Source organism: Myceligenerans salitolerans (assembly GCF_017349295.1).
GTDB lineage: Bacteria > Actinomycetota > Actinomycetes > Actinomycetales > Cellulomonadaceae > Myceligenerans > Myceligenerans salitolerans.
In genome coordinates this window covers 56,816-172,158 of sequence record NZ_JAFMPK010000027.1, presented here as the reverse complement: position 1 = coordinate 172,158, position 115,343 = coordinate 56,816, and the positions used below count along the sequence as shown (strand labels likewise).

Annotated in this window: 95 protein-coding genes and 1 riboswitch (1 of these 96 cut by a window edge); of the genes, 61 read left to right on the top strand and 34 right to left on the bottom strand. The window is 71.9% G+C overall.

Annotation, left to right across the window (positions count from 1 at the left end; genetic code table 11):
* The first annotated feature begins 42 nt into the window (after positions 1 to 42).
* Positions 43 to 666, top strand: coding sequence for a prepilin peptidase (locus J0911_RS06135; protein WP_307864940.1), 624 nt, complete (start codon positions 43 to 45; stop codon positions 664 to 666).
* Between the two features lie 81 nt (positions 667 to 747).
* Here the strand turns inward: J0911_RS06135 and J0911_RS20195 are convergent, their stop codons facing one another.
* Positions 748 to 1,143 carry a hypothetical protein gene (locus J0911_RS20195; protein ID WP_242636339.1) on the bottom strand — a complete coding sequence of 132 codons (396 nt, stop codon included), beginning with the start codon at positions 1,141 to 1,143 and terminating at the stop codon, positions 748 to 750.
* A complete protein-coding gene (locus J0911_RS06125; protein WP_207274580.1) occupies positions 1,140 to 2,702 on the bottom strand; it encodes a PspC domain-containing protein in 1,563 nt (520 codons plus the stop codon). Before J0911_RS06125 ends, J0911_RS20195 begins: the two co-directional genes overlap by 4 nt.
* Positions 2,703 to 2,837: 135 nt before the next feature.
* On the opposite strand from J0911_RS06125, the gene J0911_RS06120 reads away from it, so the two are divergent.
* The 4 genes from J0911_RS06120 to J0911_RS06105 all read left to right on the top strand — a co-directional run bounded on the left by J0911_RS06120 (position 2,838) and on the right by J0911_RS06105 (position 6,031).
* The gene (locus J0911_RS06120) at positions 2,838 to 4,262 is read left to right on the top strand and encodes an ATP-binding protein (RefSeq protein ID WP_372434844.1); all 1,425 of its coding nucleotides are present in this window, start codon (positions 2,838 to 2,840) and stop codon (positions 4,260 to 4,262) included.
* Entirely contained in the window at positions 4,259 to 4,951 is a 693-nt protein-coding gene (locus tag J0911_RS06115; RefSeq protein WP_207274578.1) for a LuxR C-terminal-related transcriptional regulator, read from the top strand. The genes J0911_RS06120 and J0911_RS06115 overlap by 4 nt, the downstream gene beginning before the upstream one ends.
* 96 nt (positions 4,952 to 5,047) lie before the next feature.
* Positions 5,048 to 5,542: a DUF456 domain-containing protein gene (locus J0911_RS06110; protein ID WP_207274577.1), complete on the top strand. Its 495-nt coding sequence runs from the start codon at positions 5,048 to 5,050 to the stop codon at positions 5,540 to 5,542.
* Between the two features lie 30 nt (positions 5,543 to 5,572).
* Positions 5,573 to 6,031, top strand: coding sequence for a GNAT family N-acetyltransferase (locus J0911_RS06105; protein WP_207274576.1), 459 nt, complete (start codon positions 5,573 to 5,575; stop codon positions 6,029 to 6,031).
* Between the two features lie 19 nt (positions 6,032 to 6,050).
* Here the strand turns inward: J0911_RS06105 and J0911_RS06100 are convergent, their stop codons facing one another.
* Positions 6,051 to 7,574, bottom strand: a complete 1,524-nt coding sequence (locus tag J0911_RS06100; RefSeq protein ID WP_307864939.1) for a sugar transferase — start codon at positions 7,572 to 7,574, stop codon at positions 6,051 to 6,053.
* Positions 7,575 to 7,827: 253 nt separating this feature from the next.
* Between J0911_RS06100 and J0911_RS06095 the strand changes: the two genes are divergently transcribed.
* Positions 7,828 to 8,988 (top strand): glycosyltransferase family 4 protein, encoded by a 1,161-nt coding sequence (locus J0911_RS06095; protein WP_207274575.1) that lies wholly within the window; start codon positions 7,828 to 7,830, stop codon positions 8,986 to 8,988.
* 70 nt (positions 8,989 to 9,058) lie between these two features.
* Positions 9,059 to 10,381, top strand: coding sequence for a serine hydrolase domain-containing protein (locus J0911_RS06090; protein ID WP_207274574.1), 1,323 nt, complete (start codon positions 9,059 to 9,061; stop codon positions 10,379 to 10,381).
* A gap of 18 nt (positions 10,382 to 10,399) precedes the next feature.
* Here the strand turns inward: J0911_RS06090 and J0911_RS06085 are convergent, their stop codons facing one another.
* Positions 10,400 to 10,750, bottom strand: a complete 351-nt coding sequence (locus tag J0911_RS06085) for a hypothetical protein (protein ID WP_207274573.1) — start codon at positions 10,748 to 10,750, stop codon at positions 10,400 to 10,402.
* Between the two features lie 290 nt (positions 10,751 to 11,040).
* Between J0911_RS06085 and J0911_RS06080 the strand changes: the two genes are divergently transcribed.
* The 7 genes from J0911_RS06080 to J0911_RS06050 all read left to right on the top strand — a co-directional run bounded on the left by J0911_RS06080 (position 11,041) and on the right by J0911_RS06050 (position 20,196).
* Positions 11,041 to 12,777, top strand: a complete 1,737-nt coding sequence (locus J0911_RS06080; protein WP_207274572.1) for a nitrite/sulfite reductase — start codon at positions 11,041 to 11,043, stop codon at positions 12,775 to 12,777.
* On the top strand, positions 12,774 to 13,736 hold the full coding sequence (locus tag J0911_RS06075; RefSeq protein WP_207274571.1) for a phosphoadenylyl-sulfate reductase: 963 nt from the start codon (positions 12,774 to 12,776) through the stop codon (positions 13,734 to 13,736). Before J0911_RS06080 ends, J0911_RS06075 begins: the two co-directional genes overlap by 4 nt.
* Positions 13,729 to 15,048: a uroporphyrinogen-III C-methyltransferase gene (gene cobA, locus J0911_RS06070; RefSeq protein ID WP_207274570.1), complete on the top strand. Its 1,320-nt coding sequence runs from the start codon at positions 13,729 to 13,731 to the stop codon at positions 15,046 to 15,048. Before J0911_RS06075 ends, cobA begins: the two co-directional genes overlap by 8 nt.
* Before the next feature lie 141 nt (positions 15,049 to 15,189).
* A complete protein-coding gene (locus J0911_RS06065) occupies positions 15,190 to 17,025 on the top strand; it encodes a glycoside hydrolase family 15 protein (protein ID WP_207274569.1) in 1,836 nt (611 codons plus the stop codon).
* Positions 17,022 to 18,068 (top strand): glucose 1-dehydrogenase, encoded by a 1,047-nt coding sequence (locus J0911_RS06060; RefSeq protein WP_207274568.1) that lies wholly within the window; start codon positions 17,022 to 17,024, stop codon positions 18,066 to 18,068. Before J0911_RS06065 ends, J0911_RS06060 begins: the two co-directional genes overlap by 4 nt.
* A 74-nt stretch (positions 18,069 to 18,142) precedes the next feature.
* A complete protein-coding gene (locus J0911_RS06055; protein ID WP_207274567.1) occupies positions 18,143 to 19,318 on the top strand; it encodes a DUF1972 domain-containing protein in 1,176 nt (391 codons plus the stop codon).
* Complete coding sequence (locus J0911_RS06050) at positions 19,315 to 20,196, top strand: sulfotransferase domain-containing protein (protein WP_207274566.1); 882 nt, start codon at positions 19,315 to 19,317, stop codon at positions 20,194 to 20,196. The genes J0911_RS06055 and J0911_RS06050 overlap by 4 nt, the downstream gene beginning before the upstream one ends.
* Here the strand turns inward: J0911_RS06050 and J0911_RS06045 are convergent.
* The 4 genes from J0911_RS06045 to J0911_RS06030 are packed head-to-tail and all read right to left on the bottom strand — an operon-like array spanning position 20,150 to position 25,002.
* Positions 20,150 to 21,181, bottom strand: coding sequence for a phosphotransferase (locus tag J0911_RS06045; protein WP_207274565.1), 1,032 nt, complete (start codon positions 21,179 to 21,181; stop codon positions 20,150 to 20,152). The two genes, J0911_RS06050 and J0911_RS06045, sit on opposite strands and share 47 nt — an antisense overlap.
* The gene (locus J0911_RS06040; protein WP_307864938.1) at positions 21,178 to 22,680 is read right to left on the bottom strand and encodes a lipopolysaccharide biosynthesis protein; all 1,503 of its coding nucleotides are present in this window, start codon (positions 22,678 to 22,680) and stop codon (positions 21,178 to 21,180) included. The genes J0911_RS06045 and J0911_RS06040 overlap by 4 nt, the downstream gene beginning before the upstream one ends.
* A complete protein-coding gene (locus J0911_RS06035) occupies positions 22,677 to 24,038 on the bottom strand; it encodes a tyrosine-protein kinase domain-containing protein (RefSeq protein WP_207274563.1) in 1,362 nt (453 codons plus the stop codon). The genes J0911_RS06040 and J0911_RS06035 overlap by 4 nt, the downstream gene beginning before the upstream one ends.
* Positions 24,025 to 25,002 (bottom strand): glycosyltransferase family 2 protein, encoded by a 978-nt coding sequence (locus tag J0911_RS06030; protein WP_207274562.1) that lies wholly within the window; start codon positions 25,000 to 25,002, stop codon positions 24,025 to 24,027. Before J0911_RS06030 ends, J0911_RS06035 begins: the two co-directional genes overlap by 14 nt.
* 102 nt (positions 25,003 to 25,104) lie before the next feature.
* Between J0911_RS06030 and J0911_RS06025 the strand changes: the two genes are divergently transcribed.
* From J0911_RS06025 to pcrA, 7 genes are all read left to right on the top strand, one after another.
* Positions 25,105 to 25,827: a hypothetical protein gene (locus J0911_RS06025; RefSeq protein WP_207274561.1), complete on the top strand. Its 723-nt coding sequence runs from the start codon at positions 25,105 to 25,107 to the stop codon at positions 25,825 to 25,827.
* Positions 25,824 to 27,572: a hypothetical protein gene (locus J0911_RS06020; protein WP_207274560.1), complete on the top strand. Its 1,749-nt coding sequence runs from the start codon at positions 25,824 to 25,826 to the stop codon at positions 27,570 to 27,572. The genes J0911_RS06025 and J0911_RS06020 overlap by 4 nt, the downstream gene beginning before the upstream one ends.
* A complete protein-coding gene (locus tag J0911_RS06015) occupies positions 27,569 to 28,525 on the top strand; it encodes a glycosyltransferase family 2 protein (protein ID WP_207274559.1) in 957 nt (318 codons plus the stop codon). The genes J0911_RS06020 and J0911_RS06015 overlap by 4 nt, the downstream gene beginning before the upstream one ends.
* Positions 28,522 to 29,523 carry a glycosyltransferase gene (locus tag J0911_RS21020; RefSeq protein WP_207274558.1) on the top strand — a complete coding sequence of 334 codons (1,002 nt, stop codon included), beginning with the start codon at positions 28,522 to 28,524 and terminating at the stop codon, positions 29,521 to 29,523. Before J0911_RS06015 ends, J0911_RS21020 begins: the two co-directional genes overlap by 4 nt.
* A complete protein-coding gene (locus J0911_RS06005; protein WP_207274557.1) occupies positions 29,520 to 30,929 on the top strand; it encodes a hypothetical protein in 1,410 nt (469 codons plus the stop codon). The genes J0911_RS21020 and J0911_RS06005 overlap by 4 nt, the downstream gene beginning before the upstream one ends.
* A 163-nt stretch (positions 30,930 to 31,092) precedes the next feature.
* Positions 31,093 to 31,305, top strand: coding sequence for a hypothetical protein (locus J0911_RS06000; RefSeq protein WP_207274556.1), 213 nt, complete (start codon positions 31,093 to 31,095; stop codon positions 31,303 to 31,305).
* 21 nt (positions 31,306 to 31,326) lie between these two features.
* Positions 31,327 to 33,996: a DNA helicase PcrA gene (gene pcrA / locus J0911_RS05995; protein ID WP_207274555.1), complete on the top strand. Its 2,670-nt coding sequence runs from the start codon at positions 31,327 to 31,329 to the stop codon at positions 33,994 to 33,996.
* Between the two features lie 106 nt (positions 33,997 to 34,102).
* Here the strand turns inward: pcrA and J0911_RS05990 are convergent, their stop codons facing one another.
* On the bottom strand, positions 34,103 to 35,962 hold the full coding sequence (locus tag J0911_RS05990) for an acyltransferase family protein (protein ID WP_207274554.1): 1,860 nt from the start codon (positions 35,960 to 35,962) through the stop codon (positions 34,103 to 34,105).
* 37 nt (positions 35,963 to 35,999) lie between these two features.
* Positions 36,000 to 38,132 (bottom strand): alpha-galactosidase, encoded by a 2,133-nt coding sequence (locus J0911_RS05985; RefSeq protein WP_207274553.1) that lies wholly within the window; start codon positions 38,130 to 38,132, stop codon positions 36,000 to 36,002.
* Positions 38,133 to 38,206: 74 nt separating this feature from the next.
* On the opposite strand from J0911_RS05985, the gene J0911_RS05980 reads away from it, so the two are divergent.
* The 7 genes from J0911_RS05980 (at position 38,207) to purH (ending at position 47,575) form a co-directional block, all read left to right on the top strand.
* On the top strand, positions 38,207 to 39,478 hold the full coding sequence (locus J0911_RS05980; protein ID WP_207274552.1) for an AGE family epimerase/isomerase: 1,272 nt from the start codon (positions 38,207 to 38,209) through the stop codon (positions 39,476 to 39,478).
* Positions 39,479 to 39,704: 226 nt separating this feature from the next.
* Entirely contained in the window at positions 39,705 to 40,883 is a 1,179-nt protein-coding gene (gene sucC, locus J0911_RS05975; protein ID WP_207274551.1) for an ADP-forming succinate--CoA ligase subunit beta, read from the top strand.
* 39 nt (positions 40,884 to 40,922) lie between these two features.
* A complete protein-coding gene (gene sucD, locus J0911_RS05970) occupies positions 40,923 to 41,819 on the top strand; it encodes a succinate--CoA ligase subunit alpha (protein ID WP_207274550.1) in 897 nt (298 codons plus the stop codon).
* A 171-nt stretch (positions 41,820 to 41,990) separates the two neighbouring features.
* A complete protein-coding gene (locus tag J0911_RS05965) occupies positions 41,991 to 43,277 on the top strand; it encodes a cell division protein PerM (RefSeq protein ID WP_207274549.1) in 1,287 nt (428 codons plus the stop codon).
* Positions 43,278 to 43,286: 9 nt separating this feature from the next.
* Positions 43,287 to 43,931: a phosphoribosylglycinamide formyltransferase gene (gene purN / locus J0911_RS05960; RefSeq protein WP_207274548.1), complete on the top strand. Its 645-nt coding sequence runs from the start codon at positions 43,287 to 43,289 to the stop codon at positions 43,929 to 43,931.
* A 136-nt stretch (positions 43,932 to 44,067) separates the two neighbouring features.
* The gene (locus J0911_RS05955) at positions 44,068 to 45,780 is read left to right on the top strand and encodes a BCCT family transporter (RefSeq protein ID WP_207274547.1); all 1,713 of its coding nucleotides are present in this window, start codon (positions 44,068 to 44,070) and stop codon (positions 45,778 to 45,780) included.
* Between the two features lie 184 nt (positions 45,781 to 45,964).
* Entirely contained in the window at positions 45,965 to 47,575 is a 1,611-nt protein-coding gene (purH, locus tag J0911_RS05950; RefSeq protein WP_207274546.1) for a bifunctional phosphoribosylaminoimidazolecarboxamide formyltransferase/IMP cyclohydrolase, read from the top strand.
* A gap of 15 nt (positions 47,576 to 47,590) precedes the next feature.
* Here purH and J0911_RS05945 read toward each other — a convergent pair whose 3' ends face one another.
* Positions 47,591 to 48,949 (bottom strand): NAD(P)/FAD-dependent oxidoreductase, encoded by a 1,359-nt coding sequence (locus J0911_RS05945; protein WP_207274545.1) that lies wholly within the window; start codon positions 48,947 to 48,949, stop codon positions 47,591 to 47,593.
* Positions 48,950 to 49,117: 168 nt separating this feature from the next.
* On the opposite strand from J0911_RS05945, the gene J0911_RS21015 reads away from it, so the two are divergent.
* Positions 49,118 to 49,558 (top strand): DUF3017 domain-containing protein, encoded by a 441-nt coding sequence (locus tag J0911_RS21015; protein ID WP_207274544.1) that lies wholly within the window; start codon positions 49,118 to 49,120, stop codon positions 49,556 to 49,558.
* Between the two features lie 14 nt (positions 49,559 to 49,572).
* Here the strand turns inward: J0911_RS21015 and J0911_RS05935 are convergent, their stop codons facing one another.
* Both J0911_RS05935 and J0911_RS05930 read right to left on the bottom strand, forming a co-directional pair.
* Positions 49,573 to 50,490: a septum formation family protein gene (locus J0911_RS05935; RefSeq protein WP_207274543.1), complete on the bottom strand. Its 918-nt coding sequence runs from the start codon at positions 50,488 to 50,490 to the stop codon at positions 49,573 to 49,575.
* 106 nt (positions 50,491 to 50,596) lie between these two features.
* Positions 50,597 to 51,514 carry an MIP/aquaporin family protein gene (locus J0911_RS05930; RefSeq protein ID WP_207274542.1) on the bottom strand — a complete coding sequence of 306 codons (918 nt, stop codon included), beginning with the start codon at positions 51,512 to 51,514 and terminating at the stop codon, positions 50,597 to 50,599.
* 177 nt (positions 51,515 to 51,691) lie between these two features.
* Between J0911_RS05930 and J0911_RS05925 the strand changes: the two genes are divergently transcribed.
* A complete protein-coding gene (locus tag J0911_RS05925; RefSeq protein ID WP_207274541.1) occupies positions 51,692 to 52,678 on the top strand; it encodes a malate dehydrogenase in 987 nt (328 codons plus the stop codon).
* 118 nt (positions 52,679 to 52,796) lie between these two features.
* On the top strand, positions 52,797 to 55,016 hold the full coding sequence (locus J0911_RS05920) for an NADP-dependent isocitrate dehydrogenase (protein WP_207274540.1): 2,220 nt from the start codon (positions 52,797 to 52,799) through the stop codon (positions 55,014 to 55,016).
* A gap of 89 nt (positions 55,017 to 55,105) precedes the next feature.
* Here J0911_RS05920 and J0911_RS05915 read toward each other — a convergent pair whose 3' ends face one another.
* Entirely contained in the window at positions 55,106 to 55,582 is a 477-nt protein-coding gene (locus tag J0911_RS05915) for a Clp protease N-terminal domain-containing protein (RefSeq protein WP_207274539.1), read from the bottom strand.
* 1 nt (position 55,583) lies between these two features.
* The gene (locus J0911_RS05910) at positions 55,584 to 55,814 is read right to left on the bottom strand and encodes a helix-turn-helix domain-containing protein (protein WP_443677264.1); all 231 of its coding nucleotides are present in this window, start codon (positions 55,812 to 55,814) and stop codon (positions 55,584 to 55,586) included.
* Between the two features lie 106 nt (positions 55,815 to 55,920).
* Between J0911_RS05910 and J0911_RS05905 the strand changes: the two genes are divergently transcribed.
* From J0911_RS05905 to J0911_RS05890, 4 genes are all read left to right on the top strand, one after another.
* Positions 55,921 to 57,612 (top strand): HNH endonuclease signature motif containing protein, encoded by a 1,692-nt coding sequence (locus J0911_RS05905; RefSeq protein WP_207274537.1) that lies wholly within the window; start codon positions 55,921 to 55,923, stop codon positions 57,610 to 57,612.
* Between the two features lie 85 nt (positions 57,613 to 57,697).
* The gene (locus J0911_RS05900) at positions 57,698 to 61,393 is read left to right on the top strand and encodes an ATP-binding cassette domain-containing protein (RefSeq protein ID WP_207274536.1); all 3,696 of its coding nucleotides are present in this window, start codon (positions 57,698 to 57,700) and stop codon (positions 61,391 to 61,393) included.
* Between the two features lie 109 nt (positions 61,394 to 61,502).
* Positions 61,503 to 67,043 (top strand): pullulanase-type alpha-1,6-glucosidase, encoded by a 5,541-nt coding sequence (pulA, locus tag J0911_RS05895; protein ID WP_207274535.1) that lies wholly within the window; start codon positions 61,503 to 61,505, stop codon positions 67,041 to 67,043.
* 63 nt (positions 67,044 to 67,106) lie between these two features.
* On the top strand, positions 67,107 to 67,460 hold the full coding sequence (locus J0911_RS05890) for a DUF3671 domain-containing protein (RefSeq protein ID WP_207274534.1): 354 nt from the start codon (positions 67,107 to 67,109) through the stop codon (positions 67,458 to 67,460).
* A gap of 28 nt (positions 67,461 to 67,488) precedes the next feature.
* Here J0911_RS05890 and purU read toward each other — a convergent pair whose 3' ends face one another.
* Positions 67,489 to 68,349, bottom strand: a complete 861-nt coding sequence (gene purU, locus J0911_RS05885) for a formyltetrahydrofolate deformylase (RefSeq protein WP_307864937.1) — start codon at positions 68,347 to 68,349, stop codon at positions 67,489 to 67,491.
* Between the two features lie 94 nt (positions 68,350 to 68,443).
* Here purU and J0911_RS05880 point away from each other — a divergent pair, with 94 nt between their 5' ends.
* Entirely contained in the window at positions 68,444 to 68,950 is a 507-nt protein-coding gene (locus J0911_RS05880) for a GNAT family N-acetyltransferase (protein ID WP_207274533.1), read from the top strand.
* Here J0911_RS05880 and J0911_RS05875 read toward each other — a convergent pair.
* Both J0911_RS05875 and J0911_RS05870 read right to left on the bottom strand, forming a co-directional pair.
* Positions 68,928 to 69,704 carry an ATP-binding cassette domain-containing protein gene (locus J0911_RS05875; RefSeq protein WP_307864936.1) on the bottom strand — a complete coding sequence of 259 codons (777 nt, stop codon included), beginning with the start codon at positions 69,702 to 69,704 and terminating at the stop codon, positions 68,928 to 68,930. The two genes, J0911_RS05880 and J0911_RS05875, sit on opposite strands and share 23 nt — an antisense overlap.
* 15 nt (positions 69,705 to 69,719) lie before the next feature.
* On the bottom strand, positions 69,720 to 70,886 hold the full coding sequence (locus tag J0911_RS05870) for an ROK family transcriptional regulator (RefSeq protein ID WP_307864935.1): 1,167 nt from the start codon (positions 70,884 to 70,886) through the stop codon (positions 69,720 to 69,722).
* 140 nt (positions 70,887 to 71,026) lie between these two features.
* Here J0911_RS05870 and chvE point away from each other — a divergent pair, with 140 nt between their 5' ends.
* The 3 genes from chvE (at position 71,027) to mmsB (ending at position 74,954) form a co-directional block, all read left to right on the top strand.
* Positions 71,027 to 72,163 (top strand): multiple monosaccharide ABC transporter substrate-binding protein, encoded by a 1,137-nt coding sequence (chvE, locus tag J0911_RS05865; RefSeq protein ID WP_207274532.1) that lies wholly within the window; start codon positions 71,027 to 71,029, stop codon positions 72,161 to 72,163.
* Positions 72,164 to 72,240: 77 nt separating this feature from the next.
* A complete protein-coding gene (mmsA, locus tag J0911_RS05860) occupies positions 72,241 to 73,791 on the top strand; it encodes a multiple monosaccharide ABC transporter ATP-binding protein (protein WP_207274531.1) in 1,551 nt (516 codons plus the stop codon).
* Positions 73,788 to 74,954, top strand: coding sequence for a multiple monosaccharide ABC transporter permease (mmsB, locus tag J0911_RS05855; RefSeq protein WP_207274530.1), 1,167 nt, complete (start codon positions 73,788 to 73,790; stop codon positions 74,952 to 74,954). Before mmsA ends, mmsB begins: the two co-directional genes overlap by 4 nt.
* 21 nt (positions 74,955 to 74,975) lie before the next feature.
* Here mmsB and J0911_RS05850 read toward each other — a convergent pair whose 3' ends face one another.
* Positions 74,976 to 76,028 carry a LacI family DNA-binding transcriptional regulator gene (locus tag J0911_RS05850; protein ID WP_207274529.1) on the bottom strand — a complete coding sequence of 351 codons (1,053 nt, stop codon included), beginning with the start codon at positions 76,026 to 76,028 and terminating at the stop codon, positions 74,976 to 74,978.
* A 120-nt stretch (positions 76,029 to 76,148) separates the two neighbouring features.
* On the opposite strand from J0911_RS05850, the gene J0911_RS05845 reads away from it, so the two are divergent.
* The 6 genes from J0911_RS05845 to J0911_RS05820 all read left to right on the top strand — a co-directional run bounded on the left by J0911_RS05845 (position 76,149) and on the right by J0911_RS05820 (position 83,336).
* The gene (locus tag J0911_RS05845) at positions 76,149 to 77,063 is read left to right on the top strand and encodes a carbohydrate ABC transporter permease (RefSeq protein WP_207274528.1); all 915 of its coding nucleotides are present in this window, start codon (positions 76,149 to 76,151) and stop codon (positions 77,061 to 77,063) included.
* The gene (locus J0911_RS05840) at positions 77,063 to 77,926 is read left to right on the top strand and encodes a carbohydrate ABC transporter permease (RefSeq protein ID WP_207274527.1); all 864 of its coding nucleotides are present in this window, start codon (positions 77,063 to 77,065) and stop codon (positions 77,924 to 77,926) included. The genes J0911_RS05845 and J0911_RS05840 overlap by 1 nt, the downstream gene beginning before the upstream one ends.
* Positions 77,927 to 78,002: 76 nt before the next feature.
* Positions 78,003 to 79,346 carry an extracellular solute-binding protein gene (locus tag J0911_RS05835; protein WP_207274526.1) on the top strand — a complete coding sequence of 448 codons (1,344 nt, stop codon included), beginning with the start codon at positions 78,003 to 78,005 and terminating at the stop codon, positions 79,344 to 79,346.
* 33 nt (positions 79,347 to 79,379) lie between these two features.
* Positions 79,380 to 81,200, top strand: coding sequence for a glycoside hydrolase family 35 protein (locus tag J0911_RS05830; RefSeq protein ID WP_207274525.1), 1,821 nt, complete (start codon positions 79,380 to 79,382; stop codon positions 81,198 to 81,200).
* A gap of 126 nt (positions 81,201 to 81,326) precedes the next feature.
* Positions 81,327 to 81,800 (top strand): nitroreductase/quinone reductase family protein, encoded by a 474-nt coding sequence (locus J0911_RS05825; RefSeq protein ID WP_207274524.1) that lies wholly within the window; start codon positions 81,327 to 81,329, stop codon positions 81,798 to 81,800.
* A 123-nt stretch (positions 81,801 to 81,923) separates the two neighbouring features.
* Complete coding sequence (locus tag J0911_RS05820; RefSeq protein WP_207274523.1) at positions 81,924 to 83,336, top strand: RICIN domain-containing protein; 1,413 nt, start codon at positions 81,924 to 81,926, stop codon at positions 83,334 to 83,336.
* A gap of 45 nt (positions 83,337 to 83,381) precedes the next feature.
* Here J0911_RS05820 and J0911_RS05815 read toward each other — a convergent pair whose 3' ends face one another.
* Positions 83,382 to 84,521, bottom strand: a complete 1,140-nt coding sequence (locus J0911_RS05815) for a substrate-binding domain-containing protein (protein ID WP_207274522.1) — start codon at positions 84,519 to 84,521, stop codon at positions 83,382 to 83,384.
* A 210-nt stretch (positions 84,522 to 84,731) separates the two neighbouring features.
* Here J0911_RS05815 and J0911_RS05810 point away from each other — a divergent pair, with 210 nt between their 5' ends.
* From J0911_RS05810 to J0911_RS05785, 6 genes are all read left to right on the top strand, one after another.
* A complete protein-coding gene (locus J0911_RS05810) occupies positions 84,732 to 85,739 on the top strand; it encodes a hydroxyacid dehydrogenase (RefSeq protein WP_307864933.1) in 1,008 nt (335 codons plus the stop codon).
* A complete protein-coding gene (locus J0911_RS05805) occupies positions 85,736 to 87,742 on the top strand; it encodes a DUF2264 domain-containing protein (RefSeq protein ID WP_207274520.1) in 2,007 nt (668 codons plus the stop codon). The genes J0911_RS05810 and J0911_RS05805 overlap by 4 nt, the downstream gene beginning before the upstream one ends.
* A 55-nt stretch (positions 87,743 to 87,797) precedes the next feature.
* Complete coding sequence (locus J0911_RS05800; protein ID WP_207274519.1) at positions 87,798 to 89,102, top strand: ABC transporter substrate-binding protein; 1,305 nt, start codon at positions 87,798 to 87,800, stop codon at positions 89,100 to 89,102.
* A gap of 89 nt (positions 89,103 to 89,191) precedes the next feature.
* Positions 89,192 to 90,142, top strand: a complete 951-nt coding sequence (locus J0911_RS05795; RefSeq protein ID WP_207274518.1) for a carbohydrate ABC transporter permease — start codon at positions 89,192 to 89,194, stop codon at positions 90,140 to 90,142.
* Complete coding sequence (locus J0911_RS05790) at positions 90,142 to 90,981, top strand: carbohydrate ABC transporter permease (RefSeq protein WP_207274517.1); 840 nt, start codon at positions 90,142 to 90,144, stop codon at positions 90,979 to 90,981. The genes J0911_RS05795 and J0911_RS05790 overlap by 1 nt, the downstream gene beginning before the upstream one ends.
* A 5-nt stretch (positions 90,982 to 90,986) precedes the next feature.
* Positions 90,987 to 91,709, top strand: a complete 723-nt coding sequence (locus tag J0911_RS05785; protein WP_207274516.1) for a DUF624 domain-containing protein — start codon at positions 90,987 to 90,989, stop codon at positions 91,707 to 91,709.
* A 53-nt stretch (positions 91,710 to 91,762) separates the two neighbouring features.
* On the opposite strand, the gene J0911_RS05780 is transcribed toward J0911_RS05785, so the two are convergent.
* From J0911_RS05780 to J0911_RS05770, 3 genes are all read right to left on the bottom strand, one after another.
* Positions 91,763 to 92,638, bottom strand: coding sequence for a bifunctional methylenetetrahydrofolate dehydrogenase/methenyltetrahydrofolate cyclohydrolase (locus J0911_RS05780; RefSeq protein WP_207274515.1), 876 nt, complete (start codon positions 92,636 to 92,638; stop codon positions 91,763 to 91,765).
* Positions 92,639 to 92,647: 9 nt separating this feature from the next.
* Positions 92,648 to 93,940 carry a serine hydroxymethyltransferase gene (gene glyA / locus J0911_RS05775; RefSeq protein ID WP_278186749.1) on the bottom strand — a complete coding sequence of 431 codons (1,293 nt, stop codon included), beginning with the start codon at positions 93,938 to 93,940 and terminating at the stop codon, positions 92,648 to 92,650.
* Between the two features lie 159 nt (positions 93,941 to 94,099).
* Positions 94,100 to 94,221, bottom strand: a riboswitch (ZMP/ZTP riboswitch).
* Positions 94,222 to 94,250: 29 nt separating this feature from the next.
* Positions 94,251 to 95,015 (bottom strand): SDR family oxidoreductase, encoded by a 765-nt coding sequence (locus tag J0911_RS05770; RefSeq protein WP_207274514.1) that lies wholly within the window; start codon positions 95,013 to 95,015, stop codon positions 94,251 to 94,253.
* 101 nt (positions 95,016 to 95,116) lie between these two features.
* Between J0911_RS05770 and J0911_RS05765 the strand changes: the two genes are divergently transcribed.
* Complete coding sequence (locus tag J0911_RS05765; RefSeq protein WP_207274513.1) at positions 95,117 to 95,965, top strand: helix-turn-helix transcriptional regulator; 849 nt, start codon at positions 95,117 to 95,119, stop codon at positions 95,963 to 95,965.
* Between the two features lie 69 nt (positions 95,966 to 96,034).
* Positions 96,035 to 96,541: a VOC family protein gene (locus tag J0911_RS05760; RefSeq protein ID WP_207274512.1), complete on the top strand. Its 507-nt coding sequence runs from the start codon at positions 96,035 to 96,037 to the stop codon at positions 96,539 to 96,541.
* A gap of 28 nt (positions 96,542 to 96,569) precedes the next feature.
* Here the strand turns inward: J0911_RS05760 and J0911_RS05755 are convergent, their stop codons facing one another.
* Both J0911_RS05755 and J0911_RS05750 read right to left on the bottom strand, forming a co-directional pair.
* Entirely contained in the window at positions 96,570 to 99,593 is a 3,024-nt protein-coding gene (locus tag J0911_RS05755; protein WP_307864932.1) for a helix-turn-helix transcriptional regulator, read from the bottom strand.
* A 74-nt stretch (positions 99,594 to 99,667) separates the two neighbouring features.
* Positions 99,668 to 99,844: a hypothetical protein gene (locus J0911_RS05750; RefSeq protein ID WP_207274510.1), complete on the bottom strand. Its 177-nt coding sequence runs from the start codon at positions 99,842 to 99,844 to the stop codon at positions 99,668 to 99,670.
* Between the two features lie 217 nt (positions 99,845 to 100,061).
* Between J0911_RS05750 and J0911_RS05745 the strand changes: the two genes are divergently transcribed.
* Entirely contained in the window at positions 100,062 to 100,883 is an 822-nt protein-coding gene (locus tag J0911_RS05745; RefSeq protein WP_307864931.1) for an exodeoxyribonuclease III, read from the top strand.
* A gap of 29 nt (positions 100,884 to 100,912) precedes the next feature.
* Here the strand turns inward: J0911_RS05745 and J0911_RS05740 are convergent, their stop codons facing one another.
* From J0911_RS05740 to J0911_RS05730, 3 genes are all read right to left on the bottom strand, one after another.
* Positions 100,913 to 101,404, bottom strand: a complete 492-nt coding sequence (locus J0911_RS05740) for a hypothetical protein (RefSeq protein WP_207274508.1) — start codon at positions 101,402 to 101,404, stop codon at positions 100,913 to 100,915.
* Positions 101,405 to 101,507: 103 nt separating this feature from the next.
* Complete coding sequence (galK, locus tag J0911_RS05735; protein ID WP_207274507.1) at positions 101,508 to 102,743, bottom strand: galactokinase; 1,236 nt, start codon at positions 102,741 to 102,743, stop codon at positions 101,508 to 101,510.
* 143 nt (positions 102,744 to 102,886) lie between these two features.
* Positions 102,887 to 104,038: an Mrp/NBP35 family ATP-binding protein gene (locus J0911_RS05730; protein ID WP_207274506.1), complete on the bottom strand. Its 1,152-nt coding sequence runs from the start codon at positions 104,036 to 104,038 to the stop codon at positions 102,887 to 102,889.
* 146 nt (positions 104,039 to 104,184) lie between these two features.
* On the opposite strand from J0911_RS05730, the gene J0911_RS05725 reads away from it, so the two are divergent.
* Complete coding sequence (locus J0911_RS05725) at positions 104,185 to 106,116, top strand: hypothetical protein (protein WP_207274505.1); 1,932 nt, start codon at positions 104,185 to 104,187, stop codon at positions 106,114 to 106,116.
* Positions 106,117 to 106,167: 51 nt separating this feature from the next.
* Here the strand turns inward: J0911_RS05725 and J0911_RS05720 are convergent, their stop codons facing one another.
* Both J0911_RS05720 and J0911_RS05715 read right to left on the bottom strand, forming a co-directional pair.
* Complete coding sequence (locus J0911_RS05720) at positions 106,168 to 106,917, bottom strand: ABC transporter permease (protein ID WP_207274504.1); 750 nt, start codon at positions 106,915 to 106,917, stop codon at positions 106,168 to 106,170.
* A complete protein-coding gene (locus tag J0911_RS05715) occupies positions 106,914 to 107,678 on the bottom strand; it encodes an ABC transporter ATP-binding protein (protein ID WP_207274503.1) in 765 nt (254 codons plus the stop codon). Before J0911_RS05715 ends, J0911_RS05720 begins: the two co-directional genes overlap by 4 nt.
* 184 nt (positions 107,679 to 107,862) lie before the next feature.
* Between J0911_RS05715 and J0911_RS05710 the strand changes: the two genes are divergently transcribed.
* From J0911_RS05710 to J0911_RS05695, 4 genes are read left to right on the top strand one after another with little or no spacing between them, the layout of a single operon-like run.
* A complete protein-coding gene (locus J0911_RS05710; protein WP_207274502.1) occupies positions 107,863 to 108,591 on the top strand; it encodes a GAP family protein in 729 nt (242 codons plus the stop codon).
* Positions 108,588 to 109,883 (top strand): sensor histidine kinase, encoded by a 1,296-nt coding sequence (locus J0911_RS21010; protein ID WP_207274501.1) that lies wholly within the window; start codon positions 108,588 to 108,590, stop codon positions 109,881 to 109,883. The genes J0911_RS05710 and J0911_RS21010 overlap by 4 nt, the downstream gene beginning before the upstream one ends.
* Entirely contained in the window at positions 109,880 to 110,602 is a 723-nt protein-coding gene (locus J0911_RS05700) for a response regulator (protein WP_207274500.1), read from the top strand. The genes J0911_RS21010 and J0911_RS05700 overlap by 4 nt, the downstream gene beginning before the upstream one ends.
* An 18-nt stretch (positions 110,603 to 110,620) precedes the next feature.
* Complete coding sequence (locus J0911_RS05695) at positions 110,621 to 111,712, top strand: LOG family protein (protein WP_242636336.1); 1,092 nt, start codon at positions 110,621 to 110,623, stop codon at positions 111,710 to 111,712.
* 177 nt (positions 111,713 to 111,889) lie between these two features.
* On the opposite strand, the gene J0911_RS05690 is transcribed toward J0911_RS05695, so the two are convergent.
* Both J0911_RS05690 and J0911_RS05685 read right to left on the bottom strand, forming a co-directional pair.
* Positions 111,890 to 112,060 carry a hypothetical protein gene (locus J0911_RS05690; RefSeq protein ID WP_207274499.1) on the bottom strand — a complete coding sequence of 57 codons (171 nt, stop codon included), beginning with the start codon at positions 112,058 to 112,060 and terminating at the stop codon, positions 111,890 to 111,892.
* A 127-nt stretch (positions 112,061 to 112,187) separates the two neighbouring features.
* Positions 112,188 to 112,514: a helix-turn-helix domain-containing protein gene (locus J0911_RS05685; RefSeq protein ID WP_207274498.1), complete on the bottom strand. Its 327-nt coding sequence runs from the start codon at positions 112,512 to 112,514 to the stop codon at positions 112,188 to 112,190.
* Positions 112,515 to 112,766: 252 nt separating this feature from the next.
* On the opposite strand from J0911_RS05685, the gene J0911_RS05680 reads away from it, so the two are divergent.
* Both J0911_RS05680 and J0911_RS05675 read left to right on the top strand, forming a co-directional pair.
* Positions 112,767 to 114,092 (top strand): hypothetical protein, encoded by a 1,326-nt coding sequence (locus tag J0911_RS05680; protein ID WP_207274497.1) that lies wholly within the window; start codon positions 112,767 to 112,769, stop codon positions 114,090 to 114,092.
* A 25-nt stretch (positions 114,093 to 114,117) separates the two neighbouring features.
* Entirely contained in the window at positions 114,118 to 114,837 is a 720-nt protein-coding gene (locus tag J0911_RS05675) for a hypothetical protein (protein WP_207274496.1), read from the top strand.
* On the opposite strand, the gene J0911_RS05670 is transcribed toward J0911_RS05675, so the two are convergent.
* The gene (locus J0911_RS05670) at positions 114,831 to 115,322 is read right to left on the bottom strand and encodes a DUF1003 domain-containing protein (RefSeq protein ID WP_207274495.1); all 492 of its coding nucleotides are present in this window, start codon (positions 115,320 to 115,322) and stop codon (positions 114,831 to 114,833) included. The genes J0911_RS05675 and J0911_RS05670 overlap by 7 nt on opposite strands.
* Positions 115,315 to 115,343, bottom strand: the end of a protein-coding gene (locus tag J0911_RS05665) for a magnesium transporter MgtE N-terminal domain-containing protein (protein WP_207274494.1). Its footprint extends 1,297 nt past the window's final position; only the last 29 of its 1,326 coding nucleotides appear in the window; its start codon lies beyond the right edge, outside the window; its stop codon occupies positions 115,315 to 115,317. Before J0911_RS05665 ends, J0911_RS05670 begins: the two co-directional genes overlap by 8 nt.

Here is a 115,343-nt window from a genome sequence, read left to right as displayed (position 1 = left end):
GAACGACTGTGCGGTTCGGGACGACCTGTCTACGCTCGTCCCGTGACCGAGTCCGAAACCCGACCGGCGATCCCGGCCGGTTCGCTGTCCACCAGAATCCTCGGCGAGGTGCGGCCGTTCGCGCGGTCCACGCTCGCGACCGCCGCCCTGGCCGTCGTCTGGGCGGTCTGGGCGAGCGGCCCTTCGTGGGCGACGCCGGCCGTCGTCGTCCTCGCGGTGGCGGGGGCGGCACTGGGGGTGATCGACGCGCGGACGCATCGCCTGCCGAACGCGATCGTGTACCCGACGACGGCGGTGGTGCCGGTTCTCCTCGCGCTCGCCGCGGTGGCCGGGGCGGTCACCGGGGGGCCGTCCTGGGAGGCGCTCTGGCGGGCGACGCTGGGGTTCGCCGCCCACGCGGGCTTCTACCTGCTGATGTGGCTGGTCTTCAAGGGCGGGGTGGGCCTGGGGGACGTGAAACTGGCCGGTGTCCTCGGGGCGGTCACCGCCTGGTGGGGCTGGGACGCGTTCCTCGTCGCGGCGGTGGCGCCGTACGTCGTGGGCGGTGTCGTCGCCGTCGCGCTCCTGCTGTTCCGGCTGGCCGGCCGCAAGTCGTACATCCCGTTCGGCCCGTTCATGCTCCTCGGGGTGGTGGTGGCCCTCACGTGGGAGCGCCTCGCGTCCTGACGCGCCGTGAACCTGCGGCGACCACGTCGCCGTGCGCCGTGGCGACACCCACGGCACACGGCGACGTGGTCGCCGCGGTCGTCACGGTTCGCCGCGGCGGCGGAAGCTCGAGACGATCGAGCCGGCCACCAGGGCGATGCCGGCGCCGCCCAGCAGCAGGATCGCCGCCAGGCTGACGTCGATGCGGGCGCCCGCCGCGGCGGCGAGGACGCCCAGCCCGATCGCCAGGACCACCAGGCCCCAGACGACCGTCCCGACGCGTGGACCCTGGGACGGCGCCGGCCGGGCGCCGGCGTTCGGGTGGGGCACGGTCTGCACCGCGGTGGGGAGCGGATCGTGGTTCGGCGACGGGGCGGGAGGGCCCTCGATCGTCTCGGTCGGATCCGCCGTCCCCGGGACGCCGGCCCGCTCCGCCGCGTCGTCGTGCGGTGACGTCCGTTCCCGGGCCTCATCGGGCTCGTGCTTGTTCTCGCTCACTGTTCCTCCTCGATGATGAGTTCGCCCGCGGCGATCTCGACGAGCAGCCGGAGCTCGGCCCCGTCGTCGCCGACCTCGTCGCCGGCGATCTCGACCCGTTGGTCGTTGACGCCGCTGTAGGTCCGGTCGTCGCCGTCCGCGAACCACTGCAACGCTCCGGCGGAGATGCGTCCGTCGACCTCGACCGCGGCGTCCTCGGGCACGATGACGGTCGCCGAGCCCGCGCCGACGGCGATCGGTACCTCGACCGGATCGTCCGGGCCGACCGTGGACAGGTCGAGATCCGTCAGATCGATCGTGGGATCTCCCCAGCTGACCGAGTAGCCGTTCTCGGCCTCGGAGATCCGGTTCGGTGAGAACGTGCCCTCGCTGACGGGCGCGCCCGGCTCGTAGCCGTCGACCCGGCCGTCGAACTCGAGCACCTCGCCGACGACCGCGCGGCCGTCGTCGATCCGGGCGGAGACGTCCGCCTGCAGCCACGCGAGCGTCGGGAGACCCAGGATCAGGCCGACGATCGCCAGCGCCCCCAGACCTCCGCTGGTCCGCCCCCGGAGCCCGGCCACGACGATCGCGACGCCGATGATCACCAGGGAGATGCCCAGCCAGGCGCCCCAGAGGCCCATCTCCCCGTCCGTGGACAGGGAGGGCGCCACGCCGCCCAGGACGAGACGGTCGAGCAGGAGCAGCGCCCCGGCAAGGAGCATCAGCCCGAAGACGATCCCGATCCCGCCGCCCTTGCGACGCGGCGGCCGCGGCGGGGTCGCCGGCGTGTAGGGGGTGGCCGGCGGGTACGGGGCGGCCCCGGGCGGTACGGCCGTGGCCGTGTACGGGGGCTGCGGCCCGCCGCCCGAGGGCATGTGGCCGGACGGGACGTCGCCCGGTCGTACGGCGGTCGCCGACCGGTCGTCGAGCCCGACGACCCCGTTGGCCGCCGGCGGTGCCGGGTGACCGGGCGCCACGGGGGCCGACGTCGTGCCGGGGTACGGCTGCGCGTGCGGTTCACCCTCCGTGGAGGGCCGGCGTCGGACCGCTTGGACCAGCAGGTACACGATCCCGCTGATGACCGCGAGCCAGAACACCGTGGAGATCCAGCCCCCGTTCACGTCCCACCAGTCCCACGGGCCGCCCCAGGCGAACCCCGACAGGAACAACACGGCCGCTCCCAGGAGGGCGACGTCGAACGTGCCGCGGACCGCCTGCTCGAGGTGGATGCGGCCGTCGGACTGCTCCGGCAGCAGCGCCCAGCCGAGGCCGTACGCGATGAGGCCGATCCCGCCCAGGAAGAAGGTGATGAGAAAGAGCCCCCGCACCAGCAGCGGATCCCAGCCCAGCCGAGCGGCCACACCGGACGCGACGCCTCCCACCCATCGTTGATCGGCGCGGTAGAGGCCGCTGCGGCGGATCGAGTCGAAGAAGCCGGAGCCGGCCGGACGCGGCGGCGCCACCGGCGGTTGCTGCGGCCGCGGCGGGGCCTGCTCCTCGAACGAGGTCTGCTGTGCGCTCGGCGCGGGTTCGCCCGATGGCGTCGGCCCCTCGCCTGCGGTCGGGTCTGTGGTCATGTCTCCATGCTCGTCCACGGCAGGCGCGATATGGATCGGGTGCTGCCCTGAACCGACCCTGGTTCGGTGTCCCCGGCACCCTGAGATCCGCGCCCGCCGCTCCTCAGGGCCCGCATGACGTGCCACGATCATGGTGTGACGAAACCAGCACCGCCGACGGAGAGCGGTCTGCCCGCCGGTCCCGGCGACGACGCGCCCTCGGCCCCCGCTCGCCTCACCCTGCGGCGCCCCCGCGAGGGGCGCTGGATCGCCGGCGTGGCCGCGGGCCTCGCGGCGCACCTGAGCGTGCCCGTCTGGCTGGTGCGGGCGCTGTTCGTCCTGGCGACGCTCCTGAACGGCGCCGGCGCCGTCGTTTACCTGTTCTGGTGGGTGACCGTCCCGTTCGGCCGTCCGGAACCCGCCACGCCCGGCGACCCCGCACGGCAGCGGCTCGCACCGCGGCTGGCCGGCACGGACGACAACCGCGAGGAGGCGACGGCGCGGTCGCTCACCGACCGCCTGCGCCTCTCCGGCCCGGTCACCCGGCTCGACACGCGCGACATCACCATCGGTGTGGTCCTGCTCAGCGGCGCCGCGCTCCTCCTCGCGGTCCAGGCGGGCTGGCAGCTGTGGGCCTCCTGGCTGCTTCCCGCCCTCATCGTCCTCGGCGGTATCGCTCTGGCCTGGAGCCAGCTCGACGGGACGTCACGCGGCCGTTGGCTGGGCGGCAGCCCGCGCACGCGCGCCGGCGTGCTGCGCCTCGTCGGGGGCATCCTGCTGACGATGGTCGGCGTGCTCATGCTCGTGGGCCAGGAAGCCTCGCTCAACACCATGGTGCAGGCCACCGTCGCCTCCGTCGCCGTGGTGGCCGGCGTCATCCTCGTGCTCGCACCGTGGTGGCTGAAGCTCGTGCGGGAACTCGGCGACGAGCGCGCCGCCCGCGCCCGCGAGGCCGAACGCGCCGACATCGCCGCCCACCTGCACGACTCCGTGCTCCAGACGCTCGCCCTCATCCGCGCCCGCGCCGAGGACTCCGAGTTCGTCTCCCGCATGGCCCGCGCCCAGGAACGCGAACTGCGCGAGTGGCTCTACGACGACCGGCCCTCACCCGGCGAGTCCCTCGCCGCCGAGCTCCGGGACCTCGTCGGCCAGGTCGAGGACGCGTTCGCTCCCCTGACCGTCGACACCGTCGCGGTGGGCGACTGCGTACCCGGCCCCACCACGGCCGCCCTGCTCCAGGCCACGCGCGAGGCTCTCGTCAACGCCGCCACCCACGGGCGCCCGCCCGTCTCCGTCTACCTGGAGGTGGGTGACGACACCGTGGAGACGTTCGTCCGCGACCGAGGCGACGGCTTCGACCTCGAGGAGATCGCACCCGACCGGTTCGGCGTCCGGGAATCCATCCTCGGGCGTGTCCGACGGCGTGACGGCGTCGCCGAGGTGCAGAGTCGGCCCGGATGGGGCACCGAGGTGCGGATGCGGGTGCCCCGCGAGGAACCGCCGTCGGACAGGACGAAGGCCAACGGCGGGAACGCCGGCAGGACGAAGACCAACGGGACGAAGACCGAGGAGAACGCATGACCGCCGACGCACAGCCCCGCTCGCGCGTACCCGTGGTGCTCGTCGACGACCACCACATGTTCCGCACCGGCGTACGCGCCTCCCTCGACGAGCGGGTCGCCGTCGTCGGCGAGGCGGACGACGTCGACTCCGCCGTCGCGGTCGTGCACGAGAAGCGCCCGCCCGTCGTCCTGCTCGACGTCCACCTGCCCGGCGGGAACGGCGGCGGGGGAGCGGAGGTGGTCGGGCGCTGCGCCGACCTGGCGCGCCCGAACGGCAGCGGGCCCGCCGTGAGGTTCCTCGCCCTGTCCGTCTCCGACGCCGCCGAGGACGTCGTCGCCGTGATCCGGGCGGGCGCTCGCGGCTACGTCACGAAGAACATCTCGGGGCCGGAGCTGTCGGCGGCGGTGGTCCGCGTCGCGGGCGGCGACGCGGTGTTCTCGCCCCGGCTCGCCGGGTTCGTGCTGGACGCGTTCGGGACGGGCGCCGCCGACATCGCGGTCGCCGACGACGAGCTGGACCGCCTCTCCAAGCGCGAGCAGGAGGTGATGCGGCTGATCGCCCGCGGATACTCCTACCGCGAGGTCGCGAGCGAGCTGTTCATCTCGATCAAGACGGTCGAGACCCACGTGTCGGCGGTGCTGCGGAAGCTGCAGCTCTCGTCGCGGTACGAGCTGACCCGCTGGGCCGCCGCACGCCGGCTCCTGTGACGCCGGTGCGTGTGGCTCCGGAGAGCAAAGCTCCGGACAAAACTGACGGTACGCTCAAGCCCGTCACCCTCCCCGACGGACAGGAAGTACCGAACCGTGGACGTCAACTTCGACGGCATCACCGAGACCCTCGTCGGGCTCGCCATCCTGGTGGGGCTCATCGGGATCGTGGTCCCGGTGCTCCCCGGGAGCATCTTGGTCGGTGCCGCGATCCTGGTGTGGGCGTTCCTCACCGGTGGCCCCGTGGCGTGGACGGTCTTCGCGGTCGCGGCGGCCTTCCTCGTGATCGCCGAGGTGCTGCAGTACGTCGTGGCCGGCGGGCACATGAAGCGGTCCGAGGTGCCGACGTCGACCATCGTGATCGGCGGTGTCGCCGGGGTGGTGGGCTTCTTCGTGGTGCCCGTGGTGGGCCTGTTCCTGTTCTTCGCCGCGGCGGTGTTCGCGGTCGAGCTGATCCGGCGGCGTGACCGGGTGACGGCCTGGCGTGCGACCGTCGCCGCCCTGCAGGCGAGCGCCATGACGATCGGCATCCAGCTCCTGGGCGCGCTGGCCGCCGCGACGACGTGGATCGTCGGCCTCTTCCTGGTCTGAGCGACTCCGCTCCGGCCCGAGAATAGGCGCATGGAGATTCTCGTCGCACCGTTCGACAAGCTGGAGCCCGCCGTCGCCTACGGCCTGTGGCGGTTGCGTCAGGACGTGTTCGTGGTCGAGCAGGACTGTCCGTACCCGGACCTCGACGGCCGCGACACGGAACCGACGACCGCGCACGTGGCCCTGCTCGCCCCCGCGGACGACGCCGGCCGCCGGGTCCTCGGCGCGGCGCGTGTCCTGGACGACGACGCGCTCTGGCGGGTCGGCCGGGTCTGCCTGGACCGCACGGCCCGTGGCAAGCGCCTCGCCGATCAGGTCATGCGTGCCGCGCTCGCGCACATCGACGAGGCGGGTGACGGCCGGGACGTCGTGCTGGACGCGCAGTCCCCGCTCGTGGGCTGGTACGCCACGTTCGGGTTCGCCCCGGACGGCGAGGAGTTCCTCGAGGACGGCATCCCGCACACCCCGATGCGTCTGCGCCGGTCCTGAGGCCGTACGTGAGCGGACGTCAGTAGGCGCCCTTCGCGCTGATCACCGCTCGGGCCGTGTCCGCGAGGATGAGCAGGTCGAGCTGAGGCGTCCAGTTCTCGGCGTAGTACACGTCGCACCGGACGGTCTCCTCCCAGGACAGGTCCGAGCGGCCGCGAACCTGCCACAGGCCGGTCATGCCCGGCTTGACCAGCAGGCGGCGGCGCATCCGTTCCTCGTACTCGGCGGCCTCGTGCGGGAGCGGCGGGCGCGGGCCGACCAGGCTCATGTGGCCGGCGAGGACGTTGAAGAGCTGCGGCAGCTCGTCGAGCGAGTAGCGGCGCAGCACCCGCCCGATCGACGTGACACGCGGGTCCTCGCGCATCTTGAACAGGACGCCCGCGCCGTCGTCGACGGCGGACAGCATGGGGACGAGGCGGTCGGCGTCCTGGTGCATCGTCCGGAGCTTGACCATGGAGAAGATGCGGCCGTCCCGCCCCACGCGCTCGGAGACGTAGAACGGCGACCCGCGGCTCGTCAGGGCGACGGCGAGGGCGAGAACTCCGATCAGCGGCGCGGCGATCACGGCCAGGACGAGAGCCAGCACGCCGTCCATCACCTGCTTCACGACGTACTTGGGCCCCGTGAACCGCGGGAGGTCGACGTGCAGCAGCGACATCCCCGGAACCCGGGACACGCTGATGCGCGGGGGAGCGATGTCCGTGAGCTCGGTCGTGAGCATCAGGCTGACGCCGCGTTCCTCGAGCGCCCAGCCGAGGCGGCGGACGACGTCGGAGGTGACCTCGTGGGACCCGCTCACGACCACGGCACTGGCGCCGGCCCGTTCCGCGGCCTCACCCGCCTCGTCCGGGACGCCGAGCACCGGGACGCCGTCGATCAGGTCGCCGGCGTCGGCCTCTCCGGCGGGGACGCACGCCCCGACCACGCGGAGTCCGTGGTGCGGTGCGGCGGTGACCCGCTCGACGAACCGGGACACCTGCGCCGGGTGCCCCACGGCGACGACGTCCGTGACGCAGGCCGCGCGCTGCTCCCGCAGGCGGAGGATCCGGCGGCGCCAGGAGAACCGTGCCGCCAGGAGGCCGGCCACGCCGAGCACGAACGTCACGAGCACCACGGCCCGCGCGTCCGTGAGCCCGGTGAGCCAGGCGGCGACCGCCACGACGCCGAACGTCTTCCCGGTGGCACCGAGCACCCGTCGGTACTCGGCCATGCCCCCGCCGAAGAGGTGCCAGTCGTAGGACTTGCCCCACTCCAGCGCGACCAGCCAGGCGACCACCGTCGACAGGAGCACCGGCGCGGTCATGGGGTGCGCCTCGCCGACCGGGCGCGCGAGGTGCACCAGTGAGGCGACGAGCGCCGCGCCGACCACGACGAGGGCGTCGGTCAGCCGGACCAGCACGCGATGCCGCGACCACCACCGGACCGGTACGGACCGGAGGTCGGCGGCGGCTGCGGGCAGGGAGCCGGGGGCGGCCTCGTGCTGGGTTGTCGTGCTGCCGGCGGATACGGCTGGGGCCCCGGCCATCACGGCCTCTGTCGTCACGCGCGATTTCCCCTCAGATTCATCGGTGAGCGGTGCCGGTCATGGTGTTCCGGGCGAGGTGGAGTGCCCCGGCGGAGGCGGGGCACTGATCACGGTAAATCGGAAAGTGCCCTCTTGCTCGTCGTTCATCGCAAGTTCACCCGTGATTTCATCCGATATACCGCGTTTCGTGATTGGCGTGTCGAGCCCCCGGCGGAGGCCTCCGGCCCGGCCTGAGGGGCGCGCAGCCGCGGCGGGATGGCACAGTTCAGGCATGACGACGGTCCTTCTTGCCCACGCGTCCGCCGAGTTGTACGGGTCCGACCTGCAGCTGGTCGAGACCGCGACAGCCCTCAGGGAGGCCGGAGCGGAAGTCGTCGTCGCGCTTCCGCACGAAGGGCCGCTCGTCAAGGAACTGCTGGGCGCGGGCGCCGGCGTCGAGATCGTCGACATGCCGGTGCTGCGCAAGGCCGTCCTGAGCCCTCGCGGGATCGTCGGACTCCTCGCGCACACCCTGCGGGCGGCCCCGCGCATGGTACGCATCGTCCGACGTCATCGGCCACACACGGTGGTGGTGAACACCGTGACCATTCCCGCCTGGCTCGTCGCCGCGCGGTGGGCCCGGGTCGCACCCGTGTGTCACGTGCACGAGGCGGAGGCGGACGCCGCGCTTCCCCTGCGGATCGGCCTCAACGCGCCGCTGCTGCTCGCCCGGGACGTGGTGGTGAACTCGGCGTCGGCCCGCGACGTCGTCGTCGGTGCCGTGCCCCTGCTCCGGCGCCGGACCCAGGTGATCTACAACGGCGTGCCCGTGCCCGACCGTACCGGCAGGGCCGATGCGCCCGCGGACGGTTCGGCGTCCCGGCCCGCGCGGGTCGTCCTCGTCGGGCGGCTCAGCCCTCGCAAGGGGACGGACGTCGCGCTGGACGCCGTGGGCAGGCTGCGGGAGGGCGGCCGCGACGTCCGGCTGACCCTGTGCGGTACGGCGTTCACGGGCTACGAGTGGTTCGAGGACGAGCTCCGGTCGCGGGCGGCACGTCCCGACCTCGCCGGCGCCGTCGACTTCGTCGGCTACGCCGACCCGTGGGAGTGGTTCGCCCGGGCCGACGTCGTCGTGGTGCCCTCGCGCGTCGAGCCCTTCGGGAACGTCGCGGTCCAGGCGCTGAGCGCCGAACGGCCCCTCGTCGCGAGCCGCACACAGGGCCTGGCGGAGATCGTGCGCGACGGCGAGACCGGGATCGGTGTCCCGCCCGGCGACCCCGCCGCTCTCGCGCGGGCGGTCGCGGAACTGCTCGACGACCCGGAGCGGGCCGCCGCGCTCGCCGCGGCCGGCCGCAAGGACGCCCAGGAGCGCTTCGGCGTGGAGCAGTACCGTGCCCGGATGGCACGTGTGGTCCTCGGCCTCCGTCCCGGGGAGGAGACCGCCTCCCGGTGATGTCCTCCCGGCGGCGGATCCGTCACGCCGTCGTCCGCCGTGACGATGGTCGCGAGCGAAGGAGGAGAACATGACCCGAACAGCAAGGATGTCCCGCTCCCGCCGGGGCGTGCGGATTCTCGCGGGCGCGCTGCTCGCGGTGACGGTCCCGGCCGCGGGCGTGGCCGCGGCAGCGCCGGCGCCGTCGGCTCCGGAGCCGGACGGACGGGAACGGCTCGTCGCCGAGATCGACGACGCGGTCGCCGAGGCGAAGCGGATCCAGGACGCCCGGACGGCCGGGCCGCGGACCCGTGGCGCCGAGCCCGGCCCCGCGTCGGACGACGTGGACGAGGCGCTCGACGACGCGGTCGCGGCCGTGGTGGCCGACGGCGCCCTGGGTGCCACCGCCCGCGTGGAGGCGCCGGGCGTGCGCTGGACGGGTGCTGCCGGGCTGCGCGAGCTCGGCGGGAACGCCCCGGCGAGGGCGTACGACCGTTTCCGCGTGGCGAGCAACACCAAGACCATGGTGGCCACGCTGGTGATGCAGGAGGTGGAGCGCGGCCGGTGGACCCTCGACACCACCGTCGAGGACGTGCTGCCGGGAGTGCTCCCGGCCGAGATCGCCGGTGTCGTGACCGTCGAGCAGCTGATGAGCCACCGTTCGGGTGCGCCGGCGCTGCACATCCAGCAGATGATCATCGATCGCGTCTCCGACCTGGAGTCGTGGGAGGACTTCCTCGACGCGCTCGAGCAGCGGTACACGATCGACGACCACCTGACCACGATCGGGAACCTGCCGTGGGACTTCGAGCCCGGAACGGACGGGGCCTACTCGAACGCGGGCTACGTGCTGCTCGGGCTGATGCTCGAGGAGGAGACCGGGTGGCCGCTCGACAAGCTGCTGACGTGGCGCGTCTTCCTCCCGGCCGGGATGTGGCACGCCGGCTACCCGGAGGAGCCCGGTGTCCGCGGCCCCTTCATGGTGGGTGCGGCGTACGCCGGCGAGGAAGGCGGCTGGGAGTCGCTGGACGAGTGGGACCCGACGATGTTCGCCGCCGCGGGTGCGGCCACGGCCGGGACGCGGGACCTGAACCGGCTGAACGAGGCGCTGTTCTCGGGGCGGCTGGTGTCGTCGGAGACGGTCGAGGACATGGTCACGCCACGCGGCACCCTGTTCGGCGGCACCATCGAGTACGGGCTCGGCGTCTACCGCGTCCCCGACCCCTGCGAGCCGGGCGAGTTCCTGTACGGGCACGACGGCGCCGCGTACGGGACGGTGAGCATCAACTGGTCCTCGCTCGACGGCGAGCGCCAGATCACCCTGGGCGTCAACGCCCGCGACATTAGCGGCGGCGAGGCCCCGTTGTACGACCTCGGCGTGCTCCTGACGCCGATGCTGCTGGCGACCTGCTGACAGGGCGCGCGGGCGTCCTCAGTGCCAGAAGACCGCGACCAGGATGTTGACCAGGGTCAGACCGAGGATCGCGCCCTTGAGGCCCTGGGAGACGTTCTCGCCCTTGCGCACCGCGAGCTGGGCGACGACCGCGACGGCGAGCGCGACGACCAGCTTCACGCCGATCTTGGCCATCAGCCCTTCGGTGTGGCCCAGGTCCGCCATCTCGTCGATGCCGACCATGACGACGCCGGCCACCAGGGCGCCCCAGGCTCCGTGCGAGACCGCCCTGTAGAGCGCCTTGCTGCGCATCGATGCGATGGTGCCGCCGAACACCAGGGCCCAGCTCGCGAAGTGCACGAACACGAAGACGTCGTAGAGAAACTCCATGTCCGGCAGCTTATCCCCGCCGTTCCGGGCGCGATGCACGAGACATCGACATGATCGATGGCTCACATCGGTATCCACGATGTGAGAAGGGGATTACGCACACCATCCCGGCTGGTTACTGTCGGTGACGTGATCCGGTCGATGCGCCCCGAGGAGATGCGCGGCACGCGAATGTGCCCGTGTCCACTGGCGTACGCCGGCGATCGACGCCCCTCTCGGGACGGCTGATCCTCCTGCCGTCGTACGCCGCCCCGACCGACCAGCGAACGACGGACAAGGATCACCTTCACATGACTCAGGCACCCGAGCACGCCTCCGCGCGGCCGACCCCCTCGGACGCGGCCACCGGTACCGCCCGTCCGGCCCGCAAGGCCCGCCCCAACGGTCAGTGGAAGATCGACGGCACCACGCCGCTGAACCACAACGAGGAGTTCAAGCAGGAGTCGGCGCCGCTCCAGGTGCGCGAGCGCATCGAGCAGGTCTACGCCCGCGAGGGCTTCGACGCCATCACCGACGACGACCTGCACGGACGCTTCCGCTGGTGGGGTCTGTACACCCAGCGCAAGCCCGGGATCGACGGCGGCAGGACCGCCACCCTGGAGCCGCACGAGCTCGAGGACCGCTACTTCATGCTCCGCGTGCGGGTCGACGGCGGCGCCCTCAGCACCACCCAGCTGCGCACCATCGCTCAGATCAGCAAGGACTTCGGCCGCGGCTCGGCCGACATCACCGACCGGCAGAACATCCAGCTGCACTGGGTGGAGGTGGAGAACGTCCCGGAGATCTGGCGCCGCCTGGAGTCCGTGGGCCTGTCCACCACCGAGGCGTGCGGCGACTGCCCCCGCGTCATCCTCGGCAGCCCGGTGGCCGGCATCGCCACGGACGAGCTCATCGACCCGACGCCGGTGATCGAGCGGATCCAGGAGCGCTTCATCGGCGACCCGTCGCTGGCGAACCTGCCACGCAAGTTCAAGTCGGCCATCACCGGTCATCCCAGCCAGGACGTGGTGCACGAGATCAACGACATCTCGTTCGTCGCGGTCGAGCACCCCGAGCTCGGCATCGGCTACGACCTGTGGGTGGGCGGCGGCCTCTCGACCGCCCCGCGGCTCGCGGAGCGCCTCGGTGTCTTCGTCACCGAGGAGCAGGCCCCGGACGTGTGGCACGGCGTGGTGCGGATCTTCCGTGACTACGGCTACCGCCGCCTGCGCAACAAGGCCCGCCTGAAGTTCCTGCTCAAGGACTGGGGCACGGAGAAGTTCCGCCAGGTGCTGCAGGACGAGTACCTCGGGTACGAGCTGCCGGACGGCGTCGAGCCGCCCGCGCCGTCGTCGGACAACGACCACGTCGGCGTGCACCCGCAGAAGGGCGGCACGTTCTTCATCGGGGTCGCGCCGACGGTGGGGCGCGTGTCGGGTGACATCCTCGCCCGCGTCGCGGACCTCGCCGAGGCGCACGGCAGTGAGCGCGTCCGGCTCACCCCGCACCAGAAGCTCCTGGTGCTGGACGTGCCGGGCGAGGAGGTCAAGGCGCTGGCCAAGGAACTGCGCGAGATCGGCCTGCACACGCGACCCAGCGAGTTCCGCCGCCGTACGATCGCGTGCACCGGCATCGAGTACTGCAAGCTGGCGATCGTCGAGACGAAGCAGAACGCGGCGATCGCCATCGACCAGCTCGAGGAGCGGCTCGGGGACATGTCGCGGCTGAAGCCGATCAGTCTGAACATCAACGGCTGCCCCAACTCGTGCGCGCGCATCCAGACGGCGGACATCGGCCTCAAGGGCCAGCTCGTGATGGACGACGACGGCAACCAGGTGCCCGGCTACCAGGTGCACCTGGGCGGTGGGCTCGCCTCGAAGGAGCGCGACGAGGCCGGCCTGGGCCGGACGGTGCGCGGCCTCAAGGTGACCGCCGACGGCATCGCGGACTACGTGGAGCGCGTCACGCGCCAGTTCGAGAAGGAGCGCGAGGGTGACGAGACCTTCGCGCAGTGGGCACACCGCGCGGACGAGGAGGCACTTCGATGAGCGGTCCTCATTCCGGCTCGACGACGGTCACGGGCGTGGCCGCCGGCTCCGAGGAGCCTTCCTCTGCGGCGACGTCGGTGATCGCGCCGGTCGCGGACGGGACGGCCACCAGCCTCGGCGGCAGCCTGCCGCGACTCGAGCAGATCCGCGCCCGCGCGAAGGCCCGCGAACGCGCCCGGGCGGCCGCACGCGAGGCGCACGCGCACATCCGGGCGGGGGGCGTGCGCCGCCGTCGTACCCCCGAGGAGCTGAAGAACGTCGTCGAGCGCGGGCAGGCCCTCCTGCACGGGACCTCGCTTCCGGGAGGGCCGGACACGCATCGTGAGGCGTCGGCCGAGGCCGTCATCGCCTGGGCGGTGCGAGAGTTCGGTCCCTGGCTCGCGGTGGCGTCGTCGATGCAGGACACCGTGCTGGCGCACCTCGTCGCGAAGCAGCTGCCGTGGGTCGACGTGCTGTTCGGCGACACCGGCTACCACTTCGCCGAGACGATCGGCACGAGGGACGCGGCCGAGCTGTCGCTGGACGTGAACATCGTGGACGTGCGCCCGGAACGGACCGTCGGGGAGCAGGACGCGACCCACGGTCCGCGCCTGTACGAGCGTGACCCCGAGAAGTGCTGCGCGCTGCGCAAGGTGGCACCGATGCGCCAGGCACTGCGCGGCTACGAGGCATGGGCCACCGGTCTGCGCCGGGGCGAGGCCTCGACCCGCCGGAACGCGCCGCTGATCACCTGGGACGAGAAGAACCAGGTGGTGAAGATCAACCCGCTCGCCGGCTGGACGGACGAGCAGGTCGACGAGTACGCGCAGGAGCACGGGCTGGTCGTCAACCCGCTGCTCGGCGACGGCTACCCGTCGATCGGGTGCGCTCCCTGCACCCAGCGCGTGGCGGCGGGTGCGGACAAGCGCTCCGGCCGCTGGGCGGGGCGCGACAAGGTGGAGTGCGGTCTCCATGGCTGAGACCTCCGGGCCGGACGGCTTCCCGTACCCGCTGGGCCTGCGCGTGGCGGGCAGGCTCGTCGTCGTGGTCGGCGGCGGGCCCGTGGCCGCGCGGCGCGCGCGGGGCCTGGTCGACGCGGGCGCGCGGGTGCGGGTGATCGCTCCGGAGCTCTGCGAGGACCTGGCGGCGCTGGTCGCGGGCGCCGAGACCGGGCCGGCCGACGGTGCCGCCGAGTGGGTGCGGCGCGAGTACCGCACGGGCGACCTGGCCGAGGCCTGGCTGGCCCACACCGCGACCGGTGACCGGTCCACGGACCGCCAGGTGGCCGACGACGCCGAGGCACTCCGCGTCTTCTGCGTCACGGCCGGTGACGCCGGGGCCGGGACCGCCTGGACCCCGGCCGTCGCGCGGGTCCGGCTCCACGGCGCCGGCCTGACGGAGGAGATCACCGTCGCCGTGCACGCGGGCCGCGACCCGCGGCGCGCCCAGGCGATCCGTTCCGAGGTGCAGGCCCAGCTGGAGTCGGGCGAGCTCCCGATCCGCCGTCGCAGGCCGGTGGCGTCGGCCGGCGCCACCGTCCGTCCGGGCCGGGTGGCGCTCGTCGGCGGCGGCCCGGGTGAGGCCGGGCTGATCAGTGTCCGCGGACGGTCGCTGCTCGCCCGGGCCGACGTCGTCGTGGCCGACCGGCTCGGGCCGCGGTCGCTGCTCGACGAACTGGCGCCCGACGTGCAGGTGGTCGAGGTCGGGAAGACCGCGGGCAACCATCCCGTGCCGCAGGACGAGATCAACCGGATCCTCGTGCAGCACGCCACCGCCGGGCGGAACGTGGTGCGGCTCAAGGGAGGCGATCCCTACGTCTTCGGGCGGGGCGGCGAGGAACTGGCCGCGTGCCTCGACGCCGGGATCGAGACCGAGGTGGTGCCGGGCGTGACGAGCGCCGTCTCGGTGCCCGCGGCCGTCGGCATCCCCCTCACGCACCGGGGCGTCGCCCGCGGTTTCAGTGTGCTCACCGGGCACGACGCCCTCCAGGCGAAAGGTCCGGCCGCCGACGGCGCCGGTGTGGCCGGCGGCCCCGACCACACCCTGGTCCTGCTCATGGGAGTCTCACGCCTCGCCGAGACCGCCGCGGCGCTCGTCACGGGCGAGCGCCGCGCCGACACCCCGGTGGCGGTCGTCGAGGACGGCTACGGTCCTCGCCAGCGCGTCACCGTGGGCACCCTCGCCGACATCGCGGACCGGGCCGCGCAAGCGGAGGTCCGCCCACCCGCAGTCGTCGTCGTCGGCGACGTCGTCCGCCTCGCGCCCGCCTGGCACGACCGGCCGGCCGGCTGAGCCGGCCCCACAGACAGCTGAGCGCCGGCTCCCGCCGCACCGAAGGCCCATCGGCGGCGGGACCGGCGCTCAGTGATTCCCGCTGGCCAACGGCCGCCGTCGCGCGCAGGATGGGACGCGGTACGCGATGTCGACGAGAGGATGCCTGTGCCGGCGGCGATCGAGGACTACGGCTTCATCGGTGATCTCCAGACGGGCGCGCTGATCGGCCGGGACGGCTCGGTCGACTGGCTCTGCCTGCCACGGTTCGACTCGCCCGCGTGCTTCGCGGCCCTGCTCGGCGACGAGAACGCCGGCCGGTGGCGGATCGCTCCCGTGGACGCGGCAACCGCGAGCTCGCGCCGGTACCGGGGCGAGACGCTCGTGCTGGAGACCACCTGGGAAACGCCCGACGGGACGGTCCAGGTCGTGGACGCGATGCCGCCCCGCGGCGACGCCGCCGACCTGGTGCGCGTGGTGCGAGGCGTGAGCGGACGGGTCCGGATGCGCAGCGACCTGCGCCTGCGGTTCGACTACGGCCACGTGGACCCGTGGCTCACCGCGCACGAACGGTCCGTGACCGGCGTGGCGGGGCCCGACGCCGTACAGCTGTCGGCCGACGTCCCGCTGCGGATCCGCGACGGTGACGTGTCCGCCGAGGTGGAGGTGTCGGCCGGGGAGTCCTGTGCCTTCGTGCTGACCTATCACCCCTCTCACCTGCCCGCTCCCCGGCCCGCGGACCCCGACCGTGCGCTGCACGACACAGAGGACTTCTGGGCGCGCTGGGTCGAGCAGGCCGACTACGACGGCAGGTGGCGCGACGCGGTGGTGCGCTCGCTGATCGTCCTGAAGGCGCTCACCTACGCGCCGACGGGAGGTATCGCGGCCGCGGCGACGACGTCGCTGCCCGAGAACCTCGGGGGCGTGCGGAACTGGGACTACCGGTACTGCTGGCTGCGTGACGCGGCGTTCACGCTGCAGGCCCTCGTCTCGACCGGGTTCGTCGACGAGGCCCGGGCCTGGCGGGACTGGCTGCTGCGGGCGGTCGCGGGCGACCCGGCCGACCTGCAGATCATGTACGGCCTGGACGGGACCCGGCGCCTCGGCGAGTACGAGCTTCCCTGGCTGGCCGGCTACGAGAACTCCCGGCCCGTGCGGGTGGGCAACGCCGCGGCCGGCCAGTACCAGCTCGACGTCTGGGGCGAGGTGCTGGACTGCCTGCACGTCGCACGGGAGTCCGGGATCGCGCCCATGACGGAGGCGTGGGAACTGCAACGGGCGCTCCTGGACTTCCTCGAGGGCGCCTGGGACCAGCCGGACAACGGGCTGTGGGAGGTCCGCGGGCCGCGGCGGCACTTCGTCCACTCCAAGGTGATGGCCTGGGCCGGCGTGGACCGCGCGGTCCGGGCGGTGGAGGAGCACGGCCTCGAAGGGCCGGTCGAACGCTGGCGCGCCCTGCGGGACCGGATCCGTGCCGACGTGCTCGCCCGCGGCTTCGACGAACGCCGCGGAACGTTCACCCAGTTCTACGGTTCCGAGGGCCTCGACGCGGCGCTCCTGCTGATCCCCCGGGTGGGGTTCCTGCCCTGGCACGACCCGCGCGTGGTCGGCACCGTCGAGGCGGTGCAGAGAGAACTGTCCGAGGACGGATTCCTGCTCCGGTACCGCCCCGAGGCCGACGGCCGGGTGGACGGTCTGCCCGGCGACGAGGGCGTCTTCCTCGCGTGCACGGCGTGGCTCGCCGACGCGCTCCACGGCATCGGGCGCCACGAGGAGGCGGTCGAGGTGTTCGAACGACTCCTCGACCTGCGCAACGACCTGGGCCTGCTCAGCGAGCAGTACCACACCGGCCTGCGCCGGCAGCTCGGCAACACCCCGCAGGCGTTCAGCCACTTCGCCCTGGTCAACGCCGCCCGCCGGCTCAGCGGGGCGCCGACCACCACCGCGGAGACCCCGCGCGGAGGAACCTCCGGACCCGGCGAGGAGCAGCACCCATGAGGGCCCTGACCATCCATCCCGCACGGACGGACTCCCTCGCGGTGACGGACGTCCCGGAGCCGGCGGCGACGCACGGTTCGGTCCTCGTCGAGGGAGTCGCCCTCGGCGTCTGCGGTACCGACCGCGAGATCGCCGCCGGTGAGTACGGCTCCGCCCCGGCAGGGCAGGACCACCTGGTCCTCGGGCACGAGTCGCTCGGACGCGTCCTGGAGGCCCCTGACGGTTCGGGCCTCTCCCGCGGGGACCTGGTCGTGGGCGTCGTACGCCGGCCCGACCCGGTCCCGTGCGGTGCGTGCGCCGTCGGCGAGTTCGACATGTGCCGCAACGGGCGGTACACGGAACGAGGGATCAAGGAGCTCGACGGCTACGGCGCGCAGCGCTGGCGCGTCGAGCCCGACTACGCCGTGCGGCTCGACGCGCGGCTCGCCGACGTCGGCATGCTGCTGGAACCCACGTCCGTGGTGGCCAAGGCCTGGGACCAGATCGAGAGCGTCGGACGCCGGTCGTGGTTCGAACCTCGCACGGTCCTGGTCACCGGTGCGGGGCCCATCGGCCTCCTCGCCGCGTTGCTCGGCACGCAGCGGGGACTCGACGTCCACCTGCTCGACCGGGTCACCGACGGTCCGAAACCGGGCGTCGTCCGTGACCTCGGCGCCGAGTACCACACGGAGGACGTGGGCGACGTGATGCGAGAGCTGCGTCCCGACGTCGTCGTCGAGGCGACCGGTGCCAGCAGCGTCGTCCTGGAGGTCATGGGCGGGACCGCGCACTACGGCGTCGTCTGCCTCACGGGCGTGTCACCGGCCGGGCGGCGCGTGAAGGTCGACGCCGGCGCCCTGAACCGCGAGATCGTCCTGGAGAACGACGCCGTCGTCGGCTCCGTCAACGCGAACCTCGCCCACTACCGCGCCGCGGCCGAGGCGCTCGGCCGGGCGGACCTCGACTGGCTGAGCCGGCTCGTCACCCGGCGGGTGCCCCTGGAGCGGGCGGGCGAGGCGTTCGAGAACAGGCCGCACGACATCAAGACGGTCATCGACCTGTGAGCACCACCACTCACCGCCGGATTCACCCGCTCGTGTGATATGCCGCCCGGCTCAGGGTCTCTACTCTGGAGCTCATGCCGATGGAACCCCTGCGCATCGCGATGATCGGAACCCGAGGTGTGCCCGCGCGGTACGGGGGCTTCGAGACGGCCGTCGAGGAGATCGGGTCGCGGCTCGCGGACCGCGGCCACCAGGTGCGCGTGTACTGCCGCCGCCCCGCCGAGCAGCAGGTGTCCGACCCCCCGACCTACCTGGGCATGGAACGCGTCGTCCTCCCCGCGATGCGCCGCCGCTCCCTGGAGACGCTGAGCCACACCGCCCTGTCGGTGGCCCACCTCGTCGCCCACCGCACCGACGCCGCCATCGTGTTCAACGCGGCCAACGCGCCCCTGCTCCCCGTGCTGCGCGCCGCCCGCGTCCCGGTCGCCACGCACGTCGACGGCCTCGAGTGGCGGCGCGCCAAGTGGGGGCTGGTGGGCAAGCGCTACTACCGGGAGATGGAGACGGCGTCCGTCCGCCTCTCCGACGCCCTCATCGCCGACGCCCAGGGCATCGCCGACTACTACGCCACCCAGTACGACGTCGGAAGCCGCCTCCTCACGTACGGGGCCCCCGACCTCTCCGCGGCCGGCAGCGACCGCCTCGCCGAGCTGGACCTGACACCCGGCGGCTACCACCTCGTCGTCGCCAGGTTCGAACCGGAGAACCACGTCGACGTCGTCGTCGAGGGCTACGTGGCGAACGACGCCGAGCTCCCGCTCGTCGTCGTCGGCTCCGCCCCGTACTCCGAGGAGTACACGCGGCGCATCCAGGACCTCGCCGACGGCGACCCCCGCGTGCGGCTGCTCGGAGGCGTGTGGGACCAGGAACTGCTCGACCAGCTCTACGCCAACGCCTTCACCTACCTGCACGGCCACTCCGTGGGCGGCACCAACCCGTCGCTGCTGCGCGCGATCGGCGGCGGCACCTCCACCATCGCGTACGACGTGCCGTTCAACCGTGAGGTGCTGCGGGAGGCCGGCCGGTACTTCCGCACACCGGTGGACCTGGCCGAACAGGTCCTCACCGCCGAGGCCAACCCGGAGGACACCGCAGCGCGTGCCACCGCCCTCGCCCGGCGGGCGAAGGACTACGACTGGGACGTGGTCGTCGACGGCTACGAACAGCTCGCGCGCGATCTGGCCGCGCGAACCACCCCCGGCCCCCGCCCGTTCGCCCGGCGGCGGCGCAGGCGGGTGTTCCAGCCGTGAGACTGACCAGCTCCGCGCTGCCCCGTCCCGTGATCGACGCGGGACGCGCCACGATCCGCGGCTACGGGATGGCGACGTCGAGACTCCGCGGCGGCCCGGACTTCCTGCTCATCGGCGGCAAGCGAGCCGGCTCCACCTCCCTGTACTTCGCCCTGCTCGACCACCCGCGGGTCATGCCCCTGTTCCCCAGCGCCCGGTGGCTCCCGAAGGACAACCACACCAAGGGCGTGCACTACTTCGACTCCCACCACGACCGGGGAAGCGCCTGGTACCGGTCGCACTTCCCGGCCTCGTCGCGTCGTGGCGGCAAGGTCGTCGGCGAAGGGTCGCCCTACTACCTCTTCCACCCGCTCGCCGCGGAACGCGCGGCCCGGGAGGCGCCGGACGCCCGGATCCTGCTCGTCGTGCGCGACCCCGTGGAGCGCGCCTTCTCCCACTACCGGGAGCGTCGCCGGGAGCACGCCGAGCCGCTCGAGACCTTCGAGGAGGCGCTCGCGGCCGAGGCCGGACGGCTCGCCGGGGAGGAGGAGCGGATCGTCTCCGATCCGGGCTACCGCAGCTACGCGCACGAGCAGCTGTCGTACCGGGCGCAGGGGGAGTACGCGCCCCATCTGCGCCGCTGGCTGAAGCACTACCCGGCCGAGCGCGTGCACGTCCTGGTCGCCGAGGAGTTCTACGCCGATCCGCAGCGCGCCTGCGACGGTGTCGCCGCTTTCCTGGGGCTCGACCCGGCACCGCTGTCGGCCGAGGCGCGCACTCCGCGGAACGCCGCTCCGAGCAGCACCCTGCTCCCGGCCACCCGGGAGGAACTGACCCGGCACTACGCCCCGTTCAACGAGGAGCTGGCCCAGCTCCTGAACCGGGACCTTCCGTGGTGACGCCGGCGATCCGGCGGAACTCCTCGACGAGCCGAGCCGTGAACGCCGCGTCGTGGTCGGCGTCCGACCGGACGCGCAACCGGTCCAGCCAGAACGAGGCGGCCTCGGTGTGGCCGGGCGCTGCCTCGCCCGCCGTCGTGCCGCCCATCGCCGCTCCGCGCGGCGGGCGGCCGAAGGCGGCCACGCTCGACGCCCGGTAGTAGGACAGGTCGGCTCCGGGCGGTGCCCACGAGGCGTCCTCCCAGTCGATCAGCCAGGGAAGGCCCCGGCCGTTGCGCCGCAGGTTCCAGGCGGTGAGGTCGCCGTGCATCGGCTCCCAGTGCTCGGGAGTCCCTGCGGGCCGGTCCAGCACCCGGCCCAGGTGGTTCCGTACGTCGGCCAGCAGCGGACCGACCGGGGTGCGCCACGCCGGGGCGGCGGGGCGCGGCGGCATCGCCGTGATCAGCAACCAGTGCAGGCCGGCGACCTCCCCCCGGTCGAGCACCCGAGGAACCCGGAAGGTCTCCGCCGTCCCGTCCGGGAACGCGGACAGCGCGCGTTGCTCGCGGTCGAGCTCGGCCGGGTCCTCGCGCAGCTTGAGGAACCCGACCGGCCGGGAGGCGCGCAGCAGGAGCACCGCCATGCCCGTCCGCGACGCCTGCGGACGCGAGTAGACCGCGAGCTCGTCGAACGCCGGCAGGGAAGCCCGCAGCGCCGTCCACAGGCCGGGACCGCCGGGCGCCTCCCACAGGACCCGCTCGCCCGGTACCGCGCGCGGGCCGAGCAGCGTGGCCGCTCCCCACAGCGCCCACTGCGACGTGACGGCGTACCAGCGTGACCGTGTGATCAGCGAGATTCCGGCGGCCGCGCCGCGCCGGGAGCCGGCGGGAACCAGGACGTTCCGCGTCCCCATGGCGGGCCGGACGAGGCTCGCCCGGCCGGACGCCGTCGCGCCCGTGCCCAGTCGCGCCCTCGACCTGGGGTGCCGCGGACCGCGCCCCGTCATCGGGCCCTGCTCCTGACCGCGCGCAGCACCTCGACCAGGAGCACGGCATCGCGCCGCAGCGGGGGTGCCACCAGCAGGCACAGGGCCCACACCAGCACCGCGCTCGCGATCGCGAGGAGCAGGCCGGTCACCGGCGAGCCCGCCGCGCCCGCCGCCGGCAGCGACGCGGCGAGCCACGCCGCGAGCCCGACGGGCAGCGCCTGCGCCAGGATCCGCAGGCCGCCCAGGGCCAGCCGCCCGCCCGGATACGACGTGACGCGGGACAGCCACCAGAACGACAACGGCCACTCGAGCAGTGCCGACGCGGCGAAACCGGCGGCGATACCGTTCACTCCCCAGAAGCTGCCGATCAGCACCCCGGCGATCTTGAGCACGGCCGTCACCAGGGAGTAGGCCAGCAGCGTGCCGCTCAGCCCGCGCGCCAGGTACGTCCAGTAGCCGACGTAGGCGAGCGTCTGGCAGCCGCCGGCCACGGCGAAGGCCGCGAGGAGGGGTGCCGCCGACTCCCAGCCCGGCCCGAGGAACACCCCCACCACGACGTCGGACGCCCCGACGACCACCGCGAGCACCAGGACCACCGGGAGGGCCAGCACCTGCTGGCCGCGCAGCAGCATGCGGTCGAACCGGGCGGGCTCGTCCGCGAGGCGGGCGAGCACCGGCAGCGCCACCGTCGTGGACGGCTGGCGCAGCTGGGTCAGAGGCCGCATGAGCAGGTGGTACGCCCGGTTGTAGAGGCCCAGCGGGCCGGGGCCGAGGGAGAGCCCGATGACGAACGTGGCCAGGTTGTCAGCCCCGTAGCCGACGAGCTGCGAGCCGAGCAACCCACCGCCGAACCGGAAGAAGCCGCGGGTACCCGCGCCGCGCCGTGGCCGGGCGGGAAGCCACCGGCCCGCCACCCAGACGCCCGCGAGCGTGACGGCCGCCGTCGCGACCTGCTGGACGACGACGGCGCGGTGGTCGTGCGTCGCGACGCCGACGGCGATCGCGGCACCCAGGGCGACCACGGGCGCGGCCACCTCCACCACGGCGAGGGTCCGGAAACGCATCTCCCGGACGAGTCCGGCCTTGTGCTGGGTGGCGAGCCCGTTGACGAGGAAGACGAAGGCCAGCGCACGGCAGATCCCCGTCAACGCGGGCTCGTCGAACAGGCGCGCGATCAGTGGCGCCGCGGCGAAGCACGCGACGCACAGGACCGCGCCGATCGCGACGTTGACCCAGAAGAGGTTGTCGCGCTGCTGCCGGGTCAGGCCGGGGGCGCGCATCGCCGCGGACGACAGGCCGGCGTCACGCAGGATCTCCCCGATCCCGACGACGGCGGCGACCATGGCCACGAGCCCGTACTCGGCGGGCGGCACCAGCCGGGCGAGTACCGCGACCGCCGCGACCTGGAGCAGGATGCGCGCGCCCTGGGACGCGGCGGTGACCGTGGCGCCCCGTGCGGCACGGCGCCCGAGGCTCTGCCGTGTCCCGCCCTCCTCCGCCACGTCGTGCTCGGTCACGTCCGGCGCCACCGGTGCCGGAGACTTCCGGCGTCCCCGTCGCCGTAGGCGGCGTACGTGTCGAAGTCGTGGTCCTTGCGCGAGACACCGGTGGCGATGAGCCCGAGGCAGGTCGCGCCGATCGCGTCCAGGGACGCGATGGCGTCGTGCAGCTGGGCACGGCGGACCTTCCGCGCCCGCGCGACGACGACGGCACCCTGGGTACGGCGTGCCAGAAGCGCGGCGTCCGTCACCGGGAGCAGCGGGGGGACGTCGAAGATGACGACGTCGTAGCTCGTGCGGGCCTGCCGCACGAGCTGGTCCATCGACTCGGCCTCGATGAGCCGGCCCGGGTTGGGCGGGAGGTCCCCGGCCGTCAGGACCGCGAACCGTGGCGGCCCCACCTGCTGCACCACGTCGTCCAGGTCGGCGCGGCCGATGAGGACGGTCGACAGGCCCGCCGTGCCCTCGAGCCCGAGCCGGTCCGCCAGCGACGGGCGGCGCAGGTCGGCGTCGATGAGCAGTACCCGGGACCCGCGTTCGGCCAGCGCGTGGGCCAGGCCGATCGCCGTCGTCGTCTTGCCCTCGTCCGGGACGGACGACGTGACGACGAACGACCGGACCGGCGCGCCGACGTCCAGGAACTGCAGGTTGGTCCGGATCCGGCGGTACGACTCGGCCAGCAGCTGCGGCTCGGCCGTGCCCTTGCGGACCTGGGGCACGGTGCCGAGCACGGCGAGGTCGTCGCCGGCCGGGAGGTCCTTCGCGGTCCGGATGCGCGTGTCGAACAGCGCCAGGCCGATGGCGACGAGCACGCCGACGCCGAGGCCCGCCGCCGCGCCGCCGGCCGTGAGGAGCCGCGTGTTGGGGGCGAAGGGGTACTCGGGCGCCTCGGCCGTCGCGACGACGGTCAGCCGGACGGCGCTGCGCCCGTCGGCGTTCGACGGCGACACCTCGGACACCGTCTCGGACAGGTGGCGGGCCACGGAGTTCGCGACCTCGGCGGCCTGCCAGGGGCCCTCGGCCTCGGCGGAGATCTCGATGATCGCGGTCTCCAGCGGGACCACGGCCTCGATCTGCTCGGACAGGTCGCGCGGCGTCGTGTTCAGTCCGAGCTCCGTGATCACGGGGTTCAGCACCGCGGGCATCGTGGCGAGCGACGCGTACGAGGTCACCAGGTTCTGCGTGTAGGTCGCCCCCTGCATGAGCTCCGAGACGGTGTCGCCGCGTTCGAGGCTGACGAAGACGCTGGTGGTGGCGCGGTACTGGGGCGGGACGGTCTGCGCGAAGCCGAGACCCGCGAGGCCGCCGGCCAGCATGGCCACGACGAGGACCACCCACCGCTTGCGCAGGGCGGCGACGTAGTCAGCGAGCTCCATCCATCAGGCCTTTCCGATCGGCGGTCGCGGGCATGATAGCCGCGGCGGCGGGCTCGGTGCGGCGGGCGGTCGCCAGGCATCGCAGACCGGCCGCGGTGCCGCGCAGCGCGGGCCACAGCGTCCGCAGCGGATGCCGGACGACGGCGCGGCGGCCGCCCCGGAGCAGGACCTCGCGCGTGTGGCCCGGTGTGGCGCGCAGCCAGCCGCCCCAGCGTTCCCGCGCCACGTGCCGCGACGCGAAGAGCAGGCGGTTGCGCGTGTTGTAGTAGTGGTACTGCGGCGACTTGCCCCTGCCGTGCCCCGTGCCTCGTGCGGTGCCCTCCTGCGTGCCGCCGGCGTCGTGGACGCAGGTGAGGTCGTCCCGCAGGGCCAGGCGTCCGCCGGAGCGCGTCCAGCGCACGCTGAGGTCGACGTCCTCCCAGTACAGGAAGTACTCCGGGCCGAACCCGCCGACGTCGAGGAGCCGTTCGGTCGACGCGGCGAAGCAGGCGCCCGAGACCCAGGGCACGTCGTCCGGGCCGGTGGGCGTGCCTCTCCTGGTGCGGCCCCGGCGCATGTCGACGACGGCCCCGGTGAACCAGTCACGGCCCTGAGGGGTACGGACGGCCGGGGCCACGAGAAGCCGGGCGTCGTCGGCGACGTCGGCCACCAGGGCGTCCGCGGCGTCGAGGCCGAGGCTCGCGTCGGGGTTCAGGACCAGGCTCACGTCGCAACCCGCGTCGCGCGCGGCGCGGATCCCGGCGTCGGCGCCGCCGCCGAACCCGAGGTTCTTCCCGGGCAGGACGAGCGTCCAGTCCTGCGCGGAGCCTGCCGCGACGACACGGGCCCGCTCGGCCGGCGAACTCCAGCAGTCCACGAGTACCCGGGTCCAGGACGTGCCCGCGAACGGTCGCAGCGCGGCGGTGGCGAGGTGTACCGACCCGTAGTTCACGACGACGACAGCCGGTCTGGGGGTGGTGGGCACCAGTGCATCCTGCCGGAACGGCGGGGCGAGGGCGAGTGCTGGCTCGGGTGAAATGGCGACACCGGCGAGAATATCCGGCCACATACCCATAACCTTTCTCGCATGACATCCTTCAGCCGGACGAGAGGCTCACGGCAGAGAATCCGGACGGGGGCGGTCACCCGGAACACCACCGCGGTTCTCGCGGTCTCGTTCGTGCTGTCGACCGCGTTGTCGGCGTGCGGGTCCGCGGAGAACCGGGCCGTCGGCGTGCACCCGTCCGCCGGCGCCTCCTCCTCGGCGACGTCGGAGCCGGGACGCCGTGGAACCGCCTCACCCGCCGCCGACGGTGACGCGACGGAGGGCGAGAAGGACGCCGGGGCGTCGTCCGACTCCGGTGAGGTGGGCGACATCGTCGTCGCGGGACGCGCCACGACCGGCGTCGTCCCGCTCACCTCGAAGGCGGTCCCGATCGGCGAGGCCCCGGAGCACGACCTGTCCGTGAAGCTGGCCGCCGTCGAGTGGACGGAGACGAAACCCTCCATGCCGGGCGAGATCGCGGGGCCGGCCGTTCGGGTCGAGGTAGCGGTGATCAACTCCGGCGGCACATATCACCCTCTTGGTGCGAGCGTCGTGAACCTGTACTACGGTCCCGACCGCATACCGGCGAGCTCGCTCTCCGGTTCCGGGCAGGAGGACCTCCCGGATTCCGTGCCGGCCGGGCAGACCGTGACCGGAACCTACGAGTTCGCGGTCCCCGAGGACCGGCCCGGACGGGTGCTCGTCGAGATCGACGTCGACCCGCAGCTGCACGTCGCACTGTTCGAGGGGGAGTCAAGTCCATGAGAATCGCACCCGCCGCCCTGGCCGCCGTCGCGGCCGGAGCTCTCCTCGCCGCCTCCCTGGGAGCCGGCCCGTCCGCGGCCGCGGACACGGACGAGGACCCGGTCTCGAAGTCGGGGGTGGGACTGCGGTCGGCCTTGGACGACCTGGGCCTGTCGTCCAAGTCCGGACGGAACGGGACCACCGCCGCCCCCGCCGGCCCTGACGGCGTGCCGGCCGCGCCCGTCAGCACCGACGTCCTGCCCACCGTGCAGATCGACGGCGTCGTGTGGGCGCAGCAGGTCGTCGGCGACGTCGTCTACGTGGGCGGCTCCTTCACGGCGGCCCGCCCGGCGGGTGCCGCACCCGGGACCCAGGAGGTGGCGCGCAGCAACCTCCTGGCCTACGACCTGAACAGCGGAGAACTGGTCCAGGGCTGGGCACCCCGGGTGAACGGCGAGGTCAAGGATCTGGCGGTGTCGCCGGACGGGAAGCGGCTGTACGCCGTCGGACGGTTCACGTCCGTGGGCGGCACCACCCGCTACCGCGCGGCCGCCTTCAACACCTCCACGGGTGCGCTCACCGGCTTCCGGCCGGCGGTGAACGCGGCGGTCAACACCGTGGACGTGGCCGGCGGCAACGTCTACCTCGGCGGCAGCTTCACCTCGGTGAACAAGCAGAAGCGCGTGCGGGTCGCCGCCGTCGACAACTCCTCGGGCACGACCACGCGGGCCTTCAGGGCCGACGTCGCCGACCGCTCGGTACAGGACCTCCTCATCTCGCCCGACCGCGGCACGGTGGTCATCGCAGGGAACTTCACCGCGGTGAACGGCTCGCAGAACCCCGGCTACGGCCTGGCCCGGCTCGACGCCACCACCGGCGCGATGCTGCCGATGCCCGTGAACCAGGTGGTGCGGAACGCGGGCCAGTACTCCGCGATCCTGTCCCTCGCCGGCGACGGCGAGTACTTCTACGGCACGGGCTACCACTGGAACAAGAAGGGCTCCACGGAGGGGACGTTCGCCGCCAGCTGGGAGACCGGCCGGCTCGTGTGGCTGGAGGACTGCCACGGCGACACCTACTCGGTCGTGCCGTTCCGGGGCTCCGTCTTCATGGCCAGCCACAAGCACGACTGCAGCACCAGCGGCGGCTTCCCGGACACCGACCCGCGCAGCTTCCATCACGGTACGGCCACCACGCGGACCGTCGAGGGCGAGAACATCGCCGACGACGACCAGAGCTACCCCGACAGCCCCGGCACACCCCGGCCCGAGATCCTCAACTGGTACCCGGACTTCACACCGGGCGCCTACACCGGACAGAACCAGGGCCCGTGGGACGTCACGGCCGCGGGCGACTACCTCCTCTACGGCGGCGAGTTCACGAAGGTGAACAACCGGCCGCAGCAGGGCCTCGTGCGGTTCGCCGTGCGGGACGTCGCCCCCAACGCCGACGGACCACGTCTCGGCGGCGCGAAGTTCCGCCTGAGCCTGGTGTCGACCCAGCGGGGCACCGTCAAGGCGACCTGGCCCTCGAACCACGACCGGGACGACGGCACCCTCACCTACTCGCTGTACCGCGGGACCACGTCGAACGAACCGATCGAGGTCCGGGAGCGCACCGGCAGCTTCTGGCAGGGCGAGACCATGTCGTTCACCGACACCGGGGCCAGGCCCGGCACGACCGAGCGGTACATCGTCGTGGCCCGCGACCCGTGGGGGAACGCCGCCTGGTCGCAGTGGGCCGACGTCGCGGTGAACGGGGGATGACCGCGCGACCTGCCACGGTAGCGGTCCTCACGTACCGGCGTCCCGAGCGGCTCGCCACGGCGCTGCGGGCGCTCCTGCCGCACGTGTCCGCCACCGGGGCGAGTCTGCTGGTCGTCGACAACGACGTCACGGAGTCGGCCCGGCCGGTCTTCGAGCGCGTCACCGCCGGCCGGGAGGACGTCCGGTACGTCCACGAACCCACCCCGGGCATCGCCGCCGCGCGCAACCGCGCCCTCGACGAGGTCGCGGCCTCCGGATCGGAACTGGTCGTGTTCGTGGACGACGACGAGACCCCGGGGGAGGCCTGGCTCGCCACCCTCCTCGCCGCTCACGAACGCTACGGCGGGACGGGCGTCGCCGGGCCCGCCGTCCCCCGCCTGCCGGGACGCGACCCGTGGATCGAGTCCGGCGGGTTCTTCGCCCGCCCGCGGCATCCCAGCGGCACCCGCGTCGGCGTGGCCGCCAGCAACAACCTGCTGCTCGACGTCGGCTGGCTCGCCCGGCACGACCTCCGGTTCGACGAGGAGTTCGGGCTCACCGGGGGATCGGACACCATGCTCACCCTCCGGATCACCGCCCGGGGCGGCGCGCTGTACTGGTGCGACGAGGCCGTCGTCGAGGACCCCGTCCCGGCCAAGCGGTTCACGCGCAGCTGGGTGGTGCGCCGTGCCTACCGGGTCGGGAACTGCACGGCGCGGGCCGAGGTCCAGATCGCCGAGAGCACGCCCGCCCGCCTCGCCGCCCGGGCACGCGGCGTGGGGGCCGGCGTGACGCGGGTGATCGGCGGGCTCGCCCGCGCCGCCGCCGGCACGGTCACCGGCCGGGGCTCGGCGCGTGGGATCCGGACCTCGGCCCGCGGCGCGGGGATGATCACGGGCGCGGTCGGTGTCGTGTACACCGAGTACTCACGGGCGGCACCCAGCCGGCAACACCCCGTCGGGGTGCCGTCGTGACCGCCACCGCACGGCGGTCCGGCGCGACCGTCGTGATGTTCTCCGCCGAGGCGATACGGACCACCACCAACCCCTACCTCACGGAGCTCATGGCGTCCCTGCCCGACGACGTGGAGGCCGTGACCTTCTCCCGCCGCCGCGCCCTCCTCGGGCCGGTCGACGTCCTGCACGTGCACTGGCCCGAGACCCTGTTCCGGCGCCGGAGCCCGCTGCGGACGGCCGTGGCCGCCGCGCTGCTCGTGGTCTGCCTGGCCGCGATGCGCGTACGAGGCGTGCGGACCGTGCGGACCGTGCACAATGAGTCGCCGCACGAGGCCCCCACCGGCCTCGAGGGATGGCTGCTGCGGCTCATGGACCGGTGGACCGACGAGCTGATCCTGCTCAACCCGCACACCCGGTTCGGTCGCGACCTCACCGGCACCGTGATCCCGCTCGGCGAGCACGCCTCGACCTACGCCCGCTTCGCCGTCCCCGCCGGGAAACCCGGACGTGCCCTGCACTTCGGCCTGATCCGCCCGTACAAGGGCATCGACACGCTCGTGCGGGCGTTCCGGACGCTCGCCGACGACGGCGCCGCACTCCACGTGATCGGCCCGGCGAAGGACCCCGGCGTGCTCGACGAGGTGCGGGCCCTGGCCGCCGGGGACGACCGGATCGTGCTGCGCCCCGGCTTCGTGCCCGACGACGCCCTGGTCCGCGAGATCGGCGAGGCGCACCTCGTCGTGCTGCCCTACCGGCGGATGCACAACTCCGGCGCGGCGCTCCTGGCCCTCTCCCTCGGACGGCCCGTGCTCGTGCCCGACAACCCCGTCAACCGCGATCTCGCCGAGGAGACCGGCCCCGGATGGGTGCGGACGTACGAGGGAGAACTCGACGGCCCGGCGCTCGCGGCCGCGCTGGCCGAGCCGCTGCCCGCCGATCCGGTACGGTTCCGGGGCCGGACGTGGCCGGAGATCGGAACGGCCCACGCCGAGGTGTACCGACGGGTGGCAGCGTGACGAACGACAGCGGGGCACGTGCTCGCGCGGCGGCCCGTGCCGCCGTGACCGAGCCCATCCCTGTCGCCGCGGTGGCCGCCGGTCCCGCGGCCGGGGCCGAGGACGCCGTTCCGCGTCGCCGGCGTGGCCCGGCTCCGGTGCGGGAGTGGGAGAGCGCCGCCGTCGTCGTCGCACTGATCCTGACCGCCGCGGTCGGCTCGCGGCTCGTCGTCGCCGCGGGCGTGTCGGTCGGTACGCTGCTCGCGGTGGCGCTCGCGCCGGTGTGGCTCTCGGCGGCGGCCAAGTACCGCTGGGCCCGGACGTTCCTGGCGCTGGGCGCGCTCTGCGCGGTCACGGGGCCGGTCCTCACCACACTGGCCGAACCGGCCCACGTCGTCGACCCGCTGCTGCTGCGCGAGAACTACGTGCGGCTCGCCGAGCTGGTGCTCGGTGCCGGCGCGTTGCTGTGGGCCCGGCTGCACCTCGGCGTGCGATGGCTGGCGGTCGCCTACGGCACGGGGATGCTGATCGACGTCGTCCAGCGCGGCGAGCCGAGTTTCAAGTTCGGCGCGGGTCTCGCGGTGACGGTGATCGTGCTCGGGTGGCTCACGCCCGGCCTGCGTCCGGGCAGGGACGTGTGGCGGCGTATCCCGCGCACGGCGCAGGCGATCGCGTGCGTGTGCCTGGGGGTGCTGTTCGCGGTGGACAACGGGCGGTCCGCGTTCGCGATGCTGCTGCTGACCGCGGCGGTGGTGCTCTGGCAGGTGCGGATGGACAAGCGGTCGCTCCGCCGGTCGGCATGGGTCACGGTCGGGGCCGTGGTCGCGGCGGGTCTCGCGGCGTACGGCGGTGCGCGGGCCCTGATCCTGGACGGCGCGTTCGGGACGGCGATGGCGCAGCGCACGGCGGCGCAGCTCGAGCTGAGCGGCAACCTGCTCGCGGCCGGGCGTCCCGAGATGGGGGCGACGGCGGCGCTGATCGCGCACCGGCCGCTCGGCTTCGGGCCCGGCGTGCCGGTCAACAGCGAGGACCTGGCGGTGGCCAAGCACGGGATGTCTTTGCTCGGCTACGACCCCGAGAACAACTACGTCTACGACTACATGTTCGGCCGGGGCATCGAGCTGCACTCCCTGTTCGGTGACTTCTGGGCGGTCCACGGGCCGGCCGGTGTCCTGCTCTGGCTGTTCCTCCTGCTGCTCGTCGTGGTCGCACTGGTGCGGAGGACGGTGCGCGGGATGGCGGACGCGCTGCTCGTCTACGTCGCGATCCTCACCGCGTGGAACCTGTTCTTCAGCCCGATCTACGCCTCGGTGCCGATGCTGATCCTGGCGGTGGCGGTGCTCCTGCCCCGCTGGGCGGACGCGGTGAGCGGCGAGTCCGAGCCCGCGGGGAAGGCAGGTGCCGCCCAGGACGCCGGCACCGCTTGAGCGTGCGACGGGCGCGAGCCTGCTGGCCCACGAGGCGAAGGCAGGGCGCGGTGTGCGAGGGCGACGACGGCCCGTTCCGCCCGGTGCGGAACCGTGCTTGCAGGAAGTTACCTGGCCGTCCGGACCTGTCGAAGAACACCTCAGAAGTCTTGATGGTGCCGAGGTGGTGCCGTTCGACAGCGGTGTGGCGCTCTACAGGCCCTCCACCGGGCTTGCAGCGGGCGTGTTCCGTTGGGTCGAGGACGACGTGTCGTACATGCTGTCCGACGCCGACGCGGACCTGGAGACGTTCAAGGAACTGGCCCGATCGCTCGAGCCGATCTCCCGTGACGATCCGCGGCCGGCGCCATACCGGCGCCTTCGTCGATGTCAGTGAGCCCGCATAGGCTTGGCCTCGATGACCTCCCTCTTCGACTCCCTGCATCTTCCTGGCTTTCCCGGCGGCCCCGAGGCCGAGCCGGGCGGTACGTCGCGCCTGCCGAGCGTGGCGCCCCGATGGGACGACGACGGTGCGGGTGACTCGGCGGTCCCGGCCGAGCCCGAGTGGCTGGCCGGCTTGCCGCACGAGGCGGAGGCGCCGCGGGCCGGGGGAGCGTACGCGCACCTCGATCCGCAGGAACTGCTGGAGGGGTTGAACCCGCAGCAGCGGGCCGCCGTCGTGCACGAGGGCGGGCAGCTGCTCATCGTGGCGGGGGCCGGCTCGGGCAAGACCCGTGTGCTCACCCATCGCATCGCCTACCTTCTGGCGACGGGCCGCGCCCGGGCGGGGGAGATCCTGGCGATCACGTTCACCAACAAGGCCGCCGCCGAGATGCGCGAGCGGGTCGAGCACCTGGTGGGCCCGGCCGCGGGCCGGATGTGGGTCTCCACGTTCCACAGCGCGTGCGTGCGGATCCTGCGCCGTGAGGCCAAGACGCTGGGGCTCAAGTCGTCCTTCTCCATCTACGACGCCGCCGACAGCCGTCGCCTGATCGAGCTGGTGGCGCGCGAGCAGAACCTGGACCTGAAGAAGTACCCGGCGCGCTCCCTGGCGAACCGGATCAGCGACCTGAAGAACGAGCTGATCGATCCGGACACGTACGCGCGTCAGGCGGGCTCCGAGGAGGAGGTACCCGCGGGTGTCGGCTGGGCCGCCGCGCGGGACAAGCAGCGCTTCGACCAGGTGCTCGCCGACGTCTACACGCGCTACCAGCAGCGCCTCTCCCAGGCGCACGCCCTGGACTTCGACGACATCATCATGACCACGGTGAACCTGCTCCAGGCGTTCCCGAACGTCGCCGAGCACTACCGCCGCCGGTTCCGGCACATCCTCGTGGACGAGTACCAGGACACGAACCACGCGCAGTACGTCCTGGTGCGTGAGCTCGCGGGAGTGCCGGAGGAAGCGACAGGCGCGGCGGGAGACGGTGGGGCGGTCGCCCTCGACCCGGCCGAGCTGACCGTCGTCGGCGATGCCGACCAGTCGATCTACGCGTTCCGTGGCGCCACGATCCGCAACATCGAGGAGTTCGAGGCCGACTACCCGAACGCGACGACCCTGCTGCTGGAGCAGAACTACCGCTCCACGCAGAACATCCTCAGCGCAGCGAACGCCGTCATCTCCCGCAACGCCGGCCGCAAGCCGAAGCGGCTGTGGACGGACGCCGGATCGGGCGCCAGGATCACCGGCTACGTCGCCGACGACGAGCACGCGGAGGCACGGTACGTCGCCCAGGAGATCGACCGGCTGGGCGACGAGGACGGCGTGCGCCCGGGCGACGTCGCGATCTTCTACCGCACCAACGCCCAGTCGCGCGCGCTGGAGGAGGTGCTGATCCGCGTCGGCCTGCCGTACAAGGTGGTGGGCGGCACGCGCTTCTACGAGCGCAAGGAGGTCAAGGACGCGGTCGCCTACCTGCGCGCGCTCGCCAACGCGGACGACGACGTGAACCTGCGCCGTATCGTCAACGTCCCCAAGCGCGGGCTGGGGGCGCGGGCCGAGTCGCTGGTCGCGGACTTCGCGGAGCGGGAGCGGATCTCGTTCGGCGCGGCCCTCGACCGGGTCGAGGAGATCCCGGGCATGACGACCCGGTCCCTGAAGCCGCTGCGGGCGTTCGCCGAGCTCATGACCGGCCTCCGCGAGCTGGTCGACGACGGCGCCGGGCCGGCCGAGATCCTGTCGGCCGTGCTGGACCGGACGGGCTACCTGGCGGAGCTCCGGGCGTCGGACGACCCGCAGGATGCCTCCCGCGTGGAGAACCTCGCCGAGCTGCACGCCGTGGCGACGGAGTTCAGCGAGCTGGAGCCCGAGGGTGACCTCGCCGACTTCCTGGAGCGGGTGTCGCTCGTCGCGGACGCGGACCAGATCCCGGACGAGGACGTGGCGGACGGCGCCGCCGAGGAGGCCAAGGACGAGTCGGCCGACCGCGGCGTCGTCACCCTCATGACCCTGCACACCGCGAAGGGCCTGGAGTTCCCGGTCGTGTTCCTCACGGGCATGGAGGACGGCACGTTCCCGCACATGCGCTCCATGAACGACGACGTCGAGCTCGCCGAGGAACGCCGGCTCGCCTACGTGGGCATCACGCGGGCGCGCGAGCGGCTGTACATCTCCCGGTCGGCCGTCCGGTCGGCGTTCGGGATGTCCAACGAGTTCCCGCCGAGCCGTTTCCTCGACGAGATCCCGGAGGAGCTCTGGGACTGGAAGCGGCGCGAGTCCTCGACGCAGGCGATCCGCGGCGGGTACGGCGGCTGGGGGGCGGGCAGCTACGGCTCGGGTGACGGTCGTCGTGGTGGAGCCTCCGGCTCCCGGGTGGACACCTCGTGGGGCGGCTCACGCTCGCGCTCGGATCGTGCCGCGAACGGCCGGGGCGCGGCAGGACCGTCGTCGGGCAAGGTCCCCGGGTTCGGTTCGGTCAACGTGCAGAAGTCCGTCCCGTCCCTGGACGTGGGCGACAAGGTCACCCACGACACCTACGGCCTCGGCACGGTGATCGGTGTCGAGAAGAACGACGTGGTCAAGATCGACTTCGGCAGCGACGGAAGCAAGCGCATCGCCCTCAAGTACACCAAGGTCACCAAGCTCTGACCTCGAGACCCGGGATCAGATGAGGCCCGCCCAGCGTCGCGCGACGTCGACCAGCTCGACCCGGTCGAGGGGCATCGTGCACGGCAACGCAGCCCCGCGCGCGCTCTCAGGCCGAGCGTTCCTCCAGCTCGTCGAAGGCCTCCTGGATCTGGTCCGTGTACACCGCGATGCCCTCCATGGTGGGGTGGGTCGCGTCCGCGTGCAGCAGCTCGGGCCGTTTCGCGCACACGGCGTTCCAGTCCACGACCACGACGTTCGCCCGGCCTTCCGCAATCTTCTCGAGCCGGGCGTTCGCGTCCGGCACCCAGTACGAGATCCCGACCGTGTTCACCAGCACCACCAGCCGCTCCGGGCCGATGAGGTCCAGTGTCTTCTCCGCCGCCGCGACGGACCCGTCCTCCTGGAACCCGGCGTTGGTACCGAAGTTGAGGACGACGACGTCGCGCAGCGTGCCCTTCTTCTTCGCGTCGCGAACGATTCCCGGCGCGTCGGTCCACTTGCGGTTGGGCACGGCGTCGATGTCGGAGCGGGGCCAGCGGTCGATCAGCGCCGGCGCCGCGGCCGACAGTACCGAGTCGCCGAACCCGACGACATGCCTGCCGCTGCCCGCTCCGGGTGCTGCCGCCCGGTCGAGGCCGCTCTCCGGACCGGCGGTGGAACCGGCCGTCCCCGTCCCGCCCTCGTCATCGCCGTCGCGGTCCGCGGCGGACTGAACGGCCAGCCCTGCCTCGACCGCCTGCTGCGCACCCGAGACCCGAGGTGCGGTGGCGACCGCCGTCGTCGTCCCCGCGAGAGCCAGGACGGTGACGCCGACGGCGACCCGGGCCGCCCAGACGCGTGTGTTCGGGACCCGGGCCGCGACCTGCGCCCACAGCGCACGGAACGCGCCCCGGAAGCCGAGCCGCCGCACCGGCATCTCCACGAACCGGTACGACGCCGCGGCCAGGGCCAGTGTCGCGACGACCACCGTCCCGCCGACGGCCCACCCCTGCCGTATCACGGCCCCGACCACGAGCAGCACGGGCCAGTGCCACAGGTAGATCCCGTACGACCGCTCACCGATCCAGCGCAGCGGCGCCAGTTCCATGACGACGGTCAGCCACCGCACCTCGGAGGCGCACGCCAGCACGAGCACGACCGTCAGCAGCGAGGCGAGCGCGAGCCCGAGCGGGTAGGTCAGGGCGCTGTCGTCGCGCAGCAGGGCCCAGAGCGCGATCAGACCGCCGAGGGCGAGCGGTGGCACCAGACGTGCCCCGATGCCGCCGAACTGCGTCCCGGTCGCGGGCGGGCGCAGTGCGAGAGCCGCGCCGAGCAGCAGGCCGAACGCGTGGGTGTCGGTGCCGTAGTAGACCCGGGTGGGGTCGTCGCCGGTGTGGAGCAACGCCATCGCTGCCGCGGAGGCGACGGCCGCGGTGACGAGGATCGGCGTGCGCCGGCGCGCGGACCGCACGGCGAGCAGCAGGGCCACGAGGAGCACCGGCCAGGCGAGGTAGAACTGCTCCTCGATGGCCAGGGACCACAGGGGACGCAGCAGCTCCGGAGCGGTCTCGTCGAAGTAGTCGGAGCCGGCGGAGATCTCCAGCCAGTTGGTGCCGAACGTCACCGCGCCGAGCAGCTGGCGCCCGATCCCGACGGTGAGGTCGGACTCGACCAGTCGCGCCACGGGAATCGAGACGAGCAGCACGAGCAGCAGGGCGGGGAGCAGCCGGCGGGCACGCCGCGTCCAGAAGCGGGGCAGGTCGACCCAGCTCGTGGTGCTGATCTCGCGGAGCAGCAGCGTGGTGATGAGGAACCCGCTGACGACGAAGAACATGTCGACGCCGACGAACCCGCCCGGAACCCACCCGGGTTCGAGGTGGTAGGCGACGACGGCGGCCACGGCGAGCGCACGCAGACCGTCGAGCCCGCGGATCCGGGGGCCGGGGCGTGACGCCGCGGTCCAGGAAGTGGTGGTCACATCGGCCACACCCGGACGTTACCGGACGTTCCGCGACCGCGGCGCCTCAGACCGCGCGCAGGTGCAGGACGAGGGCCTGCATCGGCCACAGGTTCGGGATCTGGAGCCCCACCCGGTCCAGGACCGTCCCCGGGACGTCGCCGGTCTCCTTGCCCAGCCACCGCGGCGTCCCGCCGAACCACTTCGCCGGCCCCGCCTCGTCCCGCAGCCGCACGGTGTAGCGCCGGTCCGGGTCGAGGCCCGGCAGGACGACCCGTTCGGGCCGCGCGTCGGCCAGGGAGCCGACGGTCGCCACCGTGAACACGGCCTCGGTCGCGTCCGGTGCCACGACGCCGCGTACCCGCAGCGCGGGGTCGGCGGGATCACCGTGCACGACGGTCCCGGAGTGCAGCAGCCCGCGCAGCTCCTTGTAGAGCGCGGCGTACGCGCCGATCGCCTCGGTCTCCTCGGGTGTGCAGCCGAGAATGTCCCACTCGAAGCCGGCGTGTCCCTGGAGGGCGGTCGCCACCCGGTAGGAGAGGTCGGTGGCGCGCCCGGACGAGTGCGCCGGCGACGGCCCGACGTGCGCCCCGATCAGCTCCGGCGGCAGGACGAGCTCGGTCCAGCGCTGGATGTCCTGCCGCTCCGCCGGGTCGTTCGAGTCGGACGCCCACACGCGGTCGGTCCGCGCAAGCACGCCCAGGTCGGTGCGTGCCCCACCGGACGAGCAGGACTCGATCTCCAGCCCCGGATGGTCCGCCTTCAGACGGTCCATGAGACGGTAGGCCGCGAGTGTCTGGGCGTGGGTGCCGGGGCGGGGTGTGCCGCCCTCGACGTGCACGGGCTCCACGAGATCCCGGTTGTGGTCCCATTTCACGAACGCGATACCGAGCGCGTCGATGAGCGCGGACATCTGTCCGCGCACGTGGTCCCATGCCTCGGGGTGGGCCAGGTCGAGCACGTACTGGTTGCGGAACGAGAGCCCGTCCGGCGAGGGGACGGACGCGGCGTTCCCGAGGACCCACTCCGGGTGGGCGCGCGCGAGGTCCGAGTCGAGATTCACCATCTCCGGCTCGAACCAGAGCCCGAACTGCATGCCGAGCTCCTGGACCAGGTCCGCCAGCGGCTTCAGCCCGTCCGGCCACACCGCGGGATCCACCACCCAGTCACCGAGTCCCCGGGTGTCGTCCCGCCGGTCGTGGAACCAGCCGTCGTCGAGCACGAACCGTTCGACGCCGACGGCGGCGGCCGCCCGGGCGAGCGCCGCGACACGCTCCGGGTCGTGGTCGAAGTACACGGCCTCCCAGGTGTTCAGCACGAGCGGCCGGACACCGGCCGGGTGCTGCTCCCGGGCTCGGAGCCAGGTGTGGAACCTGCGGGAGAGCCCGTCCAGACCGCTGTCCGACCAGGCGAAGTAGGCGGTGGGCGTCTCGTGGGTCTGCCCGGGGGCCAGGCGGATCTCGCCGGGCCGGAGCAGCTCGCCGGCGCCGAGCTGGGTCTCGTGGTCGGTCATCCGGTCCGTCCGGTGCACGACGTCGGCCGACCATCCCAGATGTACCGCCCACGCCTCGCCGCTCCGGTTCCGTGGCGGGCCGGCAGAGGCGATGCTCACCCATGGCGCGTCGTGCCCGCCACGTCCCCGCCGGCTCGTCACGGTGGCGGCGCCGGACGGCATCGTGGTGGTGGCCGGCGTCTTCTCCCGGGCCCAGCGGCCGGTGAAACCGGTCAGGTGGCCGGCGGCGCGGGGCACGGGAAGGACGGCGTCGAGCTGCTCCACGGTCACGGCGCCGGTGCCGGTGTTCGTGAGGGCGTGCCGCAGCGTCACCAGGCCGCCCTGTGCGACGGCGAGCTCGGTGCGCAGTTCGAGGCCGTCCGACGTCGCGGTGAGCCGCAGTGTGGCGTCGTCGCCGGTGCACCCGGTCACCGTCCAGCGGGGGAACACGGGGCCGCCGTCGCGCAGCAGGAGGACTCCGGGACGTCCCGACCAGCCGTCCGACTCCTGCGGGAGCAGGGGGACGCGCCGGCCGGCGTCGAGCGTGCCCGGTGGGGTCCGGGGATCGGTGGCGGCGTCGAGGGCCGCGTGGTCGGAGGCGGTGAGCGGTCCCAGGTCGGCACCCCAGTGCAGGACCGACGGCAGGCCGGTGGCCGGGTGCTCGAGGACGACGGCGACGCCGTCGCGCCGGAGGGTGGTGAGAGTCATCGGGTTCATTATCTCCGTGGCGGATCTATGACAGCGTTGTCGTAGACGCCTCCCAGCATAGTAGGTTCACACTTGTGACTCCGTGGACCGACCTGCCTTCCCACCGCGCCTGGCTCGACGCAGAGTGCCGGCGCCTGCTCTCCTTCGGCCTGGGAGCGGGGCTGCCCGGCGGCGGAGCCGCGTACCTGGACGACGACGGGATCCCGGATCCCGCGCACGGCGTGCAGACCTGGATCACGTGCCGGACCGTTCACGTCTTCTCCCTGGGCGCCCTGCTCGGTGTCCCGGGATGCGGTGCCGTGGCCGACGCGGCCCTGGCCGGGCTCACCGGCCCGCTGCGTGACACCGTCCACGGTGGCTGGTACCGCGCTCTGGACGCCGGCGGCACGCCCGACGCCGACGGTGGCAAGTCGTGCTACGACCACGCCTTCGTGATGCTCGCGGCGTCCTCGGCCGCGCTGGCGGGACGGCCCGGCGGGACGGACCTGCTGGCCGAGGCGACCGGCGTGTACCTGCGGAAGTTCTGGGACGAGGACGCCGGCCGGCCGGTCGACACCTGGGACGTCGCGTTCACGGTGTGCGACCGGTACCGGGGCCTCAACGCGACGATGCACTCCGTGGAGGCGATGCTCGCGGTCGCCGACGCGGTGGACGCGCTCACGGCCGATCCCGCCACGCCGGCCGCGGCGGCTCTTCTCGAACAGGGCGACGGCGCCGCGTGGCGTGAGCGGGCGGCACGTGCCGTCGCCTTCGTGACGGAGCTGGCGGCCCGGTTCGACGGGCGGCTGCCCGAGCACTTCGGGCCCGACTGGACGCCGGACCTCGGGCTGAACCGCGACCGGCCCGACGACCGGTTCAAGCCGTACGGCGCCACACCGGGACACGGACTGGAGTGGGCCCGGCTGATCCTCCATCTGGAGGCGGCGACCGGGCCGGACGCGGGCCTGGTGGACACGGCGACCACGCTGTTCGACCGCGCGGTCGAGGACGCGTGGGCGACGGACGGCGCCGACGGCTTCGTCTACACCACGGACTGGGACGGCGAGCCGGTGGTGCGCACCCGCATGCACTGGGTGCTGGCCGAGGCGATCGGCGCGGCGGCCGCGCTGCACGCGCGGACCGGCGACGCACGCTTCGCGCGCTGGTACGCCCGGTGGTGGGACTACGCCGAGCACCACCTCATCGACCGCCGCCGGGGCTCGTGGCACCACGAGCTGGACGCGGACAACCGGCCCGCCGCCACGGTGTGGCCCGGCAAGCCGGACGTCTACCACGCCTTCCAGGTGACCCTGATCCCCCGGCTGCCGCTCGCGCCCACGCTCGCGGCGGCGCTGCGTGCGATGTGACGCGATTCCCACACCCTGAACTTATGCGGGGCCGCCAACAGGGCTACGCTGTACGCGATGTCTTGACGTCGAGACACTGGCCGGTATCGACGAGCGGCCCTCGACCGTGAGGCACACGCCGTCGGTCATCCGCTGCGTTTTCCACTCGACCAGGGACATCTGCCTAGCAGGCCCCTGCGATCGTGGAGCGCGCGCGGGGGCGAGACCGATGGAAGGACGCAGCAGGGTGGACCTGTTCGAATACCAGGCGCGCGACATCTTCGAGAAGCACGGTGTACCCGTGCTGGGCGGTGTCGTCGCGACGACGCCGCAGGAAGCTCGCGAAGGCGCTGAGAAGCTCGGCGGAGGCACCGTCGTCGTCAAGGCCCAGGTGAAGACCGGAGGTCGGGGCAAGGCCGGCGGCGTGAAGCTGGCCCACTCGCCGCAGGAGGCGGAGGCCAAGGCCGCCGAGATCCTCGGCATGGACATCAAGGGGCACACGGTCCACCGTGTGATGATCGCGGCCGGCGCGAAGATCGCGGAGGAGTACTACTTCTCGATCCTGCTGGACCGCGCGAACCGCAACTACCTGGCCATGTGCTCCGTCGAGGGCGGCGTGGAGATCGAGCAGCTCGCCGTCGAGCGGCCCGAGGCGCTCGCCAAGGTCGCCGTCGACCCGCTGACCGGGATCGACGAGGCCAAGGCCGCCGAGATCGTGGACGCCGCCGGCTTCGCCGACGATGTCAAGGGCAAGGTCGCCGAGACGATCCAGACGCTGTGGACCGTCTTCACGAACGAGGACGCGACGCTCGTCGAGGTGAACCCGCTGGTCAAGACCGAGGACGGCGCGATCGTCGCGCTGGACGGCAAGGTCACGCTCGACGAGAACGCGTCGGAGGTGCGCCACCCCGACCACGCCGAGCTCGAGGACAAGGCCGCCACCGACCCGCTCGAGGCCAAGGCCAAGGCGAACAACCTCAACTACGTCAAGCTCGACGGCGAGGTCGGCATCATCGGCAACGGCGCGGGCCTGGTCATGTCGACGCTCGACGTCGTGGCCTACGCCGGCGAGAAGCACGGCGGCGTCAAGCCGGCGAACTTCCTCGACATCGGCGGCGGCGCGAACGCCGAGGTCATGGCCAACGGCCTGGACGTCATCCTCGGCGACGAGCAGGTCAAGGCCGTGTTCGTGAACGTCTTCGGCGGCATCACCGCCTGCGACGAGGTCGCCAAGGGCATCGTCGGCGCGCTCGACCTGCTGGGCGACCACGCGACCAAGCCGCTCGTGGTTCGCCTCGACGGCAACAACGTGGACCTGGGCCGCGAGATCCTCGCCACGCGCAACCACCCGCTGGTCACCCTGGCCGACACCATGGACGGCGGCGCCGATCTGGCCGCTGCCAAGGCTGCCTCCCCGGCCGCCTGAGCCCCGCGACGACGCCACAGAGAGCAGAGACTGACTGACATGTCCATCTACCTGAACAAGGACAGCAAGATCATCGTCCAGGGCATCACCGGCGGCATGGGTGCCAAGCACACCGCCCTGATGCTCGACTCCGGCGCGCAGATCGTGGGCGGCGTGAACGCCCGCAAGGCCGGCACGACGGTGCAGCACAAGGACCACGAGGGCAACGACGTCACCCTTCCGGTGTTCGGCACGGTCAAGGAAGCCATGGCCGAGACCGGTGCCGACGTGTCGGTGCTGTTCGTGCCGCCGGCGTTCACCAAGGACGCCGCCATCGAGGCGATCGACGCGGGCATGCCGCTGATCGTGGTCATCACCGAGGGCGTGCCCGTGCAGGACTCGGCCGAGGTCTTCGCCTACCTGCAGGGCAAGGGCACCCGGATGATCGGCCCGAACTGCCCGGGCATCATCACGCCGGGCGAGTCGCTCGCCGGCATCACCCCGCACACCATCACGGGCAAGGGCCCGATCGGTCTCGTGTCGAAGTCCGGCACGCTGACCTACCAGATGATGTACGAGCTGAAGGACTTCGGGTTCTCCACCGCCATCGGCATCGGCGGCGACCCGGTCATCGGCACCACGCACATCGACGCGCTCGAGGCCTTCGAGAACGACCCGGAGACCAAGGCGATCGTGATGATCGGGGAGATCGGCGGCGACGCCGAGGAGCGCGCCGCCGCGTACATCAAGGAGCACGTCACCAAGCCGGTGGTCGGCTATGTCGCGGGCTTCACCGCCCCCGAGGGCAAGACCATGGGCCACGCGGGCGCCATCGTGTCCGGCTCCGCCGGCACCGCGGCCGCCAAGAAGGAGGCGCTCGAGGCGGTGGGCGTCAAGGTCGGCAAGACCCCGTCCGAGACCGCCGACCTCATGCGGGAGATCCTGCGGGCCCTCTGAGCCCCGCGCTTCCCTGCCCGCGTGCCGGGCTGGTCCGTCCTGTGGTGACCGACCGGCCCGGCACGGTTTCGCCTCCCACGGGCGGTATGTGCCCGACGTCTCACCGTGCGGCGCCGACGCGCCGGGCGCGGTTGCCCCCGGCGGCGCTCCGCCACGGGTGAGTATGGCGGGGTGAGTGCACCAACCCGGGGTCGAACCGTGTCCCGGTCCCGTCCCGCCTCCCGTCCGCGTCCGGAGGCCCGCCCGCGGACGGTCGACCCTGCCGGCCCGCCGGCCTCCCCGCTCGCCGGCCGTGTCGCGGACGCGGTCTCCGGGCTCCTCGTCGCCGTCCAGGCCGCCGCTCTCTCGCTCGCCGTCATCGTCCTTCCCGCGCTCGTCGCCTATCTCGCCGCCGCGGCGTCCGGTGCCGCCCCGGACGGCCAGGACTGGCGCACCCCGGTCGGGATCGCCTCGGGCATCTGGCTGCTGGGGCACGGTGTCCCGGTGACGGCGTCGGGCGCGACCGTCACGCTCGTCCCGCTCGGCCTCACCGTGCTCGCGCTGTTCACCTGCTACGCCACCACGCGTCACGCGGTGCGGGCGTCGGCACGCACGTGGGCGTTCGCGACGGGCTGCTACGCCGTGGCCACCACCGTGGTCGCCGTGGCCGCCCCGGGTGCCACCGTCTGGTCGGTGCTCGCGGCCCCGGTGGCCGGTGCCGTCGTCGGCGGTCTCGGGTTCGGCGGGGGAACGCTCGCCCGCGGCGGCCTGCCGTCGCCGGCCGAGCTGGGAGCGGGTCTCGACCGCCTCGTGCGCGGCTGGTGCCCGCCGACGTTTCGCCTCGGCGCGCGGGCCGGCGTCGTGGCCGTGGCATCGCTGGGTGGTGCGGCCGCCCTCCTCGTCGGCGTGTGGGCGGTGGCCGGCCGGGCGACGTCGTCGGACATCATCCGCGCGCTCGACCCGGGCTGGGCGGGCGGGATCGTGCTCGCGGTCGCACAGCTCGCGCTGCTGCCCGATCTGGTCCTGTGGGCGATGTCCTGGCTCGGCGGCTCCGGATTCGCCGTCGGGACGGGAACGAGCTTCACGCCGTTCGGTGTGGATGCCGGTCCGTTGCCCGCGGTACCGCTGCTCGCGGCACTGCCGGGCCAGGACTGGACCGGCGGATTCGGCTGGACGGCACCACTGGTCGTCGTGGCCTGCGGAGCGGTGGGCGGCTGGTTCGCGTGGCGGGGCCTGGAGCCCGGTGAGCCCCGTCTCCGCGACGTCGCGCTCGCCCTCGGCGGTCTCGCGGCGACGGCGGCGTCGCTGGTGGGCATGCTGCAGGGGGCGGCATCGGGCGCGGCGGGCACGGACCGGCTGTCCGACGTCGGTGCGACGCCCTGGCTGACCGCGCTGCTGATCGCGGGCGAACTGCTCGTGGGCGCGACCGCGGTACTCCTGCCTCGGCACCTCGCGAGCCGGCCCCGGGCAGGAACGTAGGATCACGCTGTGCAGACTCCGTCCGGCCACGCGATAGACGCCACCTCCGCCTCGCGGCTCGTCGTTCTCGCCTCCGGCGGGGGATCCAACCTCGCGGCGCTGCTCGCGGCGCACGACGACCCCGCCTACGGAGCGCGGGTCGTCGGGGTGGTGACCGACCGGCCCGGCGCCGGCGCGCTCGACCTGGCGCACGCCGCGGGCGTCCCGTCCGCCGTGGTGGCGATGAAGGACTTCGACGACCGCGCCGCGTGGAACGAGGGAGTCGCGCAGGCCGTACGAGTCTTCCGGCCGGACTGGGTGGTGCTGGCCGGGTTCATGCGCGTCCTCGCACCGCAGTTCGTCCGCCGCTTCGAGGGGCGGATCCTCAACACCCACCCGGCGCTGTTGCCCTCCTTCCCCGGTGCGCACGGTGTCCGCGACGCGCTCGCACACGGGGTCCGCATCACCGGCTGCACCGTGCACCTCGTGGACGACGGCGTCGACACCGGCCCGATCCTCGCCCAGGCCGCCGTCCCGGTGCACGACGGCGACGACGAGCCCACCCTGCACGAGCGCATCAAGAGCGCCGAGCGGGCCCTGCTGGTGGAGACGGTGGGCCGGATCGCACGCGAGGGTCTGTACGTCGCCGGAAGGCACGCGACGATCGGGGGATGAGCGCCCGGACCCGATCTGGGTCACGTCTTGATCAAGATTGCCCCAGGCGCTCGTCGGACGCGCCGTGCCGACGGGAGTTGTCGTTAGCGTGAGGGACCGATTGGTCAGAGTGCCCCCGAGAGCGAGGAAAGGTCGTATGGCTGTCGACCAGCAGGCAACCGCATCCGACGAGCAGGAGGTGCCCGGGCGAAGGAGACTCATCTCGGCACCCAGGGTCTTCTATCCGGCAGCCGGGCTACTCCTGCTGTTCGTGCTCGCCACGGCGATCTTCCCCGAATGGATGGGAAGCTGGATCAGCGTGGCGAACTCGAGCGTCGTCGCCGAGCTGGGCTGGTGGTACATCGGGGTCGTCGCGTTCTTCGTCTTCTTCTCGATCTGGCTCGCCGTGTCACCGATGGGCGCCATCGTGCTGGCCCGGGACAACGATGACGAACCGGATTTCTCCCTCGGCTCCTGGTTCGCGATGCTCTTCGCGGCCGGCATGGGCATCGGTCTCGTCTACTGGGGCGTGGCGGAGCCCTTGAGCCACTACGCCTCGGTCCCACCGGGAGAGGCCGGCGCCACCGCGGCGCTCGCGGCGAAGTCCGCCATGAACGTCACCTTCCTGCACTGGGGCCTGCACGCCTGGGCCATCTACGTCGTCGTCGGTCTCGCCGTCGCGTACTCGGTGCACCGGCGGGGCAACCCGATCTCCATCCGCTGGGCTCTGTACCCGCTGCTCGGCGACCGGATCCGGGGCTTCTGGGGTGACGTCATCGACGTGATCGCCATCCTCGGCACCCTCTTCGGTGTCGCGACGTCGCTCGGCATCGGCGTCAGCCAGATCGGCGCGGGCCTCGGCTACCTCGGCGTGGTCGAGCTGGACGACGCCGGCAACCCGGCCAGCTGGCTGCTGATCGGCCTGATCATCGTCATCACGGCGATCGCGCTCGTGTCCGTCGTCACGGGCGTGGACAAGGGCATCAAGTGGCTGTCGAACATCAACATGGGCCTGGCGATCGCGCTCGTGGTCTTCATCCTGGTGGTCGGCCCCACGGTGTTCATCCTCAGCGACTTCCTCACGCAGATCGGTTCGTACCTGACGAACTTCTTCGCGCTGACGTTCAACGCGCGCCCGTTCACCGAGGGTGGCAAGGAGTGGCTGGGCGGCTGGACGACGTACTACTGGGGCTGGTGGATGAGCTGGGCACCCTTCGTGGGCGTGTTCATCGCGCGCATCTCCAAGGGCCGTACCGTCCGCGAGTTCGTGTTCGGCGTGCTGCTGGTGCCGACCATCGTCACGTTCCTGTGGTTCTCCGTGCTCGGCGGCAGCGGCCTCTACCGTGAGCTGTTCGGCGAGGGCGGCATCGTCGACGCCGACGGCCTGGTGAACTCGAACACCGCGCTGTTCCAGCTGCTGGACGGTTTCCCGCTCGCCGCGGTGACGAGCACCGTCGCGGTGATCCTCATCGTGGTCTTCTTCGTCACGAGCTCCGACTCGGGATCGTTCGTGGTCGACATGCTGGCCTCCGGCGGCGACCCGAACCCGCCCGTGTGGAGCCGGGCGTTCTGGGCCGCGATGGAGGGTGCGATCGCCGCCGTCCTGCTCTGGGTCGGGCTCAGGGCGGCGGAGGCCGGCCTCGACGTCAGTCCCCTCGGCGCGTTGCAGACGATGGCGATCCTGCTGGCGCTGCCGTTCAGCATCGTGATGCTGATGATGTGCTTCGCCACCGCGAGGGCTCTCCTGCGGGAGAACAAGCTCCGTGAGCGTGAACAGCGGCGCTGGTACGCCGGCCAGATCGCGAAGGACATCTACGACCTCGAGAACGGCGGCAGGGCCAAGGCCCGGAACAAGGGCAGGGGCAGGTAGCGGCCGCCCTACCGCCCCGACTGCCTCCCGCCGTCGGGGCGGTAGGGTTCGTGGTGGTCGTGACTGGCGAGGGTGGGGTACCACCGGGGAGCGGCCCGGCCGTCGACGGCCACCGACCCGTGATGCGCACCGCCCGCCTGGGTGCCAGGGTTTTCCGCGAAGCCACATTACGAGGAGACCTTCCATGTCCGGCGTCCCGACCGCTCCCGATGCCCAGCTCGCCGACGACTCGCAGCGCCCGGTCCGCCGGGCGCTGCTGAGCGTGTACGACAAGACCGGCCTGGTGGAGCTCGCCACCGCGCTCCACGGCGAGGGCGTCGAACTCGTCTCCACCGGTTCCACGGCACGGCACATCGCCGACGCCGGCGTTCCCGTGACCCCGGTCGAACAGCTCACCGGCTTCCCCGAGTGCCTCGAGGGACGCGTCAAGACGCTTCACCCCCGCGTGCACGCCGGCATCCTCGCCGACACCCGCAAGCAGGACCACCTCGACCAGCTCGCGGACCTGGACATCGCGCCGTTCGAGCTCGTCGTCGTGAACCTCTACCCGTTCGCGGAGACCGTGGCCTCGGGCGCGGAGCCGGACGCCGTCGTCGAGCAGATCGACATCGGCGGGCCGTCCATGGTCCGTGCGGCGGCGAAGAACCACCCCAGCGTCGCCGTCGTCGTCGACCCGTCACGATACGATGACGTCGTCGCCGCGGTCGCGGCGGGCGGCTTCACCTTCGCCCAGCGCAAGGGGCTCGCGGCCGCCGCGTTCGCCCACACCGCGGAGTACGACGTCGCGGTCGCCAACTGGTTCGCGACCGCGTACGCCGGGACCGAGGACGGCTGGCCCGACTTCACCGGCGGGGCCTGGACCAAGCAGGCCGTCCTGCGCTACGGCGAGAACCCGCACCAGGAGGCCGCGCTGTACTCCGACGGCCGCGGGGTCGGGCTCGCCGCGGCCGAGCAGCTGCACGGCAAGGAGATGTCGTACAACAACTACGTCGACACGGACGCCGCACGCCGCGCCGCGTACGACTTCACGGAGCCGGCGGTCGCGATCATCAAGCACGCGAACCCGTGCGGTCTCGCGGTCGGCGGTGACATCGCGCAGGCGCACGCGCGGGCGCACGCCACCGACCCGGTCTCCGCGTACGGCGGTGTGATCGCCGCGAACCGGCCGGTCTCGGTCGCGATGGCTGAGCAGGTGGCCGACGTGTTCACCGAGGTCATCGTGGCTCCCGGGTACGAGGACGGGGCCGTCGAGGTGCTCGCCCGCAAGAAGAACCTCCGCATCCTCGTCGCCGACCGACCCGGTGGCGAGCTGCCCGCCGAGACGCGGCAGATCAGTGGCGGGCTGCTCGTGCAGCTGCGCGACACCTTCCAGGCGGACGGCGACGACGTGGCCTCCTGGACGCTCGCCGCGGGGGCGGCCGCCGACGAGGCGACGCTCGCCGACCTCGAGTTCGCCTGGCGGGCCGTGCGGGCCGCCAAGTCGAACGCGGTCCTGCTCGCGGCCGACGGCGCCGCGGTCGGTATCGGCATGGGGCAGGTGAACCGCGTCGACTCCTGCCGTCTCGCGGTGGAGCGGGCCAACACGCTCGCCGGGGGAGCGGAGCGGGCGCGGGGTGCCGTCGCCGCGTCCGACGCCTTCTTCCCGTTCGCCGACGGTCTCCAGGTGCTGCTCGACGCCGGTGTGCGTGCCGTGGTGCAGCCCGGCGGGTCGGTCCGTGACGCGGACGTCGTCGAGGCGGCGAAGGCGGCCGGTATCACGATGTACTTCACGGGCACCCGCCACTTCGCCCACTGAGGGGACGGGGCAGCCTCAGAGGACCGCGTCCCGGAGCCGCACCGCCGGGTCGACGATCTTCTCCAGATCGACGACCAGCGGTTCCGGCCGGTTCATGAGCTTGCGGACCTGGCCGACCTCCCGTGGCGAGTCCACGAGCAGCACGGCGCGCACGTGTGCGACGTGGTGCCCCTGGTCGGTCACCTTCGGGTTCCGGTGCAGGCTGTGCTCGACGTAGAAGGCCGCCCAGCGTTCGTCGCCCGAGGGGTCACCCCGGAGGGCCACCTCCTCGAACGGTGACGGCACGCCGAAGAGTGCCAGGTCGTGGCCGAGCTGCCGGCTGAACACGTACGGCGCGTGGGAGCGCAGGGGGGCGAGGCCGAGCCGCGCGCGCACGGGCTCGGGGTCGGCGGGGCGTTCGTCGACACCGAGCAGGGCCCGTGCCGTGGGCTCGGGGTCGTGCAGTGCCGCGGACCAGTGACCGCCGGGTACCGGGCCGAACACCGGGTGGTCGCGCGTCGCGATGTCGCCGACCGCCCAGACCCGTTCCAGCGCGTCCGCGTGCAGCCGGCCCGCCGGGTCGCCCGGCATCGAGATCCCGAGGAAACGGCCCGCGCGGTTCACCCGGAGACCGCCCCGGGCGTCGAGCGGGAGCGACCCGCGCAGCCAGTGCGACGCGGGCCGGGCACCGACCGCGGCGAGCACCAGATCCGCGCCGAGGTGCTCGCCCGAGGCCGTGCGGACGCCGTCGTCGGACACCTTCTCGACCGGGGCATCCGTCACCAGCCGTACTCCCGCCGCGTCGTACCACGGCACGAGGTGCGCACCGACCGTGCCGCCCAGCTGTCGCTCGAGGGGTGCGGCGCCCGCCTCCACGACGGTCACCTCGGCGCCGGCTCCGGCGGCGACGCCGGCCACCTCGGCGCCGATCCAGCCGGCTCCGACGATCACGACGCGCATGCCGGGGCCGATCGCCGCCCGGAGCGCCTCCGCGTCCCGGAAGGTGTGCAGCACGGTGGCCGCCTCCCAGCCAGGTGGTACGACCGGCTCGGCACCGCAGGCCAGAACGACGGCGTCGGAGGACACCGTGTCCGACGAGGCCACCTCGGTGACGACGCCGTCCCGGGAGACCGCCAGGCGGGTGGCAGGGTCGTCCCACCGCACGTCGTCGGCCAGTGCGGAGAGGTCGATCCCGAGGTCGTCCGAGATCCAGAGCGGCTCGGTGCGGCTCAGCAGCTCCTTGGACAGCGGCGGGCGGTCGTAGGGTGGCACGCCCTCCGCGCCCAGGACGGTCAGATGTCCGGTGAAGCCGTGCGAGCGGAGCGCGGCGGCGGTCTGCGCGCCGGCCAGACCGGCACCGATGATCGCGATGGACCGGGGCATGGACGACGGCATGGACTCACCGTATCGCTCTGACAACCCTCTGTTGACTTCATGGTGTCGGCGATGTCCGGGCACAGGGGTTCCCATCGACGTCGTCTCCCGGGCAAAGCGTCGGCCAGGCTGGTTGCAGCCTGATCACGCCGGTCCAGACCTGTCCGATTCGCCGGTAAGCTCTCCGGCGTGGACCTCAGCAGCACCCCGGCAGGCAGCGAGTCCCACCCCGGGCAGACCGGAGGAGGCACCGCGACCCTCGTCGCGCCTGACTGGCAGTCGGCCGTGGACGAGGCAGGCTGGAACGACGGCACGCCGGCGCGTGCCGGGCACCGTCCGGCCGAGGAGGATCCATTGGACGCCGACCACCCGTCGCGCAGGAGTACCCGCGCGGTCTGGTGGCTGCTCGCCGGCGTCGTGCTCTCCCTCCTGCTCGGTCTCGTGGTCGGCGGGCGAGCGGGTTCCCTCGGGATCGCGGTGACGCTCGCGGTCGCCGGAACCTTCCGCGCGGTGCTGCGTGGTCCGGGCCCGGCCGGCCTGGCGATCCGCACCCGGAGTCTCGACGTCGTCATGTACATGACCGCGGCCGTGATGATCGGCGTCCTGGCGGTCGTGGCGCCGATCGACTGACGTCGGACCCGCCGTCACCGGTCGGCGCCCTCCAGGCTTCCGGTCACCGGATCATCCGACTCCACGATGCACGCGACCTTGCGGTCCCCTTCCTCCCAGCTCTCCTGGGACGGCGCGACGGGCCAGTAGGTCAGCTCGGACGCCGCCCACGCCTCGCCGACGAACTCGTCGAACTTCGGGTAGCAGTACGCGTCGGCGGCCTCCCAGAGCTGTGACTGGGTCGGTGCGTCGCGCGACCCCTCCTGCGCGTCGCCGCCCACGGAGTCGTCCAGCCACGTCACGCCGAAGACCTCGCCGTGGTGCGGCTCCTCGCACGACACCACGGGGATCCAGTAGAGGATCGAGACGCCGTCGATCTCCTCGGTGTCCAGGCAGTCCCCGCTGTCCAGGTCGACGGGCCTGGTCCGCGACGGGTCCTCCGTCGTCGCCTGTCCCTCCGTCGCCCACCATTCCGCGATGCCCTCGCCCTCGGTGGTACCGGGCGTCGGGAGCACGGCCGGCGGAGATCCGGAGGGTGCCGACGGGGCACCCGGGTCCGTCGCCCCCGAACGCTCCGGGGCCGGCGGCGTGATCCCGGCCGCCTGCGCGAGAGCGGGCGGGACGTACGCCGACGCGTCGACGGGGAGCCAGGCGGGAGCCATGACGACCGCCGTGGCCGAGCCCGCCAGCAGCACGGTACCGGTGCAGATGGCGGCCACGGCGAAGCCGAGGGCGCGACGGGAGGCACGTCGTGCCGCCTCGAGGCGGCTCGTCGCCGCGTGTCGTGCGGCGCGGACCGCCTGGACCAGCGCCGGTACGGCCAGCGGCCAGAACAGGAGGAAGGCCGCGACCACCCAGCCGGTTCGGGCGGAGACATGGGCGTCGGCGGATTCCGTGTCGTCGGTCCCGGCGTCGCCGGCTTCCTCGGGCTCGATGGGGGGTTTCTGGGCCACGACGCGAGATGGTATCGGCATGGCCTGGCAAGTCACCTCGGACGGACACCGTGGGAACGGCCGAGGCAGCGGATCCGCTGGGATCCGCTGCCTCGGGGGGAGAGCTTCAGTCCGACTTCTTGTCCGCGGCGGCGGTGTCGTCGTCGTCCGCGGTGCCCGTGCGGTCGTCGTCCACGTCGTCGTCCACGTCGTCGTCCGCGTCATCGGACTCGTCGTAGGCGGCGTCCTCCGGGGACTCCTGCGGGCCGAAGGCGACCGCGAAGAGGGCGGCGATCGCGGCCCCCACGAGCGGAGCGACCCAGAACAGCCAGACCTGGCCGCTCACGCCGCCCCAGTCGTTCGCGAAGACGGCCGCGACCGTCGAGCGCACGGGGTTCAGGCCCGCGCCGGTCACGGGGTAGGCGACGACGGTGAGGGCCGCCAGGCCGAAACCGCCGGCCGCCGCCATGGCGGCGCGGTTCCTCGTGCCGACGGCCAGGGCGATACCGGCCAGCGCGGCGGACGCGAGAAGCTCGACGATGCCCGCCTGGAGCATCTCGAACGTCGCGCCGCCCTGCGAGAGCGTGTACAGGGGCGAGAAGTCTCCCCAGCCGTTGGCGCCCTGGGCGTAGAGGCCGTAGTTGTCCTCCTTGCCGAGCAGCTCGTAGAGCTTGTCGGGAAGCGTCCCGAAGAGCAGGCCGCCCGCGGCGAAGCCGCCGACGAGCTGTGCGATCCAGTACAGCGGGACCTCGGCCCAGCGCACCCGGCCGGCGATGGCCTGGGCGAGCGTGATCGCCGGGTTGAACCAGCCGCCGGACACGTGGCCGACCGCGATCAGCGCCGCCGCGTACGCGAGGCCACCGGTCAACGCGACGCCGATGGCGCCCGACTGGTTGAGGAAGCTGTACACGCCGATGCTCAGCACACCGAGGACGAGGACGAAGGAGCCGAACGCCTCGGCGAGCACGCGGGAGAGGGTCCCGGAGCCGGAGGTCTCGGCGGGGGCGTCGAGCGCGCCGTCGGGCACGGCGTACGCGTTGGCCATGAGAGATGATCCTTTCGGGTGGCGCACGCGGGTGCGTGCCGGGTTTCCGGGGAGCATCTTGCCAGCAATCACCTGAAGATGACCTGAACGCGGCGAGTTCGGGCCATGGTCACGACTTTGCGAAGAATTTCGCGTGGGTACTGGGCACGGCCGTCGGTTCGATGCGAGAGTGGGCCCATGACTGAACCCGTGAACGTCACCGTCACCGGAGCCGCTGGCCAGATCGGGTACGCGCTCCTCTTCCGCATCGCCGCGGGGGAGATGCTCGGCGCGGACGTACCGGTCCGGCTCCGCCTCCTGGAGATCCCCGCCGCGGTCAAGGCGGCCGAGGGGACGGCGATGGAGCTGGACGACTGCGCCTTCGGCACACTGGCCGGCGTCGACATCTTCGATGACCCGGTCAAGGCGTTCGAAGGGGCGAACGTCGCCCTCCTGGTCGGGGCCAGGCCGCGGGGAGCCGGCATGGAGCGGGCCGACCTGCTCGAGGCCAACGGCGGGATCTTCGGTCCGCAGGGCCGGGCGATCAACGACGGAGCGGCCTCGGACGTCAAGGTGCTCGTGGTCGGGAACCCCGCGAACACGAACGCGCTCATCGCGTCCGCGCACGCTCCCGACGTGCCGGCGGAGCGGTTCACCGCGATGACCCGGCTCGACCACAACCGCGCGCTCTCCCAGGTGGCCGCTCGTACCGGCACGCCGGTCAGCAGGATCAGCGGGCTGACGATCTGGGGCAACCACTCCGCGACGCAGTACCCGGACCTGTTCCACGCCACCGTGGGCGACACGCCAGGATCCGAGGTGGCCGCCGACCGCGAGTGGCTGACCGGCACGTTCATCCCGACGGTCGCCAAGCGTGGTGCGGCGATCATCGAGGCCCGCGGGGCGTCGTCGGCGGCGTCCGCGGCCAACGCGGCGATCGAGCACGTGCGGGACTGGACGCTCGGCACCCGGGAGGGCGACTGGACGAGCGCGGGCGTGTGCAGCCACGGCGAGTACGGCGTGCCGGAGGGTCTGGTGTCCTCGTTCCCGGTGACGTCCGCCGGCGGAGACTGGCAGATCGTCGAAGGGCTGGAGATCGACCCGTTCTCCCGGGAGCGGATCGACGCGTCCGTGGCCGAGCTCGCGTCGGAGCGCGACGCGGTGAGGTCCCTTGGCCTGATCTAGCGATCACCCGGGGCGCCGGATGTGAGGCTCCTTACCCGATGTCTCGATCCAGGTTTCGGCGCGGTATCTTGACATCAAGAAATCGTCTGCCAACTGATCCAGGAGCCTGCTGAAGCCCATGGCCAAGATCATCTACACCCATACGGACGAGGCGCCGCTGCTGGCGACCTATTCCTTCCTCCCGATCGTCTCGGCCTACGCGGCCAAGGCGGGCGTGGACGTCGAGACCCGCGACATCTCGCTGGCCGGCCGCATCGTGGCGCAGTTCCCGGAGCGCCTCACGCCGGAGCAGGCCCAGCCGGACGCGCTGGCGGAGCTCGGCGAGCTCGCCACGCGGCCGGACGCGAACATCATCAAGCTGCCGAACATCTCCGCGTCGGTGCCTCAGCTGAAGGCCGCGATCGCCGAGCTCCAGGGCAAGGGCTACGACCTGCCGGACTACCCGGAGGAACCGTCCACGGACGAGGAGCGCGACGTCCGCGCCCGCTACGACAAGGTCAAGGGCTCGGCGGTCAACCCGGTGCTCCGTGAGGGCAACTCCGACCGACGCGCCCCGGCGTCCGTCAAGAACTACGCCAAGGCCCATCCGCACCGCATGGGCGCCTGGAGCGCCGACTCGAAGACCGCCGTCGCGACGATGGGCCACGACGACTTCTTCTCCAACGAGAAGTCCGTCGTCCTTCCCGCCGCCGACACCCTGCGGATCGAGCACGTCGCCGCCGACGGCACCGTCACGGTGCTCAAGGACGGTCTGGAGGTCGAAGCCGGCGAGGTGCTCGACGGCACCTTCATGTCGGCCGCCGCGCTCGACGCTTTCCTCGTCGAGGAGGTCCGCAGGGCCAAGGAGCAGGGCGTGCTCTTCTCCGTGCACCTCAAGGCCACCATGATGAAGGTCTCCGACCCGATCATCTTCGGCCATGTGGTGAAGGCCTTCTTCACGGACGTCTTCGAGAGGTACGGCGCGGACCTGGCGGCCGCCGGGCTCTCCCCCAACGACGGTCTGGGCTCCATCTTCGCCGGACTGAAGAACCTGCCCAACGGTGCCGAGATCCGCGCCGCGTTCGACGCCGCGCTCGCCGACGGCCCCGAGCTCGCGATGGTGAACTCCGACAAGGGCATCACGAACCTGCACGTCCCGTCGGACGTCATCGTCGACGCCTCGATGCCGGCCATGATCCGCGGCGGCGGCCACATGTGGGGGCCGGACGGCAACGAGGCGGACGCCCTCGCCGTCATCCCCGACTCGTCGTACGCCGGCGTCTACCAGGCCGTCATCGACGACTGCAAGGCCAACGGCGCGCTCGACCCGGCCACCATGGGCTCCGTCCCGAACGTCGGGCTGATGGCCAAGAAGGCCGAGGAGTACGGGTCGCACGACAAGACCTTCGAGATCCGGACCGACGGCACCGTCCGCATCGTCGACGGCGCAGGTGCCACCGTCATGGAGCACGCCGTCGCCGCCGGGGACATCTGGCGCGCCTGCCAGACCAAGGACGTCGCCATCCGCGACTGGGTCAAGCTGGCCGTCACGCGGGCCCGCGCCACCGGCGTGCCGGCCGTGTTCTGGCTCGACCAGAACCGCGCCCACGACGCCCGCCTCATCGAGAAGGTGCGCGAGTACCTCGACGACGGCTCCGCCGGTGAGCTCGGTGGGCTGACCCTCGAGATCATGGCGCCCGCGGACGCCACCAAGTACTCCCTCGAGCGCATCCGCAAGGGCGAGGACACGATCTCGGTCACCGGGAACGTGCTCCGCGACTACAACACCGACCTGTTCCCGATCCTCGAGGTGGGCACGTCGGCGAAGATGCTCTCGATCGTGCCGCTCATGAACGGTGGCGGCCTCTTCGAGACGGGCGCCGGCGGCTCCGCGCCGAAGCACGTGCAGCAGCTCGTCGAGGAGGACTACCTGCGCTGGGACTCGCTCGGGGAGTTCTTCGCCCTGGCGGCGTCCTTCGAGCACCTGGCGAAGTTCACCGGAAACGCTCGTGCCCAGGTCCTCGGAGACACGCTCGACGCCGCCACCGGGACGTTCCTCAACGAGGACCGTTCCCCCGGCCGCAAGCTGGGCACCATCGACAACCGCGGCTCGCACTTCTACCTCGCCCTGTACTGGGCGCGGGAACTCGCCGCGCAGACCGAGGACGCCGAGCTCGCCGCCGCCTTCGCGCCCCTGGCCGAGAAGCTCGGCGCCGAGGAGGAGGCGATCGTCGCCGAGCTCGTCGCCGTCCAGGGCAAGCCCGCCGACATCGGCGGCTATTACCAGCCGGACGACGAGAAGGCGAGCGCGGTGATGCGCCCGAGCGCCATCTTCAACGAGGCGCTCGCGTCGCTCTGACGCGTTCTTCGTGCACGACGGCGGTCGTGGTGGCGTTCCGTACGGAAGGCCGCCACGACCGCCGTCGTCGTTCTGATCAGCGTCCCGTCTCAGCCGGTCGTCTCGAGGGCCGCGCGCAGGGTGGGTACATCCGTGCCTGCATCACGAAGAGCGCGTGCACCGGGGGCGTGGTCGTCGCGCAGGACGCCGAGCAGCAGGTGGGTGTCGGCGATGTCCTTGCTGCGCAGGCGCACGGCTTCACGCAGCGCGAGTTCCAGGGACTTCTTGGCGTCCCTCGTGAACGGGATGTGTCCCTTCGGTCCGCGCCGGCGTGCCGCGGTGTCGAACGCACCCTCGCCGAAGGTGGCGTCGGTGCTGTCCCGGACCGCGTCGAGGTCGATGCCGAGCGAGGCGAGCGCCGCGCGGTCGAGGCCGGCCGAGGCCAGCGCCCTGGCCGCAGGGCCGCCGGCCTCCGCGAGCGCGACGACGACGTGCCGTGTGTCGATGGTAGGGGAGTACAGGCCGCGCGCCACGATCTGCGCGTCGGTGACGACGGCGCGTGCCTCGCGGGTGAACCGTTCGAACATGTCAGAGCCTCCTGGGTGACCGGTGCTTCTTGTGGACCGCCTGGCGGCTGACGCCGAGCGCGTCGGCGATCTCCTGCCACGACCAGCCGAGGGTCCGGGCACGCGTGACCTGGAGGGTCTCGAGGCGGTCGGCCAGCTCGCGCAGGGACCTCACGGCGCGCAGCCCGGTGCGGGGGTCGTCGCTCGCGGCGGCAGCGTCCGGGCTCTTCGTGTACTCGATCCTGTGGATCACGGTCTTTGTGCACATGTTGGGGACTCAGGCGGCGTTTTCAGCGTTACCTAGATAGGATCGAACGCAGGCGTCAGTCGGGGCCCAGAGCGAAGGGGGTGTCATGGACGTGACCGGGACAACGTGTGACCAGGCGCAACCGCATCCCGGCGCTACGCGGATCGAGTTGGTGCTGCCCGAGGCGCCGTGGGGCGGTCCGGCCCTCGGGGAGCCGGAACGTTCGATCGACGAAGCAGCTCTGACGACGCTGCTGGCCCAGGTTTCCTCGGAGCCCGGACCATGGCTGGCGAGCGTGCTCGGTGCGCTCGTGGCGCCGGAACGCCACGGCGGCGTCCTCGATCGGCTGGACGCCGTGGAACTGGCGGCTCTGGTCGAGGGTGCCGGTCGGCTGGCCTCCTGGGCGCAGGGGCTGCAGGCGCGCGCCGCCGGTGCCCTCGTCGAGGCCCAGGTCGGTGTGCTGGCGGCGGACCAGGCCGAGACGGTGATCAAGGATCGCCTGCGCGTGACGGCCAGGGAAGGAGGGGCCGTCGTGCGTCGTGGGGACCGGTGTGCTCGGTTCCCGCAGGTGCTGTCCGCTCTGGAGGCGGGGCGGATCGACGAGCGTAAGGCCGACACCCTGCTGGGCGCGGGGGCCGAACTGACGGACGACGAGCGTGCCGCGGCGATCGAGGTCTTGCTGCCCGAGGCACCGACCCGCACGTGGAAGTGGTTGTCCGATCAGCTGAACGCGTTGGCGAACCGACTGCACGGCAGCGGGGAGGAACTCGAGGAGGCCGCGGCGGGCTCGAACGTGTGGCTGGAGACGGCCGCGCCCGGTATGGCACTGCTGACCGCTCTGATGCCCGCGAAGGACGCCGCCCGGGTGTTCAACGCCGTGCAGGCCGGCGCGGACCAGCTCATGCGGCGGCCCGGCCGGCGACGCGGGCAAGCTCGCGCCGCGGCACTCACGTCGCTCGTCACCGGGCGGATGGTGCCGCACGTGATCGAGGAAGGCGTCGAGGGATCCCTGCGCGTCCCGGTCACGGACCCGGGTGTGCTCGTGGTGCCCGTACGGGACACCGACCTGGTGCCGGTCCCGGCCGAGGACGACGGCGTGCTGTCCACCGTGCCCGCGCCCGTCGAGGCGGGCGTGGTGGTGCGTGCCGTCGAGGTGCCCGCCACGATCAACGTCACCGTCCCCGCCGGCGTGCTCGCCGGCCCGGACGACGCCACCCCCGGCATCCTGGACCTGCTCGGCCCCATCCCCGCCGGCGTCGCTCGCGAGATCGCGGGCGAAGGCGTCTGGCACCGCCTCGTGACGGATCCGGTCACGGGGGTTCTGACCGATTACTCGACCACGACGTACCAGCCTCCGGACCGCCTCCGCCGAGCGGTTCAGGTCCGCGACCGCACGTGCATGAGCACGGGCTGCGACCGCCCCGCCGCACGCTGCGACCTGGACCATGTCGAACCGTTCGATCCTGATCGCGGACCCGTCCCGGGCGAGCCGGGGCAGACCCGTGCGGGCAACCTGCACGCCCTGTGCCGACGTCATCACAACCTCAAGACCCACGCCGGCTGGCACGTCGAACGCGACCCCGTCACCGGAGCGGAGACCTGGACGAGTCCCACCGGTCACACCGAGGTCTACCGGCCGGAGCCGGTCGACCCGGTGGTTCGGTACGCCCGGATCACCGGTATCGAGGCAGATCCGGGGCCGAGCGCGCCACCGGGGCTCACCCTCGCGCGCCGGCCCCGGAAGCCGGCGATTCCTGAACAGCCCACCGCCTCGCCTCCTGACGCCGGGGAGCCGCCGTTCTGAGGTACGAGACGTGGACGACGCGGCCCGTCTGCCCGGCGAAAAAAGAGGAGGGTGATGTCAGTGTGCCGACGTAGCGTGAGCGGTGATGGTCCAGGCAACGATTTCTCCCCCGCGACGCGCCACCGAAACCCGGGACGAGCGCGTGGCCGGTGACCCCTCGCGCACCCTCGACCTGCGACGGCTGCGTGGTCCGGTCGCGGCGACCTCGCTGATCGCGCTGGTGATCGCGGTCACCGCGCAGGCTTACGGCGCGGTGGTCGCCGGGCGGCTCGCGGAAGGCGCCACGCTCGCGGGCGTCGTGCTGCTGGCGGCGTGTCTCGTCGGTGGGGCGTTCCTGGACAGTGCGGGTCAGGTGGCGTGGGCCGGGGTCACGGACCGTGCCGAGGGCAGGCTGCGCGGCGACCTGCTGCGCGCCGCCATGCATCAGCCTCTGGACACCCTCAACGAGCAGGCTGTCGGGGAGATCCTCGACCGCGTCGACGACGACACGCACGCCGTCGGACAGCTCGTGCGGCGGCAGATGTGGGGCGCCGCGCGCTCCGTGGTCGGCTGCGTGCCGATGTGGATCATCGCCGGGCTGCAGTGGTGGCCCGCCTGGTTCCTGTTCCCCGTCCTCGTCGCGCTCACCTGGCTGCTCATCCGCGGGCTGCTGAGCCGGATCGTGAAGCTCAAGGTCGTGGAGGAGGCGGCCTGGACGGACCACGCGGCGGCCTTCGAGGAGGCGGTGGCCGCCCGGGACGACCTGCGGACAAGCCTCGGCCGCGCGTTCGCGATCCGGCGCCTCGCGGGGCTGTCCGCCGAGGTGCATCGCCGGCTCGAGGCCGTCGTCAAGGTCGAGTCACGGATGCTGCGCCGCGCCGGCGTCACCCTGCACGCCCTGCTCGCCGGGGTCGCCGTGGTCGCCGCCGCGCTGGCCGCCGACGGGGCCCTGGGCATCGACCAACTCGTCACGCTCTTCCTGGTCACAGCGGGCTTCGTGGCCCAGACCGACATGCTGATCCACCACCTCCCGGACATCCAGGAGGGGCTGGGCGCGCTCACGAGGATCAAGCAGATGCTCGGCGTCGCGCCGGAGCCGGAGGGTGGCGAGCCCGTCCCGGAGCCCCCGCTGGACCTCGAGCTTCGTGATCTGCACTTCTCGTACAGCGAGGGGACGTTCGCGCTGCAGGGCGTCGACCTCGCGGTGCCCGCGGGCGAGACGGTCGCCCTGGTCGGACGCACCGGTTCCGGGAAGTCCACCCTCGCAGGCCTGCTGTCCCGCGCCGTCGAGCCGCCGCGTGGTGCGGTGTTCCTGGGCGGCGTGGACGTGCGGGACCTCGACCTGCAGGCACTGCGTGCCTCGGTCGGCGTGGTGACCCAGCGGACCGAGATCCTGGCGGGAACCCTCGCGGAGAACATCGCCCTGTTCGCCGACGTGTCCCGGGAGCAGATCGAGGCGGCCGTGGCCGAGCTCGGGCTGGCCGACTGGGCGGACGGACTCCCCGACGGGCTGGACACCCTGCTCGGGCCGGGCGGCACGCGGCTGTCGGCGGGAGAGGAACAGCTCGTCGCGTTCGCGCGGCTGCTGGTGCGCCACGTGCAGGTCGTCGTGCTCGACGAGGCGACGGCACGCATGGACCCTCTCACCGAGGCCCGAGTCGTGGCCGCCGCCGATCGGCTGCTGACCGGGCGCACCGGCGTTCTCATCGCACACCGGCTCACCACGATCGAACGGGCCGGTCAGGTGGCCGTGCTCGACCACGGCAGGGTCGTCCAGCAGGGACGGCGGGCCGAACTCGTCACGGCACCCGGCCCCTTCCGGGACCTTCTGGCGGCGAGTGCCTCGCACGCCGCCGAGGACGGCCTGCTGGAGGAGGAGCCGGGAGCGGCGGAGACGACCGGCGTGGTGTCGGCCGCGGGTATCGCGTCGGAGACGGTCCCGCCGGTCAGGGGGGCGGAGCTTGCTGCCGCCGGAGCGGCCGCATCGCCGTCGTCGGGTGACGTCGTCCGGGTCCCCGGCGTCGGGGCCACGACGCCCGGGACCGCGGCGACCGGAGGCGGGGGCGTCGGCACGAAGCGGCGCCGCGGAACCCCGCCGGAGGTCCACGACCCGGGAGACGGGCCGAGCCTGGCGCGCACCGTCGTGCACGCGGTCTTCGTCCGTCCCGCCTGGGGCGTGTTCGGCGTCGTGCTCTTCCTGCTGTTCAGCATGATCAACGCCGCGGGCGTGCTCACCACGTTCCTGTGGGGCCGCATCGTGGAGGGGATCGACTCGGGCGAGGGTATCCCGCTGGCCGAGTTCATCGGGATCCCCGTCCTGCTCATCGCATCGCCGATCATGCTCGCCCACGCCATCTACGTGTACCCGAAGTGGTGGATCGACATCCTGCTCCGGGTCCGCATGTCGGTGATGGCCGGGCAGACGAGGCAGCGGCGCCTGCCGGCCACGCCACCGGGCGAGATCGTCGCCCGTGCGATGGACGCCGATCGCTTCGTGAACTACACCGACCGCTGGATCGACTTCGTGAACGGCCTGATCGTCGTCTCGGTCGCGACGCTGGTCGGCCGCTCCTGGCTGGTGGGCGCGGTGTTGCTGAGCGTCATGGCGATCTCTGCCGCGGCGTCGGCGATCGGGCGCCCGATCGCCGGGCGTTCGGCGACGAGGTCCTCGGCGGCGCGGGCGAGGTTCGGGCGCGCGCTGGTCTCCGCCCTCGACTCGGCCCGGACGGTGAAGCTCGCCGCCCGGACGCCGGAGGTGCATGCGCACCTGCGCCGGGTCGACGGAGGGCGCGTCAAGGCGGCGATCTTCGAGCACCGGGTCCAGGCGGTCCTCGAGGGCGTCCCCGGGGTCGTGCTGCAGAGCGGCGTGGTCGTCGCCTGGGCGCTGCTTCTGCAAGGCACCTGGAGCCTTGCGACGACGTTGATGGTGGCCGGCGCGGTCGCCGGGTTCGGCTGGTTCGGCATGGTCGCGGGCATGGTGATCACCGAGGCGCCGGGTACCCGGAACTGGCAGAAGGCGACCGCGCGGTTCGCCGGTGGGGTCGACCTCGTCGACCAGCCGGAAGGCGTCGACCTCCCCACGGGAACCGCACCCCAGCCCGCTCCGGGCCCGCGCGAGCCCTTGGACCGGCTCGAGCTTCGCGATCTCACCGCCGTCCACGACGACGGGACGATCGGCGTGTCCGGGGTCGACCTCACGGTGCGCCGGGGCGAGCTGGTGCTGCTGCTCGGCCAGGTGGGCTCCGGCAAGTCGAGCCTGCTCTCGTCCATGGCCGGACTCATGGAGCACACCGGCGAGATCCGCTGGAACGGCGCCGAGGTGGCCGACGCCCAGACGTTCCTGCGGCCGGGCCAGGTCGCCTACGTCGCGCAGATCCCCCGCGTGCTGTCAGGCACGTTCGCGGACAACGTGCGGCTGGACCACGAGCGGGACCTCGACGGCCCCGTCGAGGCGGCCCGGCTCGCGCCGGACATCGCCGACGCCGGCGGCCCCCACTCCCTGGTCGGCCATCGTGGTGTGCGCCTTTCCGGGGGCCAGGTCCAGCGTCTCGCGCTGGCCCGGGCCCTGGCCGCCGACGCCGAGCTGCTGCTCGCCGACGACGTGTCGTCCGCCCTGGACGCCACGACCGAGATCGAGCTCTGGGCGGCGCTGCGCGAGCGGGGCACGACGGTGATCGGTGCGACGTCGAAGCGGGCGGCCCTGGCGCGGGCCGATCGCGTGGTGGTCCTGGAGGAGGGTGAGGTGGCCGCGGTCGGCCCGTGGCGCGAGCTCGCTCCGAAGTGGTCGCACCTGGCCGGCTGACGTCGTGAGTTCTCGCGGTGAACGGGTTGCTGCAAGTTCTTGCAAGCGTTACAGTCGGCGAGGCCCAGCCTGACGCGTGGGATCCCCCGAGGACGACGAAGGAGTCTCCATGCCCGCCGCACCCCCTGTCCGCGTGCCCCGTCCGGGGCGCACCTTGCGTCGCCCGGCAGCACTCCTCGCCGTCGGTTCGCTCCTTGCCGCGGGTCTCGCCACCGGCCCCGCCACCGCTTCCGCGGCCGACGCCGACGCGACCGCTGCCGAGTCCGCCACGCTCGTCGGCGACCTCCAGACCGCCCTGGGCTGTGCCGAGAACTGGCACCCCACCTGCCAGGCCACGAGCCTCGACCCGGCGGGTGACGGCACGTTCACCGCCGAGTTCGAGCTCCCCGCCGGCACCTACGAGTACAAGGTCGCTCTCGACGGGGCCTGGGACGAGTCGTACGGGCGCGACGGCGGTTCCGAGAACGTGCCCCTCAACCTGGAGGGCGCGACGACGGTCCGCGTCACCTACGACGACGCCACCCACCGCATCGCCGTCACCCCGCTCGACCTCGCCGGTGGCTACACCGAGGCCGACGACGCCCTCGTGGCCCCGCCCGTCCGGCAGCCCGGCTCCGACGAGCGCTTCTACTTCGTCATGACGGACCGCTTCGCCAACGGCGACCCGTCCAACGACGACGGCGGCCTCGACGGCGGCCCGCTCGACACCGGCTTCGACCCCACGAACAAGGGCTTCTACCAGGGCGGTGACCTCGCGGGCCTGGCGCAGAACCTCGACTACATCGAGGGCCTCGGCACAACGGCGATCTGGCTCACCCCCAGCTTCCTCAACCGTCCCGTGCAAGGCGAGGGCGACGACGTCAGTGCCGGCTACCACGGCTACTGGATCACCGACTTCACGCGCATCGACCCGCACCTGGGCACGAACGAGGAGCTCGCGGCCCTGATCGACGACGCCCACGCGCGCGGCATCAAGGTCTACTTCGACATCATCACGAACCACACCGCCGACGTCGTCGACTACGCCGAGGGCACCTACGACTACGTCGACCAGGCCACCCGCCCCTACCTCGACGCCGACGGCAACGCCTTCGACCCGGCCGACCTCGCCGGCACGGGCGACTTCCCGGCGCTCGACCCGGCCACGAGCTTCCCGTACACCCCGCGGATCGCGCCCGAGGACGCCGACCTCAAGGTCCCCGCCTGGCTCAACGACCCGACGCTCTACCACAACCGGGGCAACTCGACGTGGGAGGGCGAGTCGGTGACCTACGGTGACTTCTCCGGGCTCGACGACCTCATGACGGAACACCCGACCGTCGTGAACGGCATGGAGGAGATCTACAAGGCGTGGATCGACCTCGGCATCGACGGCTTCCGTATCGACACGGCCAAGCACGTCAACTTCGAGTTCTGGGAGGAGTGGTCGAGCGAGATCGAGCAGCACGCCCACGCCCAGGGCAAGGACGAGTTCTTCACGTTCGGTGAGGTGTACGACGCCGACGCCGCCAAGACCTCGCCCTACGTACGTGAGACCGCCATGTCGTCCGTGCTGGACTTCGCGTTCCAGTCCGCGGCCACGAGCTACGCGAGCGGCAACAGCGCGCAGCGCCTCGCCGGGCACTTCGCGAGCGACGACCTGTACACCACGCCGGACTCCTCGGCCACGGCGCTGCCGACGTTCCTCGGCAACCACGACATGGGCCGCGTCGGCTACATGCTCGCGGGCACCGACGAGCCGTTGCAGCGCGACGAGCTCGCCCACGAGCTGATGTACCTGACGCGCGGCCAGCCGGTGGTCTACTACGGCGACGAGCAGGGCTTCGCCGGCACGGGCGGGGACAAGGACGCCCGGCAGACGCTCTTCGCCACCCAGGTGGACGAGTACGCGAACCAGGCTCTCGTCACCGGCGAGCAGGCCGGCAGCCAGGACCGCTACGACACGGACGCGCCCCTGTACGAGCACATCGCGGCCCTCGCCGCGCTCCGGGAGGAACACCCCGCTCTCGCCACGGGTGCCCAGATCGAACGCTTCGCCGAGGACGGTGCGGGCGTCTACGCCTTCTCCCGCGTGGACCGCACCGAGAAGGTCGAGCACCTGGTCACACTGAACAACGCGGCGCAGGAGGCCACGGCGTCGTTCAGCACGCTGACGCCCGGGGCCTCGTACAGCGTGCTGTACGACGACGGCGCGGGCGTGCCGCCTGTCTCCGCCGACGCGAACGGCGAGGTCACCCTCACCGTCCCGGCGCGGTCCGCCGTCGTGCTGGTCGCGGACCGTGAGGTCGCCTCCGGGACCACCGGCGCGATCACCGTCGAGCCCGGCGAGACCCGCCGGGCCGGTGCCGCCGTGACGGGCACCGCCCCCGTCGCGGCCGCCATCGACGACGCCTGGGCCGAGACGTCCTTCGCGTGGCGTGCGGTCGGCACCGACGAGTGGCACGCGCTCGGCACCGCCGAGGACACCGGTCCGCGCGTCTTCCACGACGTCGCCGACCTGCCCGAGGGCACGCTCGTCGAGTACCGCGCCGTGACACGGGACGCCGACGGCGACCGCGCGGCGGCGTCGTCGTACGGGTCGGTGGGCGTCGACGTCAGCGGCGTGGTGGACGACGAGGGCCCCGGCGACACGTACGACATGGTCACCGTGCCCGGCAGCCACAACTCGGAGATGGGCTGCGCCGGCGACTGGACGCCCGACTGCGAGGCCGCGCGCCTCACTCTCCAGGAGGACGGCACGTACGCGGGCACCTTCGAGATCCCGGCCGGCAGCTACGAGTTCAAGATCGCCGTCAACGGCACCTGGGCGGAGAACTACGGCGCAGACGGCGAGCGGGACGGCGCCAACGTCCCGTACGGCACGGGCGGCGGCGCGGTGACGTTCACCTGGGACCCGGTCACCAAGATCCCCGCCGTCGAGGCCGGCGAGCCCGGCACGCCCGGCGAGGGCCAGATGGCGGCGCACTGGGTGCGCGCGGGTCTTGTCCTGGTGCCCTCCGAGGGCTTCGGCCAGGGCGACGACTGGCGCCTGATCGCCGGGGACGGCGACGCGGCGTCGTCGTACGCCCTGAGGCCGGGCGACCTGCCCGCGGATGTCGCCGAGGACTTCCCGCACCTGACCGGGTACCAGGCGCTCGTGATAGAGGGCATGGACACCGACGCGGCGGCCGTGGCCCTGCGGGGTGCCCTGCGCGTCGAACGGTACGACGCCGGCGGCGAGACCCCTGGCGAGCCCACCGCCGTCACGGGCGTGCAGGTCCCGGGCGTGCTCGACGACCTGTTCGCCACGGACCGCGAGCTCGGCGCGGTCGTCCACCCCAACCGCAAGTGGGCCTCGTTCGCCCTGTGGGCACCGACGGCGCGCGACGTCGACCTGCTGGTCTGGCCCCGCGGCCGCGACCTCGCCGCCGAACCCGACCGGTTCGACGCCGAGCGGCAGCGCGACGGCGCGTGGACGGTGGACGGCAAGCGCACCGACAAGCGCTATCCCTGGTACGGAGCGCGCTACCGGTACGCGGTCGAGGTGTACGTGCCGGAGACCGGGCAGGTCGAGACCAACGTCGTGACCGACCCGTACTCGCTCGGACTGACGCTCGACTCGACGCACTCGGTCGTCGTGTCCCTGGACGACAAGCGGTACCAGCCGCGTGAGTGGCGCACCACGCCCGCGCCCGTCGTGGAGCGCGCGGTCGACCAGACGATCTACGAGCTGCACGTGCGGGACTTCTCGATCGCCGACGAGACCGTGCCGGAGCACCTGCGCGGCACCTACGGAGCGTTCGGGGTGAAGGGCTCGGACGGCATGACCCACCTGCGCGAGCTGGCCGGTGCCGGGATCACCGGCGTCCACCTGCTGCCGACGTTCGACATCGCGACGATCCCGGAGAACCGGGACGCACAGGCGACGACGGGCGACCTGTCCGGCTTCGCGCCCGACGGCGAGGAACAGCAGGCGGCGGTCGCGGAGATCTCGGCCGACGACGGCTTCAACTGGGGCTACGACCCGTACCACTTCACGACGCCCGAGGGCTCGTACGCGCGCCGGGCAGACGGGGGAGCGCGGATCGCCGAGTTCCGCGGCATGGTCGGGGCGCTGCACGACGCCGGGCTCCAGGTGATCCTGGACCAGGTGTTCAACCACACCACGGCGTCGGGCCAGGCGGACACGTCGGTGCTGGACCGCGTGGTGCCGGGCTACTACCACCGGCAGAACGCGGTGTCGGGCGACGTCGAGACCTCGACCTGCTGCCAGAACCTCGCCACCGAGCACGCGATGGGCGAGAAGCTCATGGTCGACTCCGTGGTGACCTGGGCCCGCGACTACCGCGTGGACGGCTTCCGGTTCGACCTCATGGGGCACCACTCGAGGGAGAACATGCTCGCGGTCCGCGCGGCGCTGGACGCCCTCACGATCGAGGACGACGGCGTCGACGGCTCGGCCGTGTACCTGTACGGCGAGGGCTGGGACTTCGGCGAGGTCGCGGGCGGCGCCCGCTTCGAGCAGGCCACGCAGGGCAACCTCGGCGGCACGGGCATCGGCACGTTCAGCGACCGCCTGCGCGACGCGATGCACGGCGGCTCGCCGGTCGACGGGTCCACGCTGTTCCAGCAGGGCGTCGGGACCGGTCTGTTCACCGACCCGAACGGGCGCGAGGCACGGCTGGGCGACGCCGGGTCCGTGAACGACGGCGGTGCCGACGAGGCCGACGACCTCGCGCACCAGACGGACCTCGTGAAGCTGGGGCTCGCGGGGAACCTGCGCGGCTTCGAGTTCGTGACGTCCGACGGCGAGGTCCGGCGCGGCGACGAGATCGACTACCGGGGCTCGCCCGCGGGCTACGCGGACTCGCCCGAGGAGGTCGTCACCTACGTCGACGCGCACGACAACGAGACGCTGTTCGACCTCCTGGCGCTCAAGCTGCCCGCGGACACGCCGATGGACGAGCGGGTGCGGATGAACACCGTGAACCTGTCGACGACGGCGCTGGCGCAGACGCCCTCGTTCTGGCACGCCGGGACGGACCTGCTGCGCTCCAAGTCGCTGGACCGGAACTCGTACGACTCCGGCGACTGGTTCAACGCCATCGACTGGTCCGGGCAGGACAACGGGTTCGGCCGCGGGCTCCCGATGGCGGCCGACAACGAGGACAAGTGGCCCTACCAGGCACCGCTTCTCGCGGACGCGGACCTCAAGCCGTCACCCGAGGACATCGCGCTGGCTTCCGCGCAGGCCCGTGAACTGCTCGAGCTGCGCGGGTCGACCGACCTGCTGCGGCTCGGCTCCGCGGACCTGATCCAGGAGAAGGTGACGTTCCCGGGGACGGCCGCGGGAGCCGGCGCGGAGGACCTGCCGGGCGTGATCGCGATGTCGGTCGACGACCTGGCCGGGCAGGTCGACGCCGACCCCGCCCTGGACGGCGCGCTGGTCGTGTTCAACGCGTCGCCCGACGACGCGACGGTCGAGCTGCCCGAACTGGCCGGCCGTGACTACCGCCTCTCGCCGGTCCAGGCGGACGGCGTGGACGACGTCGTGCGGCGAACCGCGTGGGACGCCGGGACGGGGACGGCGACCGTGCCCGCCCGTACGGTGGCGGTGCTGCTGGATGGGGAGAACTCCCCACCCCGGGGCGTTCATCCGTGGTGGTCGTAGCCACGGGACCGTTCCTGTGGCAGGCTCCTGGCGCACAGTACTGGCGTAAGACGAGAGGAAATCATGACGCACGCTCCCCAGCCGCCCGAGCCCTACGGTCAGCAGGCGGTGGCCGGTGCCGAGGATCCCGGTAAGACGCTCGGCGTCGTCGGCCTGGTCCTGGCGATCCTGTTCCCGCTGATCGGCCTGATCGTGTCGATCATCGCGCGCAACAAGTCCAAGGAGGCCGGTTTCCAGAACGGCCTGGCCAAGGGCGGCATCATCGTCAGCATCGTGCTGATGGTGCTCGGGATCGTCGCCGCGGTCATCGGCATCGTGCTGGCCATCAACGTGGGCACGGAAGCGATGGAGCAGGTCTGCGGTAGCTTGGGCCCGGGTGAGCACGTCGTCGACGGCGTGACGTACACCTGCAGCTGATCCGGCTCGGTCTTCCGCTGAGCCCGGCTCAGCGGAAGACCACCGTGCGGTGCCCGTCCAGCAGCACCCGGTGCTCCGCGTGCCAGCGGACGGCACGGGCCAGGGTGCGGCGCTCGGTGTCCTCGCCGATACGGACGAGGTCGTCGATGGTGTGCGTGTGGTCCACCCGCTCCACGTCCTGTTCGATGATGGGGCCCTCGTCGAGGTCGCCCGTGACGTAGTGGCTGGTGGCACCGATGATCTTGACGCCGCGGTCGTGCGCCTGCCGGTACGGGCCCGCGCCCTTGAAGGACGGCAGGAACGAGTGGTGGATGTTGATGATGCGCCCGGCGTGGTCGCGGCACATCTCGTCCGACAGGATCTGCATGTAGCGGGCCAGTACCACCAGCTCCGCGCCGGTCTCGGTGATGAGGCCCCGCAGCGCCGCCTCGGACTCCGGCTTGGTGTCCTTCGTGACGGGCACGTGGTGGAAGGGCTTGCGGTAGAACTGCGCGATGTCCTCCAGGTCTCGGTGGTTGCCCACCACGCCGACGACGTCGATCGGCAGGTGCTGCGACCGTTCCCGGTACAGCAGGTCCACCAGGCAGTGCGCCGCCTTCGAGACCAGCACGAGCGTGCGCATCGGGCGCCCGGCGGTGTCCAGGTTCCACGTCATGTCGAACCGTGCCGCCAGGTCCGTGACGGCCGACGTCAGGTCCCGTCGCGACGCCGCGGACTCGACCTGGACCCGCATGAAGAACCGTCCCGAGTAGGGGTCTCCGAACTGTTGCGACTCCGTGATGTTGCCGCCGCGCTCGGCGAGCATCCCCGCGACGGCGTGCACGATGCCGGGGCCGTCGGGGCAGGAGAGCGTGAGGATCCAGTGGGTCGGTGCGGTCTGCGGGGTCACCCGGGAAGCGTATGTCCGACGCCGGTCGTCCGCGCGCACGTCCCACTCGGCGGCCATGGGCGCGTCGGCGACGCAACTCTGCCACCATGGCCCCATGAGCGACGCACCCACGACGATCGCCCTGGTCGACGACGACCACGCGGGCGAGCTTCTCACCCTCCGCCGAGCCGCGTTCGTCACCGAGGCGCAGCTCTACGACGACCCGAACATCCCGCCGCTCACCCAGACCCTCCACGAACTGCGGGAGGACATGGCCCGGGACGACATCGTCACCGTCGGTGCGTGGGAGGGCAACCGCCTCATCGGCTCGATCCGCGTGGAGCTGGAGGGGCAGAAGGCGACGCTCGGCCGGCTCGCCGTCGCACCGGACAAGCAGGGCCGCGGGATCGGCACGCAGATGCTCGTCGGCGTCGCGCCGTACCTGCCGCCGGAGATCACGGAGATCTGGGTGTTCACCGGCAAGGACTCGAAGCAGAACCTGTCCCTCTACACGAAGCACGGCTACGAGGAGCAGTACGACCAGGCCGCCGGCGACCTCACCTACACCTACCTGCGGCGCGTGCTGGGATCCGTCGAGGTCAAGGACGAGACGACGGCGTAGCGCGGCGCGGCAACCGCGTCGCACCGGTGATCGCGGCCACGACTGCCTCGTGGCTGGCTTCCCCCGCGGCGAACGAGCCGTTGTTCCGGCCGTGCCGCAGGACCTCCACGCGGTCGGCGACGGCGAGCACGTCGGACAGGCTGTGGCTGATGAGGATCACGCCGTGGCCGAGGTCCCGCAGGGACTGGATGTGCGTGAGGACCTCTGCCGTCTGAGCCACGGACAGGGACGCGGTCGGCTCGTCGAGCACCACCACCTTCGGGGAGCCGAGCTGGGTGCGGGCGATGGCCACCGTCTGCCGCTGGCCGGCGGAGAGCGCGGACAGCGGGGTGCGCACCGACGGGATACGCGAGGTGAGCGACTCGAGGATCTCGCGGGCCCGGTTCTCCATGGCCGCCTCGTCCAGGCCGAGCCCACCCTTGCCGGAGATCTCCTGTCCCAGGAACAGGTTCTGCACCACGTCGAGGTTCTCCGCGAGGGCGAGGTCCTGGAAGACGGTCGCCACGCCGAGAGCGCGCGCCGAGGCAGGGGAACCGGGGGGCACCGGATTGCCGTCCACGGTGACGGTGCCGGCGTCGGGCGTGAGGACGCCCGCGACGACCTTGGCGAGCGTCGACTTCCCGGCCGCGTTGTCACCGACCAGGGCGACGACTTCGTGCGCGTGGACGTCCAGGTCGACGCCGTCGAGTGCCTGGACGGGGCCGAAGGACTTGTGCACGGCACGTGCGGAGAGCACGGGCTGGGAGCGGATCACGTCGTCGTGCCTCCTTCAGGCCAGTTCGATCTGGGTCTTGCGGCGTGCCAGGGCGAGCGCGCCCAGTATGTCGGCTCGGTCGCCCAGCTCACCAGGGACCACCGGCACGGCGCCCCGCACGGTCGGGACCGCCCGGGCGGTGACGGCCTCGCGCAGCGGGTCGAGTAGGACGCCGCCGGCCGCCGCCAGCTCGCCGCCCACGACCACCGACTCCGGACCGAGCGCCGTGACGAGGTCGCCGACCGCCTGGCCGACGGCACGGCCGGCGTCGGCCAGGATACGGCGGCACCCGGGATCGCCGTCGGCCGCGTGGGACAGGAGGTCGTGCACGGTGAGATCACCGTGGCTGGCGCGGAGCATGCCGAGCAGGGCCGGCGCGCTGACCACCGTGTCGAGGCAGCCCCGGTTGCCGCACCGGCAGACGGGGCCGGCAGGGTCGACCTGGACGTGCCCGATCTCGCCGGCGGTACCGGCCCGGCCGCGATGGACGTGTCCGCCGATCAGCAGGCCCGCGCTGGTGGTGTGGCCGATGCGGACGTACACGACGTCGCGCAGCCCGCGCGCGGCGCCGAGGTCGTGCTCGGCGATCGCGCCGAGGTTGGCGTCCTTGTCCCCGTGGACCGGCCGGGAGATCCGGCGGGACAGGACCGGCGCGAGTTCCGCGTCCTCCCAGCCGCGCATGGCACCCCGCACGGTCAGCTCGGCGGTGGCGGCCTCGACCGGCGCCGGGAGTGCCAGGCCGAGGGCGAGCAGTTCCTCGACGTCGGCTCCCACCTGGTCCAGCAGGTCCATGACGAGCAGCGCGGCGCGGTCCAGGGTGGTGTCGACCCGGTGGTCCGGTGGCAGGGGCAGGAACTGGTCCGCCACCACGTCGAGCGCGAGGTCGCTCAGGGCGACGCGCAGGGCCCGGGGGCCCACCTGCACGCCTGCCACGAGACCGAGCTGACGGGCCATCGTCACCCGGGTCGCGCGGCGACCGGACCGGGAGGTCGAGTGGGTCTCGACGACACCGGCGGCCAGGAGCTCGCGCACGATCGTGGACACGGTCGCCGTCGAGACGCCGGTGGCTGCCGCGAGCTCGACCTGGGTCAGCCCGCCGTACCGCTTCACCGCGTCGACGATGCGCGCCCGGTTGGCCTCCCGCATGGAGGTCGCCGAGCCGGGCGTGGGGCTCCTCTGCACGTTCGGACTCTAACCCGGAACGCGCTTGAGTTAGGGACTCGAACACAAAAAGGTCACGATCCCGGTCGATGGGGTTGATCGCCTAACGCATCGTGCTAGCGTCCCGCTCGACTCATTTCGACGAGGAAAGAGAGACGACGATGTCACTGCGCCGTTTCGGACGCATCACCGCGGCCCTGGCCGCCACCACGCTCACCGTCGGGGCCCTGGGTGCGTGCAGCGCCGAGCGCGCCGGTGGGGAGGAAGAGGCCTCGGGCGGGAGCCCGGAGGACACCCTGGTCGGCATCGCGATGCCCACCCGCTCGCTGGAGCGGTGGAACAACGACGGGGCGCACCTGGACGAACTGCTGCAGGACGCCGGGTACGAGACCAGTCTCCAGTACGCCGACAACCAGGTCGACGAGCAGATCACCCAGTTGCAGAACATGATCAACGAGGGCGCCGACATCCTCGTGATCGCGTCGATCGACGGCACCGCCCTCGCCCCCGTGCTGCAGGACGCCGCCGAGAACGACATCACGGTCATCGCGTACGACCGTCTGATCAACGAGTCGGAGAACGTGGACTACTACGCCACGTTCGACAACGAGCTCGTGGGAACCCTCCAGGGCGAGTTCATCGTGGAGGAGCTCGGGCTCGAGGACGGCGAGGAAGGGCCGTTCACCCTCGAACCGTTCGCCGGTTCGCCGGACGACAACAACGCCCGGTTCTTCTTCAAGGGCGCCTGGGACGTGCTCTCCCCGTACGTCGAGGAGGGTGTGCTGGAGGTTCCGTCGGGCAAGGCGCCCGCGAGCGTCGACGAGTGGACGAGCATCGGCATCCAGGGCTGGGAGTCCTCCCGGGCCCAGTCCGAGATGGAGAACCGCCTCAACTCGTTCTACGAGGGCAACGAGAAGGTCGACGTCGTCCTGTCCCCGAACGACTCGCTCGCACTCGGCATCCAGCAGGCGCTCGAGGGCGCCGGCTACGAGCCGGGCGGTGACTGGCCGCTGATCACCGGCCAGGACGCCGACGAGGCCAACGTGAAGAACATGCTGGAGGACAAGCAGGCCATGACGGTCTGGAAGGACACCCGCACGCTCGGTGACCAGGTCGCCACGATGATCGACCAGATCGTGGCGGGCGAGGAGGTCGAGGTCAACGACACCGAGACGTACGACAACGGCGTCAAGGTGGTGCCGTCCTACCTCCTCGAGCCGCAGGTCGTGACGAAGGACGAGATCGAGGACGTCCTCGTCGGGTCCGGCTTCTACGAGGCGTCCGACCTGGGTCTGTGACGCCGGGAGGTCCCGGCGGGGCCGCGCGCCCCGCCGGGACCCCCACCCACGACCGCCGTCGGGCACAGGAGATTCGGATGACTGAGAAAGACGAGGACGTCGTCCTCGAGATGCTGGGGATCACCAAGGAGTTCCCCGGCGTGAAGGCCCTGCAGGACGTGAACCTGCGGGTGCGGCGCGGCGAGATCCACGCGATCTGCGGCGAGAACGGAGCCGGGAAGTCGACACTGATGAAGGTGCTCTCCGGCGTCTACCCGCACGGCTCGTACGACGGCGAGATCGTGTTCGACGGCGAGCCCGTCGCCTTCCGCGGCATCCGGGACAGCGAGGACCGGGGGATCGTCATCATCCACCAGGAGCTCGCGCTCATCCCGCAGATATCGATCGCCGAGAACATCTTCCTCGGCAACGAGAAGGCCGGAGCCGGCGTGCTCGACTGGAACCGCACCCACCGCGCGGCGGCGGACCTGCTCTCCCGTGTGGGGCTGGCCGAGAACCCGGAGATCACGCCGTCGGAGATCGGCGTCGGCAAGCAGCAGCTCGTGGAGATCGCGAAGGCGCTGTCCAAGAAGGTGGACGTGCTGATCCTCGACGAGCCGACCGCCGCGCTGAACGACGACGACTCCGAGCACCTGCTGGGCCTTCTGCGCGAGTTCCGCGACCAGGGCATGACGTGCATCATCATCAGCCACAAGCTGGGCGAGATCACCTCGGTCGCCGACCGGGTCACCGTCATCCGCGACGGGCAGACCATCGAGACCCTCGACCTGCACGGTGCCGAGCCCGTGACCGAGGACAGGATCATCCGCGGCATGGTGGGGCGTTCGCTCGAGCACCGGTTCCCCGCGCGGAAGGCGACGATCGGTGACGAGGTGCTGCGGATCGAGGACTGGACCGTCCACCATCCGGTGGACACCGACCGGGTGATCGTGGACTCCGCGAACCTCGACGTGCGGGCTGGTGAGGTGGTCGGCCTCGCCGGCCTGATGGGCGCCGGCCGGACCGAGCTCGCCATGTCCCTGTTCGGCCGGTCGTGGGGCACCGGCATCTCCGGGCGTGTCTACAAGAACGGCGAGGAGATCCGCATCCGCACGGTGTCCGACGCCATCCGCCACGGCCTCGCGTACACCACCGAGGACCGCAAGAGCCTGGGGCTCAACCTCATCCAGACCATCCGCGAGAACATCTCGTCCTCGGCACTGGGCAAGCTCATGGACTGGATGGGTGTGATCCGCGGCGAGCGGGAGGCCGCGGTCGCCGAGCGCTACCGGCGGGACTTCGGCATCAAGGCCCCGACCGTCGAGTCGGTCGTGGGCCAGCTCTCGGGCGGCAACCAGCAGAAGGTGGTGCTGTCCAAGTGGGTCTTCAGCGACCCCGACGTGCTCATCCTCGACGAGCCGACGCGCGGCATCGACGTCGGCGCGAAGTACGAGATCTACACCCTCGTCAACCAGCTCGCCGAGGCGGGCAAGGCAGTGATCGTGATCTCCTCCGAGCTGCCCGAGCTGATCGGTGTGTGCGACCGCATCTACGCGATGTCGCAGGGCCGGATCACCGGCGAGGTCCCGCGTGAGCGGGCGACACAGGAAGAACTCATGCGCTACATGACCATGGAGAAGACCCGATGAACGAGATCACGGAATACCTGGGTCGCAACGCCCGGCAGTACGGGATCGTCATCGCCCTGCTCGCGATCGTGGCCCTGTTCCAGGTGCTCACCGGGGGACGCCTGCTCGACCCCAGCAACGTCGTGAGCCTGATCCAGCAGAACGCCTACGTCATGATCCTCGCCATCGGCATGGTGATGGTGATCGTCGCCGGCCACATCGACCTGTCGGTCGGCTCCGTGGTCGCGTTCATCGGCGGGGCGGCGGCGATCATGATGGCCGACTGGGGCTGGTCGTGGCCGGTCGCCGTCGCGCTCGCCCTGGTGCTCGGCCTCCTCGTCGGCTGCTGGCAGGGCTTCTGGGTCGCCTATGTGGGGATCCCCGCGTTCATCGTGACGCTGGCCGGCATGCTCATCTTCCGAGGGCTCGCGATCGTCCTGGTGAGCGAGACCCGAGCGGGCCTGCCGGACGCGTTCAACGCGATCGCCGGCGGCGAGCTGCCCTCGTGGCTCGGGTTCCTGGGGAACCTGGACGGCGTGACACTCCTCATCGGGGTGATCGGCATGGCCGCGTTCGTCCTCTCGCAGTGGCGTGCCCGCCGCGGGCTGATCAAGCACGACCTCGCGGTCGAGCCGATGGGGATCTTCCTGGTGAAGAACGTCGTAGTCGTCGGGCTCATCGGCGTCGTGGCCTACTGGCTCGCGCTGCGGGCCACGCCGATCGTGCTGCTCATCGTCGGCGGCCTCATCATGATCTTCACGTTCGTGCTGAACCGGACCGTGTTCGGGCGGCACATCTACGCCGTGGGTGGCAACCGGCACGCGGCGCAGCTGTCCGGCGTCCGGACGCGGGTCACCGACTTCATGATCTTCGTCAACATGGGTCTCCTGGCCGCCGTGGCCGCCGTCGTGACCACGGCGCGCGCGGGCGCCGGCCTGGCCGCGGCCGGTCAGCTCTACGAGCTTGACGCCATCGCCGCCTGCTTCATCGGGGGCTCCGCCGTGCGTGGCGGCGTGGGCAAGATCTCGGGCGCCATGATCGGCGCACTCATCATGGGCGTGCTCAACATGGGCCTGTCCATCCTGGCGGTCGACTCCGCCTGGCAGCAGACCATCAAGGGCCTGGTCCTGCTCCTGGCGGTCGCCCTCGACGTCGTCAGCAAGCGTCGGCGGGCCTACGCCTGACGCGCCGGCCCCCCGGCCGGCTCAGCCGGCCGGGGGCGGGGCCGTCGACTCGCGTTCCACCAGGCGGACCGGGACCACCGCGTGGGTGTCCGCCAGGTTCTCGCCGTCGCGGACCTGACGCAGCAGCAGGTCGACCAGCCGCCGCCCGATCTCCCCGAAGTCCTGCTCGACCGTGGTCAGCGGTGGCCAGAGCTGTGCGGACAGCTCGATCCCGTCGAACCCGACCACGGACACGTCTCCCGGGACGGCACGTCCTGCCTCGTGCAGGGCGCGCACCAGGCCCGCCGCCATCTGGTCGTTGGCCGCGAACACCGCGGTGACCTCCGGGTCGGCGGCCAGCACGGTTCCGGCGTCGTAGCCGGAGGCGGCGCTCCAGTCGCCGCGCACGGCGGGCACCACCGCCGCGCCGGCCTCGGCGAGCGCGGCCCGCCAGGCCTCCTCCCGCTGCCGGGCCGGTGTCGAGTCCTGCGGCCCGGCCAGATGATGCACGGTGCGGTGTCCGAGCTCCAGCAGGTGCCCGACGGCGGCCCGCGCCCCGCCGGCCTGGTCGGCCGCGACGGCGGGATGGTGCCCCACGAACCGCGAGTCGGACACGACCACCGGCAGGTGCGGCGGCAGCGCCAGCGTGTCCGGGGTCGCGCTCTCCGCCCGGACGATGATCAGCCCGTCGATGTCCTGGTGGGACAGTCGCGCGACGGCCGCGGAGACGTCGTGCGGCGCGGGGGAGGCGATGTCGACCAACGTCACCGTGTACCCCTCGGCCTGGGCCGCCTCGACCACCGCCTCGACCGTGCGCGACTCGCCCGTACGGGCCAGCCGGTGCGCGATCATCCCGACCGTTCCGTAGTGCCCGTACCGCAGGGCCCGTGCCGCGCGGTTTGGGGTGTAGCCGAGCTGCGCCATCGCGGCCCGCACCCGTGACGCGGTCTCGTGCCGCACCGTGGGCTCGTCCCGCGCGACCCGGGAGACCGTCTGGGCCGAGACCCCGGCGAGCGCGGCGACGTCGGTCATCGACGGACCGGGAGGTGCCGGCCGCCGCCGGCGGGCCTCTGAACTGCCACGGGACTCGTTCATGCCTTGACCATACTGGGCGCGGGCTCGATCCGCGGAGGAGTTCCCGCCCGCGATGTTTGCGTTAACAGTGCCCCGTGCGCAACAATCGCGATGCCCGACAACCGAGGCGAGAGGACGAGGATGTCCGCAGCACCACCGATACCCCGGCCGCGCCGTGGCGGCCGGCTCAGTGCCCGCGTGTCCCGCGCCGGAGCCGGCTTCGTGACGCCGTTCCTGGTCGCGTTCGCGCTGGTCTTCGTCGCCCCGCTGGCCTACTCCCTGTATCTCAGCCTGTTCCGTACCCAGCTCGTCGGCGGCACACGGTTCGTGGGGCTCGACAACTACGCGGCCGTGTTCGTGGACCCCAAGTTCTGGGACGGCGCCCTGCGCGTCATGCTGTTCCTCGCGGTCCAGGTGCCGGTCATGCTGGCGATCGCCCTCGTGGCGGCGCTCGCCATCGACTCCGGTCGCCTGCACGGGCGCAGGCTCTTCCGGATCGGGCTCTTCCTGCCGTACGCGGTGCCCGGCGTCGTCGCGGCGATGATGTGGGGCTTCATGTACTCCGACCGCGTGGGCCTGACCGGCTCGCTGAACGACCTCGCGGGGTTCGAGCTGCTCGTCCCCTACACGAAGCAGTGGCTCCTGGTGTCGATCGGAAACATCGTCACGTGGGAGTTCGTCGGCTACAACATGCTGATCCTGTACTCCGCGCTGAAGACGGTGCCCGCCGAGACGTACGAAGCGGCCGCCATCGACGGTGCCGGCCAGTTCCGCATCGTCCGCCACATCAAGCTGCCCGCCGTGCGAGGCGCGCTGGTCATCGCCACGGTCTTCTCGATCATCGGCAGCTTCCAGCTGTTCAACGAGCCGCAGATCCTCAAGGGGCTGGTGCCGAACCTCATCCCGACGTCGTACACGCCCAACATCTACGCCTACACGCTGAGCTTCCAGGGCAACCAGGTGAGCTACGCGGCAACGGTCGCGATCGTCATGGGCGTCATCACGGCGGGCATCGCCTACCTCGTGCAGCTGCGCGGCATGCGGAGGGACAGCTGATGGCCGGATACTCCTACTCCCGCCCCCGCCGGTCGATCACGCTCACCGTGCTGCTCGGCTTCCTGCTGGTCTACTCGGTGCTGCCGCTGACCTGGCTGCTGTTCAGCATCACCAAGGACCAGCCGGACCTGCTCGGGTCGTTCGGCCTGTGGTTCGGCGAGGGCTTCGCGCTGTTCGACAACCTGGGCCAGGTGTTCACGTACGACGGCGGGATCTTCTCCCGCTGGTTCCTCAACACCCTGGTCTACGTCGTGGTGGGCGCGGGCGGTGCCACGCTGCTCGCCACAGCGGGAGGCTACGGTCTGGCCAAGTACCGGTTCCGCGGCCGCAACGCGGTGTTCGCCGTCGTCCTCGGGGCGATCGCCGTCCCCGGCACGGCGCTGGCGGTCCCCACGTTCCTGTTGTTCAGCCAGCTCGGGCTGACGAACACCATGTGGGCGATCATCCTGCCCTCCCTGGTGTCGCCGTTCGGCCTCTACCTCATGTGGGTGTTCGCCGCGGAGGCCGTCCCCACGGAGCTCCTCGAGGCGGCCCGGGTCGACGGCGCGAGCGAGCTGCGGACGTTCTTCACGATCTCCCTGCGCCTCCTGGTCCCGGGGATCGTCACGGTCGCGCTGTTCGCGATCGTCGCGACCTGGAACAACTACTTCCTGCCGCTGATCATGCTCAACGACCCCAACCTCTACCCCCTCACCCTCGGCCTGTACCGATGGCTCGCGGACGCGTCCGGTATCGGCGCCGCGCCCGTGTTCCACCTGGTGATCACGGGAGCCTTCCTCACGATCGTGCCGATCGTCGTCGTGTTCCTCGTGCTGCAGCGCTACTGGCAGTCCGGGCTGAGCACGGGATCGGTCAAGCAGTGACGGGCGAGGCCGCCGGGCGCGCCATCGACCGACACCACCCACTGACACCACTCACGACAACGATGCGGAGAATGTCATGAAGAACCACACGATGCGCCGGGTGCTGGCCGCCGGCGCCGGGCTGGCCCTGGCCGGCACCCTCGCCGCCTGCGGGGGTTCCTCCGAGGGCACGGGCGAAGCCGGCGAGGGCGCCACGGCCGAGGAGATCGAGGCCGCGCTCGAGGAGGGCGGCGAACTGACCTACTGGACGTGGACACCGCAGGCCGAGAAGCAGATCGAGGCCTTCGAGACCGCCTACCCGAACGTGACCGTGAACCTGGTCGACACGTCGGGCGCCGCCGACAACAACCAGCAGCTGCAGAACGCGCTGGCGGCCGGTGACGGGGTGCCGGACGTCGTGCAGCTCGAGTACCAGTCGCTGCTCCAGTACCAGCTCCCCGGTCAGCTCACGGACCTGACCGCGTACGGGTTCGGTGAGCTCGAGGACCTGTACACGCCGTCGACCTGGGGCGCCGTCTCCCAGAACGACGGGATCTGGGGCCTGCCCCAGGACAGCGGGCCCATGGCGTTCTTCTACAACGACGCGGTGTTCACCGAGCACGGTGTGGACGTCCCCACCACGTGGGACGAGTACCTCGAGGCCGGCAAGGAGCTGAGGGCGGCCGACCCCGATGTCTGCATCGGCAACGACACCGGCGACCCGGGCCTCACCACGAGCCTCATCTGGCAGGCCGGCGGACAGCCGTTCCGCACGGAGGGTGAGGAGGTCACGATCGACCTCGCCGACGAGGGCACGATGCGGTGGGCCGACATGTACCAGGAGGTCATCGACGCCGACATCCTCTGCGACATCCCCGGGTGGACCGACGAGTGGTACGCGGCCCTCAACGACGGCACCATCGCCTCGATCACGTTCGGCGCCTGGGGGCCGGGCATCCTCGAGTCCGGCGTGCCCGACGGCGCCGGCGACTGGCGGGTCGCCCCCATGCTGACCTACGACGGCACCCCGGTGAACGCCGAGAACGGCGGCTCGGCCGAGGTCGTGCCCGCCGACGCGCCGAACAAGCTGCTCGGTGTCGGCTTCCTCAAGTGGCTCAACTCGAGCGACGAGTCGATCGAGGCGTTCATGGAGACCGGTGGGTTCCCCGCCACCGTGAAGCAGCTCGAGTCCGAGGAGTTCCTCGGGTACGAGTCCGAGTACTTCGGCGGCCAGGCGATCAACGAGGTGCTCGCGGGCGGCGCGGACGGCGTCGTCGAGGGCTGGCAGTACCTGCCGTGGCAGTCCTACGCCAACGACATCTTCGCCGACACGGCGGGCCAGGCGTGGCTCGGTGAGACGAGCCTGGCGGACGGCCTGGCGGCGTGGCAGGCCGAGAACGAGAAGTACGGCACCGACCAGGGCTTCACGGTCGCCGACTGAGTGGAGCCGCCGGCCGGGCCGAGGAAGGAAGACATGACGACGTTCGAGATCGGTGAGCGGGACTTCCTGCTCGACGGTGAGCCCGTGCAGCTCGTCAGCGGCGCGCTGCACTACTTCCGGGTGCATCCCGACCTGTGGGGCGACCGGATCCGCAAGGCGCGGCTCATGGGACTGAACGCGATCGAGACGTACGTGCCGTGGAACTTCCACGCGCCGTCACGGGGGGAGTTCCGCACCACCGGGCGGTACGACCTGGGACGCTTTCTCGACCTGGTCGCGGCCGAGGGCCTGCACGCGATCGTGCGGCCCGGGCCGTACATCTGCGCGGAGTGGGACGGCGGCGGGCTGCCGGCATGGCTGTTCGCCGCCGACGGCGGCCGCGGCGCGGCCGCCGTGCGGTGTGCGGACCCGGGCTTCCTCGCCGCGATCGGCGAGTACTTCGGCGCGCTGCTGCCGATCGTCGCGAAACGACAGGTCACCGCGGGCGGGCCGGTACTGGCGGTGCAGGTGGAGAACGAGTACGGGGCCTACGGGGACGATCCGCCCGAGCGTCGTGAGGTGTACCTGCGGGCTCTCGTGGAGATGCTGCGGGAGCACCTGGACGTGCCCCTGTTCACGGTCGACCAGGCGAACGACCACCACCAGTCCCGCGGCGGCCTGCCCGAGTTGCACCGGATGGCGTCCTTCGGGTCGCGGGCCGCGGAGCGCCTGGAGGTGCTGCGCCGCCACCAGCCGGCGGGGCCACTGATGTGCATGGAGTTCTGGAACGGCTGGTTCGACTCCTGGGGCCGGCACCACCACGTGGCCGCACCGGACGCGAACGCCCGGGACCTCGGCGACCTGCTCGCGGCCGGCGCGTCCGTGAACCTGTACATGTTCCACGGCGGGACGAACTTCGGGCTGACCAACGGCGCCAACGACAAGGGCACCTACCTGCCCATCGCGACGTCCTACGACTACGACGCCCCGCTGTCGGAGCACGGCGCTCCTACGCCGAAGTACTTCGCCATGCGCGACGTGGTCGCGCGATACCGGGAGGTGCCCGACGAGACCCCCGCGGCGGCGCGCCCGGCTCCCACCCTCACGGTCGCGCTGGGGGACACGGTGCCGCTCGCCGACGTGGCCGGGGCTCTCGGGCGTACCGGGTCGCACGAGGGCCTGCCGACGCACGACGACGTCGGGCACTGGTCGGGGCTGAGCGTCTACACGACCCGCGTCCGGGCCGACGACGGCGCGATCACCTTCGCCGAGATCCGTGACCGGGCGATCGCGTTCGTCGACGGGACACCCGTCGGCACGCTGAGCCGGACCCTGGGGGAGCGGACGCTGCCGCTGCCCGCACTGGACGGCGAGCTGACGCTGTTGGTCGAGGACCAGGGCCGGGTCAACTACGGGCCGCGCATCGGCGAGGCGAAGGGGCTGATCGGCCCGGCTCGGACGGCCGTGAGGGAGGTGACGGACTGGTCGGTGACGCCGCTGGAGCTGGACGGGCCGGACGGGCTGCTCGCCTCGGCCGTCCGGGACGTCTTCACCGGGAACGCGCGGCTGTCGCCGGGCCGTGACGACGGTGGAACGGACACCCCGGTGGCCGGTCCCGTGCTCTGCCGTGCGGAGTTCGGGAGCGAGCCCGGTGCGGACCACTTCCTGCGGCTCGACGGCTGGACCAAGGGTCTGGCGTGGGTGAACGGCTGGCCCCTGGGCCGCTACTGGAGCCACGGCCCCACCGGGACGATGTACGTGCCCGGTCCCGTGGTGCGCGAGCAGAACGAGCTCGTGGTCCTGGAACTGCACGGGGCGGCCTCGGCGAAGGTGAGCTTCGTGGCCGAGCCGGAGCTCGGACCCGAGGAGGAGTGAGCGCGGCCGACCCGGACTCGCGGGCAGGGGTGTTCCCTCGTGCGCGGGAGGGCAATAGGGTGAGGCCCGGCGTGGCACCGTTCAGGGCACCGCGATCGCTCGCGGGCAGGCGTTCCCGAGGTTGAGATGACGAATACCGAAGGCAAGGCCCCGTGGCTCCCGCCGCGGTGGTTCATCAGGACCGCCTGGCGCGTCCACCGGTTCCTGTACCGGCTCGGCGGCACGAGGTTCCTGCGGGAGGCGGCCCCGGGCAAGGGCGGCATGCTGCGTCTGGTGGTCACCGGACGCCGGACCGGGGCCGAGCGCGCGGTGATCCTGGCCTACGTGCAGGACGGTGACCGCCTCGTGACCCTCGCGATGAACGGGTGGGGCGAGACGCCACCGCTGTGGTGGCTCAACCTGCGGGCGAACCCCGAGGCGACCGCGCAGACCGTCGAGGGCATCGTCCGGGTGCGTGCCCGTGAGGCCGTCGGCGCCGAGCGCGAGGAGCTCTGGCGCAGGCTCGGCGCCACCGAGGGCTGGGGAGACATCGAGGGGTTCGCGGCGGGACGTCCCGTCGAGACGCCGGTGGTCGTGCTGGACCCCGTGCGCGGCGCCTGAGAGAGGCTTTTTGTCGTCAATGGAGTGTTGACCCGATGTTAACGTTGCCATAGCCTCGGGAGCGGCACCGAGCCGCAGCGGCCGGTGGCCGAAGTGCACTGCGATGAAGGAGTGTGGTTCGTCATGCGACGCATCTACGGGGTCCTCGCGGCCCTGTGCTGCGCGGTCGCCTCGACCCTGGCGTTCGGCCTGCCGGCCGGCGCCGACGAGGTCACCGTGCCCAACGCGACCCAGTTCACGACGACGGACGGCAGCCCCGTCCACGCCCACGGCGGCGGCGTCGTGAAGTCGGGGAGCTACTACTACTGGATCGGCGAGAACCGGCAGCCGGACAACAACGGATTTCGGTACGTCAGCTGTTACCGGTCGAGCGACCTGGCGCACTGGGAGTTCGTCGACAACGTCCTGACCCAGGCCAGCGATCCGGAGCTGCAGCAGGCCAACATCGAGCGCCCCAAGATCATGTACAACGAGTCCACGGACCGCTACGTGATCTGGGCGCACAAGGAGAACGGCGTCGACTACGGCGAGGCGAGGGCCGCCGTCGCCGTCTCCACGACGAACCAGCCCTGCGGAAGCTACGACTACCTGGGCAGTTTCCGCCCGCTCGGCCACATGTCGCGCGACATCGGCGTGTTCGTGGACGACGACGGCACCGGGTACATGTACTCCGCAGCCCGGGAGAACTACGACCTGCACATCTACCGTCTCACCGACGACTACACGGCCATCGACGCGCTCGTCGCCGACCCGTGGCACGGCGGTCACCGCGAGGCCCCCGCCCTGTTCAAGCGGGGCGGCACCTACTTCATGCTCACCTCGGGCGCGACCGGGTGGTCGCCGAACCAGCAGCAGTACGCCACCGCGCCGAGTGTGACCGGCCCCTGGACCGCCATGCGTGACGTCGGCGACTCGACCATGTACGGCTCGCAGACGGCCTTCGTGCTGCCGGTCCAGGGCAGTCAGGGCACCGACTACCTGTACCTGGGCGACCGGTGGGGCAACTCGTTCGGCGGCATCGTCAACGACTCCCGGTACGTGTGGGCGCCGATCGAGTTCCCGAACAGCACCACCATGGAGATCGACTACTTCCCCGAGCTGGTCGTCGACACCGAGGCGGGCACGGTCACCGGTCAGGGTGGGCCGTTCCTCACGCTCGAACCGCGCCACGCGAGCACCTGCGCCGACGTCACGAACAACAACGTGACGGCGGGTGAGCAGCTGAAGACCTACACCTGCAACGGGCAGGGCAACCAGCGGTTCTGGTTCCGCGACGCGGGCAGCGGCCACGTCACGATCGTGGCGCGGCACTCGAACCTGTGCCTCCAGGAGAACGCCACCACGATCACCCAGCAGACCTGCGACGGCGGCACCGACCAGCAGTGGTCGAGCCAGTCCTCGGGCGGCTACCTGACCATCCGGGCCAGGAACACGGGCGAGTGCCTGGACGTCAGTGGCGCGGGTACCGGCTCCGGCGCGCAGATCATCACCTACGCGTGCAACGGCCAGCACAACCAGCAGTGGGAACGCGGCTAGAAAGGCTCTGCCGCCGGGTGCGGCCACCGCACCCGGCGGTGGCCCCTACCCCGCGCCGCTGCTCGACGCCCGGACGATCAGCTGCGGCCCGAGCTGGACCCGGTGGACCGGACGCCCGGGGTCGGCGATGCGGCGCACCAGGAGATCGAGAGCCGCCGCGCCGAGCGCCGCTTTCGGCGGCCGGATGCCGGTGATCGGCGGATCGGCGAGGCCGGCCACCTCGTCGTCGTACGCGACGACGGCAAGGTCCGCGGGAACGCGAAGATCGCGGTCGTGAGCCCGTTCCACCAGGCTGATCGCCTCCGGGTCGGAGTGCACCAGCAGCGCCGTCGTCCCCGACTCCGCGCAGGCGTCCAGGACACGTCCCGCGTCGTCGTGCCAGCCGGGATCCCGGTGGGAGACCGTGTCCAGGTCGAGGCACCCGTCGCCCAGCCCGAGCTCGCCGACGGCCGCACGCCACCCCGCGCGCACGCCGCGGCTGGTCGGACTGGTCCGGGACGTCACCAGGCCGATCCGGGTGTGGCCCTCCGCCGCGAGGTGTCGTACGCCCATGGCAGCGCCCAGGGCGTGGTCCGTCACCGCCGACTCCAGCGGCTCGTGGAACGGTCCGGCCTGGCCGTGGCGCTCGACCAGAACGACCGGCACCCCGAGCGTGGTGAGCCACTCGGCCACCTCCGGGGCGTCCACGGGAGGGCTGACGAGCAGTCCGTCGGTGGACGCCGCCAGCGCGGCGACCTGGCGGCGCACCTCCGCGGCGTCGTACGAGCCGTTGCGCAGGATGATCCGGACGTCGGCGTTCGCGGCGGCGACGCGCGCTCCGCGGATCACCTCGGGATAGTAGTAGTCGAGACTCGGCACGACCATGCCCACGGTGAGGGTCCGGGACTCCGCCTGCCCGGGCGGCTTGCGGGCGAGCGAGCGGTCGGGGGCGGCCGTGCGCGCGGCGGCACCGGCGCCGTCCTGGGCCTCCGGGCGCCCGGGCCCGGCCACGAGCCGCGCCCCGCCGTGCACCCGTTCGAGCACCCCTTCCTCGGCGAGCTGGGCGATGTCGCGGCGTACCGTCACCGGCGTGACGCCGAGCGCCGCGGCCAGGTCGGCGACGCGCGCCCATCCGTCGTCGTGCAGGCGCTGCACGAGACGCGCGCGTCGTTCTGCCGGCAGAAGTGCCGCAGGCTCGGTGGTCATCGCCTGACCTCCTTCGTCGTGGTCGAACCGCCCGGCCGCACGTCGTCGGGACCGGAGCGATGATCGGAACTGATCACTTCTGTCATCCTACTGTGTCGTTCTGCACTTGCGCATCCGGACTTGTCTGAGGTTGACTGTCCGGCATCGATCGTCAGTGATCGAAGCTGACCGATCGGCGATCAACGGAGATAGCTTATGGAGGGCGTGCAGGTGAACCGACCCGAGGTGCTGCTGGCCATGTCTCATGCCACGTACCGCGCCCAGTTCGGTGCCGCCGAGCGGGCCCGGCTGGCAGAGTTGGCCGCGCTCGGCGAACCGGTGCAGGTGGCGAGCCTGGACGAGCCGGGGGCACGCGAGCGGCTGGCCGGCGTCGAGGTGCTGCTCACCTCCTGGGGCGCTCCGCGCCTGACCGCCGACGTCCTGGCCGCCGCCCCCCGCCTGCGGGCCGTGATCCACTGCGCGGGCACCGTGAAGCCCGTCGTGTCCGACGGCGTCTGGGAGCGGGACCTGCTGGTGACCAACGCGGTGGACGCCAACGCCGTCCCCGTCGCCGAGTTCACCTTCGCCGCCATCGTCATGGCGGGCAAGCGCGCGCCGTTCCTGGCCGCCCGTGCCCGCACGGCCCGGGACGACTGGTCGGTCGACGGCATCGGGGACCTGTCCAACCGGGGCAGGACCATCGGGATCGTCGGGTTCTCCCGCACCGGGCGCCGCGTCGTGGAGCGCCTGGCCGCGCTCGACGTGCGCGAGGTGCTCGTCTCCGACCCGTACGCCGACCGGGACGAGGTCAAGGCCGCGGGCGCTCGGCTCGCCGGGCTCGACGAGGTCCTGACCACGAGCGACATCACCTCCCTGCACGCGCCGGCCCTGCCGAGCACCCGCCACCTGATCGGCGCACGCGAACTCGCCCTCATGCCCGACCATGCCACCCTGATCAACACCGCCCGGGGCATGGTCGTGGACACATCGGCGCTCGAGGCCGAGTGCCGGACGGGACGGCTCTTCGCGATCCTCGACGTGACCGACCCCGAGCCGCTACCCGCCGACTCGGTGCTGTACGACCTGCCGAACGTCATGATCACGCCCCACATCGCGGGATCGCTGGGAACGGAGACACGCCGGATGACCGCCGCGGCGCTGGACGAGCTGGAGCTGTACGTGCGCGGTGAGGCGCCGGCGTCGCCGGTCACCCGCGAGAGCCTGGAGACCAGCGCATGAGCGCCTACGGGCGGGACGGGATGACGCGCGACGAGCTCGCGGCGTTCGCCGACGGACTTCTGACCGCCGCGCTCGGGCACGCGTCGGCGTCGGGCAGCCTGATCACCCTGCCGGGTGAGCCGGGAGGCTACGGCACCCGGGTCGACGGGCTCGAGGGCTATGCCCGCACGTTCCTGGCCGCCGGGTTCCGTCTGGCCGGCGAGGGCGGCACGGACCCGCTGAACCTCGCCGAGCGGTATGCCGCGGGACTGGCTGCCGGTACCGACCCGGACCACCCCGAGCGCTGGGTGACGCCGGTCGAGCACCCGCAGGCGAAGGTCGAGGCCGCCTCGATCGCCCTGATCCTGGACATGACACGACCGTGGATCTGGGACCGCCTCACCCCGCTGGTGCAGGAGCAGGTGGTCGACTACCTGAGTGCCGTGGTGGGTGACGACACCTACCCGCACTGCAACTGGGTGTGGTTCCGGATCGTCGTGGAGACGTTCCTCCGGTCCGTCGGCGGGCCGTGGTCCGGCGACGACATCGCGGCCGATCTCGCCGCCCACGACTCGTTCCTCCGGGCCGACGGCTGGTTCGCGGACGGCGACGAACGGTCCTACGACCACTACGCCGGGTGGGCCCTGCACCTGTACCCGGTGCTCTGGGCGCGGATGTCGGGCGCGGTCGAGGCGGACGCGCCCGCCGGTGACGCCGGGATGCCGTCCCTGACCCGCCGCGAGCGCGACGCCGCGCACCTGGACACGTTCCTGACCGGCGCGGTCGGGCTGATCGGTGCCGACGGCGGGCCACTCGTCCAGGGCCGGTCGCTCACCTACCGGTTCGCGGCCGCCGCGCCGTTCTGGGCCGGCGCGATCGCGGGCGTCCCGGGCACGTCGCCGGGCCTGCTGCGCCAGGCCGCCACACGTGTGGTGGGCCACTTCGCCGATCACGGCGTACCCGGACCGGACGGTCTGCTGACACTCGGCTGGCACCACCCCTGGAGGTCCATCGCGCAACGGTACAGCGGCACGGGCTCGCCGTACTGGGCGGCCAAGGGCCTGGTCGGGCTCGCGCTGTCCGCGGACCACCCGGTGTGGACCGCGCCGGCGGAACCGCTCCCGGTCGAGCGGGAGGACACGGTGAGCCTCTTCCGCGCACCCGGCTGGGCCGTGTCGGCGACAGCCGCCGACGGTGTCGTTCGGGTGGTCAACCACGGTACGGACCACGCTCGTGAGGGCGACCGCGTGGGCGACTCGCCGTTGTACGCCCGGCTCGGCTACTCGACCGCGACGTCGCCGCTCCTGGACACGCCGGCGTGGACACGCCCCGGGGACCAGTCGGTGGTGCTGCTCGACGGCGCCGGCCGGGCGACCCACCGCACCGGGTTCCGGACCCTGGGTACGGAGCTGGTCGACGGGACGTGCGCCGTGCTCGCCTCCGTCGCGGAGGCGCACTGGCTCGACGCCGATCCCACCGCACCCGATCACGGCTCGGGCCGGCCCGGTACCGCGGCGAGGGCCGGGACCGTCACGACCGTCTCGGTGGTCCGCGGGGCGTGGGAGGTACGGTGCGTCCGTGTCGATGCCCTCGCCACCGGCGACGACGGCACTCCGTCGGCCCGGTCGCTGGAGATCAGCGGCTGGGCGGTGAGCGGGAGCGAGATCTCCCACGGCGCGTCCGGTCACGTGGTGGCGGGCGGGATGCGGTCCCGGGTGGTCCCGCTCAGCGGCGCGCTGCGGGCCGGCACCCGGGAGGCGGCGGACGCGACACCGCTGGGACCGCGGTCCGCCGTGCCCTTCGGGCACCTGGACCCGGACGCCACGGTCCCGATCGGGACCTGGCTCGCCGTCGCGGTCGAACTCGCCGGCGGCACCGGGCCGACGGCCACCGCCTCGCCCGGGGCGGCACCCCGGCTCGACCTTCCGCACGCCGCCGGTGACGGTGCGGTCGTGCACTGGCCCGACGGCACGCGGACCGCCGTCGTCCTCCCGCCACCCGAACCACGGTCCGACGCGACCTGAAGACCGTCGTCCCCCGCCGATGCGGGGACGATCCCTACTCGAAGGAGAGTACGCAATGAACCGCAAGATCATCACCACAGTGGGAGCCGCCGCGGCGGCGTCCCTCGTCCTGGCCGGCTGCGGCGGAGGCGACGCGTCCTCCGGCGGCGAGGGCTCGGACGGCGAGGTGACCATCAGCCTGGCCGGATGGGACTTCGCCTCCACGCCCGAGTTCGAGACGCTGGCCACGGCGTACGAGGAGCAGAACCCCGACGTCACGGTGGAGCTCAAGGAGTACCCGGCCGGCGAGGAGTACGACACCGCGCTGACGGCCGACCTGGCGGCCGGCACCGCGCCCGACGTCTTCATCGTCAAGAACCTGAAGAACTACGTCACGTTCCAGGAGGGCGGCACCCTGCTGGACATCTCCGACGTGGCCGCCGAGCTCGATCCCGCCACCGGTGGTCTCGAGCCCATGGCGGTCGACGGGGCGACGTACGCCGTGCCCTACCGCCAGGACTCGTGGCTGCTGTACTACAACAAGGAACTGTTCGACCAGGCCGGCGTGGAGTACCCGGACGGCTCGTGGACGTGGGACGACTACGCCGACGCCGCGGCCGAGCTCACCGAGGGAATCGGCGAGAAGGACGTGACGGGCGCCTACCTGCACGGCTGGCAGTCCACGGTCCAGGGTTTCGCCCTCGCGCAGACCGAGGGGGCATCGCTGGACAGCGGCGACTTCAGCTTCCTCGCGCCCTACTACGAGCGGCAGCTGGCGATGCAGGACGAGGGTTCGCAGCCCAGCTATGCCACCGTCACCACCAACGAACTCGCCTACCAGTCGCAGTTCGGCACCCAGAAGGCCGCGATGACCGTGATGGGCTCGTGGTACATCGGGACGCTGGTGGCGGAGCAGGCGTCGGGTGACGCGGACGAGTTCGAGTGGGGCCTGGCTCCCGCCCCGCAGTTCGACGAGTCCACCACCGGAACCGACAACACCCCGGTGACCTTCGGTGACCCCACGACGATGGGCATCAACGCGGGCATCGACGAGGCCGAGGCCGACGCCGCGAAGGACTTCCTGAAGTTCGCCGCGGGCCCGGAGGGCGCGGCAGCGCTCGCCGAGATCGGTATCACGCCGGCCCTCATCGACGACGCCGTGGCCGACACGGTCTTCGCGCTCGACGGCGTCCCGCAGGACGACCTGTCGCGGTTCGCGTACACGACCCACGAGACCCTGCCGGAGAACCCGGTGGGCGTGAACACGGCGGCGATCCAGACGATCCTCGGCGACCTCCACTCGGCGGTCATGTCGGAGTCGGAGACGGTCGACGACGCCATCGCGAACGCGCAGGAGCGCGTCGCCAACGAGGTCGGCTGACCGCCGACCGCTGACCGCCCGCCGCGCGACGGCCGCGCCGTCGCGCGGCGGGCACCGCCCCACCAGCCCCTCGACGAGGAGAACGACCCATGGCGACACCCGTCGTCGACAACCAGGGAGCCCTCGGGCTGCCGTACCCCGACCCCCCGCGGCGGCGCGCGCCCAGGACGTCGCTCAAGCTCCGCAACGCACTGGTCGGCTGGACGTTCGTCCTGCCGAACTTCGCCGGGTTCGCGGTGCTCACCCTGATTCCCGTGCTCCTGCTGTTCTACTACTCGCTGACGAGCTGGAACATCTTCGGCAACGCGGACTGGGTGGGGCTCGAGAACTACCGGCGGCTGCTCGCGGACCAGAGCTTCCACATCGCCCTCGGCAACACCTTCTACTACGCCGCCTTCCACATCCCGCTGACGATCGCGGCCTCCCTGGGCCTCGCGCTCCTGCTCAACCAGAAGCTGCGCGGCGCGGCGTTCTTCCGCACGGTGGCGTTCTTCCCGTACGTCACGTCGATCGTCGCGGTCGCCGTCGTGTGGAACATGCTGTTCAGCCCGGAGTTCGGGCCGATCAACCAGTTCATCGGCATGTTCGTCGGCGGGGAGCTGCCGGGCTGGACCGTCTCCAAGGACTGGGCCATGCCCGCCGTCATCATCGTGGGCACCTGGCGCTACATGGGCTACTACATGCTGCTGTTCCTCGCCGGGCTGCAGACCGTCCCGACCGAGCTGCACGAGGCGGCCCGGATCGACGGCGCCGGCGTGTGGCAGCGGTTCTGGAACGTGACCCTGCCGTGCCTGCGGCCCACCATGTTCCTGGTCACCGTCATGGTGACCATCGAGAGCTTCAAGGTCTTCGACCTGATCCTCGTCATGACCGAGGGCGGGCCGGGACAGGCCACCCTCGTGCTGAGCCAGTACATCTGGCAGAAGGGCTTCGAGCAGTTCGAGCTCGGGTACGCCTCGTCCGTCGCCGTCGTCCTGTTCCTCATCTGCATCGGCGTGACCGTCGTGCAGTTCCTGTACAACAAGCGGAGGGATGCGTGATGGCCACCCGTCCGAGCGCGCTCCGGAAGACCGGTCGCGTCCTGCTGTACCTGGCGATGATCGTCGCCGCCGCAGGGATCCTGCTGCCCTTCGCCTGGATGGTCATCTCCTCGCTCAAGACCAACAACCAGGTCTTCACCGCGCCCATCGAATGGATCCCCGACCCGTTCCGGTGGCGCAACTACGTCGACATCTGGATCAAGGGCGACATGGTCACCTGGGTGCGCAACACCATGACCGTCTCCGTCGTGGTGACCCTGCTCCAGGTGGTGACCGGAAGCTTCGCCGCCTACGGCTTCGCCAAGACGCGCTTCCCCGGGCGTGACGCGCTGTTCCTGCTGTACATCGGCACGATCGCGGTGCCCTGGGCGTCGTACATGATCCCGCAGTTCCAGATGCTCTCGAGCTGGGGGCTGGCGAACACCCTCTACTCCATCATGCTGCTGCAGGCGTTCGGGGCGTTCGGTGTGTTCCTCATGAAGCAGTACTACGAGTCGATCCCCGACTCGCTGTGCGAGGCCGCCCGCATCGACGGGCTGTCCGAGTACGGCATCTGGTGGCGCATCATGCTGCCGCTGTCCGTGCCGGCGCTCGCGTCCCTCACGATCATCACGTTCGTCACCACCTGGAACGACTACCTCGGCCCGCTGATCTACCTGCGCGACCGGGAGCTGTGGACCATCCAGCTCGGCCTCCAGCGCTTCGTCGGCGACTACAACGCCGAGCATGCGCTGATCATGACCGGTTCGGTGCTGTCCGTGCTGCCGATCGCCATCGTGTTCCTGCTCGGGCAGCGGTACTTCGTCCAGGGCATCGCGACCACGGGCGTCAAGGGATGAGCGCCGTGGGCGTGACGTCGGGGACGGTGGACCGCCGGGCGGGCGTCACCGGCACGCGCCGACGACGCCTGATCGGACCGGAGACCTACGAGATGGTCTTCGGCACGCTCTACACGGGGCTGGCGACGAACATGCTGCTCGCGATCGCCTGCCTCCCCACGGCGTTCCTGCTGGTGGCGACCGACATCGCTAGGACATGGCCCGCGCTCGTGGTGACGGCGCCCCTGGCCGGCCCGGCGCTGGCGGCCGCCTTCGCGGTCTTCGGGGAGTTCAGTGCCGGCGGCACGACGACGCCCGTGCGCACCTTCGCCCGGGCGTGGCGCCGGCACCTGCGCCGGGGGCTTGCCCTCGGCGCACTGGCGACGGGCGTCGCGGTCGTGCTCGTCGTGGACATCGTGTTCTTCTGGGGCCGGACGGCAGGCGCCGTCGTCATCCCGGTGTTCGCGACACTCACGGCCGGGACCGTGGTGACCGCATTCCTGGCACTCGCCCTGACTCCGGAGCAGCCCACAGCCCGCCTGCGTGACCTGCTGCGCGCCGGTCTGTTCCTCGGCGCCCGGCGCTGGTACCTGAGCGCGGGCATCGTCCTCGTACTCGCGCTCCTGGCATCGATCGTCACGACACGGCCGGCTGTCGGCCTGGGCTTCGCGGCGGCGCCGCTCCTCTTCGCAGCCTGGGGAGCGGCACGCTTCGCGCTGCGCAGCCCGGCTGACCAGACCGCGGCATGAGGTTCCCGGCGCAGGCGTGAGTTCGCCTGCGCCGGGATCGCCTCATGGGTCCGTCAGGCCGAACGCTCCGCCATCTCGACGACGTTGGCCAGCAGCATCGCCCGGGTCATCGGTCCGACGCCGCCCGGGTTGGGGGAGTACCACGACGCCTTCTCGCGGGCTTCGGCCGAGACGTCCCCCACCACCCGGGACTTGCCCGTCGTGGGGTCCGTCTCGCGGGAGACGCCCACGTCGACGAGCACGGCGCCGAGCTTGACCATGTCGGCCGACACGATGTCCTTGACCCCGGCCGCCGCGACGACGACGTCGGCCCGGCGCACCAGGCCCTCGAGATCCCGCGTGCCCGTGTGGGTCAGCGTCACGGTCGCGTTGACCGAGCGCCGCGTGAGCAGCAGCCCGATCGGCCGGCCCACGGTCACCCCGCGGCCCAGCACGACGACCTCCTTGCCCTTCAGGTCGACGTCGTGCCGCAGCATCAGGTCGATGATCCCGCGCGGCGTGCACGGCAACGGCGAGGTGATCTCCTCGTTGACCCGCAGCACGAGACGTCCCAGGTTGGTCGGGTGCAGCCCGTCGGCGTCCTTGTCGGGGTCGACGAGCTCCAGGATCCGGTTGGTGTCGATGCCCTTCGGCAGCGGAAGCTGCACGATGTATCCCGTGCAGGCGGGATCCTCGTTCAGGCGGCGGACGGCCGCCTCGATCTCCTCCTGGGTGGCGTCGGCGGGCAGGTCCTCGCGGATCGAGGAGATGCCCACCTCCGCGCAGTCCTTGTGCTTGCCGTTCACGTACCACCGGGACCCGGGGTCGTCGCCGACGAGCAGCGTGCCGAGGCCGGGCGCCGTGCCCCGCGCGGACAGCGCCGTGACGCGCTCGCGCAGTTCCGCCTTGATCTCGGCGGCGGTGGCCTTCCCGTCAAGAATCTGTGCCATGGGCGTTCCTCAGAGGTTGGGGTAGAGCGGGAAGTCCGCCGTGAGCTTCGCGACACGGGCGGCCAGCGCGTCGACATCGGCCGTCGCGCCGTCCTTGAGCGCCGTGGCGATGATGTCCGCCACCTCGGTGAACTCCGCGTCGCCGAACCCGCGCGTGGCCAGCGCCGGCGTGCCGATCCGGAGGCCGGAGGTGACGCGCGGCGGGCGCGGGTCGAACGGCACGGCGTTGCGGTTCACGGTGATCCCGGCGTCGTGCAGCAGGTCCTCGGCCTGCTGGCCGTCGAGCTGGGAGTCGCGCAGGTCCACCAGCGTGAGGTGCACGTCGGTGCCGCCCGTCAGCACGGAGATGCCGGCATCGGCCACGTCCGCCTGCGCGAGCCGGTCCGCGATGATCCTCGCGCCCCGCACCGTGCGCTCCTGCCGCTCCTTGAAGCCCTCGGAGGCCGCGATCTTGAACGCGACGGCCTTGGCCGCGACGACGTGCATGAGCGGGCCGCCCTGCTGGCCCGGGAACACCGCGGAGTCGATCTTCTTCGCGTACTCCTCGCGCGTGAGGATGAAGCCGGAACGCGGGCCGCCGATGGTCTTGTGCACGGTCGACGACGTCACGTCCGCGTGCGGCACCGGCGACGGGTGCAGACCGGCGGCCACCAGGCCCGCGAAGTGCGCCATGTCGACCCACAGCTTCGCGCCCACCTCGTCCGCGATCTCGCGGAAAGCGGGGAAGTCGAGCTGGCGGGGGTAGGCGGACCAGCCGGCGATGATGACGTCCGGCCGGTGCTCCAGGGCCGCCTTGCGGACCGCTTCCATGTCGATGCGGTACGTGGTGGGGTCGACGCCGTACCCGGCGACGTCGTACAGCCGGCCGGAGAAGTTGATCTTCATGCCGTGCGTGAGGTGGCCGCCGTGCGCGAGCTCCAGGCCCAGGATCCTGTCGCCCGGCCGGATCAGGGCGTGCAGCACGGCCGCGTTGGCCTGCGCGCCCGAGTGCGGCTGGACGTTGACGTGCTCGGCACCGAACAGCGCCCGGGCGCGGTCCTTCGCGAGGTTCTCGGCGATGTCGACCTGCTCGCAGCCGCCGTAGTACCGCTTGCCGGGGTAGCCCTCGGCGTACTTGTTCGTCAGGACGGAGCCCTGCGCCTCGAGCACGGCGGCCGGGACGAAGTTCTCCGAGGCGATCATCTCGAGCGTGTCGCGCTGGCGGGTCAGCTCACCGTCGAGCACGGCGGCGATCTCGGGATCCACCTGCGCGAGCGGCGCGTTCATCACGTCGGCGGGAAGGTCGGGAGTCTGAGCGCTCATTGCGCCTCCTCTGGCTGGACTGACATCGACGACGGGTGGGCGAGGGGAGAGCCGGAACCCGAGGACATGTCGGATCGGATACTGACATCGACGGTCTCGTGTCGGGTCCGCACCGCCGCGACCGGTGGCCCGGCGGGGTGCACACCTTCTCACGAGGTGACCCCGGGCCCAGGCGAACGACCCGTCGTCGGCACAGTACGTCGCTCCCCGGTGGTTGCTCCACCTCGCCCCACGAGCCTGCTCGGAGGCCCGCTGGGATGGCGCCAGTCGCGACGTGGAAAGCGTAGCAGCGCCGGACGGCCGGTCTTCCTCAGTCCCCGGCCGCGTGCGGGTCGGCCCCGTTCAGCGTGGCGACCACCTGGTCGTAGTCGCCGCGAGTCTCGGCGTGCCGAAGGAAGCCGACTCGCTCCACGAGGATCTCGTGCGCCTCGGGCCGCCGCGCCAGCAGCTCCATCACCTCGTCCGCGAACTCGTCGAGCGGCATGGCGAACTCGAAGAACTCCGGGCCGGGCAGCAGCGTGGTACGCACCGCCGGCGGGACCAGCTCCACGACCCGCACGCCCTCCGGCTCCAGCTGGAGCCGGATCGACTCGCTCAGCAGGTGGATCGCGGCCTTGCTCGCGTTGTACGACGGCGTGGGGCGCAGCGGCACGTGCGCCAGGCCGGACGACACGGTCAGGACCGTGGCACCGGGGCGGGTCCTGAGGTGCTCGGTGAGGGCGGCGATCAGCCGGACGGGTCCGAGTACGTTCGTGGTGATCACCGCTTCGGCATCGGGCAGGAAGCCCGGCGTGGTCCAGTCCTCGACCCGCATGATGCCCGCCATCGCGATCAGGACGTTCAGGTCGGGGTACCGCGTGACGACGTCGGCCGTGGCCGTGGTGATCGACCCGGGATCGGCGACGTCGATGCGCACGGTGCCGAACCCGTGCTCGGCGGCGAGCTCGTCGAGGAGCTCCGTGCGGCGACCGCCGATCACGACGGTGTTGCCCGCGGCCTGGAGCCGCTGCGCGAGCGCGAGCCCGATACCGGACGTCGCGCCGGGGACGAAGATCGTGTTGCCTGCTGTGTTCATGCCTCCACCCTCGGCGAACCGCCGGCCGGGCGGGAGAGACCTCGCGATCGGGGGACCGGCGGTCCCTGGCTGCGGCCGCAGGAGCGGCGCACCATGGGGGCATGAACCGACCCGCCCTGGCCGACTTCCTGCGCCGCAGGCGCGAGGCGCTGCGTCCGTCCGACGTCGGGCTCGTGCCCGGGCCACGCCGTCGGACACCCGGGCTGCGTCGCGAGGAGGTCGCGGCGCTCACCGGGATGTCCGCGGACTACTACGTGCGCCTGGAGCAGCAGCGCGGGCCGCAGCCGTCGGAGCAGATGCTCGGGGCGCTGAGCCGTGCGCTGCGACTGACGGTGGACGAACGCGACCACCTGTACCGGCTCGCCGGTCACAACGTGCCCCGTCGCAGCCCCGTCGACACGCACGTGGCACCCGCGCTGATGCGGGTGCTGGACCGGCTGGAGGACACGCCGGCCCTGATCCTGAACGCGCTCAGCGAGGTGCTCGTGGCGAACCGGCTCGCGACGACCGTCTTCGGTGACCGGTCGTCGGCGACCGGGTGGGCCCGCAGCGACGTGTACCGCTGGTTCACCGACCCGGCGTCGCGTGCCGTCTACCCGCCGGAGGACCACGACCGTCAGGCGCGCAGCCTCGTGTCCGGGCTGCGTGCCGCCCACGGAGCGGCGGGGGAGAGCTCACGCGCCGGCGACCTGGCGCGGGTCCTCCTCGCGGAGTCGGCCGAGTTCCGGGCCCTGTGGGAGCGGCACGAGGTGGCGCGGCGCTTCGAGGACCACAAGACGCTCGTCCATCCCGCGGTGGGCCGGATCGACGTCGACTGCCAGGCGCTCTTCACCCAGGACCAGGCGCAGGCGTTGCTGGTGCTGACCCCCGCCCCCGGCAGCGAGGCCGAGGAGAAGATCCGCCTGCTCGCCGTGCTCGGCCAGGAAAAGTTCGCGATCGCCGATGAGTGACGTCGTCCCGCGTCGTCCTCCCTCATGACGGATCCTCACCGGGAGGGTCCACCGTCCGAGGAGATCGCCATGACGACCGTACGTTCCCACCTGTGGTTCGGAAACAACCGCGCTCACGAGGCCGCGACCTACTACGCGGAGCACGTCCCCGGCAGCAGCGTCGACAAGGTTCTCACCGCCCCCGAGGGCGTCCCCGGAGTCGAGGCCGGCTCGCCGTTCATCGTCGAGTTCACCGTGGGCGGCCAGCAGTTCACCGCCCTCAACGCCGGTCCGGAGTTCCACCTGGACGAGGCGTTCTCCATCCTCGTCGAGCTCGACACGCAGGAGGAGGTGGACGATCTGTGGGAGGCGCTCACCCGCGACGGCGGCCAGCCGGGCCCGTGCGGCTGGTGCAAGGACAGGTTCGGCGTCTCGTGGCAGGTGCTGCCGAAGCGGCTCGCCGAACTGTGCGGCGACTACACGACCGAGGCCAACCTGCGGGCGATGAACGCGATGCTCACGATGGGCAAGATCGACGTCGCAGCCCTCGAGGCCGCGTACGCCGGCGAGGCGGCGCCCTCGCCGGCGTCGTCCTGAGCCCGGGCCGCGTCGTGCGGTGAGCCCGTCAGACCTTCAGCAGGCCGCGGCGGTGTGCCAGGCTCACCGCCTCCGCCCGCCCTGACGCGCCGAGCTTCGCCATCACGTTCGACACGTGCACGCTCACCGTCTTCGTCGAGATGTAGAGGCGCTCACCGATCTGCCGGTTGGAGAGCCCCTGCGCCACCAGGGTCAGGACCTCCTCCTCCCGCTCGGTGAGGGTCGACGACGTCGCACGGCGCACCCCGGGCAGGTCCAGCCGGGCGCGCCTGCCGAGCGCGCGCACCGCCTCGGCGAGCGGCACCGCGCCCATCGCGTCCGCTTCCGCCAGGGCCTCCGCGGCTGCGCCCTCGGCCGCGCCCTTCTCGCCCGCACCGAGCAAGGCCTCCGCCCAGCGGTAGCGCGAGCGCGCGACCTCGTACCGGTACCCGAAGTCGAACAGCTCGACGGTCTCCTGCCAGGCGTCGGCGGCATCGCGCCACAGGGCCTCCGGTGTGCTCCCGCCGGTGCCGGGGGCCTCGACGCCGTGCCGTGCTGCCGAGGACCCGACCACGGCGTGCAGGCGCGCGTTCTCGGCCGCCGCGCGCTGCAACCACGCGGTGCCCTCCGGCCCGAGGACGCCACCGCGCGGACGTCCGCGCCGCGCCGTGGTGCGGGCGAGGTCGAGGAGCGCGTCACCGCGCTCCAGCCGCTGCGCCGCGGTCCGTTCCCGCGCCGCGCCGCCCGGTCCCGCCCGGCCTGCGGACCGGTCCGTCTCCGCCGCGTCGGCCAGGGCGGCGATCGCGAGGGCGGACAGCCAGATCCCGCCGAGGAAGAGCTCGTTCCACACGCCGACGAGGTGCTGCGTGACCCGCTCGGCGAGCGCGAACGCCTCGTCGTGCCGACCCGCCCAGGTGAGGGCGTCGACGAGACAGCCGCCGCCGAGGAGCGCGATCATCCCGTCGTCGTGCCAGTGCGCCAGCAAGGCCTCCCCGCGTGCGAGCACGTCGCCGTCGCCGCGCGCGACCGCCGCGTACATGGTGGCGGAGTTCAGCACCTGCACCGACGTCGGCGGCACGTCCCCGACCGGCCGGGGAGCGAGGTCACCGCGGAAGTACGCCATGATCTCCTGGAGGATCCGGAGGTTCACCGGGTAGCTGCTCCAGGCCAGGCCCAGTTCCTCGGCACGGGCGAGGCCGTGGCGAACCTTCCGCTCCGCGTCGGTCAGGTGGCCCGCGTAGAAGCGGTTGGCCGCCACGTTGTAGAGACAGCGCATCTCCGTGAGGACGTCGCCGGCCCGGACGGCGGCCGCGCAGGCCTCGTCCAGGAGACGAGCCGCCTTGTCCGCGTCGCCGACGTCGAGCACCGCGAGGGTCGCGAGAGCCTCGGCGAGAGCGCCGGGCTCGCCCAGGGCGCGCGCACCCTCGGCGGCGCGCTCCGCCTGCTCCCGGGCCTCGTCGTCGAGGTCCATCTCCATCGCGATCCGCGCGAGCAGGGCGTCGCTCCAGACACGGTCGGGGCTGGCCGTGGGCAGGATGTCCAGTGCCGAGCGCATTTCCTGGGCGCTGTCCTCGGGATGCTCGCCCCAGTCGGGGAGGTCGAGCTGGCGCCGCACGAGGACGTGCTGAAGCGCCGCGCGACGCTCGACGTCGCCGGCCAGGTCGTCGACGGCGCGCCGGGTCAGGCGGACCGCGCGGGCAGGATGCCCGGCCTTGGCCGCCGCCTCACCCGCCGCGACGGCGACGGCCACCCGGTCCATGCCGAGCAGTGACGCCGCCCCGGGGACGGATTCCCACAGTGCCAGGACCTGCTCGCGGTGGCGCAGTTCTTCCTCGGGAGCCAGCAGGCCACGTGCCGCGAGGGCTGCCTCGTGCGAGGCCTGCAGTGCCGCCGGCAGGTCGTGTGCCTCGAAGGCGTGGTGAGCTCGCTCGGCCGCGCCGCCCAGGGGCGCGCCGTCAGCTCCTTCCTGGGCCAGCGCGGCGAGGTAGGCGCGGTGCGACTCGGACCGTTCGCCGGGAAGCAGGTCGTTGTACAGGACCTCGGCGAGCAGCGCGTGCCGGAACTCCAGGTGCCCGCCCGAGACCATGAGGACCTGCTGGGTGACCGCCTCGCGGAGCGCGGCGTCGATACCGGGGCCGAGGCCACGCTGCGCGGCGGCCGCGCGCAGAAGTTCCTCACGGACACGCCGGCCCGCCACGGACGCGAGACGCACCGTCTGCTGCACGGGAGGATCGAGCTGCTCCAGCCGTGTCCGCAGGACCTCGGTGAGGGTCCACGGCAGGGCGCCGGGCTCGGGCCCGGCGTCGAGCAGCTCCTCGGCGAAGAACGCGTTGCCCTCGGACCGGTCCAGCACGCTCGCGAACTCCACCGGGCTGAGCGGGCCGCCCGCCAGCGCCGTCGTGAACTCGCGCAGCTCCGCCTCGTCGAACGGCTCGAGATCGATCCGCTCCACGTGCTCCAACCTGGAGAGCTCCGCGAGCAGGGGACGGAGCGGATGGCGCCGGTCGACGTCGTCGGAGCGGTAGGTCACCACCACCAGAAGGTTCTCCGCCCGCGCCCGGGCGGCAAGGAACCGCAGGACGTCGCGCGTCGAGGCATCGGCCCAGTGGACGTCCTCGACCACGAGCAGCAGCGGCCGGTGCGGTTCGCCGGCCTCGCCGAGACTGCGCGCGATGCCCTCGAAGAGCTGGAGGCGCTCGTCGTGATCGGCGCCACCTCCTCCGCCGGGCTCCAGCAGGCGCCACAGCGCGGGCCGCTCGGCGACCAGCGCGGCGACCCGTGCCGCGGCCTCGGGGCCGGCCGCGCCGGCCTGGAGCTGGGCCAGGGCGTCGGTGAACGGCAGGTAGGGGATGCCCACCTGCCCCAGATCCACGCAGTGCACCACGACGGCGCTCGCGCCCGATCCCTCGGCGGCGTGCGCGACATGGCTGACGAGCCGGGTCTTGCCCACCCCGGCGTCGCCCCCGACCAGGGCCAGCCCCGGCCGCCCGGCCGACGCGCGCTCGACCGCCCGCAGGAGGGAGTCGACCTGCTCCTGCCGGGAGACCAGGGGAATGGTGGTGGAACGCCGCACGGGGACATCGTGCCACCCGCCACCGACATTCCCTCCGCCGGCGACCGGCGGGACAGCCGTCGCCGTCCCGCCGGTCATGCGAACAGGCCACGGTGCGCCGGCTGCGGGCGCATGCCCGACAGTCCCCGGCGGATCTGCGCCCCCCGCTTCTCGTCCTTCGGCGCCTTCCTCGGCCGGCCGCCCCACGCCTTCTTGAGCTCCTCCTGGCGGTACCGCACCTCCGCGTCGATCGCGGTGCCCCACAGCGACATGATGTCCTCCGATGATCCTGCCCGGCGGGCCCGCTGCCCGTCCGGTGCGACACGGAAGACACTCGTCGTGAGCCGCCACCTGCCACATCGGTCGACCGCCCAGTCCTGCCGTCCCGACCCACCTCAGACGAGCGCCTCAGCCAGCCCGGGGCGGCCCCTGAGGTACCTCAGCACGCCTCAGGACCGGCACGTGCGGCACCCACGTAGAGTTACCCGCGTGCCTGAACTGACCGTCGCCACCGCCAACGTCAACGGGATCCGCGCCGCCTTCCGCCGCGGCATGGACGCCTGGGTCACCACCCGCAAACCGGACGTCCTGCTCCTGCAGGAGGTCCGTGCGCCGCAGGCGGTGGTCGAGCAGCATCTCGACGGCTGGCACGTGGCGAACCTCGGCAGCGAGCTCAAGGGCCGGGCCGGCGTGCTCGTCGCCTCCCGCCACCCCGTCGTGGACGTGCGGCGCGGCCTGCCGTGGGCCGGTGACGGCCCGGAGGCCGCCGTGCACACGGGGCGCTGGATCGAGGCCGACATCGCGCTGCCCGGCGACGCCGGCACGCTCACCGCCGTCTCCACCTACCAGCACTCCGGGTCCACCAAGCCCGGTGAGGAGGCGACGATGGAGGCGAAGTACGCCTACCTCGAGCGGACCACGGCCCGCCTGGCGGAACTCGCCACCGCCGGGACCCCCGCCGTCGTCGCCGGCGACGTCAACATCGCTCACACCCGCGCAGACATCAAGAACTGGAAGGGCAACCTGAACAGCGCCGGCTTCCTGCCGGCGGAGCGTGCGTACCTCGACCGCTGGTCCGCGCTCGGCTGGACCGACCTGGGGCGCGCGCACGGCGGCGACGGTCCCGGGCCCTACACCTGGTGGTCGTGGCGGGGAAAGGCGTTCGACAACGACGCCGGCTGGCGGATCGACTACCAGTACGCCAACCCGGCCCTGGCGCCGGCGTGCCGGAAGGTCGAGGTCGACCGGGCGCCGTCGTACGCGGAGCGCTGGAGCGACCACGCGCCGGTCGTGGCGGTCTACGAGCTCTGAGCCCGGCCGGGCCGCCCAAGGCATCACACCTAGCCGCGCACGGCGTCCTGCACCGCGTTGTTGAAGGCCGGGAGCGACGCACGGTTCCACGAGGTGGCCGCGACACCGGGCTCCAGGTCCGTGACCATGACCGACTTGGAGTCCTCCAGCGTCGCGGTCACGTCGGCGCCGTCCGGACCGAGGCCGTGGAACGTCGCCGTGCCGTCCTCGTTCGCCTCGCCCGTGAACTCGGTCGTGTCGGTGCTCGTCATGCCGTTCTCGACGATGACGAGCCGACGTTCCCCGGCGATGTCGCCGGCGGAGGAGACGGTGCCCGCGATCAGCGCGAACCGGGACACGCCGCCGTCCGCGTCCGTGATCTCCACCATGTAGGAGAACTCCTCGCCCGCGGCGAATCCGCCGCTCGATCCCGCGCCCCCGAGCCCGCAGCCCGTCAGGACGGCGGCGACGAGCACGGCCAGGATCGCGCCGATGACCGCAGGCGCGGCCCTGTCCTTCGTGACCGGTGCACTCCGTGGCACAGGTTCCATCCCCTCGTGTCGTGCACCGAGGTGCACTCGCAGCGCCCCCGCGACACCGCGTGGCCCCAAAGTAGCGGACCCGTTCGGCGACCCCGAAATCCCGCTACACGGCTCCCGCGCCGGCCGACGGAGGCGCCGCGAGGAATGCGGGTGCCGCCAGCCCGGCGTCGGCGAACGCCTGGTCCACGGTCGTGGCCACCCGCTCGACGTCGTCCCGTGGGACGAGGGCGATGGCCGAACCACCGAAGCCGCCACCGGTCATCCGGGCGCCCACCGCACCGGCGGCCATCGCCGTGTCGACCACGAGGTCGAGCTCACGGCAGGACACCTCGTAGTCGTCCCGGAGCGAGGCGTGCGACGCCGTCATGAGCGGACCCACCTCGGCCACGAGGCCACGTGAGACGAGCTCCACGAACCGTGCCGTGCGCTCCGTCTCCGTCACGACATGGCGTACCCGGCGGGCAAGGACACCGTCGCCGTCGTGCGGTGCGAGCTCGGCCAGCGCCGCGTCCAGCCCGTCGGGGGCGATCTCGCGCAGGTTCGCCAGGCCCAGCAACGCGGCGGCTCTCTCGCAGGCCGCTCGCCGGGCACCGTACTGGCCGTCGACCAGCGCGTGCGGGGCCCGGGTGTCGACCACCAGGAGCTCCAGCCCGGCCGACGCCGGGTCGAACGGGACCTCCCGGCCCGACTCGACGGCGGACAGCCCCGGCCGGAAGTCCAGCAGGAGGGCCCGTCCCTCGGCGCACCGCAGGGACGCGGACTGGTCGAGGCCTCCGGTGGGCGCCCCGGCGATCTCGTTCTCGGCCCGGCGGCAGGCGTCGACCAGCTCGGTGCGCCCGGCGTCGTCGTCGGCGAGCCCCAAGGCGCTCACGTCGTCGATCGCCACGGCGAAGGCGCACTCCAGGGACGCCGACGAACTCAGCCCCGCGCCGAACGGCACACAGGAGTCCACGGCCGCGTCGAAGCCGTGCACGGTGTGCCCGGCCTCGGCGAGTGCCCAGGCCACGCCCGCCACGTAGGAGCCCCAGCCGCCGACCGACCCGGGGGCGACCTCCGAGAGCTTCGTCTCCCACGGCTCGTCCGGGGCCTGCGCGGACACCAGCCGGACGACGTCGTCCTCGCGGGCCCGCAGCGCCACGTAGGTGCGGTGGGGCAGCGCGGTCGGCAGGCAGAGGCCGGCGTTGTAGTCGGTGTGCTCGCCGATCAGGTTGACGCGGCCCGGGGCGAACCAGACGCCGTCCGGGGCGCCGCCGTCGAAGGCGCGGGAGAACACGGTACGGACGCGTCGGGCGCCTCCGGCGGGCGTCCAGGACTCGAGCCACTGCGGCGTGGAAGGCATGGGCCAGATCCTATGTGGCGGTCACGCGCCGTCAGGCCCTGTCTCGCGTGATGAGGTCCGCGCAGGGCTCGCCGGTCATCATGACCGTGATGTTCGGGTCGACCGTGGCGCCCCGACTCCTCAGGGGGATCCGCGCCCGGACGTCACGCGGGCGTCACGCCGAGCTGCATTCCCGCCAGTCCCCGCTTCCGTGCGGCAAGCGTGCGGGCCACCTCGCCCAGGACGACGGCCGCCGGGGACTCCGGGGCCGCCAGCGCCACGGGCGTTCCCTGGTCCCCGCCCTCGCGGACCGCGACGTCGAGCGGGATCTGGCCGAGCAGCGGCACCTCCGTGCCGAGGAGGTCGCCCAGCCGCGCCGAGACGTGAGCACCGCCGCCCTCACCGAACAGGTGGAGGCGTGACCCGTCCGGCTGCGTGAGCCAGGACATGTTCTCCACCACCCCCACGACGCTCTGCGACGTCTGCGTGGCGACCGATCCGGCCCGTTCGGCGACCTCGGCCGCCGCGGCCTGCGGCGTGGTCACGACCAGCACCTCGGAGCGCGGCAGCAGCTGCGCCACCGAGATGGCGATGTCGCCGGTCCCGGGCGGCAGGTCCAGCAGCAGCACGTCGAGGTCGCCCCAGTAGACGTCCGCCAGGAACTGCTCCAGTGCCCGGTGCAGCATCGGCCCGCGCCACACCACCGGCTGCCCGTCCGGCACGAACATGCCGATCGACACGACCTTGACCCCGTGGGCCACCGGGGGCAGCAGCATGTTGTCCACCCGCGTCGGCTGGCGGTCGACGCCCAGCATCCGCGGGATCGAGAAACCGTAGATGTCCGCGTCGATCACGCCCACGTTCAAGCCGTCCGCGGCCATCGCCACGGCCAGGTTCGCCGTCACGGAGGACTTGCCGACGCCGCCCTTGCCCGACGCGACCGCGTACACCTTCGTCAGCGAGCCCGGCTGGGCGAACGGGATCACCGGCTCGCCGGTGCCCCCGCGCAGCCTGGTCCGCAGGGCGGCACGCTGATCGGGCGTCATCACCCCCAGGTCCACGTCCACCCCGGCCACGCCGTCGACGGCGCTCGCCGCCGCCGTCACGTCGGCCACGAGCGTCGACTTCATGGGACACCCGGCGACGGTGAGGTCCACGCCGACGGTGACGTGCGCGCCGGCCGCTCCGTCGTCCGACGCGCTGACGGAGCGCACCATGTCCAGTTCCGTGATGGGCCGGCGGATCTCGGGGTCGAGGACGCGCGTGAGCGCCTCGCGGACGCGGGTCTCGATGGTCGTGGAGCTGGTGGGAGTCACCCTTCGATCGTAGAGGTGATCGCGGCGGGGGTCCGCGAGGTGGCGCGTGACGGATCAGGACACGACACCGTGCGGATCTGGCGTGCGTCAGGCAAATACTCAGTAACGAACGATAGGGTGAAGTAACGCAGACAGGGAGGTGTGGCATGGCGAACGGGGCGGTGAACATCTCGGTGCCCACCGGCCTGCACAGGATCGCCGGCGAGGACGAGGCGCGCGACTTCGCCCGTTTCCTCCAGGTCCCGAACCGGGCCTGGCCCGTGGTGGTCATCTCCACGCCCGCCGGCCGCACCACGCCGTATGTCGACCCGCAGCGCGTGCTCGACGACGTCGCCGGGCTCGCCGAGGTCGTGGTCATCCCGACCGGGGACGTGTCCTGGGCGTTCTCGCGCGGCATGCCCGAGTACACGCAGGTGTACGGCGGTGCGTCGCGGGTCTACCCCACCGGGCTCGACTGGGTCCACGACCTGCGCCGATCTCCTCTGCACTTCGCCTACTCCCTGGCCGACGGGCCGAAGGTGCGCGACCGCCTCGTGAGCGACGCGCTGTCGGCCGCGGTGCGGGCCGGCCTCGCGGGTGCCGCCGGGGCGGCCGCGGGCGGTCCGGGCTCCGGGGCCGCCGAGGCCCGCGGGACGGTGCAGGGCGTGCTGGGTTCCCGCGCCCTGATCGAGCTGGACGACGGCGGGCAGGCCTCCGTCGCCGAGGAACTCACTCTTCCCGGGGTGCCGTTGCAGAGCATCTTCCGGCGCGGCATGAAGGTCCGCGGGCGCCACGACGCCGGTCGTGGGACGCTCGACACGCGCGGCATGCTTCCCGACGACGCGGCGCAACGCCGTGCTGTCAAAAATACCTACAGGGTAGGTAAAGTAATTCTCGGTCGGGTGGAGTCGGTGACCGAGGCCGCCGTGACGATCGCGGTGGCGCCGGCCGTTCACGTCAGGGTGCCTCGTGAGCGGGTGACGGGCAACGCGCTCGACGCGCTCGACGACCTGTTCACCCCCGGTGAGGTGGTGCTCGCGCGCGTCATGCAGGCGCCCGGTGACGGCATCACGCTCCGGCTCGACGACGTGGACGAGTCCGACGAGCCGCTGCCCGCCCTGTCGCTCCTGGACGGGGGGCCGCCGTGGCTGCTCCCGCCGGACACGTCGCTCCGGGAGCCGGAACCGGGGAGCGGGCCGATCCGCATCCCGACGCCGGCGGAGGTGGCGAACGGCCGGGGCGGGGAACCGCAGGACCGCGGCGTCGGCGCGCCACCGGACGAGGCCAGGCGCCGTCCGACACCCGGTGACATCGCCGCGCGGATCGCGGGGGACGCCGCGGCCCCCCTGCCGGCGCCACCGGACGACAGCAGGGGAGCCGCCACCCGGGGGAACGGGGCGCACGGCTCCTCCGGGAGCAAGAAGGCGGTCCGGGACCTCAGCCTCGCGCTCGACGCGGAGAAGGCCCAGGTGACGCGGCTGGAGAAGGACCTGATCCACGTCAAGGTCGAGAAGCGCCGCGCCGAGGTGGAGCTCGACGAACTGCGCCGGTACGTGGCCGATCTCCGTGACCAGGTGGACCGGCGCGACCAGCAGCTCGAACGCTCGCGGGCGCAGCTGCGGGCGGAGAAGTCGAAGTCGGCCGCGTACCGGCGGGAGCTCGGCCGGGACGTCGAGGTGACGACGGAGCGGTACTTCGCCGACCCGGCCGAGCAGTTCCGGTTCGAGGTGACCCAGACGTGGGCGCAGATCGTCCCGGCCGGGGAGAAGGACCGCTGGCCGCTCGAGGAGTACGCGCTCGGGTCGCGGTTCCTCGAGTCGCTGGAGACCGTCGAGGGGATCTCGCGCGACAAGGTGCTGCGGACGGTCGTGCACGTGGTGACCGGCCGGGCGCCGGAGATGAACGGCCTCCAGGTGCACCCGCTGCGCTCGGGTCTCGGCGGTGACGATCCCCAGCGGGTCAGGGACGACGGCGCGGCGTGCTGGCGTGTGTCCTTGCAGGTCAATACGCCGTCCGCCCGCCGGATGCACTACTGGCGTCTCCCGGGAGGCGGCTACGAGCTCTCCCGCGTCGTGCTCCACGACGACATGGAGCCCTGAAGGCGGGCCCGACCGTTTCCGGTCGCGCCCGCCTACCCGCCGAGGCCGGGCTCAGGAGGACTTGATCTCCGAGCGTGCGATCCGGACGAGACCCAGGGCCAGCGGGAGCAGCAGCCAGATCGCCGATGCCGTCGCGACGTGGGCCCACTGCTCTCCCGTCATCGCACCGGCGTCGAGGAGGAGCGGCTCGGTGGCCGTGGTCAGGTCGATCCAGGGCATCGCGTCCCGGACGGCTCCGACGAGGGAGCCGATGAGCGTGAACGCGGTGGGAAGCGCGAAGAACGCCACGATCGCGCCTGCCGTGTTCTGGATGAGGGCACCGAACGCGACGCCCTGGGCCATGTAGACGGCGGTCAGGAGCAGGCCGCCCCACAGCGCGCCGGCGGGAATCTCCCACGCCGCCGTCGCGTCCGTGAAGGTGACCACGGCGAGGTGGAAGGTGGCGGCCAGGAACACCGCCACGCCGAAGAACACGATGCCGGAACCCAGAGCACTCACGAGCTTCGCGAGGCCGACACGTGTGCGCCGTGGTTCGAGCGTGAACGTGATCAGCCCGGTGCGCTGGGACCACTCCGAGGTGGCGGCGAGGATGCCCACGATCGGCAGCAGCAGGGCCATCGGGGTGGAGGTGCCGAAGTAGAGCGCCTCGAAGCTCGTGGCTCCCTCGCCGATGAACGCCATCACCGCCAGTACCGCCGCGGTGACGAGGGCGATCGAGATCAGCAGCCAGAGGCCGGCGCTGGTGTCGAGCTGCTTGCGCCACTCGACGAGCGTCAGGCGGGCGAAGGGGATGGCGGTCATCGGGCGTCCTCCCTGGCGGAGTCGGTGGCAGCAGCTGCGGGGTCCGTTCCGTCACGGGAGACGTCCGCGGTCAGGTCGAGGAACAGGTCCTCCAGGGACCTCTGCGAGTGGGACAGCAGGACCTCGGTGGATCCCTGGGCGACGATCCGCCCGTTGCCGATCACGACGATCTCGTCGGCGACCCGCTCGACCTCGTGCAACAGGTGGGAGGAGAGCAGGACGGTGCCGCCGGACCGGGCGAAGTCGCGCAGCAGGTCCCGCATCCAGCGGATGCCGGCGGGATCGAGGCCGTTGGCGGGCTCGTCGAGGATGAGCACCTCGGGCTCGCCCAGAAGGGCGTTCGCGATCCCGAGCCGCTGCCGCATCCCGAGCGAGTAGCCCTTGACGCGGCGGTCGGCCTCCTTGGCCGTGAGACCCACGAGCTCGAGGACCTCGGTGACGCGGCGCCGGCCGACTCCCATGAGCATCGCCGAGAGCGTGAGCGCCTCACGGCCCGTACGGCCGGAGTGCTGGGCCGCGGCGTCGAGCAGCACGCCGACCCGGCGTCCCGGATTGGAGAGTTCGCGGAACGGGACGCCCAGCACGTGCGCCGTGCCGGAGGTGACCGGTGTGAGCCCGCACAGCATGCGCATCGTGGTGGACTTCCCCGCTCCGTTGGGTCCGAGGAACCCGGTGACGAGGCCCGGGCGGGCCTCGAAGGTCACGTTGCCGACGGCGGTGACGTCGCCGTATCTCCTGGTGAGGTGGTCTGCGGTGATCATGGCTCCACGGTCCCGTGCCGGGTGCCGCCGGCACATCGGCCGAAGGCTCGCGACCTGGTCGGCCGGAAGGCTCGGCGACGGTCCTCCGATCGGCCGCGCGACGTCGCCCTTTCGGACGATGTCCGACGGCGGCGGCCCGGGTAGTTTCATGACGACCTGCGGACACGAAGAGCGGAGAGACGCGATGGAAGGCCTGACCCTTGCCGGGCCGCTGCTGGCGGTACTGGCCGGGCTCGCACTCGTGGACAGCACGAGCATCGGCACGCTGGGCCTGCCGGTGTTCATGCTGGCGCAACCGAGGATCAGGCCGGCCGCCGTACTGGCCTATCTGGGGGCCATCGCCCTCTTCTACTGGGTGCTGGGTGTCGCCCTGCACGCCGGCGCCGACAGCGCCCTGCAGTTCCTGGAGAGCAGGGACGACGCCCGCGTGCTGGACCGGATCCAGCTCGTCCTCGGCGTGGCGCTCTTCCTGGCGAGCTTCTTGTTCGACGGTCCCGTGGGCAGGTGGCGGAAGGAACGTCGTGAGCGGTCGGGCCGGGTGTCGGCCATGGAGCGCTGGAAGGGCCGGCTCGTGGGCGCGGAGGCGTCCGCCGGCACCGTGGTCGCCACCGCGCTGGGTGCCGGGCTGGTCGAGGCGGCCTCGATGCTGCCGTACCTCGCCGCGATCGGCATCCTGACGGCGAACGGGATCGGCGTGGTCGCGGGCGCGCTCGTGCTCGTGGCCTACTGCGCGGTGATGGTGGCCCCCGCGCTGCTCCTGCTCGCCCTCCGGGTGGGGGCGGCCCGGGCGATCGAACCGGCGCTCGGCCGCATCAACGAGTGGTTCGGCAGGCGCAGCGGCGACCTGCTGGCGTGGACGCTCGGCATCGTGGGCTTCCTGCTCGCCGCGGACGCGTTCGGGCGGCTGCAGTGACCGCGGTCGCCGCGAGCCCGCCGGGTGCCGACGCCCGCCCGGCCGTCCGGGCCGGGGCACCGCTGGTGCAGAGCCGGGGGCGACGCGTCTGGGGCGCGATCTGGCGCACGGTGGTCGCCGCGTGCTTCGGGTTCCTCGGAATAGCCGCCATCGCCTGGCAGGAGGAACTGGGGGACCGTGCCGTCCAGTCCGGCGGGCTGGCGGCGCTGGACCTCTTCCTCGGACTGCTCTCCCTCGGCCTCATGCACCTGCGGCGCAGGTGGCCGTTCACCGTCGCCCTCGTGCTGACGTGCTTCACGGCGGCGTCCACCTCAGCCACGGGCGCCGCGGCGATGGTGATCGTCTCGCTGGCGACCACCCGGCGCTGGACGGCGATCGGGGTCGTCGGCGTGGTGCACGTCGCCGCCTACACGGCGTACCTGAAAGTGTCCCCCTACGTCACCGACCCGGTGTGGAACGGCGTGTTCGACGTCGGTGTCGGCGGCGTCATGTACTACGTCCTGCTCGTCACCATCGGCGCGTACATCGGGCTGCGCCGCGACCACGTCCGTTCCCTGGTGCTGCGTGCCGAGACGGCGGAACGCGAGCAGGCGGGCCGCGTGGCGCAGGCCCGTGCCAACGAGCGGGCACGGATCGCCCGTGAGATGCACGACGTCCTCGCGCATCGCATCTCCCTGGTCGCGATGCACGCCGGCGGGCTCGCCTACCGCAAGGACCTGCCGCGCCAGGAGGTGACGCGCACCGCCGAGACCATCCGCGACTCCGCGCACGCCGCGATGAAGGAGCTGCGGGAGATCCTGGGTGTCCTCCGCGACCTGCCCGAAGGCGGTGCGGTGCTCGGCACGGAGGGCGACGACGTGCACCGGCCGCAGCCCACGCTGGAGGAACTGCCGGCGCTGCTGGACGAATGCCGGTCGGCGGGTGTGGACGTCACGTTCCACGACGACCGGGCGACCGGTGACACCGAGGCCGGCGGTCGCGGGCCGGGCGAGAGCCTGGCCGAGGCGGTCTCGCGCACGGCGTACCGGATCGTGCAGGAAGGGCTGACCAACGCGCGCAAGCACGCCCCCGGCAAGCCGGTTGTCGTGACGATCGCCGGCATGCCCGGCGACGGCCTCGACCTGACGGTCGCGAATCCCCGGGTGCAGGGCACGCGGGACGAGCTCCCCGCGTCGGGCCTGGGCCTCATGGGCCTGACCGAGCGCACCGAGCTCGCCGGCGGGCACCTGCGGTACGGGCCGGACGGTGGTCGCTTCGTGGTGCGGGCCTGGCTACCGTGGGCGGCATCATGACGAGCGACGCGACCGAGTTCCGACCAGCAGGTGCCGGCGCCGGCCGGCCCACCCCCGGCCCGCCGTCGTCCCGGATCAAGGTCCTCCTCGTCGACGACGAGACCCTGGTCCGCGCCGGGCTCAAGCTGATCCTCGGTGGTGCGTCCGACGTCGAGGTCGTCGGCGAGGCGTCCGACGGCGCCGCCGGGCTGGAGCTCGTGCGCCGGCTCCGCCCCGACGTGGTGCTCATGGACATCCGTATGCCGCGCATGGACGGGCTGACCGCGACACGCACGCTCGTCGCCGCGGGACCGTCGCCGCGGGTCATCGTCCTGACCACGTTCGACACCGACGAACTCGTGCTGGACGCGCTTCGGGCCGGTGCGGCCGGATTCCTCCTCAAGGACACGCCGCCGGAGAAGCTCGTCGAGGCGGTGCGGGCGGCGGCCGCGGGGCAGCCGACCCTGTCACCAAGCGTCACCGCACAGCTCATCGCCTCGGTGGCGCGCCCCCGGGACGATCGCGCGGAACGGGCCGCCGCCCGCCTCGCGGCGCTCACGGAACGCGAGAGGGACGTCGCGGTCGCCATCGGAAGAGGACTGTCCAACGCCCAGATCGCCGCCGATCTGTACATGAGCGAGTCGACCGTGAAGACCCACGTGGGCCGCATCCTGACAAAACTGGACGCCGAGAACCGCGTCCAGGTCGCGATCATGGTGCACGACGCCGAGCTGGTGTGACCGGGTAGCGTTCCGGACATGCGCGCCCATCACGGCCAGACCGTCGACGTCGAGTCCCTCCACGACTTCACCGCCCGCGTCGCCGCCGGAGCCCGGTCGATGTACGGATGGCACCTGCAGTCCCTCGACCTGACCGGCCAGACCGCGGCCATCCGCGCGCTCGACGTCGCGGGGGCGTTGTTCCTCGGCTGCACGTTGAACAAGCCGGACGAGGAATCGGTCCGCGAACGCGGGGCGCTCGTGTTCCCGCAGGTGCCGGGGAGCCCCGTCGACTCCTACCGGCCGGGGCTGTACACCCCGCGCGAACTGTACGACGGAATCCAGGACGGGTACGAGACCACGTTGGACGCCCGCGCCTACGCCTGGTCCCGGCAGCCGCGCTCACGCGACCTGACGCTTGCGCAGGCACTGCACGACCACGCCGTCGACGACGCGCTCGCGGCCGCACGGACCGGCCGAAAGGTGGTGGGCGTCATGGGCGGACACTCGCTGACGCGCGGCTCGGCCCCGTACGCCGACGCCGCACGCCTCGCGTACGAACTCACCCGCGTGGAACTCACCGTCGCCACCGGCGGCGGACCCGGCGCGATGGAGGCGGCGAACCTGGGCGCCTACCTGGCCCCGCACTCACCGGCGGACCTCGACAAGGCGCTCGCGATGCTGGCCCAGGCGCCGTCGTTCACGCCGTCGGTCCGGCACTGGGTGGGCGCCGCGCTCGAAGTGCTCGACACGTGGCCCGAGGGCGCCGACAGCCTGGGCATCCCCACCTGGCACTACGGTCACGAGCCGCCCAACCCCTTCGCCACCCGGATCGCGAAGTACTTCAGCAACGCGATCCGCGAGGCGGTGCTGCTGGAGTGCGCGAGCGGTGGGATCGTGTTCCTGCCCGGCGCCGCCGGGACGGTGCAGGAGGTCTTCCAGGACGCGTGCGAGAACTACTACGCCGACGCGTCGTCGGTGGCCCCGATGGTCCTGGTCGGCAAGGACTTCTGGACCCGGGCACTGCCGGCGTGGGACCTGCTGCGTGCCCTCGCCGCCGACCGCGACATGTCCGCCCACCTCCACCTGGTCGACACGGTCTCCGAGGTGGTACCGCTGCTCGCGGGGTGACCGAAGCCGTCGGAGCGACGCGACGACCGGCACCACGACGACCAGGGCGACGAACAGGGCGAGCGCGCCGAAGACGCCCCACATCAGCCCGGCGCCCTTGCGCTTCTGCGGGGTCAGCCCCATCTCGCCGGTCGTGAACTGGTGCACCGGCGCGTAGAACACCTCGACCGTCTGTCCCTACGCGATGTCGACGTCCAGCGCGGTCTGCCCGTACCGCCGTAGCCACTGGGACGACGCCTCCAGGTGATGCCGGCCCGACTCGATCGGGATGTCCACCGTCCCGCTCATCCGGGACGGCGCTTGGTGCCCATCGATCGTGAGCAGGGGCGGGACCATGTTGGATGTCATGGCGTTCCCCTGCACGGTGAACCGCAGGGTCCCGTCGGGATTGAACGAACTCCGCGGTGAGAGCTGCCCGTACTGGGCGTTTCCATACTGTCCACACCGCGAGCGTAGATCCCTTAATGGAGCGGAGCTACGACGGCATCGGACGAACTTTCTTTGACGAACCCGGCGTCGTGTTCAGCGCAGCCTCTTCGGCGAGTGCGTCGTCGATCCCCGGAGCGGCCACGATCGCGAGGGCTGCGGCATCGTAGGCGTGTACTGCCGCGCGGACCGCCGCCTCGGCGCGGCGCCCACCAGGAGTGGCTCGCCAGACCTTGTTGACCCGATCGAAGAGCCGACCTCCGGCTTTGGTCTCGAGCGCAATGATGTGGTCAGAGATCGTGCTTCGGCCAACCCCGAGGAAGGCTGCAGCAGCCCGCTGGGTTCGATGGTCGATGAGGGCGATGAAGGACCGCATCTCCGTGATCGTGGGCAACGGAGCCTCCTGGAGGTGAGGCGAGTGGTGAAGCACTCGAAGTATGTCAGGGGCCCTGACAGTAACAGAATCGTCAGTCGCGAGAAGCCGGACATGTCGCGAGGGCCGGGCGACCCGTTTGATACATCCTGAGGAGATCTTCCGGGTATCCCGGAACATCGAGGTCACGCTCTTTCAGCTCCCATGCCGGCCCAATAACGTCTCTTGCATCGAGTCGAGCGAAGGGAAGACGTGATGTCTGCAGATGTATACCCTCGTCTGAGGGGAAACCTCAGACGCAGAACGGCCGTGGCGATTGCGGCGCTGCTTGGGCTCAGCGTCGGGCTGGGAGCTCTAGTCGGCGTCCCGACGGCAGATGCGACCGAGGCGCGCGCCGCGAGCGAAGGGGAAGCACCGATCGCCTTCACGGTCAACATTCCTTCCACTCTCAGCGCGAGCGTCACCGACAACACCGAGGTGGAGGTGATGGCCTGGCCGTCTCAAGAGGTCGACGAGCAACTCGAACTCGACGAGGACTTCGACTTGCGGAAGGTGGCCGCGACAACGTCGCTCGACGGGTCCCAGATGGCGGTGCATGTTGACCCCGTAACGCTTCCGGCGGCCTACATCGGTGAGACCGGCATGGTCGACTTCGAGGTCCAGGTACTCAACTTCCAAGCAGGATGGACCCGATCTACAGCGACAACCTCACGCGCCGTCGAGCAGGCAACCGGAGCGACATGGATCGACCCGTTGTACACGGCCGACGATCTGTCGACGCTCGGCGCTGACGTGGTCTCGGCGCCGACTGTCGACCTGGTGGAAAATGCCGAGATGTCTGACGAGTGCGAGGACTCGGAAGTCATCGTCGAAGACTGCGAGCCGGAGATCTCGGCTACCACAACAGGGCCGCCGTCGAACCTAGCTGCTGGCGATTGCATACAATGGCTCCCCGGTACCCGGAGGGTCGCGGACAAGAATGTCTGGGCTCGGACGGGGGCGACGTTCGCTCTGAAGACGGATGATAGGAACTCCAGGGCGCATATGACTTACAGCGCTGGTCGGGAACATCACACTACTTCAGGTATTGGTGTATCTCTCGAGAACGTTAACTGGAGTGCGGAGGGCACCAAAACCATCGGAGCCGATTGGGGCAAGAGCTTTGCCGCGAGCAAGGGCTACAAGTCCTACCGGATCGAGTTGAGGTACGGGAAGTTTATGCAAAAGTATCGTTATATCCGCGACTGTAACTATTTTGTCGAGGAGCGGTACGGATTCAAGTGGCGTCCTCGCTGGGAGACTGGCGGCGCAATCGCTAAAGACATCAGCCGCCCCAAGGTATATACGAATTGTAGTCCCCAGACTGCCGGGCCCTGGTACAGAACATCGTCCAGCGGGTCAGCTTACGAGAACAGTGGTGGTGTCAATATCAAGGGCGTCATCGGCATTAACCTGAAGTCGAAGAGCCAGTATGCGTCGTTCAAGAAGTACGAGTACGACATCAAGGGGAACGACAAGAAGATCTGCGGAAACAATCGGGCGCCTGCCTTGTCAAGGCTCCAGATGCTGCGCTACCGATAAGTCTTCCGGCGGCTGTGGAGAGCTGGTGCTGCTGTACCGGCCCTCCACAGCCAGTCGTGTCGGGCTGGCTGAGAAAGGGATGGTGGGCATGGTTCGGGTGACCTTGCGCTTTGGTGTTGCCGTGTTGTCAAGTGTGATCCTGATGGGATGCAGCTCCTTGTCGGGAGTGGATCGGATCGAGCGCCACGCGGACGACGGATCGCACCCGCTCTCGGTCCGTCCTGGGTCAGGTGGTAATGGAATATACTTGCCTGATGAAACCGGCCCTGATGGATCGTGGGCAGGGATGTTCGGAGAGCACATTCCGTGCCTGAATGATGACGGCGTACCTGTCGAGATCACTGGCGTGACGTGGGACAGCGACCCCGAAACTCGTCCGATCTCGGTCGACGTTTACGTGAGGACATTCGATAGCCGCAAGGATGACTGGCTTGGTAGCGCATTAGGGACGCCGCACGACCTCGTGAACCCTTCCGACGAGGACCTGTTCGATACGGCCGAGATCCGTGAGGGTATCGAGGGCCTCGAAGTCACGAAACCGTGCGGCAGCGAAGACGAAGCTTGGGTAAAAGGGGTCGAAGAAGAAGTGGTCTTCGTTCTCCAGAGCGGGCCATCAGGCGCGAACATCAAGAATATATCGTTTGCCTACTCCACACCGGACGGTAGGCAGTACGAGGTGGTGGATGACTGGGAGTTCTATCTCTGCGGATCCAAGATTCCGAAAGAGAAGCGCTGCGATCAGTGATCTGGACGGCTCTCGCCGTTCCGCTCACTCCGCTCGTCCAGCTCTTCCAGGAGCGTGCGGAGCTCCGAGCGGACGTAGTCGCGGGTCGCGACCTCGCTCAGGAGCATGCGGAGCGAGGCCATCTCACGTGCCAAGTACTCGGTGTCCGCGAGATTGCGCTCGCCGCGCCGGCGGTCCTGCTCCGCGAGGACGCGGTCGCGGTCGTCCTGGCGGTTCTGCGCCAGGAGGATCAGCGGCGCAGCATAGGAGGCCTGCACCGAGAAGAAGAGGTTGAGCAGGATGAACGGGTAGGGATCCCACCTCAGGCCCCACAGCGCGACCACGTTGAGCGTCACCCAGAGGATGACGAAGAGCGTCATCCACATGAGGAACTGGCCCGTCCCCATGAACCGTGCGAACGTCTCCGCGCCCTTGCCCACGAGATCCGGGTCGAGACGGGGCCGGCGGAAACCGGCGGCCTTCGGGCGGTCGAGACGATCAGCCATGAGCTGCCTTCCGCTCGTCGC

Coding starts and splice junctions, on each gene's coding strand:
- J0911_RS05780 (WP_207274515.1), bottom strand. CDS start 92,638: ATGGCACAGATTCTTGACGGGAAGGCCACCGCCGCCGAGATCAAGGCG.
- J0911_RS05945 (WP_207274545.1), bottom strand. CDS start 48,949: ATGCCGTCGTCCATGCCCCGGTCCATCGCGATCATCGGTGCCGGTCTG.
- J0911_RS06060 (WP_207274568.1), top strand. CDS start 17,022: ATGAGGGCCCTGACCATCCATCCCGCACGGACGGACTCCCTCGCGGTG.
- J0911_RS05845 (WP_207274528.1), top strand. CDS start 76,149: ATGTCCGCAGCACCACCGATACCCCGGCCGCGCCGTGGCGGCCGGCTC.
- pcrA (WP_207274555.1), top strand. CDS start 31,327: ATGACCTCCCTCTTCGACTCCCTGCATCTTCCTGGCTTTCCCGGCGGC.
- J0911_RS05805 (WP_207274520.1), top strand. CDS start 85,736: ATGAGCGCCTACGGGCGGGACGGGATGACGCGCGACGAGCTCGCGGCG.
- J0911_RS05925 (WP_207274541.1), top strand. CDS start 51,692: ATGACTGAACCCGTGAACGTCACCGTCACCGGAGCCGCTGGCCAGATC.
- J0911_RS06025 (WP_207274561.1), top strand. CDS start 25,105: ATGACATCCTTCAGCCGGACGAGAGGCTCACGGCAGAGAATCCGGACG.
- J0911_RS06125 (WP_207274580.1), bottom strand. CDS start 2,702: ATGACCACAGACCCGACCGCAGGCGAGGGGCCGACGCCATCGGGCGAA.
- J0911_RS05850 (WP_207274529.1), bottom strand. CDS start 76,028: ATGAACGAGTCCCGTGGCAGTTCAGAGGCCCGCCGGCGGCGGCCGGCA.
- galK (WP_207274507.1), bottom strand. CDS start 102,743: ATGCCTTCCACGCCGCAGTGGCTCGAGTCCTGGACGCCCGCCGGAGGC.
- J0911_RS06065 (WP_207274569.1), top strand. CDS start 15,190: ATGCCTGTGCCGGCGGCGATCGAGGACTACGGCTTCATCGGTGATCTC.
- J0911_RS05800 (WP_207274519.1), top strand. CDS start 87,798: ATGAACCGCAAGATCATCACCACAGTGGGAGCCGCCGCGGCGGCGTCC.
- chvE (WP_207274532.1), top strand. CDS start 71,027: ATGTCACTGCGCCGTTTCGGACGCATCACCGCGGCCCTGGCCGCCACC.
- J0911_RS05720 (WP_207274504.1), bottom strand. CDS start 106,917: ATGACCGCCATCCCCTTCGCCCGCCTGACGCTCGTCGAGTGGCGCAAG.
- J0911_RS05770 (WP_207274514.1), bottom strand. CDS start 95,015: ATGAACACAGCAGGCAACACGATCTTCGTCCCCGGCGCGACGTCCGGT.
- J0911_RS05985 (WP_207274553.1), bottom strand. CDS start 38,132: ATGACTCTCACCACCCTCCGGCGCGACGGCGTCGCCGTCGTCCTCGAG.
- J0911_RS05835 (WP_207274526.1), top strand. CDS start 78,003: ATGAAGAACCACACGATGCGCCGGGTGCTGGCCGCCGGCGCCGGGCTG.
- purH (WP_207274546.1), top strand. CDS start 45,965: ATGTCCGGCGTCCCGACCGCTCCCGATGCCCAGCTCGCCGACGACTCG.
- J0911_RS06075 (WP_207274571.1), top strand. CDS start 12,774: ATGAGCGGTCCTCATTCCGGCTCGACGACGGTCACGGGCGTGGCCGCC.
- J0911_RS05715 (WP_207274503.1), bottom strand. CDS start 107,678: ATGATCACCGCAGACCACCTCACCAGGAGATACGGCGACGTCACCGCC.
- J0911_RS05915 (WP_207274539.1), bottom strand. CDS start 55,582: ATGTTCGAACGGTTCACCCGCGAGGCACGCGCCGTCGTCACCGACGCG.
- J0911_RS05725 (WP_207274505.1), top strand. CDS start 104,185: ATGGCGAACGGGGCGGTGAACATCTCGGTGCCCACCGGCCTGCACAGG.
- J0911_RS05760 (WP_207274512.1), top strand. CDS start 96,035: ATGACGACCGTACGTTCCCACCTGTGGTTCGGAAACAACCGCGCTCAC.
- J0911_RS05690 (WP_207274499.1), bottom strand. CDS start 112,060: ATGACATCCAACATGGTCCCGCCCCTGCTCACGATCGATGGGCACCAA.
- J0911_RS05880 (WP_207274533.1), top strand. CDS start 68,444: ATGAGCGACGCACCCACGACGATCGCCCTGGTCGACGACGACCACGCG.
- J0911_RS06055 (WP_207274567.1), top strand. CDS start 18,143: ATGCCGATGGAACCCCTGCGCATCGCGATGATCGGAACCCGAGGTGTG.
- J0911_RS06045 (WP_207274565.1), bottom strand. CDS start 21,181: ATGACGGGGCGCGGTCCGCGGCACCCCAGGTCGAGGGCGCGACTGGGC.
- J0911_RS05670 (WP_207274495.1), bottom strand. CDS start 115,322: ATGGCTGATCGTCTCGACCGCCCGAAGGCCGCCGGTTTCCGCCGGCCC.
- J0911_RS05830 (WP_207274525.1), top strand. CDS start 79,380: ATGACGACGTTCGAGATCGGTGAGCGGGACTTCCTGCTCGACGGTGAG.
- J0911_RS05695 (WP_242636336.1), top strand. CDS start 110,621: ATGCGCGCCCATCACGGCCAGACCGTCGACGTCGAGTCCCTCCACGAC.
- J0911_RS05710 (WP_207274502.1), top strand. CDS start 107,863: ATGGAAGGCCTGACCCTTGCCGGGCCGCTGCTGGCGGTACTGGCCGGG.
- J0911_RS06020 (WP_207274560.1), top strand. CDS start 25,824: ATGAGAATCGCACCCGCCGCCCTGGCCGCCGTCGCGGCCGGAGCTCTC.
- J0911_RS05930 (WP_207274542.1), bottom strand. CDS start 51,514: ATGGCCAACGCGTACGCCGTGCCCGACGGCGCGCTCGACGCCCCCGCC.
- J0911_RS05765 (WP_207274513.1), top strand. CDS start 95,117: ATGAACCGACCCGCCCTGGCCGACTTCCTGCGCCGCAGGCGCGAGGCG.
- J0911_RS06115 (WP_207274578.1), top strand. CDS start 4,259: ATGACCGCCGACGCACAGCCCCGCTCGCGCGTACCCGTGGTGCTCGTC.
- J0911_RS05790 (WP_207274517.1), top strand. CDS start 90,142: ATGGCCACCCGTCCGAGCGCGCTCCGGAAGACCGGTCGCGTCCTGCTG.
- mmsA (WP_207274531.1), top strand. CDS start 72,241: ATGACTGAGAAAGACGAGGACGTCGTCCTCGAGATGCTGGGGATCACC.
- J0911_RS05955 (WP_207274547.1), top strand. CDS start 44,068: ATGGCTGTCGACCAGCAGGCAACCGCATCCGACGAGCAGGAGGTGCCC.
- J0911_RS05890 (WP_207274534.1), top strand. CDS start 67,107: ATGACGCACGCTCCCCAGCCGCCCGAGCCCTACGGTCAGCAGGCGGTG.
- J0911_RS06015 (WP_207274559.1), top strand. CDS start 27,569: ATGACCGCGCGACCTGCCACGGTAGCGGTCCTCACGTACCGGCGTCCC.
- J0911_RS06035 (WP_207274563.1), bottom strand. CDS start 24,038: ATGGAGCTCGCTGACTACGTCGCCGCCCTGCGCAAGCGGTGGGTGGTC.
- J0911_RS06095 (WP_207274575.1), top strand. CDS start 7,828: ATGACGACGGTCCTTCTTGCCCACGCGTCCGCCGAGTTGTACGGGTCC.
- J0911_RS05825 (WP_207274524.1), top strand. CDS start 81,327: ATGACGAATACCGAAGGCAAGGCCCCGTGGCTCCCGCCGCGGTGGTTC.
- J0911_RS05795 (WP_207274518.1), top strand. CDS start 89,192: ATGGCGACACCCGTCGTCGACAACCAGGGAGCCCTCGGGCTGCCGTAC.
- J0911_RS05920 (WP_207274540.1), top strand. CDS start 52,797: ATGGCCAAGATCATCTACACCCATACGGACGAGGCGCCGCTGCTGGCG.
- glyA (WP_278186749.1), bottom strand. CDS start 93,940: ATGAGCGCTCAGACTCCCGACCTTCCCGCCGACGTGATGAACGCGCCG.
- pulA (WP_207274535.1), top strand. CDS start 61,503: ATGCCCGCCGCACCCCCTGTCCGCGTGCCCCGTCCGGGGCGCACCTTG.
- J0911_RS06090 (WP_207274574.1), top strand. CDS start 9,059: ATGACCCGAACAGCAAGGATGTCCCGCTCCCGCCGGGGCGTGCGGATT.
- J0911_RS06085 (WP_207274573.1), bottom strand. CDS start 10,750: ATGGAGTTTCTCTACGACGTCTTCGTGTTCGTGCACTTCGCGAGCTGG.
- J0911_RS05820 (WP_207274523.1), top strand. CDS start 81,924: ATGCGACGCATCTACGGGGTCCTCGCGGCCCTGTGCTGCGCGGTCGCC.
- J0911_RS05685 (WP_207274498.1), bottom strand. CDS start 112,514: ATGCGGTCCTTCATCGCCCTCATCGACCATCGAACCCAGCGGGCTGCT.
- J0911_RS06105 (WP_207274576.1), top strand. CDS start 5,573: ATGGAGATTCTCGTCGCACCGTTCGACAAGCTGGAGCCCGCCGTCGCC.
- J0911_RS05750 (WP_207274510.1), bottom strand. CDS start 99,844: ATGTCGCTGTGGGGCACCGCGATCGACGCGGAGGTGCGGTACCGCCAG.
- J0911_RS05700 (WP_207274500.1), top strand. CDS start 109,880: ATGACGAGCGACGCGACCGAGTTCCGACCAGCAGGTGCCGGCGCCGGC.
- cobA (WP_207274570.1), top strand. CDS start 13,729: ATGGCTGAGACCTCCGGGCCGGACGGCTTCCCGTACCCGCTGGGCCTG.
- J0911_RS05680 (WP_207274497.1), top strand. CDS start 112,767: ATGTCTGCAGATGTATACCCTCGTCTGAGGGGAAACCTCAGACGCAGA.
- sucD (WP_207274550.1), top strand. CDS start 40,923: ATGTCCATCTACCTGAACAAGGACAGCAAGATCATCGTCCAGGGCATC.
- J0911_RS05840 (WP_207274527.1), top strand. CDS start 77,063: ATGGCCGGATACTCCTACTCCCGCCCCCGCCGGTCGATCACGCTCACC.
- J0911_RS06080 (WP_207274572.1), top strand. CDS start 11,041: ATGACTCAGGCACCCGAGCACGCCTCCGCGCGGCCGACCCCCTCGGAC.
- J0911_RS05900 (WP_207274536.1), top strand. CDS start 57,698: ATGGTCCAGGCAACGATTTCTCCCCCGCGACGCGCCACCGAAACCCGG.
- mmsB (WP_207274530.1), top strand. CDS start 73,788: ATGAACGAGATCACGGAATACCTGGGTCGCAACGCCCGGCAGTACGGG.
- J0911_RS05815 (WP_207274522.1), bottom strand. CDS start 84,521: ATGACCACCGAGCCTGCGGCACTTCTGCCGGCAGAACGACGCGCGCGT.